This is a genomic window from Vibrio sp. 1CM7H (assembly GCF_023161645.1).
In the GTDB taxonomy this organism is placed as follows: Bacteria; Pseudomonadota; Gammaproteobacteria; order Enterobacterales; family Vibrionaceae; genus Vibrio; species Vibrio diabolicus.
In genome coordinates, this window is sequence record NZ_JALNTV010000003.1 from 82,359 (window position 1) to 197,701 (window position 115,343).

General features: G+C 45.3%; 90 protein-coding genes and 4 tRNA genes. 57 read left to right on the forward strand and 37 right to left on the reverse strand.

The window, feature by feature from the left end; genetic code table 11:
* Positions 1–124: 124 nt before the first annotated feature.
* The 11 genes from MSG33_RS12530 to luxS all read left to right on the forward strand — a co-directional run bounded on the left by MSG33_RS12530 (position 125) and on the right by luxS (position 11,440).
* A tRNA-Arg gene (locus MSG33_RS12530) sits at positions 125–201 on the forward strand.
* A 53-nt stretch (positions 202–254) separates the two neighbouring features.
* Positions 255–331 (forward strand) — tRNA-Arg (locus MSG33_RS12535).
* A gap of 555 nt (positions 332–886) precedes the next feature.
* Positions 887–1,144: an oxaloacetate decarboxylase subunit gamma gene (locus tag MSG33_RS12540; protein ID WP_005379932.1), complete on the forward strand. Its 258-nt coding sequence runs from the start codon at positions 887–889 to the stop codon at positions 1,142–1,144.
* A gap of 31 nt (positions 1,145–1,175) precedes the next feature.
* Positions 1,176–2,960: a sodium-extruding oxaloacetate decarboxylase subunit alpha gene (oadA, locus tag MSG33_RS12545; protein ID WP_248381228.1), complete on the forward strand. Its 1,785-nt coding sequence runs from the start codon at positions 1,176–1,178 to the stop codon at positions 2,958–2,960.
* A gap of 9 nt (positions 2,961–2,969) precedes the next feature.
* Positions 2,970–4,100 carry a sodium ion-translocating decarboxylase subunit beta gene (locus MSG33_RS12550; RefSeq protein ID WP_005396706.1) on the forward strand — a complete coding sequence of 377 codons (1,131 nt, stop codon included), beginning with the start codon at positions 2,970–2,972 and terminating at the stop codon, positions 4,098–4,100.
* 123 nt (positions 4,101–4,223) lie between these two features.
* Positions 4,224–5,174 carry an NADP-dependent oxidoreductase gene (locus MSG33_RS12555; protein WP_005396705.1) on the forward strand — a complete coding sequence of 317 codons (951 nt, stop codon included), beginning with the start codon at positions 4,224–4,226 and terminating at the stop codon, positions 5,172–5,174.
* Positions 5,168–5,629, forward strand: coding sequence for a YqaA family protein (locus MSG33_RS12560; protein ID WP_005396704.1), 462 nt, complete (start codon positions 5,168–5,170; stop codon positions 5,627–5,629). The genes MSG33_RS12555 and MSG33_RS12560 overlap by 7 nt, the downstream gene beginning before the upstream one ends.
* A gap of 9 nt (positions 5,630–5,638) precedes the next feature.
* Entirely contained in the window at positions 5,639–8,482 is a 2,844-nt protein-coding gene (locus MSG33_RS12565) for a pitrilysin family protein (RefSeq protein ID WP_104974814.1), read from the forward strand.
* Between the two features lie 156 nt (positions 8,483–8,638).
* Complete coding sequence (gshA, locus tag MSG33_RS12570; protein ID WP_085342644.1) at positions 8,639–10,207, forward strand: glutamate--cysteine ligase; 1,569 nt, start codon at positions 8,639–8,641, stop codon at positions 10,205–10,207.
* 24 nt (positions 10,208–10,231) lie between these two features.
* Entirely contained in the window at positions 10,232–10,837 is a 606-nt protein-coding gene (locus tag MSG33_RS12575) for a hypothetical protein (RefSeq protein WP_170903315.1), read from the forward strand.
* An 84-nt stretch (positions 10,838–10,921) separates the two neighbouring features.
* Positions 10,922–11,440: an S-ribosylhomocysteine lyase gene (gene luxS / locus MSG33_RS12580; RefSeq protein ID WP_005396698.1), complete on the forward strand. Its 519-nt coding sequence runs from the start codon at positions 10,922–10,924 to the stop codon at positions 11,438–11,440.
* A gap of 119 nt (positions 11,441–11,559) precedes the next feature.
* Here luxS and MSG33_RS12585 read toward each other — a convergent pair whose 3' ends face one another.
* Together MSG33_RS12585 and MSG33_RS12590 are read right to left on the reverse strand one after the other, a co-directional pair.
* Positions 11,560–12,828, reverse strand: coding sequence for a CNNM domain-containing protein (locus MSG33_RS12585; protein WP_005396696.1), 1,269 nt, complete (start codon positions 12,826–12,828; stop codon positions 11,560–11,562).
* A gap of 124 nt (positions 12,829–12,952) precedes the next feature.
* Positions 12,953–13,747, reverse strand: a complete 795-nt coding sequence (locus MSG33_RS12590) for an inner membrane protein YpjD (protein WP_005396694.1) — start codon at positions 13,745–13,747, stop codon at positions 12,953–12,955.
* A 224-nt stretch (positions 13,748–13,971) separates the two neighbouring features.
* Here MSG33_RS12590 and ffh point away from each other — a divergent pair, with 224 nt between their 5' ends.
* The 5 genes from ffh (at position 13,972) to rplS (ending at position 17,555) form a co-directional block, all read left to right on the forward strand.
* Positions 13,972–15,354 (forward strand): signal recognition particle protein, encoded by a 1,383-nt coding sequence (ffh, locus tag MSG33_RS12595; protein ID WP_005385423.1) that lies wholly within the window; start codon positions 13,972–13,974, stop codon positions 15,352–15,354.
* A gap of 209 nt (positions 15,355–15,563) precedes the next feature.
* Complete coding sequence (gene rpsP, locus MSG33_RS12600; protein WP_005379962.1) at positions 15,564–15,812, forward strand: 30S ribosomal protein S16; 249 nt, start codon at positions 15,564–15,566, stop codon at positions 15,810–15,812.
* Between the two features lie 28 nt (positions 15,813–15,840).
* Complete coding sequence (rimM, locus tag MSG33_RS12605; RefSeq protein WP_005379964.1) at positions 15,841–16,389, forward strand: ribosome maturation factor RimM; 549 nt, start codon at positions 15,841–15,843, stop codon at positions 16,387–16,389.
* A 27-nt stretch (positions 16,390–16,416) separates the two neighbouring features.
* Positions 16,417–17,160 carry a tRNA (guanosine(37)-N1)-methyltransferase TrmD gene (trmD, locus tag MSG33_RS12610; protein WP_248381229.1) on the forward strand — a complete coding sequence of 248 codons (744 nt, stop codon included), beginning with the start codon at positions 16,417–16,419 and terminating at the stop codon, positions 17,158–17,160.
* Between the two features lie 41 nt (positions 17,161–17,201).
* Entirely contained in the window at positions 17,202–17,555 is a 354-nt protein-coding gene (gene rplS / locus MSG33_RS12615) for a 50S ribosomal protein L19 (RefSeq protein WP_005379971.1), read from the forward strand.
* Positions 17,556–18,220: 665 nt separating this feature from the next.
* Here the strand turns inward: rplS and yacG are convergent.
* From yacG to nadC, 8 genes are all read right to left on the reverse strand, one after another.
* Positions 18,221–18,415, reverse strand: coding sequence for a DNA gyrase inhibitor YacG (gene yacG, locus MSG33_RS12620; protein ID WP_005396692.1), 195 nt, complete (start codon positions 18,413–18,415; stop codon positions 18,221–18,223).
* Positions 18,416–18,573: 158 nt separating this feature from the next.
* A complete protein-coding gene (zapD, locus tag MSG33_RS12625; protein WP_005396691.1) occupies positions 18,574–19,314 on the reverse strand; it encodes a cell division protein ZapD in 741 nt (246 codons plus the stop codon).
* Positions 19,315–19,341: 27 nt separating this feature from the next.
* Positions 19,342–19,956 (reverse strand): dephospho-CoA kinase, encoded by a 615-nt coding sequence (gene coaE, locus MSG33_RS12630; protein WP_047008979.1) that lies wholly within the window; start codon positions 19,954–19,956, stop codon positions 19,342–19,344.
* Complete coding sequence (locus MSG33_RS12635) at positions 19,957–20,826, reverse strand: A24 family peptidase (RefSeq protein WP_012841418.1); 870 nt, start codon at positions 20,824–20,826, stop codon at positions 19,957–19,959.
* Between the two features lie 64 nt (positions 20,827–20,890).
* Positions 20,891–22,114 carry a type II secretion system F family protein gene (locus tag MSG33_RS12640; RefSeq protein WP_248381230.1) on the reverse strand — a complete coding sequence of 408 codons (1,224 nt, stop codon included), beginning with the start codon at positions 22,112–22,114 and terminating at the stop codon, positions 20,891–20,893.
* A gap of 23 nt (positions 22,115–22,137) precedes the next feature.
* Complete coding sequence (gene pilB / locus MSG33_RS12645; RefSeq protein ID WP_248381231.1) at positions 22,138–23,823, reverse strand: type IV-A pilus assembly ATPase PilB; 1,686 nt, start codon at positions 23,821–23,823, stop codon at positions 22,138–22,140.
* On the reverse strand, positions 23,823–24,281 hold the full coding sequence (locus MSG33_RS12650) for a prepilin-type N-terminal cleavage/methylation domain-containing protein (protein ID WP_248381232.1): 459 nt from the start codon (positions 24,279–24,281) through the stop codon (positions 23,823–23,825). Before MSG33_RS12650 ends, pilB begins: the two co-directional genes overlap by 1 nt.
* 262 nt (positions 24,282–24,543) lie before the next feature.
* The gene (gene nadC / locus MSG33_RS12655; RefSeq protein ID WP_248381233.1) at positions 24,544–25,431 is read right to left on the reverse strand and encodes a carboxylating nicotinate-nucleotide diphosphorylase; all 888 of its coding nucleotides are present in this window, start codon (positions 25,429–25,431) and stop codon (positions 24,544–24,546) included.
* 92 nt (positions 25,432–25,523) lie between these two features.
* Here nadC and ampD point away from each other — a divergent pair, with 92 nt between their 5' ends.
* The 5 genes from ampD to lpdA all read left to right on the forward strand — a co-directional run bounded on the left by ampD (position 25,524) and on the right by lpdA (position 33,573).
* Positions 25,524–26,075, forward strand: a complete 552-nt coding sequence (gene ampD, locus MSG33_RS12660) for a 1,6-anhydro-N-acetylmuramyl-L-alanine amidase AmpD (RefSeq protein WP_046875077.1) — start codon at positions 25,524–25,526, stop codon at positions 26,073–26,075.
* 405 nt (positions 26,076–26,480) lie between these two features.
* Complete coding sequence (gene pdhR / locus MSG33_RS12665; RefSeq protein ID WP_005379989.1) at positions 26,481–27,248, forward strand: pyruvate dehydrogenase complex transcriptional repressor PdhR; 768 nt, start codon at positions 26,481–26,483, stop codon at positions 27,246–27,248.
* Positions 27,249–27,296: 48 nt separating this feature from the next.
* Positions 27,297–29,960 (forward strand): pyruvate dehydrogenase (acetyl-transferring), homodimeric type, encoded by a 2,664-nt coding sequence (aceE, locus tag MSG33_RS12670; protein WP_005396679.1) that lies wholly within the window; start codon positions 27,297–27,299, stop codon positions 29,958–29,960.
* Positions 29,961–29,979: 19 nt separating this feature from the next.
* Positions 29,980–31,878: a pyruvate dehydrogenase complex dihydrolipoyllysine-residue acetyltransferase gene (aceF, locus tag MSG33_RS12675; protein WP_109169466.1), complete on the forward strand. Its 1,899-nt coding sequence runs from the start codon at positions 29,980–29,982 to the stop codon at positions 31,876–31,878.
* 267 nt (positions 31,879–32,145) lie between these two features.
* On the forward strand, positions 32,146–33,573 hold the full coding sequence (lpdA, locus tag MSG33_RS12680) for a dihydrolipoyl dehydrogenase (protein ID WP_005379993.1): 1,428 nt from the start codon (positions 32,146–32,148) through the stop codon (positions 33,571–33,573).
* A gap of 146 nt (positions 33,574–33,719) precedes the next feature.
* Here lpdA and opaR read toward each other — a convergent pair whose 3' ends face one another.
* Positions 33,720–34,334 carry a transcriptional regulator OpaR gene (gene opaR, locus MSG33_RS12685; protein WP_031780576.1) on the reverse strand — a complete coding sequence of 205 codons (615 nt, stop codon included), beginning with the start codon at positions 34,332–34,334 and terminating at the stop codon, positions 33,720–33,722.
* A 318-nt stretch (positions 34,335–34,652) separates the two neighbouring features.
* On the opposite strand from opaR, the gene hpt reads away from it, so the two are divergent.
* Positions 34,653–35,183, forward strand: a complete 531-nt coding sequence (gene hpt, locus MSG33_RS12690; RefSeq protein WP_005379995.1) for a hypoxanthine phosphoribosyltransferase — start codon at positions 34,653–34,655, stop codon at positions 35,181–35,183.
* Positions 35,184–35,260: 77 nt separating this feature from the next.
* On the opposite strand, the gene can is transcribed toward hpt, so the two are convergent.
* Complete coding sequence (gene can / locus MSG33_RS12695; RefSeq protein WP_005379996.1) at positions 35,261–35,929, reverse strand: carbonate dehydratase; 669 nt, start codon at positions 35,927–35,929, stop codon at positions 35,261–35,263.
* Between the two features lie 277 nt (positions 35,930–36,206).
* On the opposite strand from can, the gene MSG33_RS12700 reads away from it, so the two are divergent.
* The 4 genes from MSG33_RS12700 to MSG33_RS12715 all read left to right on the forward strand — a co-directional run bounded on the left by MSG33_RS12700 (position 36,207) and on the right by MSG33_RS12715 (position 40,875).
* The gene (locus tag MSG33_RS12700) at positions 36,207–37,877 is read left to right on the forward strand and encodes a SulP family inorganic anion transporter (protein ID WP_248381234.1); all 1,671 of its coding nucleotides are present in this window, start codon (positions 36,207–36,209) and stop codon (positions 37,875–37,877) included.
* Positions 37,878–38,129: 252 nt separating this feature from the next.
* A complete protein-coding gene (locus MSG33_RS12705) occupies positions 38,130–39,047 on the forward strand; it encodes an ABC transporter ATP-binding protein (protein WP_005396713.1) in 918 nt (305 codons plus the stop codon).
* Positions 39,048–39,818: an ABC transporter permease gene (locus MSG33_RS12710; RefSeq protein WP_005396714.1), complete on the forward strand. Its 771-nt coding sequence runs from the start codon at positions 39,048–39,050 to the stop codon at positions 39,816–39,818. It begins immediately after the preceding gene.
* Between the two features lie 127 nt (positions 39,819–39,945).
* Positions 39,946–40,875: a Kdo(2)-lipid IV(A) acyltransferase gene (locus MSG33_RS12715; RefSeq protein ID WP_248381235.1), complete on the forward strand. Its 930-nt coding sequence runs from the start codon at positions 39,946–39,948 to the stop codon at positions 40,873–40,875.
* A 55-nt stretch (positions 40,876–40,930) separates the two neighbouring features.
* Here the strand turns inward: MSG33_RS12715 and panC are convergent, their stop codons facing one another.
* The 7 genes from panC to sfsA form a co-directional block, all read right to left on the reverse strand.
* Complete coding sequence (panC, locus tag MSG33_RS12720) at positions 40,931–41,836, reverse strand: pantoate--beta-alanine ligase (RefSeq protein WP_248381236.1); 906 nt, start codon at positions 41,834–41,836, stop codon at positions 40,931–40,933.
* An 11-nt stretch (positions 41,837–41,847) separates the two neighbouring features.
* Positions 41,848–42,642, reverse strand: coding sequence for a 3-methyl-2-oxobutanoate hydroxymethyltransferase (gene panB / locus MSG33_RS12725; protein WP_005396718.1), 795 nt, complete (start codon positions 42,640–42,642; stop codon positions 41,848–41,850).
* A 24-nt stretch (positions 42,643–42,666) separates the two neighbouring features.
* Positions 42,667–43,152, reverse strand: a complete 486-nt coding sequence (folK, locus tag MSG33_RS12730) for a 2-amino-4-hydroxy-6-hydroxymethyldihydropteridine diphosphokinase (RefSeq protein ID WP_248381237.1) — start codon at positions 43,150–43,152, stop codon at positions 42,667–42,669.
* On the reverse strand, positions 43,149–44,516 hold the full coding sequence (pcnB, locus tag MSG33_RS12735) for a polynucleotide adenylyltransferase PcnB (RefSeq protein ID WP_005396721.1): 1,368 nt from the start codon (positions 44,514–44,516) through the stop codon (positions 43,149–43,151). Before pcnB ends, folK begins: the two co-directional genes overlap by 4 nt.
* Positions 44,517–44,617: 101 nt before the next feature.
* Positions 44,618–45,481: a tRNA glutamyl-Q(34) synthetase GluQRS gene (gene gluQRS, locus MSG33_RS12740; RefSeq protein WP_248381238.1), complete on the reverse strand. Its 864-nt coding sequence runs from the start codon at positions 45,479–45,481 to the stop codon at positions 44,618–44,620.
* Between the two features lie 96 nt (positions 45,482–45,577).
* Positions 45,578–46,024 (reverse strand): RNA polymerase-binding protein DksA, encoded by a 447-nt coding sequence (gene dksA, locus MSG33_RS12745; protein WP_005386584.1) that lies wholly within the window; start codon positions 46,022–46,024, stop codon positions 45,578–45,580.
* A gap of 136 nt (positions 46,025–46,160) precedes the next feature.
* Positions 46,161–46,877: a DNA/RNA nuclease SfsA gene (sfsA, locus tag MSG33_RS12750; protein WP_248381239.1), complete on the reverse strand. Its 717-nt coding sequence runs from the start codon at positions 46,875–46,877 to the stop codon at positions 46,161–46,163.
* Between the two features lie 66 nt (positions 46,878–46,943).
* Here sfsA and hrpB point away from each other — a divergent pair, with 66 nt between their 5' ends.
* The 10 genes from hrpB (at position 46,944) to MSG33_RS12800 (ending at position 63,270) form a co-directional block, all read left to right on the forward strand.
* Complete coding sequence (gene hrpB / locus MSG33_RS12755) at positions 46,944–49,412, forward strand: ATP-dependent helicase HrpB (protein ID WP_248381240.1); 2,469 nt, start codon at positions 46,944–46,946, stop codon at positions 49,410–49,412.
* On the forward strand, positions 49,405–51,777 hold the full coding sequence (gene mrcB / locus MSG33_RS12760; protein WP_248381241.1) for a penicillin-binding protein 1B: 2,373 nt from the start codon (positions 49,405–49,407) through the stop codon (positions 51,775–51,777). Before hrpB ends, mrcB begins: the two co-directional genes overlap by 8 nt.
* A 122-nt stretch (positions 51,778–51,899) precedes the next feature.
* Entirely contained in the window at positions 51,900–54,230 is a 2,331-nt protein-coding gene (locus MSG33_RS12765) for a patatin-like phospholipase family protein (RefSeq protein WP_248381242.1), read from the forward strand.
* A gap of 268 nt (positions 54,231–54,498) precedes the next feature.
* Entirely contained in the window at positions 54,499–57,096 is a 2,598-nt protein-coding gene (acnB, locus tag MSG33_RS12770; protein WP_074191768.1) for a bifunctional aconitate hydratase 2/2-methylisocitrate dehydratase, read from the forward strand.
* Between the two features lie 99 nt (positions 57,097–57,195).
* The gene (locus tag MSG33_RS12775) at positions 57,196–57,564 is read left to right on the forward strand and encodes a YacL family protein (protein ID WP_012841428.1); all 369 of its coding nucleotides are present in this window, start codon (positions 57,196–57,198) and stop codon (positions 57,562–57,564) included.
* 188 nt (positions 57,565–57,752) lie between these two features.
* Positions 57,753–58,091 (forward strand): P-II family nitrogen regulator, encoded by a 339-nt coding sequence (locus tag MSG33_RS12780; RefSeq protein WP_005396729.1) that lies wholly within the window; start codon positions 57,753–57,755, stop codon positions 58,089–58,091.
* A gap of 27 nt (positions 58,092–58,118) precedes the next feature.
* Positions 58,119–59,348 carry an ammonium transporter gene (locus tag MSG33_RS12785; RefSeq protein WP_046875065.1) on the forward strand — a complete coding sequence of 410 codons (1,230 nt, stop codon included), beginning with the start codon at positions 58,119–58,121 and terminating at the stop codon, positions 59,346–59,348.
* 152 nt (positions 59,349–59,500) lie between these two features.
* Positions 59,501–60,514, forward strand: a complete 1,014-nt coding sequence (locus MSG33_RS12790) for a Fe(3+) ABC transporter substrate-binding protein (protein ID WP_203346935.1) — start codon at positions 59,501–59,503, stop codon at positions 60,512–60,514.
* 99 nt (positions 60,515–60,613) lie between these two features.
* On the forward strand, positions 60,614–62,239 hold the full coding sequence (locus tag MSG33_RS12795; protein WP_248381243.1) for an iron ABC transporter permease: 1,626 nt from the start codon (positions 60,614–60,616) through the stop codon (positions 62,237–62,239).
* The gene (locus MSG33_RS12800) at positions 62,239–63,270 is read left to right on the forward strand and encodes an ABC transporter ATP-binding protein (RefSeq protein WP_005396732.1); all 1,032 of its coding nucleotides are present in this window, start codon (positions 62,239–62,241) and stop codon (positions 63,268–63,270) included. Before MSG33_RS12795 ends, MSG33_RS12800 begins: the two co-directional genes overlap by 1 nt.
* A 150-nt stretch (positions 63,271–63,420) precedes the next feature.
* On the opposite strand, the gene MSG33_RS12805 is transcribed toward MSG33_RS12800, so the two are convergent.
* The 14 genes from MSG33_RS12805 to hemL all read right to left on the reverse strand — a co-directional run bounded on the left by MSG33_RS12805 (position 63,421) and on the right by hemL (position 86,191).
* The gene (locus tag MSG33_RS12805) at positions 63,421–64,833 is read right to left on the reverse strand and encodes a phosphoglucomutase/phosphomannomutase family protein (protein ID WP_104970926.1); all 1,413 of its coding nucleotides are present in this window, start codon (positions 64,831–64,833) and stop codon (positions 63,421–63,423) included.
* A gap of 125 nt (positions 64,834–64,958) precedes the next feature.
* On the reverse strand, positions 64,959–67,367 hold the full coding sequence (locus tag MSG33_RS12810; RefSeq protein WP_248381244.1) for a N,N'-diacetylchitobiose phosphorylase: 2,409 nt from the start codon (positions 67,365–67,367) through the stop codon (positions 64,959–64,961).
* Positions 67,368–67,451: 84 nt separating this feature from the next.
* A complete protein-coding gene (locus tag MSG33_RS12815; protein ID WP_248381245.1) occupies positions 67,452–69,371 on the reverse strand; it encodes a family 20 glycosylhydrolase in 1,920 nt (639 codons plus the stop codon).
* A gap of 8 nt (positions 69,372–69,379) precedes the next feature.
* Positions 69,380–70,270, reverse strand: coding sequence for an N-acetylglucosamine kinase (locus tag MSG33_RS12820; RefSeq protein ID WP_248381246.1), 891 nt, complete (start codon positions 70,268–70,270; stop codon positions 69,380–69,382).
* 2 nt (positions 70,271–70,272) lie between these two features.
* A complete protein-coding gene (locus MSG33_RS12825) occupies positions 70,273–72,012 on the reverse strand; it encodes a glycoside hydrolase family 9 protein (RefSeq protein ID WP_248381247.1) in 1,740 nt (579 codons plus the stop codon).
* A 62-nt stretch (positions 72,013–72,074) separates the two neighbouring features.
* On the reverse strand, positions 72,075–73,070 hold the full coding sequence (locus MSG33_RS12830) for an ABC transporter ATP-binding protein (RefSeq protein ID WP_005394711.1): 996 nt from the start codon (positions 73,068–73,070) through the stop codon (positions 72,075–72,077).
* A gap of 48 nt (positions 73,071–73,118) precedes the next feature.
* Complete coding sequence (locus MSG33_RS12835; protein WP_005394709.1) at positions 73,119–74,102, reverse strand: ABC transporter ATP-binding protein; 984 nt, start codon at positions 74,100–74,102, stop codon at positions 73,119–73,121.
* Positions 74,103–74,104: 2 nt separating this feature from the next.
* Positions 74,105–75,130: an ABC transporter permease gene (locus MSG33_RS12840; protein ID WP_005394707.1), complete on the reverse strand. Its 1,026-nt coding sequence runs from the start codon at positions 75,128–75,130 to the stop codon at positions 74,105–74,107.
* 2 nt (positions 75,131–75,132) lie between these two features.
* Entirely contained in the window at positions 75,133–76,119 is a 987-nt protein-coding gene (locus tag MSG33_RS12845; protein ID WP_005394705.1) for an ABC transporter permease, read from the reverse strand.
* A gap of 170 nt (positions 76,120–76,289) precedes the next feature.
* Positions 76,290–77,972 (reverse strand): ABC transporter substrate-binding protein, encoded by a 1,683-nt coding sequence (locus MSG33_RS12850; protein WP_005394703.1) that lies wholly within the window; start codon positions 77,970–77,972, stop codon positions 76,290–76,292.
* Positions 77,973–78,749: 777 nt separating this feature from the next.
* The gene (locus MSG33_RS12855) at positions 78,750–82,136 is read right to left on the reverse strand and encodes a response regulator (RefSeq protein WP_048625952.1); all 3,387 of its coding nucleotides are present in this window, start codon (positions 82,134–82,136) and stop codon (positions 78,750–78,752) included.
* Between the two features lie 226 nt (positions 82,137–82,362).
* Positions 82,363–83,388, reverse strand: coding sequence for a 16S rRNA (guanine(1207)-N(2))-methyltransferase RsmC (gene rsmC / locus MSG33_RS12860; protein WP_248381248.1), 1,026 nt, complete (start codon positions 83,386–83,388; stop codon positions 82,363–82,365).
* A 75-nt stretch (positions 83,389–83,463) separates the two neighbouring features.
* Positions 83,464–84,549: an AI-2E family transporter gene (locus tag MSG33_RS12865; RefSeq protein ID WP_006743285.1), complete on the reverse strand. Its 1,086-nt coding sequence runs from the start codon at positions 84,547–84,549 to the stop codon at positions 83,464–83,466.
* 346 nt (positions 84,550–84,895) lie between these two features.
* Positions 84,896–86,191, reverse strand: a complete 1,296-nt coding sequence (gene hemL, locus MSG33_RS12870; protein ID WP_012841437.1) for a glutamate-1-semialdehyde 2,1-aminomutase — start codon at positions 86,189–86,191, stop codon at positions 84,896–84,898.
* A 246-nt stretch (positions 86,192–86,437) separates the two neighbouring features.
* On the opposite strand from hemL, the gene erpA reads away from it, so the two are divergent.
* The 3 genes from erpA to vmeK all read left to right on the forward strand — a co-directional run bounded on the left by erpA (position 86,438) and on the right by vmeK (position 91,117).
* Entirely contained in the window at positions 86,438–86,779 is a 342-nt protein-coding gene (gene erpA / locus MSG33_RS12875; protein ID WP_005380031.1) for an iron-sulfur cluster insertion protein ErpA, read from the forward strand.
* A gap of 105 nt (positions 86,780–86,884) precedes the next feature.
* Positions 86,885–88,003: an efflux RND transporter periplasmic adaptor subunit gene (locus MSG33_RS12880; RefSeq protein WP_248381249.1), complete on the forward strand. Its 1,119-nt coding sequence runs from the start codon at positions 86,885–86,887 to the stop codon at positions 88,001–88,003.
* A 9-nt stretch (positions 88,004–88,012) separates the two neighbouring features.
* Complete coding sequence (vmeK, locus tag MSG33_RS12885) at positions 88,013–91,117, forward strand: multidrug efflux RND transporter permease subunit VmeK (RefSeq protein ID WP_047008955.1); 3,105 nt, start codon at positions 88,013–88,015, stop codon at positions 91,115–91,117.
* 64 nt (positions 91,118–91,181) lie between these two features.
* Here the strand turns inward: vmeK and MSG33_RS12890 are convergent, their stop codons facing one another.
* A complete protein-coding gene (locus MSG33_RS12890; RefSeq protein ID WP_199803534.1) occupies positions 91,182–92,474 on the reverse strand; it encodes a peptidoglycan DD-metalloendopeptidase family protein in 1,293 nt (430 codons plus the stop codon).
* A 130-nt stretch (positions 92,475–92,604) separates the two neighbouring features.
* Between MSG33_RS12890 and tyrS the strand changes: the two genes are divergently transcribed.
* Both tyrS and MSG33_RS12900 read left to right on the forward strand, forming a co-directional pair.
* Positions 92,605–93,792, forward strand: coding sequence for a tyrosine--tRNA ligase (tyrS, locus tag MSG33_RS12895; protein ID WP_012841441.1), 1,188 nt, complete (start codon positions 92,605–92,607; stop codon positions 93,790–93,792).
* A gap of 418 nt (positions 93,793–94,210) precedes the next feature.
* Positions 94,211–95,056, forward strand: a complete 846-nt coding sequence (locus MSG33_RS12900; RefSeq protein WP_012841442.1) for a magnesium transporter — start codon at positions 94,211–94,213, stop codon at positions 95,054–95,056.
* Here MSG33_RS12900 and dacB read toward each other — a convergent pair.
* A complete protein-coding gene (gene dacB, locus MSG33_RS12905; RefSeq protein WP_005394673.1) occupies positions 95,035–96,456 on the reverse strand; it encodes a serine-type D-Ala-D-Ala carboxypeptidase in 1,422 nt (473 codons plus the stop codon). The two genes, MSG33_RS12900 and dacB, sit on opposite strands and share 22 nt — an antisense overlap.
* 186 nt (positions 96,457–96,642) lie before the next feature.
* Positions 96,643–97,653: a porin gene (locus MSG33_RS12910; RefSeq protein WP_012841444.1), complete on the reverse strand. Its 1,011-nt coding sequence runs from the start codon at positions 97,651–97,653 to the stop codon at positions 96,643–96,645.
* A 545-nt stretch (positions 97,654–98,198) separates the two neighbouring features.
* On the opposite strand from MSG33_RS12910, the gene greA reads away from it, so the two are divergent.
* Positions 98,199–98,672, forward strand: coding sequence for a transcription elongation factor GreA (gene greA, locus MSG33_RS12915; RefSeq protein ID WP_005380065.1), 474 nt, complete (start codon positions 98,199–98,201; stop codon positions 98,670–98,672).
* Between the two features lie 84 nt (positions 98,673–98,756).
* On the opposite strand, the gene yhbY is transcribed toward greA, so the two are convergent.
* Positions 98,757–99,053 carry a ribosome assembly RNA-binding protein YhbY gene (gene yhbY, locus MSG33_RS12920; protein WP_005380066.1) on the reverse strand — a complete coding sequence of 99 codons (297 nt, stop codon included), beginning with the start codon at positions 99,051–99,053 and terminating at the stop codon, positions 98,757–98,759.
* A 138-nt stretch (positions 99,054–99,191) separates the two neighbouring features.
* On the opposite strand from yhbY, the gene rlmE reads away from it, so the two are divergent.
* From rlmE to nlpI, 15 genes are all read left to right on the forward strand, one after another.
* Positions 99,192–99,821 (forward strand): 23S rRNA (uridine(2552)-2'-O)-methyltransferase RlmE, encoded by a 630-nt coding sequence (gene rlmE, locus MSG33_RS12925; protein ID WP_005388985.1) that lies wholly within the window; start codon positions 99,192–99,194, stop codon positions 99,819–99,821.
* Positions 99,822–99,929: 108 nt separating this feature from the next.
* A complete protein-coding gene (gene ftsH, locus MSG33_RS12930) occupies positions 99,930–101,903 on the forward strand; it encodes an ATP-dependent zinc metalloprotease FtsH (protein ID WP_041852890.1) in 1,974 nt (657 codons plus the stop codon).
* 52 nt (positions 101,904–101,955) lie between these two features.
* Complete coding sequence (folP, locus tag MSG33_RS12935) at positions 101,956–102,786, forward strand: dihydropteroate synthase (protein ID WP_031780413.1); 831 nt, start codon at positions 101,956–101,958, stop codon at positions 102,784–102,786.
* Between the two features lie 19 nt (positions 102,787–102,805).
* A complete protein-coding gene (gene glmM / locus MSG33_RS12940) occupies positions 102,806–104,146 on the forward strand; it encodes a phosphoglucosamine mutase (RefSeq protein ID WP_248381250.1) in 1,341 nt (446 codons plus the stop codon).
* Positions 104,147–104,367: 221 nt separating this feature from the next.
* Positions 104,368–104,706 (forward strand): preprotein translocase subunit SecG, encoded by a 339-nt coding sequence (gene secG, locus MSG33_RS12945; RefSeq protein WP_005380080.1) that lies wholly within the window; start codon positions 104,368–104,370, stop codon positions 104,704–104,706.
* Between the two features lie 16 nt (positions 104,707–104,722).
* Positions 104,723–104,806 (forward strand) — tRNA-Leu (locus tag MSG33_RS12950).
* 56 nt (positions 104,807–104,862) lie between these two features.
* Positions 104,863–104,939 (forward strand) — tRNA-Met (locus MSG33_RS12955).
* Between the two features lie 225 nt (positions 104,940–105,164).
* On the forward strand, positions 105,165–105,620 hold the full coding sequence (rimP, locus tag MSG33_RS12960) for a ribosome maturation factor RimP (RefSeq protein WP_005394659.1): 456 nt from the start codon (positions 105,165–105,167) through the stop codon (positions 105,618–105,620).
* A gap of 36 nt (positions 105,621–105,656) precedes the next feature.
* The gene (gene nusA / locus MSG33_RS12965; protein WP_005380084.1) at positions 105,657–107,144 is read left to right on the forward strand and encodes a transcription termination factor NusA; all 1,488 of its coding nucleotides are present in this window, start codon (positions 105,657–105,659) and stop codon (positions 107,142–107,144) included.
* 22 nt (positions 107,145–107,166) lie between these two features.
* A complete protein-coding gene (gene infB, locus MSG33_RS12970; protein ID WP_012841448.1) occupies positions 107,167–109,875 on the forward strand; it encodes a translation initiation factor IF-2 in 2,709 nt (902 codons plus the stop codon).
* Positions 109,876–109,989: 114 nt separating this feature from the next.
* A complete protein-coding gene (gene rbfA / locus MSG33_RS12975; RefSeq protein WP_226421097.1) occupies positions 109,990–110,385 on the forward strand; it encodes a 30S ribosome-binding factor RbfA in 396 nt (131 codons plus the stop codon).
* Positions 110,385–111,338, forward strand: coding sequence for a tRNA pseudouridine(55) synthase TruB (gene truB, locus MSG33_RS12980; protein ID WP_248381251.1), 954 nt, complete (start codon positions 110,385–110,387; stop codon positions 111,336–111,338). Before rbfA ends, truB begins: the two co-directional genes overlap by 1 nt.
* A gap of 141 nt (positions 111,339–111,479) precedes the next feature.
* A complete protein-coding gene (gene rpsO / locus MSG33_RS12985; protein ID WP_005380094.1) occupies positions 111,480–111,749 on the forward strand; it encodes a 30S ribosomal protein S15 in 270 nt (89 codons plus the stop codon).
* A gap of 292 nt (positions 111,750–112,041) precedes the next feature.
* A complete protein-coding gene (pnp, locus tag MSG33_RS12990) occupies positions 112,042–114,177 on the forward strand; it encodes a polyribonucleotide nucleotidyltransferase (RefSeq protein WP_005394655.1) in 2,136 nt (711 codons plus the stop codon).
* A 179-nt stretch (positions 114,178–114,356) separates the two neighbouring features.
* On the forward strand, positions 114,357–115,277 hold the full coding sequence (gene nlpI, locus MSG33_RS12995) for a lipoprotein NlpI (RefSeq protein WP_012841449.1): 921 nt from the start codon (positions 114,357–114,359) through the stop codon (positions 115,275–115,277).
* Positions 115,278–115,343: the final 66 nt, after the last annotated feature.

Genomic DNA, 115,343 nt, shown 5'->3' on the forward strand with positions numbered 1-115,343 from the left:
TTAGCTCAGCTGGATAGAGTACCTGGCTACGAACCAGGCGGTCGGAGGTTCGAATCCTCCAGGACGCGCCACTTATTAAAGGGTAATGCCCTGATATTGATGAAAGTCGATATCGAAAACTTGCGCGTCCTTAGCTCAGCTGGATAGAGTACCTGGCTACGAACCAGGCGGTCGGAGGTTCGAATCCTCCAGGACGCGCCACTTATTAAAGGGTAATGCCCTGATATTGATGAAAGTCGATATCGAAAACTTGCGCGTCCTTAGCTCAGCTGGATAGAGTACCTGGCTACGAACCAGGCGGTCGGAGGTTCGAATCCTCCAGGACGCGCCACTTAAAAAAAAGCCTCGCAATTGCGAGGCTTTTTTGTATCTGGACATCAGGAACTATAGCCTAGAGTTGTTAGAGGCGAGGTCCTTCTTTTCCAAAAGCGAATATGTGCTTATCTAAGCAATTTGGAATAAAGTTTCTGCTGTAGTTTGTGAATCCATCCTTACTATCTCTCCTGTATATTGATTTCCGTTTCTTTCACTTTGACTGTTTACATGTAACTTCTTTGTTTTTTATTTGTTTACTAATTGTTATAAAATGGCATCCTTTTGTTTTTATTAGTTTTTATGTGTAAATCTCGATTTGGTTTTGAAATCCAAATCGCAGTTTTTATTTATGTCCTCCTTTACTCTGTTCGTAAGGAGATAGCAGATTCGCAGTAATTATTTTGTCATGAACTGTGATCTGGGTAGTGAATAAATAATCATTTATCAGGATTATTACAAACCTCCCTTAAACAAAATTGACAAAATTTAACCAATCGAGATAATCCATTGGTCGGGATTTGACGCTATTAAAGTCCTGCACGTTGTCAGGATGACAAAGAAAGGAAGCAACATGACTAATATAGGAAGCCTGCTAGTAGATGCGGCCACCCTGATGCTAACGGGGATGGCGGTCGTATTTATTTTCCTCACTATTCTTGTTTATCTCGTTCGGCTAATGTCGAAATTGGTACCAGAAGAAGTACCAGAGCCGATCGCAGCACCAAAAACAAATACTAATATTCAATCAACCTCTTCAGCTGTTAGTCCACAAGTAGTGGCGGCGATCTCGGCTGCGATTCATAAACATCGCGCCTCATTCGCGAAGTAGCCGAACCAGGATTAAAAAGGAGTTTAAGAGCATGTCTAAACCACTAGCTATTACAGATGTGGTCCTTCGTGATGCCCATCAATCACTATTTGCTACGCGTATGCGTATTGAGGATATGCTGCCTATCGCAGCTGAGTTGGATAAGATTGGTTACTGGTCTCTAGAGACTTGGGGTGGCGCAACGTTTGATTCTTGTATTCGATTCTTAGGGGAAGATCCTTGGGAGCGTTTACGTGAGCTGAAAAAAGCGATGCCCAATACGCCAATGCAAATGCTACTGCGTGGTCAAAACCTTTTAGGATACCGCCATTATGCCGACGACGTAGTAGAGAAGTTCGTTGAACGCGCACATGCTAACGGTATGGACGTATTCCGTATCTTTGATGCAATGAATGACGTGCGAAACTTCCAGAAGGCTGTTAAAGCAACGGTCGATGTTGGCGCACATGCTCAAGGTACGCTGTCTTACACAACAAGCCCTGTGCATAACGCAGACACTTGGGTTGACTTGGCAAAACGCCTAGAGGATTTAGGTTGTCATTCACTGTGTATTAAAGATATGTCTGGCTTACTCAAGCCTTATGAAGCGGAAGAGCTTATCACGCGTATCAAAGCGTCTTGTGATGTGCCATTAGCACTTCATTGTCACGCGACGACAGGCTTGTCTACTGCGACAGCGGTAAAAGCAGTTGAAGCTGGTATTGATATTCTCGATACAGCGATTTCTTCAATGAGTTGTACCTATGGTCACACACCGACGGAAACGGTAGTCGCGATGCTAGAAGGAACCGAGCGAGATACGAATTTGAAGCTCGAGCAACTAGAACCTATCGCCGCGTATTTCCGTGAAGTACGTAAGAAGTACGCAAAGTGGGAAGGTCAGTTGAAAGGTGTAGACTCTCGCATCCTGATTGCTCAAGTGCCTGGCGGCATGCTGACTAACATGGAAGGCCAGTTGAAAGAACAGGGCGCGGCGGATCGCATTGATGAAGTCTTAGAAGAGATCCCTCGTGTTCGCGAAGATCTTGGTTTCATTCCATTGGTGACTCCAACTTCGCAGATCGTCGGAACGCAAGCGGTGATTAACGTTCTTACTGGCGAACGCTATAAGAGCATTACTAAGGAAACCGCTGGTCTATTGAAAGGCGAATACGGTCAAGCGCCAGCCGAGTTAAATGCAGAGCTGCAAGCTAAAGTACTTGATGGCAAAGAGCCTATTACGTGTCGTCCTGCCGATTTGCTTGAGCCTGAAATGGAGACGCTTACTGTTGATCTAATGGAGAAAGCGAAATCAGAAGGTATTAAGCTAGCAAGTGAACGTGTTGATGATGTACTTACTTATGCGCTTTTCCCTCAAGTTGGTCTTAAGTTCCTTAAGAATCGTGAAAACCCAGAAGCATTTGAACCTGCACCAACGCTAGAAGCCGCGAAGCCTGCCGTACCTGCGGCGCAACCAGCAACTGGTGGAGTAGAAACTTATAGCGTACGTGTTGACGGACAGGTGTATGAGGTGGAAGTTGGTCCTCAAGGCGAGCTAACCTCTGTCGCTCCTTCTGCGGCGCCTGCAAAATCGACGGCACCTAGCGCACCTTCTAGCGCTTCTGCTGAAGCGGTGCCTGCTCCTCTTGCCGGTAACATCTTTAAAGTGAATGTTCAGCCTGGTGCTGAAGTGGCTGAAGGCGATGTACTACTGATTCTTGAAGCAATGAAGATGGAAACAGAAGTGCGTGCGGCGCGTGGTGGTGTGGTTCAAGAGTTGAACGTTAAAGAAGGCGATGCTGTCACAGTAGGTGCGCCTCTGTTGAGCCTGGCGTAAGGGAGTATCATGGACGGATTGTTAACCCTTTGGGCAGAAACAGGGATCGCTAACTTCGAGTTCGGCCAAATCTGTATGATGCTGGTTGGTTGTACCTTGCTGTTTTTGGCAATCAAAAAAGGCTTTGAACCTTTACTGTTATTGCCGATTGGTTTTGGTGCTATCTTGGCGAATATTCCAAATGCTGGCTTTACTGAGCCTGGCGGCTTGCTCTACTACGTTTACTACATTGGGATTGAATCGGGTGTGTTCCCGTTGTTGATCTTCATGGGGGTGGGGGCGATGACCGACTTTGGTGCTTTGATCGCAAACCCAAAAACGTTGTGGCTAGGTGCGGCAGCTCAGTTTGGTATTTTTGCGACGCTGTTTGGCGCTATTTTGCTCAACTATGTACCTGGCATGGAGTTCTCCATGGCGGATGCATCGTCTATCGCTATCATCGGTGGTGCGGATGGCCCAACGGCGATTTTCTTAGCAAGTAAGTTATCACCAGATTTGCTTGGTGCGATTGCTGTAGCCGCGTACAGCTACATGGCTTTAGTGCCAATCATTCAGCCGCCAATCATGAAGGCGCTAACCACTAAGGAAGAACGTGAGATTCAAATGGCGCAACTGCGTCACGTGGGTAAATGGGAAAAGGTATTGTTCCCGATGGCAGTATTACTCATGACGATTCTTTTCCTACCTTCAGCAACGCCTCTTGTCGGTATGTTCTGTCTTGGTAACTTAATGCGTGAAGCGGGTGTGGTCGATCGTCTATCGAAAACCGCACAAAATGAGCTGATCAACATCGTGACGATCTTCTTGGGCTTAGGGGTTGGCTCGAAGCTGCAAGCGGATCAATTCCTGAACTTAGAAACATTAGGCATTCTAGGGCTTGGTGCGGTTGCGTTCAGTATTGGTACGGGGGCCGGTGTGCTAATGGCTAAGTTGCTGAACAAGTTCTCAAAAGAAGACATCAACCCACTTATTGGTGCGGCTGGCGTTTCTGCGGTACCAATGGCCGCGCGTGTGGTGAACAAAGTCGGCTTACAAGCTAACCCGCAAAACTTCTTGTTGATGCATGCGATGGGACCAAACGTTGCAGGTGTATTGGGCTCAGCAGTGGCCGCTGGTATCTTGCTAGCACTTGTCGGCTAGTCATTACCGAAAATGGAATGATCAACCAATTTACAAAATCACGATTAACTTCGGTTAACAAAATGGTTTATAGTCAAAGGGATGCTTTCGCATCCCTTTTTGTTTTCTTGCAGGGAATGGTTTATGGAACACAAACAGATCGTTATCACTGAATTTGGTGATGCCAACGTACTCGCGATTCAACATGCTTCTACACCATCACCACAGCCTGGTGAAGTCTTAGTAAAAGTCGCTTTTTCAGGCGTAAATCCTATTGATGTTAAAACTCGAGCCGGACTCGGTTGGGCAGCTGCGCAGAACAAGGATAATTTACCTTGGGTACCAGGTTACGACATCTCAGGAAAAGTCGTGTCTTGTGGAGAGGGGGCGTCGCGTTTTAATGATGGTGATGAGGTGGCTGGATTTATCGGTTTCCCAGTCCGAGGCGGTGGGTACAGTCAGTACGTATGTGTTCCAGAAGCTGAGTTAAGTCATGTTCCCAGTTCAGTTACTTTAGAGGCTGCCGCAGCATTACCGTTGGCTGGCCAAACTGCGGCACAAGCACTCAGCAAAGCCAATGTGACAGAAAACGATCGCGTACTTATCCTCGCAGGAGCCGGTGGCGTTGGACACCTAGCGGTACAAATCGCGGTCGCGACTAAAGCGGAAGTCTTTACAACCTGCAGTGAACGAAATTTAGACTACCTGGCTACCCTTGGCGCTCACGCAGTGAACTATCAATTTGCACCAGTGTCAGAACGTGTTGAAGACGTTGATGTTTTGATTGATTTAGTAGGTGGAGATGCCGCGTTAGATGCGCTTAAATGCCTGAAAGACGGTGCGAGAGTCATAACCGTTCCAACCATCACAGCTGAGCTGATTTGTGAAAAAGCCAAACTCCTAGGCTTTGAGGCTAACGGCATGTTGGTTGAGCCAGATCCAGCGCAATTAGATACCTTGTTGTACATGGTTGGCGTTGGTTTACTGAAGACTGAAATTCAACAGGTTTATCCGATGAGTGATGTGATTGCTGCTCACCAGCAAGTTGAATCAGGAAGAACCAGAGGCAAGGTGTTGCTTGATATGACATGCTAGAAGCATTTAATACGAGCTTTGAAAGTTTAGCGCTTTGGTTTTCAGATTCAGCATTATGGGTGCTTTTCATGACCGGTTTTCTCAGTGCCACTTTGTTACCTGGTGGCTCTGAGGCGGGCTTAGTTGCCACTCTCTCATTAAATCAATATTCCGTTTCGTCAATTATTATGGTCGCCACTATCGGCAATACGCTTGGTGGCTTAACAAATTATTGGCTTGGCTTGTGGATTCCCAACAAAGCGCAAGAAGAAAAGCACGGTCATACCGCATTAAAGTGGCTGTCAAAGTATGGCTATTGGGGATTATTTTTTAGCTGGTTACCCGTGATTGGAGACCCGCTGTGTTTAGCCGCAGGGTGGCTGAGAATGAAGTTTCTGCCTTGCGTGATTTTAATATTTTTAGGAAAGGCTGCTAGGTATAGCTTACTTGCGGCCATCTATCTCGGATTATTTTAAGGAAAGTACATGAAGATGTTTTGGGTTAGCGCGTGTTCACTTTTGGTGATCACGGGCTGTGTATCAAATACGCCAGTTTCATCACTGCCGGAAGGGGTAACTTTCGTTGAGTCATCGAAAGCGGAAGAAGGCAAAGTTAAGATTCCATACCAAAAGTATAAACTCGATAATGGCTTAACGGTGATCTTAGCTCCTGAAGATTCCGACCCATTGGTCCATGTGGATGTGACTTACCATGTTGGTTCGGCTCGTGAAGAAGTGGGTAAGTCTGGTTTTGCGCATTTCTTTGAGCACATGATGTTCCAAGGTTCAGAGAACGTTGGTGACCAAGAGCACTTCAGAATCATCACAGAGGCTGGAGGTACGTTAAATGGTACGACAAACCGCGATCGTACTAACTACTTTGAAACTGTCCCGGCTAACCAGCTAGAGAAAATGCTGTGGTTAGAGTCTGACCGTATGGGCTTTTTGCTGGATGCGGTTTCTCAACGCAAATTTGAAATTCAGCGTTCAACTGTAAAAAATGAGCGAGCTCAGCGTTACGATAATAGACCTTATGGCTTAATTTGGGAGCGCATGTCTGAAGCGCTATATCCTGAAGGTCATCCGTATTCGTGGCAAACCATTGGTTATGTTGAAGATCTTGACCGTGTTGATGTGAACGATCTCAAAGCGTTTTTCTTGCGTTGGTATGGCCCAAACAATGCGACTATCACGATCGGTGGTGACTTAGACGTTGAACAAACTCTTGAGTGGGTAAATAAGTACTTCGGTTCGATTCCTCGTGGGCCAGAGGTTGAAAATGCGCCGAAACAACCTGCAAAACTGCAAGAAGACAAATACATCACGCTAGAAGATCGCATTCAACAACCGATGGTGATGATCGCGTGGCCAACAACTTACAACGGCGAAGAAAGCCAAGCGTCTCTTGATACGCTATCTGAAGTGCTAGGTGGTGGTACAAACAGCGTGCTCTACCAAGACTTAGTCAAGACTCAAAAAGCCGTCGATGCGGGCTCATTCCATGACTGTGCAGAACTGGCGTGTAACTTTTACGTTTATGCAATGGGTGACTCTGGGGACAAAGGCGACCTATCAAAACTGTACGACGAGCTTTTACAGTCACTTAATCAGTTTGCTGAAAAAGGCGTAACAGAAGATCGCCTTGAACAATTGAAGGGTAAGGCGGAAGCGGATGCTATCTTTGCATTAGAAAGCGTTAAAGGCAAAGTAACGCAGTTGGCATCCAACGAGACATTCTTCGGCGATCCAGACCGTCTTGAGCAACAACTTGAGCAGATCCGCGCAGTGACACCTGCATCGGTAGAAAAAGCGTATACGGATTTTATCCAAGGTAAGAACAAAGTGACCCTAAGCGTGGTACCAAAAGGAAAAACTGACCTTGTCGTAAAACCAGCGACCTTTGTGACGCCAAAACGTACGCTACCAGAATACGAGAAGATCACTGATGATCAATTGGCGTATCGTCGTGCGACCGATAACTTCGATCGCTCTGTGCAACCGCCTGTAGGGGAGCCAGTGAAAGCGACGATGCCTGAGTTGTACGAGCTTCATTTTAATAATGGCTCGGAGTTGCTTGGCGCGGTTAGCGATGAAACACCAACGGTCATGATGCAGTTTAGTTTACCTGCGGGAACACGTTTTGTTGAAAAGGGCAAAGAAGGTCTTGCCCAATTGACCGCCGCGATGTTGCAAGAAGGCACAACGAAACGTAGTGTCGAAGAGATTCAAGCTGAGCTCGATAAACTAGGTAGTGTCATCTCCGTGAATGCAACAGGCTACACAACAAACATCAGCGTTTCTGCTTTAGAAAAGAACTTAGAGCCGACGTTGAAAATTGTCGAAGAGATGTTGCTGTCTCCTGCATTCAAGCAAGCAGACTTTGAGCGTGTGAAGATGCAAGCGCTAGAAGGTCTTGTGTATGAGCATCAAAACCCAAGTTGGATGGCATCACAAGCGACTCGCCAGGTGCTCTATGGGGACTCTGTTTTTGCTCGACCAAAAGACGGCACGCAAGCAGGTGTCAGTGCACTAACGTTGGATGATGTCCGTGAATTCTACTCGAAGCATTACACGCCACAAAGTGCACAAATCGTCGTTGTTGGTGACATTGATCAACAGGAAATTGAACAGCAACTGACGTTCTGGAAAAACTGGCAGGATGAAGCTGCACCATTGTATGCACCGCAAAGCATCGCTGCATTAGGTGAGCAAAAGATCCATCTTGTTGATAAACCAGGTGCACCACAAAGTGTGGTCATGATGGTTCGTCAGGGTATGCCTTACGATGCAACGGGCGATTTTTACCTAAGCCAACTGGCAAACTTCAACTTAGCTGGAAACTTCAATAGCCGCATTAACCAAAACCTACGTGAAGACAAGGGTTACACATACGGCGCTTACGGCTACTTCTCTGGAAATCCAGAAACTGGCTCGGTTGTTTTCACCGCGCAAGTACGAGCGGATGCAACGGTTGCTTCTATCATTGAGATGGAAAATGAGCTAAATGAATACTCGCAGTCAGGAATTACTGATGAAGAGATGAAATTTATGCGTCAAGCGGTCGGTCAAAAAGATGCACTGAAATATGAAACGCCAACACAAAAAGCGGAACTCATCAGTGATATTCTTAAGTACAACCTCGATCAAGATTACTTGCAGCAAAGAAACGCTATCGTAGAAAAAGTCGATAAGCAGACTTTGAATGCACTGGCTCAAAAGTGGTTTGATCCAAATGACTATCAAATTATCGTCGTTGGTGATGCTAAATCACTGCGTCCTCAATTAGAAAAGTTGGGGAAAGACGTAGAAGAGCTTGAAATCATTCGATAGAGTACACATTTAATAGCGGAGAAACGTTTCTCCGCTATTCATCTAGATAAGCGACTTTTCGTGGGTTATTTATCTAGATGCATTAAATATCAATAACTTAGCTTACACTTGTCCTTTGTGATAAGTGTCCTGCTCCCAATATAAGCGAACCTCATTTTGACTGATTTTGCTGCGCGACTAAAAAAAGTTGCATCAAACCCCGAAGTATTTAAGCAGTTTGGACGCGGTGTTGAGCGAGAAACTTTGCGCTATCGTCAGGATGGACATCTAGCAACAACACCTCATCCAGAGGGGTTAGGCTCAGCGTTCACAAACCAATGGATCACTACTGATTTTTCTGAATCATTGTTAGAGTTCATTACTCCTGTGTCACATGAAATTCCAGAACTGATGGCACAACTGAAAGATATCCATCACTTCACGCAGACAAAAATGGGTGAAGAAAAGATGTGGCCTCTTTCTATGCCATGTTATGTTGGCTCGGAAGAGGATATTCAGCTTGCTCAGTACGGCTCTTCGAATGCAGCAAAAATGAAAACCCTGTACCGAGAAGGCCTAAAACGCCGCTATGGCAGCCTGATGCAAATCATTTCAGGTGTGCATTTTAACTTCTCGTTCCCTGAGACATTTTGGGATGCGCTATACGGCGAGCAAGATGAACAAGCCCGCCAAGATGCTAAGTCTGATGCCTACTTTGCGCTGATCCGTAACTATTACCGTTTTGGTTGGATGATTCCGTATTTCTTCGGTGCATCGCCAGCGTTATGCGGCTCTTTTATTCAAGGTCGTGAAACCGATCTGCCATTCGAGAAAATTGGCGGCACTTTGTATTTGCCGAAATCGACGTCTTTGCGTTTGAGCGATCTGGGCTACACCAATAGTGCGCAAAGTGTACTGAAAATTGGCTTTAACAGCATTGATCAGTATCTGGATGGTTTGAGCGATGCGATTCGTCACCCATCAGAAGAGTTTGCGAAAATAGGCGTCAAAGTGGACGGTGAATACCGCCAGCTTAATTCCAATATTTTACAAATTGAGAACGAGCTATACGCTCCAATTCGCCCGAAACGCGTGTCGAAAAGTGGTGAGAAGCCTTCAGATGCGTTACGACGCGGTGGGGTTGAGTACATTGAAGTTCGCTCTCTAGACGTTAACCCATTCAGCGCAGTGGGGTTGGATGAAGAGCAAGTACGATTCCTTGATCTCTTCCTGACTTGGGCGGCCTTGTCAGACTCGGATCCAATGGACAACTGCGAATTAGAGTGTTGGCGCGACAACTGGAACAAAGTCATTGTTTCTGGTCGTGAAAAAGGGCTAATGCTTCAAATTGGTTGCCAAGGTGAACGTCTATCTCTGCAAGATTGGGCGCATCGAGTGTTTGTCGAGCTGCGTCAGATAGCACAGCAAATGGATATGGCTGCTGGTGGCAGTGCATACCAAGATGTGTGTAATAAACTCGGGACATGGATTGATAACCCAGAACTAACGATTTCAGGTCAACTTTTAGAGCTGACGAAAGAGCTTGGTGGGTTAGGTAAAGTCGGCTGTGCGCTTGGCATGAAGTACCGCGAGGAAAATCTAGCTCACGGTTATCAGTACTACTCACAAGATACGATGGAAACGGAAGTGGCGTCGTCAGTAGAAAAGCAAAAGCAAGCGGAACAAAGTGACACGCTATCTTTTGATGATTTTTTGGAAGATTACTTTGCTTATCTGAAGCAGTAGTGAATAGGTAAAGGTTGGGTGGGATTGAACATTAAACCGTTAGTAGTATCGGTACTCGGAAGCATGTTACTTGCAGGTTGTGCCACTGCACCGCCAAAGCAGCAGAATAATTTATGTGAGATATTTCGAGAGAAATCCGGCTGGTATGATGATGCCAAAGATATGGAAGAAAAGTGGGGAACTCCCATTCATGTCGCTATGGCTATTATTAAACAAGAAAGCAGCTTTCGGCACGATGCGAAACCACCCAAAGACTATTTATTGGGATTTATCCCTTGGGGACGAGTCAGCAGTGCGTATGGTTACGCTCAAGCTCAAGATCCTGCTTGGGAAGATTTCCAAGATGCGACGGGTCAGGGCGGTTCTCGTACCAACTTTGATGATTCAATGATGTTTGTCGGTTGGTATACTCACGAAACGAGGCGCCAACTAGGGATTTCGTTATGGGACCCATACAGTCAATATCTGGCTTATCATGAAGGTCGAGGTGGGTACAAGCGAGGTACTTATAAGCGAAAGCCTAGTTTGATCAAAGTCGCTCGACGTGTTGAACAAACTGCAAAAACTTATGGCTGGCAGCTGAAGCAATGTCGTCAGGAATTGGAAGACAACAGCAGCTGGTTCTTTTAACCCACAGCCTGTTTATGTGCTGAAGGGATGAATGACATTTATCCAGTACCGAGAGGTATTGGAGTTACAATCAGGAGAGATGTAATGCCTTTACTCGATAGTTTTACCGTGGACCACACTCGCATGAATGCACCGGCAGTGCGAGTGGCGAAGACCATGCAGACCCCAAAAGGGGACACGATTACTGTCTTCGATTTACGCTTTACCGCGCCAAACAAAGACATCCTTTCTGAAAAAGGTATTCATACACTAGAGCACCTTTATGCAGGCTTTATGCGCAATCACCTAAACAGCGATTCTGTTGAGATCATCGATATTTCGCCTATGGGTTGCCGCACGGGCTTTTACATGAGCCTGATTGGCACTCCATCAGAGCAGCAAGTAGCGGATGCTTGGATTGCGGCCATGGAAGACGTACTAAAGGTAGAAAGCCAGAACAAGATCCCTGAACTCAACGAATACCAATGTGGCACGGCAGCGATGCACTCTTTAGAAGAAGCACAACAGATCGCAAAGAGCATTTTGGATGCTGGTGTATCGGTGAACAAAAATGATGAACTTGCTTTGCCTGAATCGATGCTAAAAGAGCTGCGCATCGACTAGTTGCTAAAAACTTATCAAGAAGCATATTTATCCAGAACTAAAAAGAGCCTGACATGATCAGGCTCTTTTCTTTTTATTTCTTATCGTGAGTTTTTCTCATCGTGATTTGTAGATAGGGGCTATTTTTTCTTTTTAGGATAAACACGAACGAGCTTGATGCGGTTTTCTTCAATCTCAACAAGCTCCATTGGATGACCAGCCACTCTCACGCTTAAATGGCTCTCTGGAATATCTTCCAGGTGCTCCAAAATAAGACCGTTTAACGTTCTTGGGCCATCCGTTGGTAAATCCCATTTCAGGCCTTTGTTGATATCTCGGATATTGGTGCTGCCTTCAATGAGGAAGCTTCCATCACCTTGAGGACTGATTTCATCAGAAAGGCTTGGAGAAATCGAGGTCGTGAATTCGCCAATGATCTCTTCCAGAATATCTTCCAATGTCACCAAGCCAATAATGTCGCCATATTCATCAACAATTAGACCAATGCGCTGTTTATTCCGTTGAAACTTTAACATTTGCACGTTCAGTGGCGTACCTTCCGGGATGTAATAGACTTCATCCGCGGCACGTAATAGCGTCTCTTTATTGAACTCGTTTTTTTCCAGCATCAGGCGGTAAGCTTCACGCAGGCGCAGCATGCCAACCACTTCATCAATTTGGTCACGATAAAAAACAATGCGTCCATGTGGTGAGTGGGTAAGCTGACGAACGATGGATTTCCAGTCATCATTAATATCGATACCGGTAATCTCATTGCGTGGCACCATGATGTCGTTCACAGTGACGTGCTCAAGATCCAAAATAGACACCAACATGTCTTGGTGTCGGCGAGGGATCAAGCCGCCAGCTTCGTTTACTACGGTACGCAGCTCATCGGAACTAAGATGGTCTTCTACTGAGTGATCGGCTTTTACGCCAAGTAAACGAATAAAGCCATTCGTAATAAAGTTAACGAGCATCACCAAAGGCGATAGTAACTTCATCAATATGGTCAGTAGGATACTGCTCGCGTAAGACACGCGTTCAGGGTACAGCGCTGCAATTGTTTTTGGGGTAACTTCAGCAAAAACCAATACAACCATAGTCAGTGCACCGGTTGCGATAGCGACACCTAAATCACCATACAAACGCATACCAATAATGGTCGCGATGGCGGACGCGAGAATATTAACGAGGTTGTTGCCGATAAGAATAAGACCAATCAAACGATCTGGACGGTCTAATAGCCTTTCGACTCGCTTAGCGCCTTTATGCCCATTTTTGGCTAAGTGCTTTAAGCGATAACGGTTCAGAGACATCATCCCTGTTTCTGAGCCGGAAAAGTAACCTGATATGACGATAAGACACGCGAGTAGCGCAAACAAGATACCCGTAGAGATGTCGTCCAAAACGTTGCTGTTCCTTGTAAGTATTGGGTTATATAACGGTTGAGTAAGTCCGTTAAGTCAAAGGGTTAAGGCGTACTGTATTTTATCTAGCCTAAAATATAAAGGATAGGAGCCCTAGAGCTCCTTAATTCAAGATGATTTCTTTCACAAAGCGACTGCCAAAATACGCCAGAGTTAACAGCGTTGCCCCTGCGACAGCGAACCAAGTAACTTTTCTACCACGCCAACCTTTTTGATAATGACCCCAAAGCAGTATTGAGTACACAATCCAAGCGATGAAAGAAAGAATGCCTTTATGCGCTTTACCTTGAGCAAACATATCCTGCACAAAGACAAAGCCAGTAATGAGCGTGCCAGTTAACAATAAGTTACCGATCAAAATGATTTTGAATAGCTGACGCTCTACCATTAATAAAGGCGGCAGGTTTGGGTTAATCGCCAAAGATTTTTTTGTTTTCAGTTTGTGATCCAACCAAGCCAGCTGAAGTGCGTAGAGTGCACCGATAGTTAAAGTTGCGTATGAGAACAGCGCAAAAGAAATGTGAATGAGTAGCTTAGGGTCATTCTCTAGGTGCTTGATAAACGTGCTTGGCAAAAATGTGGCAGCAGATAAATTGATGGCAGCAAAGCTATAAACGACAGGCAATAAAAACCACAATCGATTTTTCAACATAGCAAGGCTCATGACCAGAGAAATAATAAAACTGATCAAAGAGGCTACGTTGAGAATACTAAGGTTTTGACCTGAACCATCAAAAATCAGATCACTCAAAATCCACGCATGAAAAACAAGCGCACAGGCAGCACTAGCAAACACTGTTTTTGCTTTGATTCCTGACTGCTGTGAGAGTCCGGGTATGATGGTCGCAATCGCCAAAACATAAAGTATGGCGGCCGCGATGGCTATTAAGCTATCCATGAATCCTAAATATTATTGTGCACAATGAGGAAATTATACCTTGCATTACACTTTGGGGCTACGTTATATCCGACATCAATCGTGAGAGATGAGATATTGAAATTAATAAGTTACCGCACCATATAGAAATAGAGACAAGAATAGAGCAGCGGTACGGGTATGACTCAGACCTTGGCTAATGTATACTCACACTAATTAATCGCCATTTTAGCGAAGAGACAAAGATGTTTGAGAATTTAACGGATCGATTATCCAAAACGCTGAAAAATATCAGTGGCAAAGGTCGTCTGACCGAAGACAACATTAAAGAGACCCTACGTGAAGTACGAATGGCCTTACTTGAAGCTGACGTTGCGCTTCCGGTTGTTCGTGAATTTGTTAACCGCGTTAAAGAAAAAGCGGTAGGTGTAGAAGTTTCTAAATCTCTGACTCCAGGTCAGGAATTTATCAAGATCGTTCAAACAGAACTTGAAGCCGTAATGGGTGAGTCGAATGAGGCGCTAAACCTTGCCGCTCAACCACCTGCTGTGCTTCTTATGGCGGGTCTACAAGGTGCGGGTAAAACCACATCGGTAGGTAAGCTATCTAAGCTTTTAAAAGAACGTGACAAGAAGAAAGTTTTGGTTGTGTCTGCCGACGTTTACCGCCCTGCGGCAATCAAGCAGCTTGAAACGCTGGCATCAGACATCGGTGTTGACTTCTTCCCTTCATCACCAGATCAGAAGCCTATTGATATCGCCAATGCAGCGATTGACCATGCGAAGAAAAAATTCTACGACGTATTGATTGTCGATACCGCAGGTCGCTTGGCGATTGATGAAGAGATGATGGGGGAGATCAAAGATCTTCACGCAGCTATCAACCCAGTAGAAACGCTATTTGTTGTTGACGCTATGACGGGTCAAGATGCAGCAAATACAGCAAAAGCCTTTGGCGATGCGCTACCTCTTACTGGTGTGGTTCTAACTAAAGTTGATGGTGATGCTCGTGGTGGTGCGGCACTGTCAGTACGCCATGTAACGGGCAAACCAATCAAATTCTTGGGTGTCGGTGAAAAAACTGACGCGCTAGAACCGTTCCATCCAGATCGTGTTGCTTCACGTATTCTTGGTATGGGTGACGTTCTGTCTTTAATTGAAGACCTACAACGCAACGTTGACCAAGAAAAAGCAGAAAAGCTGGCGAAGAAGTTCAAAGAGAAGAAAGGTTTCGACCTTGAAGATTTCCGTGAACAGCTAGGCCAGATGCAAAACATGGGCGGCATGATGGGCATGATGGATAAGCTTCCTGGCATGTCTCAGCTACCAGACAATGTGAAAGACAAAGTCGATGACAAGATGTTCAAACAGATGGAAGCGATCATCAGCTCCATGACAATGAAAGAACGTCAACGCCCAGAGATTATCAAAGGCTCGCGCAAGAAGCGTATTGCGGCTGGTTCTGGTGTGCAGGTTCAAGACGTAAACCGCTTACTAAAACAGTTCACCCAAATGCAGAAGATGATGAAAAAGATGCAAAAAGGTGGCATGAAAGGCATGATGCGCAACATGCAAGGCATGATGGGCGGCATGGGTGGAGGCGGTGGCTTCAACCCATTTGGTCGTTAATTAATCGATCGCGTATAGATTCAGGGTGTTAGGTACGTCACAAACTTTAAATTCAATTTATGTTGGTGAAAAAGTAACTAAACTCCTTGCATTGCTCCGGGAGAAGAGTAAAATTCCGGAGCTTTATTTTGGCACGAGACCCCAAACTGTTTAATTTCTTGAATGGTTTTTGGGGTTAATTTTATTTTTGAGAAAGCAAAGAGGACGACATGGTAACCATTCGTTTGGCACGTCACGGCGCTAAAAAGCGTCCATTTTATCAAATCGTAGTAGCGGACAGCCGCAACGCTGCAACTGGCCGTTTCATCGAGAAAGTTGGTTTCTTCAACCCAACTGCTAAAGGTCAAGAAGAAGGTCTACGTCTAGACCTAGACCGCGTTAACCACTGGGTTGGTCAAGGCGCGTCTGTATCTGACCGCGTTGCTAAGCTAGTTAAAGACGCTCAAAAAGCGGCTTAATTTTTACTTGAAAAGTAGAAACTAGTTTATGTCGATGAAAGGTAAAGAAACAATGAGCAACGAAAAGATTGTTGTAGGCAAGTTTGGTGCTACTTACGGCATTCGAGGTTGGCTTAAGGTTTTTTCCTACACAGACAATGCTGAAAGCATTTTCGATTACAGCCCTTGGTACATTAACCAAAAGGGTAAGTGGGTTGAGTACAAAGTAGAAAGCTGGAAGCGTCATAACAAAGGTATGGTGGCTAAGCTGGAAGGCATGGATGTTCGTGAAGACGCGCATCTAATGACGAACTTTGAAATTGCTATTGACCCTGCGGTACTTCCTGAATTGTCAGAAGATGAGTTCTACTGGCGCGAATTGTTTGGGATGCAAGTTGTAACCACTAAAGGTTACGATCTAGGTGTCGTTACTGACATGCTAGAAACTGGCTCAAACGATGTTCTGGTTGTTAAAGCAAATCTTAAAGATGCTTTCGGGCAGAAGGAACGATTAATCCCGTTCCTTGAAGAGCAAGTGATCATTAATGTTGATCGCGAAGCTCAACGGATCGAAGTTGACTGGGATCCTGGATTCTAATCTCCAAAATTACAGAGCGAGATAAACATGTGGGTTGGCGTTATTAGCCTTTTTCCTGAAATGTTCCGTTCTGTTACTGATTTTGGAGTAACAGGTCAAGCGGTTAAAAAAGGTCTTTTGTCGATTGAGACTTGGAATCCTAGAGATTTTACTCACGACAAACATCGCACTGTCGATGACCGACCTTACGGTGGTGGCCCTGGTATGTTAATGATGGTTCAGCCTTTGCGCGATGCCATTCATAACGCGAAAGCAGCCTCACCGGGCAAGACGAAAGTCATCTACCTTTCTCCTCAAGGTCGCAAGCTCGACCAGAAAGGAGTGGAAGAACTGGCAACGAATGAGAACTTACTTCTGATTTGTGGTCGTTATGAAGGGGTAGATGAGCGCATCATTCAATCTGAAGTCGACGAAGAATGGTCGATTGGTGATTTTGTGATGACGGGTGGTGAGATACCAGCCATGACGTTAATCGACTCTGTCTCTCGGTTTGTTCCGGGTGTACTAGGGGATTTCGCGTCAGCAGAAGAAGATTCTTTTGCAAATGGCTTGTTAGATTGCCCTCACTATACGCGTCCAGAAGTATTGGATGACAAAGAGGTACCAGCGGTACTGATGTCAGGCAATCACAAGGACATTCGTCAATGGCGACTAAAACAGTCGCTGGGCCGAACTTGGCTTAGAAGACCAGAGCTCCTGGAAAACCTAGCTCTGACTGACGAACAGGAACAATTACTTGCTGAGTTCATTAGTGAACATAACGCAAAGTAACCTAATTTATTTAGTATCAGTTTATTCTAGGAATTTAAAAAATGAGTAACATCATCAAAGCTCTTGAAGAAGAGCAAATGAAATCAGACCTACCTAAATTTGCACCAGGTGACACTGTTGTAGTTCAAGTTAAGGTAAAAGAAGGTGACCGTGAGCGTCTACAGGCTTTCGAAGGCGTTGTAATCGCAATCCGTAACCGTGGTCTACACTCTGCTTTCACTGTACGTAAAATCTCTAACGGTGAAGGTGTTGAGCGTACGTTCCAAACACACTCTCCAATCGTTGATAGCATCGAAGTTAAACGCCGTGGTGCAGTACGTCGTGCCAAGTTGTACTACCTACGTGAGCGTTCTGGTAAGTCTGCTCGTATCAAAGAGAAACTTGCTAAGAAGTAATGCTATAACTAGCGTTCTCATCTTAAACGGAGTCCTTTTAGGGCTCCGTTTTTTTATTTGTGTAATTAGCTTGCTCGTTTCTTTTCACCCGACCTGTACTGTCGATGCTCATGCACTGGCATACTCTCCACGCTTCCGCCTTGCTCGAATAAAAATAGCTTTGCTAGATCACAAAATAGTCAGAGTAGAAAAGGGATGAATGAATACCGATTACAGACCGCAATGGTTAAAATTCATCATTCTGGATAGCGACGAAGTAGCGGGATTCAGAATCTACTAGTCGAGAGCACTAGTGTTTAAGTCGTCAACTTCAGAAGTGTCCTTACAGTGAGTAGATTCCTGATGTCGCTATGGCTCCTCGGAATGACGAGAAATGACGGTCAAAGATTGTAGGGCGCCGCGATTAAAATTCGTCATTCTGAACAGCGACGAAGGAGCGTGATTCAGAATCTACTAGTCGAAAATGCAAGTGTTTAAGTTGTTAGCTTCATCCTTGCTGTGAGTAGATTCCTGATGTCGCTATGGCTCCTCGGAATGACGGCAAATGATGACCAAAGATTACAGGGCTCTGCGGTTAAAATTCGTCACTCTGGACAGCGACGAAAGAGCGTGATTTAGACTCCCCAAGAAGGAGCTTAGGATATTCCTTTACCCTAGTGCCTTAATTAATACTGGTCTTCAGACCAGCCATCACTGTCGGACATATCGGGGGCGCCTGGGATGGTGTTTTCTTCATCTGCCCACTCACCAAAATCAATCATTTGGCATTGTTTACTGCAGAAAGGGCGATGAGGACTTTGTTCTCCCCATTCTACGTCGGCGCCACATTGTGGGCATTGAACGATGGTAATTTTAGACATAGTTGAGCGTCCCATTACTAATTGGTGTTAAAGGGTAGTATACCTAAATGAATTCAAGATGGCTTATTCAACGCGCTATTGCTGCTACGAATTTTTATCCAATATACGAACAATAAAGCGTTGAATTTTAGATTGTGGGGGTGAGGCTTAGTGTCGCCTTAGCTGCACACAGCAAGTTCAAACTCAATATCTTGTGTGCACGCTTGACCGTTTTCAAACGACATAAACTTGATCGCAAAGCGGTTTTTATGGCCAGAAATCATAGGATAAACGCCATATTCCATTGGGATGTGAAGTCTTAGAATATTAGCTTCATCAGCGTCACTTTGGAAGAAACCCGCACGACCGATTTGAGCTTTAAAATGTCCGGTCTCTCTAGTGAGCTTTAACCATAATGAAAGCGCATCAGACAAGGGCCTTAAGCTTGCTTGCCACTGCTGCGCATCATGCTTTTTGCGTTCAATGGGTAGGTGAAGCCAGTAATGTAACGCTGGCAAATCAAAACAGCATGAACCACCCGGTAGATTAAAGCGTTGGCGGATAGAGCTTAAGAAGCGATCTTCTTTTAGTGCTTGACCAAAACGCTCTGCACCCATCAGTTGGCTATGAACGACATCTATCTCTTGTAGTAGGGTATTTAATGCGTCTTGATCGACGCCATCAACATTTAGCCAATGGCGGTACGACAATCGTTGTTTCTCTAAATCTTTGGCCAGTTCACTTTTCAGCTGGATCTGTTCGAAGATTTCAACCATATCGAATAACGCACGGAAAAACAGTTGGTACTGGTGATTTTCGCTAAACCCAGAGGCCAAGTGAGCCTGACGCAGCAGAGACTCCACTCTTAGATAAATACGAGTTTTCTCATTTAACGGATGTTCAAATTTGTGCGTGGTCATCGACATAAGCCTTTGTGAGTTTCGTTCCTATTTTCGCAGATTTTTCTTACACATGGCTAGGTACTTTTCGTGCAAATCTGTGATTTGAAGCAAAAGATCTGGGTCACTTGGATTATTCTTAACCACATCGTCTGCAAGCGCGAGTCTTTGCTCTCTTGATGCTTGAGAGGCAAGGATAGCGCGAGCTTGTTCTTCACTCACATTGTCTCGTTTCATCGTGCGAGATATCTGTGTATTCGGTTCTACATCGACGACAAGAACTCGATCACACAAACTGTCTAGCTTGTTTTCTACGAGCAACGGCACCACAAGTAACGCATACTCTGAGGTGACTTGCTGCAAATCTTCGATCATCTTTTCACGAATTATCGGGTGCAACAGTGCGTTGAGCCATGCTTTTTCATCTGAGTTTGAAAAGATTTTCTCTCTCAGCTTTGCGCGATCTAAAGTTTGGTCTTCACGAACGATATCGTGACCAAAATGTTCAATAATCGCGTTTAGGCCGGGAGTACCTGGCTCGACAACTTCTCTTGCTACAATGTCGGCATCGACGATATCGATTTTAAATTGTTGTTTGAACAGATTCGCGACGGTTGTTTTTCCACTAGCGATACCACCTGTTAAACCAATAACCAAAGCCATTTACACTCCTAGAACTGAAGTAAAGTACCAGTTTAAAATCTGGTCGCCCCAAATTAAGCTTATCCAACCAGCAATTGCTAAGTAAGGACCGAAAGGAAAAGCTTTTTCAATTCCCTGTTTTTGCAAGCGTAGTTGAATGATGCCAAATACGATGCCAACCACAGAAGAAAGTAGAATGATCATCGGCAGTGACTGCCAGCCCAGCCAAGCCCCTAGTGCTGCTAGTAGTTTAAAATCACCATATCCCATTCCTTCTTTACCGGTAAGTAACTTAAAGCCCCAGTAAACGGACCAGAGACATAGGTAACCAGCAATAGCACCAATGACAGAATCTTGTAGAGTAACAGGACTTATTTCGACTAATGCTAAGGCAATGCCAGCCCAAGTTAATGGTAATGTTAATTGGTCAGGTAACAACATAGTATCGAGATCGATAAATGTTGCGGCGATTAAGATAAAAGTGAAAAAGAGTAGGGCAACGGTAAAGTAACTAAAACCAAAGTGGTAAGCGACAAAGCCTGAGCAGAACGCAGTGAGCAGTTCAATCAGTGGATAGCGTGCGCTAATGGCTGTCTGACAGTTGTGGCATTTGCCTTTTAAAAGCAGCCAGCTAATCACAGGGATGTTGTCTCGAATACGTATCGGCGTTGCGCACTTCTGACAGGAGGAGCGTGGGACGCTCAAGGTCAGCACCTCTTTAGGAGGTTCTATTTTGTATTCAGGAAATGACTCGGCGCATTCGCGTCGCCATTCTAATTCCATGATTTTAGGTAGTCGATAAATAACCACATTGAGGAAGCTACCCACGATCAGACCGAAGATGGTGGCAAACACAACGAATAGCCAAGGGTAGTACTGGAATACTTCCATATTTGTCTCTTGAGCGATGAGTGAAATCAGCAAGGTGCTGTTTTAAAGGAGTTAACAGGTCATTCTAGCCCAATACACTCATTAAGTTAAAGATTGGCAAGTACATTGCTGTCACTAATCCGCCAACAACGATGCCTAAAAAAACGATAATTAGCGGCTCTAGGATTTTACTAAGGTTGTCGACGGTGTTGTCGACTTCAAACTCGTAGATCGTTGCAACTTTATTGAGCATATCGTCAAGTCGACCAGACTCTTCACCGATCATAACCATTTGTAACACCAATTCAGGGAACACATTACAATTACGCATGGCAACATACATTGGCATACCTGCGGCGGTATCACGGTAAACTTCTTCTATGGCGAGTTGGTAGTGTAAGTTTCCTGAGGTTTTTGATGTGGTTTTTAAACTGGTTAGAATTGGAATGCCCGCTGTAAAGCTCGTGGCGAGTGTTCGACTAAATTTGGCGATAGCGGCTTTTGATAATACGGGCCCGAGGACAGGAAATTTAAGCACAGAGCGATTGAGCATTAAGCGAAAAGAATCTGAACGCTTAGAGAGGATTCTCGCCGAGATGAATAGACTGATAGAGCCTAGTGCTATAAAGGGGCTCCAGTTTTGTGTCCAGGCGGAAAGATCTAACACTTGCCTGGTAAACCAAGGTAAGTCAGCACCAAAACCAACAAACATTTTTTCGAACTCGGGAATGACTTTGGTGAGCATGATAAACGACACGCCTAACGCTACTAGCACTACCATGGCTGGGTAAATCAGTGCTTTTATCACTTTCGCACGAAGCTGCTCATTTTTTTCTCGGTAGGTGGCTAAGCGCTCGAACACTTCCGCTAAGTTACCGGATTGCTCACCTGTTGCGATAAGGTCGGTATAGAGTGGGTCAAAGTGTTCACTTGCAGTGCGCATGGCTTTTGACATGGGTGTACCTGCCTCAACGGCGCGTGTCACGCTCATCAAAATGGATTTCATCTCTGCTTTTTTATGGTTTTCTGAGACCAATTTTAAAGCCTGAACTAAGGGGACACCAGTTATCAACATCGTCGAAATCTGACGGGTGAACACCGTGATGTCTCTGCCTTTCACGCGATGGCTGAGTTTAGTGAGAAACGAGATATTGCTTTTCTTTAACTTCTTGATCTTGATGTGCTGTGCGTCTAGACGCTCGCGTACTTCAATTTCTGTCATCGCGAGGGTTTGTCCAGACGTCTTTTTGCCTGAACTGTTGATGCCTTTCCAGCGGAAGTTTTTAAGTTGTGGTGTAGTGCTTTTCATAGAGGTGACTGCTGATTAAAGGATTAAAAATAAAGTACGCGCTGTAGTTCACTAAAACTTGTGATCCCTTGTTTGAGTTTTTCTATGCCCGACATTTGTAACGTGCTCATACCATTTGCGATGGCGAGTTTTTCTAGCTCATGTACCGAGGCACCTTTAATAAGCGCTTCGGAAAGAAATTCATCAAAGCGCATCACTTCATAAATCCCCGTTCGGCCGGAATAACCATGGGTACACTCATCGCATCCATCGGGATTGGCTTTAAAAATGTTGTCGCTTGCTTGAATTCCAAGATGTTGTAGCTGAACGGTAAGCTCTTGTGATTGTTTACAGTGCGAGCACAGTTTACGGGCCAAGCGCTGGGCAATAATCAAACTAAGAGAGGAGGCCAAGTTAAAGCTTTCTACGCCCATGTTTGATAAACGAATCACCGTTTCAGCCGCAGAATTGGTATGCAAGGTTGAAAGTACTAAGTGACCGGTTTGCGATGCTTTTATAGCGATTTCCGCAGTGTCTAAGTCACGAATCTCACCGACCATGACCACATCGGGGTCTTGACGAAGAAAAGAGCGTAACGCCTCTGCGAAGCCAAAGCCGATCTTGGGCTGTACTTGTACTTGGTTAATGCCCGATAAGTTAATCTCTACCGGGTCTTCTGCCGTGGAAATGTTGATCTCTGGTTTATTGAGAATACTCAGCCCAGTGTACAGAGAAACGGTTTTACCGCTCCCGGTTGGGCCTGTCATCAGAATCATGCCTTGTGGGCGACGCAGCGCATCCAAGTACAATTGTTTTTGTTGTTCGCTATAACCAAGCTTGTCGATATCCAGTGACGCAGAGCTGCTGTCGAGCAGTCGTAGTACAATTTTCTCTCCGAATAGAGTAGGTAGCGTGGATACACGCATATCAATTGCGGTGTCTTGATTCAACTTGAGCTTAATACGCCCATCTTGTGGTAAACGTCGCTCTGCAATATCAAGTTTAGAGAGAATTTTGATACGAGCGGATAAGCGGCGACTTAAGTGGCTTGGTGGCTGCTGTGTTTCAATTAAGATGCCATCACAGCGTAGGCGAACGCGGTACATCTTTTCATAAGGCTCAAAGTGGATATCGGATGCGCCTTTGCGCACAGCGTCCAACAGAATTTGGTTTATGTAACGGCTAACAGGAGATTCGTCTTGGCTCAAGTCTTCAATGTTGTCGATTTCATCTGCGCCCACATCAACCAGGTTGGCTAATTCTTCTTGGTTGATCTCTTTTAATCCGGACTTCTCATGACTCAATGAACGACCATATAAGCGTCGAATTACCGCGCTGAGTTGACGAAAATCCGCCAACACCAATTCAATCTGTAAACCAGTGGCAAAGCGGAAATCATCTTCAGCTTGTTGATTAGTGGGGTCGGCAACCGCTAATAATAACGTTGAAGGCGTGCGGTTGAGTGGGAGTGCGTTATGTCGAGTGATTAATTCACGTAGACCGAGTTGTTGGCAAAGCGAAGCGTACTCATACTGAGATAACTCGGGCTGACTTAAGCCAAAAATAGAACTTAAGTGCTCGGCCAGTTTGCTTGACGTGAAGAATCCAGAACTGAGTAAAGCTTCTGGCATCGAAATGCCAGAAGCTTTGATTTGCTCAAATAACGATTCTTCTTGGGAAAAAGTCAGTAACCCTTTTTGGCGAAGAATTGTTGAGAGATTGGTTTGCATTAGTTACCTGAACAGTCGATGCTACGTCCAGTGGCACTACAACCTGTACCAGTTAGAGCCCATTGAACAACGCCGTTACCAATCTTAGGGGTCAATGTTAAAGTCAGGTTAGTACCTTTATCATCAACACCGGTAGTGGTCATGGTGATAATGCCATTGGCAACCGCTAACTCGTCCACATAAGCAATAGTCGCACCAGCGTCCTTCGCTGCAATTGCTGCTGGGATATCATTTGCGCCGGCGTTGCAACCGTTCAGCTGGCCAAGATCCTGAGCACACATGGCAATGGCTGTTTTAAAGCCACTGATCCCCGCTGCAGCTCCCGCAACACGGGTTCGCTGTGTGTAGTCTGAGTAGGCTGGCACGGCAAATGCGGCCAAAATCCCAATAATCGCCACCACAATCATTAATTCAATCAGAGTAAAACCCTGTTGTTTTTTCTGTTTACTGTTTTTCATTTTTAACCCTTTCCTAAAAATTAATAATGCTCTTGCATTAGCGAAAGATTATGGAGAGTTAAAGAGGGTTGAAAATGGGGAAGAGGTTGCCTCTCGAGTGAGCTAAAACTCTTTGGTAGAAAGTTGCATATTGCATGCAGAGTTTTGCGAGTAGTACTATTTTTTTAATGGATAAAAAGAAAGGGCCAATTGGCCCTTTTTAATGATGAATTACTCACAACTCACTGAGTTAGTTGAAGTAATTTGAGGTTTGTTGCTTTTATTATTTGAAGCGCATCGAAAGATCCATCGCTTTTAGATGCTTAGTCAAAGCGCCTACCGAAATGTAATCGACACCGGTTTCTGCGTATTCTGCGATGGTCTCTAGCGTAATGTTACCAGAGTTCTCTAGAGCAGCACGACCTGCGTTAATCGCTACGGCTTCACGCATCATTTCTTTTGTGAAGTTATCGAGCATGATGATGTCGGCACCAGCGTCTATCGCTAGTTTCAACTCTTCTAAGCTTTCCGTTTCTACTTCTACTGGCTTGCCTGGGTTAAGCTCTTTCGCTTTTTGGATCGCTTGAGTAATACCGCCACAAGCAATGATGTGGTTTTCTTTAATAAGGTAAGCGTCGAACACACCGATGCGATGGTTAAAGCCACCACCGCACGTCACGGCGTATTTTAGTGCGCTACGCAGACCAGGAATGGTTTTGCGTGTGTCTAGTAGACGACACTCAGTATGCGCGATTTTTTCAGCGTACTCTGCGGTAACTGTTGCGCAGCCAGACAGCGTTTGGATGAAGTTCATTGCGTTACGCTCACCAGTTAACAAGTCACGAGCAGGGCCTGTCAGCGTACAAAGGGTTTGGTTAGGTTCGACTTTATCGCCGTCCTTTACGTGCCATTCAATGCTGACCTTACCACCGAGCTGTTTAAAAACTTCATCAGCCCATGCTTGACCACAGAACACACCATGCTCGCGAGTAATAATCGTTGCGGTATTAACTGCCTCGGCAGGGATCAAAGATGCAGTAATGTCGTTATCTACGTCGACACTGCCACCTAGATCTTCTTTTAAGGTATCAGCGACAGAGCGAGTGATCTCTAAAGGGAGTTGTTGTTTAAGGTATTCTAGGCGTTCTTGAATGTTGTGTGTGTTCTTCATCGCAAATCTTGTCTTGAAAGGGAGATGGCAACGGATGATACTCTCCGGTGTCAATAATTTCAGCAGTTAATTTGCAAAGAAGAGAGGTTGATATGCGCCCAATTATCGAGAATGGCTGGCTGACACAGGCAAAGCATGTTCCGTCACCATTTTTTGATGCCCGCTCTGATATAAACGACATCTCTCTGCTGGTGGTACACAACATCAGTTTGCCTCCTGGGCAGTTTGGTGGACCATATATAGAAGACTTCTTCACTGGCAAGCTAGACCCAAACGCACATCCATTTTTTGAAGTTATTCACAAAATGGGCGTTTCTGCACATTGCTTGATTAAGAGAAACGGCGAGGTTGTTCAATTTGTTTCTTTTCTCGATAGAGCATGGCATGCCGGTCAATCCAGTTTCGCGGGCAGGGAGCGTTGTAATGACTATTCCATTGGTATCGAGCTTGAAGGGACAGAATTTACTGCCTACACAGAAGCGCAATATCAATCACTTGCAGAGATCACTGAGGTAATTATGCAGTCTTATCCCCACATCACCCTGCCACGAATTACCGGTCATCAATATATTGCGCCCTTGAGAAAAAGCGATCCTGGTCTAAGCTTTGATTGGGTGAAATATAGACAGCTTATACAGCGTTGATTTGTAGCGAAAGTGTAAATTCAAAAAAGCGAAATAAATAAGGCATACGATCAGGTATGCCTTTTTTTGATACCAGAAATATTAATGATTGTTAAAAGTTAACTACATTTTTACGCTCGTATACGCCATTTTGGTGAAGAAATAGACTGATAATTTTGTCATTTTCTGTATTTCTTTTCCAAAATTGCTAGCACGTCGACTTCCCATTTGTATGCTTTATGTAATTGGTCATACCAATTCTATTGCTGTTTTAACAGTCGATTGTTATCAGAGTGTTGGAAGTAAGCTCGTTCTATGATTTAGGTCAATTTTCGGCTGGACAGTGGCGTTTTAATTATGTTAATTTCTGCACCAACTTAAAATTGGTATTACCAATTACCTGCAAGAGTAGAAGAACAATAAATTATGGCTTATCAAAGGATTCGTCAGCCAAAACTCTCTGATGTTATAGAACAAGAGTTAGAAAGGTTGATAGTGGAAGGAACATTGTCTCCGGGGCAACAACTGCCTCCAGAGCGTGAACTGGCAAAACAGTTCGATGTGTCTCGTCCTTCCGTCCGAGAAGCCATTCAACGCTTGGAAGCGAAGCGTTTGTTGACTCGTCGCCAAGGTGGCGGAACATTCGTAAGTGAGAATATCTGGAAGAGCTTTTCAGATCCCTTGTTGAATTTGTTGTCTAGTCATTCTGAAACCCAGCTTGATGTGCTTGAGTCTCGTCATGCAATGGAAGGAATTTCAGCTTACTTTGCAGCTTTACGTGGTACCGAAGAAGATTTTGCGCGTATTCAAGGTTGCCTTGAGCGCATTAGCCAAGAGCAAGCAAACAACGATATCGAAGCTGAATCTGCAGAAGTGATGCAATTTTTGATCGCTTTGACAGAAGCCGCGCACAACGTGGTTTTGTTGCACATTGTTCGAAGCTTAGCGCCTTTGCTTGAGCAAAATATTCTACAAAATTTTAAATTACTACGTCGCCGCCCAGAAGCGGTCGAGAAAGTCAGTAAACACCGAGCCAATATCGTGGATGCGATTGTTTCTGGTCAGCCTGAAAAGGCGCGAGAAATGTCCCACTCGCACTTGGCTTACATCGAAGAAACATTGTTGGATTTGACTCGAGAAGAGTCTCGACGAGAGCGTTCTCTACGTCGAATTCAGCAGGGTAATGACTCGTAAGAGCGTTACTTAAATAAGTAGATCCAACCAACAGAAGGATAGATCGCCATGTCTGATATGAAGCATGACGTAGATGCACTGGAAACTCAAGAATGGCTACAAGCGCTTGAGTCAGTTGTACGTGAAGAAGGTCTAGAGCGTGCTCAATTCCTATTAGAGCAAGTTCTAGATAAAGCACGTCTAGACGGTGTTGATATGCCAACAGGTATCACAACTAACTACATCAACACGATTCCTGCAGACCAAGAACCAGCATACCCAGGTGACACAACACTTGAGCGTCGTATTCGCTCAATTATTCGTTGGAACGCTATCATGATCGTTCTACGTGCATCTAAGAAAGACCTAGAGCTAGGCGGCCACATGGCGTCTTTCCAGTCTTCTGCTGCGTTCTACGAGACATGTTTCAACCACTTCTTCCGTGCGCCAAACGAGAAGGACGGTGGCGACCTAGTTTACTACCAAGGTCACATTTCACCAGGTATCTACTCACGTGCATTCGTTGAAGGTCGTCTAACTGAAGAGCAGCTAGACAACTTCCGTCAAGAAGTAGACGGCAAAGGTATTCCTTCATACCCGCACCCTAAACTGATGCCTGAATTCTGGCAGTTCCCGACAGTATCGATGGGCCTAGGTCCAATCGCTTCTATCTACCAAGCTCGTTTCCTTAAGTACCTAGAAGGCCGTGGTCTTAAAGATACTTCAGAGCAGCGCGTTTACGCGTTCCTAGGTGACGGTGAGATGGATGAGCCAGAATCACGTGGTGCTATCTCTTTCGCTGCGCGTGAGAAACTAGACAACCTATGTTTCCTAATCAACTGTAACCTACAGCGTCTAGATGGCCCTGTAATGGGTAACGGTAAGATCATTCAAGAACTTGAAGGTCTGTTCAAAGGTGCTGGTTGGAACGTAGTGAAAGTAATCTGGGGTAACAACTGGGATTCACTACTAGCTAAAGATACTTCTGGTAAGCTTCTACAGCTTATGAACGAAACGATCGATGGCGACTACCAAACATTCAAATCAAAAGATGGCGCGTACGTACGTGAGCACTTCTTTGGTAAGTACCCAGAGACAGCGGCACTTGTTGCTGACATGACCGATGACGAAATCTTCGCACTTAAGCGTGGTGGCCACGAGTCTTCTAAGCTATACGCGGCATACAAAAACGCGGCAGAAACTAAAGGTCGTCCAACAGTAATCCTAGCGAAGACTGTTAAAGGTTACGGCATGGGTGAAGCGGCTGAAGGTAAGAACATCGCGCACCAAGTTAAGAAGATGGACATGACTCACGTACTACACCTACGTGATCGTCTAGGTCTTCAAGACATCCTAACTGACGAAGCTGTGAAAGAACTTCCGTACCTGAAACTTGAAGAAGGTTCAAAAGAGTACGAATACCTACACGCTCGTCGTAAAGCGCTACACGGCTACACACCACAGCGTCTACCAAAATTCACTCAAGAATTCATCGTTCCTGAGCTAGAAGAATTCAAGCCACTACTAGAAGAACAGAAGCGTGATATCTCTTCTACTATGGCATTCGTACGTGCACTAAACGTTCTACTTAAGAACAAGAACATTGGTAAGAACATCGTTCCTATCATTGCTGACGAAGCGCGTACATTCGGTATGGAAGGTCTGTTCCGTCAAATCGGTATCTACAACCCGCACGGCCAAACTTACACACCAGAAGACCGTGGCGTTGTTTCTTACTACAAAGAAGCGACTTCAGGTCAGGTTCTACAAGAAGGTATCAACGAGCTAGGTGCTATGTCTTCATGGGTTGCTGCTGCGACTTCATACTCGACAAACGACCTACCAATGATTCCGTTCTACATCTACTACTCAATGTTCGGCTTCCAACGTGTTGGCGACATGGCGTGGATGGCTGGTGACCAACAAGCACGTGGTTTCCTACTAGGTGCAACTGCGGGTCGTACAACGTTGAACGGTGAAGGTCTACAGCACGAAGACGGCCACTCGCACATTTTGGCGGGTACGGTTCCTAACTGTATTTCTTACGACCCAACATTCGCGTACGAAGTAGCAGTAATCATGCAAGACGGTATCCGTCGCATGTACGGTCCAGAACAAGAAAACGTGTTCTACTACCTAACGCTAATGAACGAAAACTACGCAATGCCAGCAATGCCAGAAGGCGCTGAAGAAGGCATCCGTAAAGGTATCTACAAGCTAGAAACTTACACTGGCGACAAAGCGAAAGTTCAGCTAATGAGCTCTGGTACTATCATGAATGAAGTACGTAAAGCAGCTCAAATCCTAAGCGAAGATTACGGTGTTGCTTCTGATGTTTACTCTGTAACGTCATTCAACGAACTAACTCGCGATGGTCAAGATGCAGAGCGTTTCAACATGCTTCACCCAGAAGCGGAAGCAAAAGTACCTTACATCCAAACAGTAATGGGTACGGAACCTGCTATCGCAGCAACTGACTACATGAAGAACTACGCAGAGCAGGTTCGTGCATACATTCCTGCTGAGTCTTTCAAAGTGCTTGGTACTGATGGCTTCGGTCGTTCAGACAGCCGTGAAAACCTACGTCGTCACTTCGAAGTGAACGCAGGTTACGTAGTAGTAGCAGCGCTAACTGAACTAGCGAAACGTGGCGAAGTTGAGAAATCTGTAGTTGCAGAAGCAATTAAGAAATTCGACATCGACACAGAGAAAACAAACCCGCTATACGCTTAATTAAGAAGGTAGATAAGAAATGGCAATCGAAATTAATGTACCAGACATCGGTGCGGATGAGGTTGAAGTTACTGAGATTCTTGTAAGCGTTGGCGACAAGGTTGAAGAAGAGCAGTCTCTGATCACAGTTGAAGGCGATAAAGCTTCTATGGAAGTTCCTGCTTCTCAAGCGGGTATCGTTAAAGAAATCAAAGTTGCAGAAGGCGACAAGGTTTCTACTGGTTCTCTAATCATGATTTTCGAAGCCGAGGGTGCAGCTGACGCTGCACCTGCTCCTGCGGCAGAAGCAGCTCCAGCAGCCGCTCCAGCTCCAGCAGCAGCGGCAGAACTAAAAGAAGTTCACGTACCAGACATCGGTGGTGATGAAGTAGAAGTTACTGAAATCATGGTTGCTGTTGGCGACAGCATCGAAGAAGAGCAATCTCTTCTAACTGTTGAAGGCGACAAAGCTTCTATGGAAGTTCCAGCGCCATTCGCAGGTACTCTAAAAGAGATCAAAGTTGCAGCAGGCGATAAAGTATCGACTGGCTCACTTATCATGGTATTCGAAACAGCAGGTTCAGGTGCTCCAGCAGCACCAGCACCAGCGGCAGCTGAAGCTCCTGCGGCAGCAGCACCAGCAGCGTCTGCGGCAAAAGAAGTGAACGTTCCAGATATCGGCGGCGACGAAGTTGAAGTTACTGAGATCATGGTTGCCGTTGGCGACACAGTGGAAGAAGAGCAATCTCTAATCACTGTTGAAGGTGACAAAGCTTCTATGGAAGTTCCTGCACCATTTGCTGGTACGGTTAAAGAAATCAAGATTGCAGCTGGCGACAAAGTGTCTACTGGCTCACTAATCATGGTATTCGAAGTGGCGGGCGCAGCACCTGCTCCTGCAGCGGCTCCAGCTCAAGCGGCAGCACCTGCAGCTCCAGCTCCTAAAGCAGAAGCTCCAGCGGCAGCAGCTCCAGCAGCGACTGGCGATTTCAAAGAGAACGACGAGTACGCTCACGCGTCTCCAGTTGTTCGTCGTCTAGCGCGTGAATTTGGCGTTAACCTTTCTAAGGTTAAAGGTTCTGGTCGTAAGAGCCGTATCCTAAAAGAAGACGTTCAAGCTTACGTGAAAGATGCACTTAAGCGTCTTGAGTCTGGCGCAGGTGCAGCAGCATCTGGTAAAGGCGACGGCGCGGCTCTTGGTCTACTACCATGGCCAAAAGTGGACTTCAGCAAGTTTGGTGAGACAGAAGTTCAACCGCTATCTCGCATTAAGAAGATCTCTGGTGCAAACCTACACCGTAACTGGGTAATGATCCCGCACGTTACACAGTGGGATAACGCAGACATCACGGCTCTTGAAGCATTCCGTAAAGAGCAAAACGCGATTGAAGCGAAGAAAGACACTGGCATGAAGATCACGCCACTTGTGTTCATCATGAAAGCGGTAGCTAAAGCGCTTGAAGCGTTCCCAGCGTTCAACTCTTCTCTATCAGAAGACGGTGAGAGCCTAATTCTGAAGAAATACGTGAATGTTGGTATCGCGGTAGATACACCAAACGGTCTTGTTGTTCCGGTATTTAAAGACGTGAACAAGAAAGGCATCTACGAGCTATCTGAAGAGCTAATGGCTGTTTCTAAGAAAGCACGTGCAGGTAAGCTAACTGCTGCTGACATGCAAGGTGGCTGTTTCACTATCTCTAGCCTAGGCGGTATCGGCGGTACGGCGTTTACTCCAATCGTAAACGCGCCAGAAGTTGGTATCCTAGGTGTGTCTAAGTCAGAAATGAAACCGGTATGGAACGGTAAAGAGTTCGAACCGCGTCTACAACTTCCACTGTCTCTATCATACGACCACCGTGTGATCGATGGTGCTGAAGGTGCGCGCTTCATCACTTACCTAAACTCATGTCTATCTGACATTCGTCGTCTAGTTCTGTAATAGAAATTAGATGAATGAGAGGCGGCAACTTAGCCGCCTCTGCTAATCATAATTACCGACAATTTGGTTATCAGCCTTGCTTCGTTCAGGGTTTTCACAATCGAATTGTTGTCTAGCTCACAGGCTAAATTGATTTACTTTTCACACCATTAACATCTCTGTAAACTGTTAGCGGTCTGAAAATAACTGTTTAAAACAAATCTCTCTTAAACATAAAAAATCGATACCCACTCAGCCTGTTAGGGATAATGACTACAAGAGGTCAAAATGAGCAAAGAAATTAAAGCCCAAGTTGTTGTACTTGGTTCTGGTCCTGCTGGTTACTCCGCTGCATTCCGTTGTGCGGACTTAGGTCTTGAAACTGTACTAGTTGAACGTTACAGCACGCTTGGCGGTGTATGTCTGAACGTGGGTTGTATCCCATCTAAAGCACTGCTTCACGTTTCTAAAGTAATTGAAGAAGCGAAAGCGATGGCTGACCACGGCGTTGTGTTCGGTGAGCCTCAAACAGACATCAGCAAAATCCGCATCTGGAAAGAAAAAGTTGTTAACCAACTAACTGGCGGCCTAAGCGGCATGGCTAAGATGCGTAACGTTACAGTAGTTAACGGTTACGGTAAGTTCACTGGCCCTAACTCTATCCTTGTAGAAGGCGAAGGTGAGCCAACAGTTGTTAACTTTGACAACGCAATCGTTGCGGCTGGTTCTCGTCCAATCAAACTGCCATTTATCCCGCATGAAGACCCACGTATTTGGGACTCTACTGACGCTCTTGAACTAAAAGAAGTGCCAGAAAAACTGCTTATCATGGGTGGTGGTATCATCGGTCTAGAAATGGGTACGGTTTACCACTCTCTAGGTTCTAAAGTTGAAGTTGTTGAAATGTTTGACCAGGTAATTCCTGCAGCAGACAAAGATATCGTGAAAGTATTTACTAAGCGTATCAAAGACAAGTTCAAGCTAATGCTAGAAACGAAAGTTACAGCAGTTGAAGCAAAAGAAGACGGTATCTACGTTTCAATGGAAGGCAAGAAAGCGCCAGCTGAAGCTGAGCGTTACGATGCGGTTCTAGTTGCTATCGGTCGTGTACCAAATGGTAAGCTAATCGACGGTGAAAAAGCGGGTCTAGAAATTGACGAGCGTGGCTTCATTAACGTTGATAAGCAAATGCGTACTAACGTTCCTCACATCTTCGCGATCGGTGATATCGTTGGTCAACCAATGCTTGCTCACAAAGGTGTGCATGAAGGTCACGTAGCTGCTGAAGTTATCTCTGGTAAGAAGCACTACTTCGACCCTAAAGTTATCCCTTCAATTGCGTACACTGAGCCAGAAGTGGCTTGGGTTGGTAAGACTGAAAAAGAAGCGAAAGAAGAAGGCATCAAGTACGAAGTTGCAACATTCCCATGGGCAGCATCAGGTCGTGCAATCGCATCTGACTGTGCAGACGGTATGACTAAGCTAATCTTCGACAAAGAAACTCACCGCGTAATCGGTGGTGCTATCGTTGGTACTAACGGTGGTGAACTACTTGGTGAAATCGGCCTTGCAATTGAGATGGGCTGTGATGCAGAAGATATCGCTCTGACTATCCACGCTCACCCAACTCTACACGAGTCTGTAGGTCTAGCTGCTGAAGTATTTGAAGGTTCAATCACTGACCTGCCAAACAAAAAAGCAGTTAAGAAGAAGTAAGCTTTTTCTGACTGAATGATAGAAACCGCTGCATTGCAGCGGTTTTTTTATGTTTGCTGGGTAGGAATATAAACGTGTGCTCGGCTGACAGCAGACAATAAAAAGCCCACCAAACGGGTGGGCTGACATATATTGCGAGTTAAGCTTTAGTGTTCACGGTTGTAAATGCAAAGCATGTCTAAGTATGAACTAACAAGGTGCTTAAGTTCCGCTTCACTTTTTGCACGGTTCGCTTGGACAAACAGTGAGTAACAAATACCGTGGAACAAGTTTGCCAAGTGTTCTGAATCGTGCTGATCACACACTTCGCCACGTTCAATCGCTTTAATGAACATGTTTTGTACCAGCAACTGGTTAGTACGGTTAGTTGAAACAAACAATGGCCATACTTCGTCACGTGTTGAAGCACTCCACTCGAACCAAACTTTTAGCCAGTGACAATCTTGGCTGACAAGCTCGATCATCGCATTAGTAATATTGGCGATGTTTTCACGCGCGTGTAGGTCTAAGTCAATGTTATCCGATAGGAAGTTCGAGAACTGACGTACGACGTGGTTGAGTACTTCATCCACTAAGTCTTCACGAGTCGGGAAGTAGTTAAAAACGGTCGCCACAGAAACTTGAGCAATTTCTGCGATATCTGCATGACCACCACGACCGATGCCGCGGCGCGCAAACACTTCCAATGCGATTTCCATTAACTGTTGCTTACGCTTAATCGGGGAAAGCCTAGTTCTAGGTCTCTTTGCAATTGAGTCCATATCCATTTTCCTTGCCATTTGAGTTGATATTGGGGGTAACCCCCTAATTGATTATTTTAATAGTTGCTTAAAGCAGTGATGAGTGTAATGGTGCATATCAACAAGGTCAACATCTGTAGAACAATTTATATACAGTAATGTCATTATTATTGATAAAATTAGCTATGAACTTTATAAAACTAAGACCTTCTTCCAAGATTTTTTGGCAACAGGATGTGACTTTCAACCCAATGAACGTGGTGATACACTACACGCCGTAAGATTAGGTGATCGTTTGCGTGCGACTTACCTCAACCCACAAATTAGATTGAGCACAGTATGAAACATACAATAGAAGTCATGATTTCTGAGCAAGAAGTTCAGGAACGAGTTCGTGAATTAGGCAAACAAATTACAGAGCGTTATCAAGGTAGTGAAGATCTTGTGTTGGTAGGCTTATTGCGTGGCTCATTTGTATTTATGGCAGACTTGGCACGTGCTATCGAACTGACTCACCAAGTTGATTTTATGACAGCGTCAAGCTACGGCAACACAATGGAAAGTTCACGTGACGTTCGTATCTTGAAAGATTTGGATGATGACATCAAAGGCAAAGACATTTTGCTTGTTGAAGACATCATTGATACAGGTAACACACTAAATAAAATCCGTGAGATCTTATCGCTGCGTGAGCCGAAGTCTATCGCGATTTGTACGCTCCTAGATAAACCATCTCGTCGTGAAGTGAATGTTCCTGTGGATTGGATTGGTTTCGAAATCCCAGATGAGTTTGTCGTTGGTGTGGGTATTGATTACGCGCAGAAATACCGCCACTTACCATACATCGGTAAAGTTGTACCTCAAGAATAATCATTGAGAGCAGCATTAAAAATACAAAAAAACGCCCATCTTAGATGGGCGTTTTTTGTTCAACTTTTAGATGTAGCTTAGCGACAAAGCAGCTTATTGTCTGTATTTAGAATCGTCGAAAGGGCTTTCTGATAAGACGCTTCTACGGTTTCCTTAGAGTTAGAACGAATGCCTAAGTACTCTAAACGACCATCTTCAATGCCGTATACCACGCCATGAATTTCAACATCTTGCCCACGCTCCCAAGCGTTTTGCAAGATGGTTGAGTTACCCAAGTTGTACACTTGCTCTGCGACATTAAGCTCGCCTAGCTTATCCGCTCGATCTTGCTGCGGCATTTGATCTAGGTAAGTGCGGTGTTTGAAATAGATATCTCTGATATGTAACAGCCAATTATTAATAAGACCTAGCTTAGGGTTATCAATGGCTGCGTTCACGCCACCACAGCCATAGTGTCCACAGACAATGATGTGTTTAACCTTAAGAACGTCTACGGCGTATTGAACGACGGACAGACAGTTGAGATCAGTATGGATGACTTGGTTTGCAACATTCCGATGAACGAATAGTTCACCCGAGTATAGTCCGGTTAGTCGCTCGGCAGGGACACGGCTATCAGAACAGCCAATCCAAAGAAAATCGGGCTTTTGACCCTCTGCGAGTTTTGCGAAGTATTCAGGTCGATCAGATTTGATCTCTTGAGACCATTTTGAATTGTTTTCAAATAACTGTTTAATTTCCGGCATCTTGCAAACTACTTCCCTTAAAAGACAAAAGCGCTGCCGCTTATATGAACATGCAAGCGATCAGTGTTGTAACTATACACAATGTTACAATTTCGATCTCGTTAAATATTCGTCAGACAGGACTCATCTGACTAGTTTTCATCAATAAAAACGTAAAATTAGGCCTAATTATTTGTGGTGTGAATTTAGCCTTAATCTATTTATGGTTTAAATTTTCGCCTGGCTCGTTAAAGTAATGACATTTTACTTTTTAAAATTGAATGCAGGGAAATCAGCAGTGTTCGGTAGTCGTTTTGAAGATATTAATTTCAAAGGGGATGTATTTGGCGGGGTAACCACGGCGATTATCTCTCTTCCTTTGGCGTTAGCGTTCGGTGTTGCATCCGGTGCAGGGGCAGAAGCAGGCCTCTGGGGCGCAATAATGGTCGGTTTGTTTGCTTCGTTGTTTGGTGGTTCTAATACGTTAATATCAGAACCAACAGGGCCAATGACGGTAATCATGACCGCTGTGTTAACCAGTATGATGGCGAAGTATCCAGAAACGGGCATGGCCATGACTTTCACGGTTGTTATGATGGCTGGCGCGTTCCAAATCCTATTAGGGACGTTAAAACTGGGTAAATACGTTACCTTGATGCCTTATAGCGTGATTTCGGGCTTTATGTCAGGGATTGGCGTGATTCTTATCATTTTGCAGCTATCACCTTTGATGGGGCATGCCGCGCCTTCTGGAGGAGTGCTCGGAACATTATCTGCTTTGCCGGAGACTATTTCTAACCTTAAGTTCAGTGAACTGTTTTTAGGTCTACTAACTTTGGGGATTCTCTTTTTCTTCCCTAAGCAATATCGAAAATATGTACCAGCGCAACTCGTGGCGTTGGTTGCGGTGACTTTGTTGTCTGTGATGCTCTTTGATACGGAAGACATTCGTCGTATCGGTGAAATCCCGGCTGGATTGCCTTCTCTCGTTGCACCTCATATTGATCCAGATATGTTTGTTGAGATGGTTATTGATGCGTTGGTGCTCGGCACCTTAGGTTGTATCGATACTTTGTTGACGGCGGTTATCGGTGACTCCTTGACTCGTAAAGAGCACGACTCAGACAAAGAACTGCGAGGCCAAGGTCTTGCCAACATGATCTCAGGCTTGTTCGGTGCACTACCTGGCGCGGGCGCAACGATGGGCACGGTGACTAACATTCAAGTTGGGGCTCGTTCGCCATTGTCCGGTGTGATTCGTGCACTTATGCTTGCATTGGTCGTATTGGTTGCTGGTGGATTAACGGAGCCGATCCCAATGGCTGTGTTGGCTGGCATTGCAGTATATGTCGGCTTTAACATTTTGGATTGGAGTTTTATTCAACGAGCACACAAGGTTAGCTTTTCCGGAATGGCGGTAATGTATGGCGTTATGTTGCTAACAGTGTTCGTTGATCTTATCGTTGCCGTGGGCTTGGGCGTCTTTATTTCCAACATTATTATCATTGAGCGTCTGAGCCGAGAACAGGCGAGACAAGTGAAAGCGATCAGCGACGCGGATGAAGACGATGTGCCGCTAACTGACAGCGAGCGTGGCTTGCTTGATCGCGCCAATGGCAAAGTACTGTTCTTTTATCTTTCGGGCCCAATGATCTTCAGTGTTTCTAAGGCAATTTCACGCCAGCACTCCAGTATTTCGGATTATGATGTGATGATTCTCGATCTTACCGATGTACCTATGATTGATGTTACTGTCGGTTTAGCGTTAGAAAACGCGATTAAAGATGCGCTTGATGCTAATTGTGCCGTGTATTTTTTGTGTCCAAATGAGCGCACGCGAGAACAGCTAGAAAAGTTCCACGTCATTGATCTTGTCCCAAATGACAATATGTACCAATTCCGTTATGAAGCATTAAATGCGGCGGTAGCACATGTCGAGGCGGACCAGTATCAGCGTATAACGGCGTAATCACTCTGATCGTTAAAAACGCAACAGCGTTCTGTTGCGTTTTTTATTCCCTAACTTTTCCTTACTTGCAGATAACCTTTACGTTGATAGGGACTATATTTCCAACATTATCGAAAGGTTTAATTGTAATCATCGTTATTCAACGATAAACTGATGGACCTCCAGTACAATACCCAAGGCGATTTCGTAGTAAACCGCTGATAAACATCGAGTCGGTATTAGTAATCACAAACAAACGGCAATCAAGACCTTATGTACGCATTAGAAATTGAACAGCTGCGCAAGACGTATGCAGGTGGCTTTGAGGCGTTAAAAGGTATTAGTCTCCAAGTGAAAAAGGGTGACTTCTACGCGCTTCTGGGTCCCAATGGTGCAGGAAAATCGACCACGATCGGCATCATCTCCTCCTTAGTGAACAAAACTTCTGGGACGACGAAAGTTTTCGGTTATGACATTGATACCGACCTTGAGTTGGCCAAACAGAATTTAGGCTTGGTGCCACAAGAGTTCAACTTCAACCAGTTTGAAACCGTTGAGCAAATTGTGATGCAGCAAGCGGGCTATTACGGTGTGTCTAAAGTATTAGCCAAAGAACGAGCTGAAAAGTACCTGAAAAAACTCGATTTATGGGAAAAACGTAAAGAGCGTGCCCGTAATTTATCTGGCGGAATGAAGCGCCGTTTGATGATCGCCCGAGCTTTGATGCATGAGCCGCAGTTGCTCATTTTGGATGAACCAACGGCTGGGGTGGACATTGAACTACGCCGCTCAATGTGGGAATTTCTGAAAGAGATCAACCAAGAGCAAGGGATTACGATTATTTTGACGACGCACTACCTAGAAGAAGCGGAGATGCTGTGTCGAAATATCGGCATTATTAACCGAGGTGAGTTGATCGAAAACACCACCATGAAGGCGTTGCTAGGTAAGTTAAGCGTCGAGACATTTATCCTAGACATTGAATCTGAAGGCGAGGTGCCTGAGCTTGAAGGCGTCAATCGACAAAGTATTGTTGATGGCTCTTTAGAGATAGAGCTAGACAAAAGCCAAGGATTGAACTCAGTGTTCAGTCAGTTAACAGAGCATGGTATTAAAGTTCTTTCAATGCGTAATAAAGCCAACCGACTGGAAGAGTTGTTTGTCAGCATTGTAAGAGAAGGGAGTAAGTAAATGTACGGTTTATATTGGACGGCATTTCGTAGCTTGCTGAGCAAAGAGATCACCCGTTTTACACGCATTTGGGTGCAAACTTTAGTTCCGCCTGCAATCACAATGACACTGTATTTCATCATTTTCGGTAATCTTATTGGCTCTCGAATCGGTGAGATGAGCGGCTTTAGCTACATGGAGTACATAGTTCCAGGTTTGATCATGATGTCGGTTATCACCAATTCATACTCGAATGTGGCGTCTTCGTTCTTTAGTGCAAAACTACAGAAGAACATTGAAGAGCTGCTGGTGGCACCAGTGCCAAATTACGTGATTATTGCTGGATACGTAATGGGCGGTGTGACTCGAGGTTTGTTAGTTGGCGCTATTGTTACCTGTGTGTCTCTATTGTTTGTGGATCTGCAAGTTGAACACTGGGGCATTATTGTTGCGACCGTCTTCATGACATCCGTTGTATTTGCTCTAGGCGGGCTGATCAATGCGGTCTATGCAAAAACGTTTGATGATATTTCGATCATTCCTACATTTGTGTTGACCCCGTTAACCTACTTGGGTGGTGTTTTTTATTCCATCAGCTTACTGCCTGAATTTTGGCAAGGTGTCTCTAAGATTAACCCAATCGTCTACATGGTGAATGCGTTCCGTTATGGTTTTTTAGGCGTATCGGATGTGGGTATTGTCACCTCATTCAGTGTGCTTGCGGTGTTTGTGATAGCGCTGTATGCCGTGGCTCATTACTTAGTAACGAAAGGTATTGGGCTAAGAAGCTAAGACTCTCCCACACAACAAAGAGCAGCGAATCATGCTGCTCTTTGGCATGCATAACAATACACTCCCATACAATCTTTCGGTTTTTATCATGTTAGGTTTCAATCATTTGTAATAAATGAGTGATCCTATGAATATTGTCCCGCCGCCGCCTTTCTCCTATCAGTTACTTAAGCCCAAGTATTGGCCTGTTTGGCTAGCATTTGGCTCTCTAGCGGTCATTGTAAATCTACTCCCTTACGTGGTGTTGAAAGTTTTAGGTAGAGGCATCGGTTGTATTGCGATGCATGTAATGAAGCGCCGACACAAGATCGCTCTGCGTAATCTCCAGCTGTGTTTCCCTGATTTTACGGATTGGCAATGTAAGGACGTAGTACGAAAAAACTTTCAATATACGGGAATGGCGATCATCGAAACGGGCATAGCGTGGTTTTGGCCAGACTGGCGGATTCGTCGGATAACCTCTACTGTTGGAAAAGATCGTTTACTCGCTGAGGAAAAGAATGGCCGTGGTGTGTTGGTGGTGTGCAGTCACCATTTAAACTTGGAGATAACCGCTCGTATTTTTAGCCAGTTTGCCAAAGGTTATGGCGTTTATCGCCCAAATTCGAATCCTGCTTATGAGTTTATTCAACATCGAGGTCGAACTCGTTTTGGGCATCAAATGATTGATCGAAAAGACGTGAAATCAATGCTCAAAGTTCTGAAAAATGGTCATCGACTTTGGTATTTGCCCGACCATGATTATGGCGTCAGCCATTCTGTTTTTGCGCCGTTCTTTGCTGTTGAACAAGCCGCGAGTACCGTGGGATCTAGTGTGCTTATTGACGCAACAAATTGTGCGGTCATATCTGGCGTCACAGTGAGCAAGAATCACCATTACACGTTATATATTGGAAAAGATATCAGTGAGCGTTTCGAGAGGCGTAATGCGATTAAAGCGGCAAGTATCTTGAATCAAGAACTCGAGAAAATGATAAAACGTGATATTCCAGCGTGGATGTGGCTGCACAAGCGGTTTAAAACACGTCCTGAAGGATTAGATTGCGTCTATACGTAGAACATAAAAAAGGTCGACTAAGAGTCGACCTTTTTACGTCTTGATGGCTCAGAGCTTACTCTGCGCTCTCTGAGTTTGTATTACTAGACTCTGCTTCTTCCTTCGCTTCGACAACCATATCTACCGTTTGGTTATCGATAAGACGAGCTTTGCCTAAGAACGCAGACATCAGAATGACGGCTTGTGTCGTTTCTGGTGTGATCACTTGTAATGTACGAGCATCACGAATGAAGATCTCATCAGGGTGCAAACCTGCAGCTCGCAGTTGGTCGCTCGCATCTTCGATGACCGATGCGTAGTCATCACGGCCGCCACGAATGGCACTGCTGATCCAACGCATTGTACGAGCAAGTACTGGCGCACGTTGACGTTCGTCAAGTGTAAGCAGACCATTACGTGAGCTCATTGCTAAACCGTCCATTTCACGTACGGTTGGTACACCGATGATTTCAATGTCCATCGCAAGATCGACAACCATCTTGCGGATAACAGCAAGTTGTTGAAAATCTTTCTCACCAAAACAGGCCACATCTGGCTGAACGATGTTAAATAGCTTGTTTACGATGGTTGTGACGCCACGGAAATGACCAGGGCGTGAAGCCCCTTCTAAAATAGTCGATAGACCCGGAACATCAACAAACGTTTGTTTATCAAGCCCTTCAGGATAGATAACTTCTGGTGTCGGCGTAAATACCACATCGACCCCTTCAGAGGTTAACTTGCTTAAGTCTTCCTCTAGCGTACGCGGGTAATTATTTAAATCGTCTGCACGATCAAACTGCATCGGATTAACAAAGATGCTTACGACAACGATATCAGCGTATTCGCGTGCTTTACGCACTAAAGTTAAGTGACCTTCGTGAAGGTTGCCCATGGTTGGGACAAACGCAATTTTACGACCTTCACGTTTAAAGGTTTTAAGGTGTTCACGAACTGCTGAGATTTCCGCAAAAGTATGCATGCATTTATCCTCTAGGCAATGGTATGAGCGTCGTCTGGGAATACACCGTTGGCTACATCTTCAATGTATTTAGCAACGGCTTTGCGCATATCACCTGTTTCAGCAAGAAAGTTTTTGGAGAATTTCGGCATGTAGTTGGCAGAGATACCGAACATATCATGCATCACGAGAATTTGACCATCTGTCACGTTACCAGCTCCAATACCGATAACAGGCACGTCGAGCACTTGCGTAATACGCTCAGCAAGCTCAGCAGGCACGCACTCTAGTAAGACGATTTGAGCGCCTGCTTCTTGCAGTGCTAACGCATCTTTCACCATGCGGTCCGCTTTTTCTTGATCGCGACCTTGGACTTTGTAACCACCAAAAATATTCACGGCTTGAGGAGTTAAACCAAGGTGAGCACAAACTGGAACCGAGCGTTCAGTGAGCATTTTTACAGTGTCGACTAGCCAGTCACCACCTTCAATTTTCACCATATTGGCACCCGCACGCATCAGTGTAGCCGCATTTTCGCAAGCTTGCTCTGGCGTGGTGTAGCTCATGAATGGCATGTCAGCCATCAACAAACAATTTGGGCTACCTGCGCGTACGCAACGAGTATGGTAAGCGATATCATCGACCGTTACTGGCAGAGTATCGTTGTGACCTTGCAAAACCATACCTAGAGAATCACCAACAAGAAGTACTGGCATTTCTTGGCTTTCAAACAGTTGGGCAAAGCTCGCATCATAAGCGGTTGAAGTAGCAAATTTACGACCTTCTTGCTTCCACTTGATTAGGTCGTTGATGGTCATTTTTTTCATGGTTTTATCCTTACTAGGAGTTGGCTATGACTGCCAGATACTGAGGCCGTTTCTATCTACTTGTTCCAGTAGTTCAGAGACCTCGGTCCCATCGGGGAGTTGTAAACTTGGTGCAATTTCCGCAAGAGGGTAGAGTACGAATTCACGCTCTTTCATTCCATAATGAGGAATGATCAGCCTCTCGGAATTAATCACCTCATTGCCATAAAGAACAATGTCGAGGTCCAAGGTTCTTGGTCCCCAACGTTCGTCTTTACGGACACGCCCTTGTTCTTGCTCAATGGCTTGTGTGCAATCGAGCAACTCAAGAGGCGTCAAACTGGTGTTAATCGACACAACCGCATTGATGTAATTCGGTTGGTTTTGTGGTCCCATTGGCGTGCTGCTGTATAGCGAAGAAGCCTGAAGAAATTCTGATTTAGGCAGCGTTTTTAACGCTTCAATCGCTTGCTTCGCTTGGCTGACAGGATCAGCCAAGTTACTGCCTACCGCAATGTACGCTGTGATCATGACTTAGGCTTACTCTTTTTCTTGCGATAGGTTTTACGGCGGCGCTGACCACTCTTCGGTGATTGACCGTCTAGGTCGGCAGCCATTGCTTGACGCATTTCTCGGCCTGCATTTTGGAAAGTTTCCCACCACTTGGCAAGCTTCTGAGTGTCACCACCTTCAATTTCACCGCGCATTTCAAGAAAATCAAAGCCAGCTCTAAATTTATTGAGCTCCATCAGGCGGAATGCACGTTTACCGTTGCGTCGTGGAAGACGAAGCTGTAACTGCCAAATCTCGCGAATGGTTGCGGTGTGGCGTCTTGGAATGGCAATTGTACGAACTTGTTCATCAAGAATGATGTTACTCGCTTCCATAATAGCGTCGTAATGGCCTAGGTTGCGCTCTTCCATCAGTTCATCGGCTTTCGCACACAGTGGGTACCACAGCATTGCAGCAAACATAAATGCTGGATTGATGCGTTTCCCATCTTCGATGCGCATGTCAGTAGAATCCAACACGAGATCCAACATTTGCTCTGTGTAAGAGGAGTAATCTTCCGTGAAGTGCGCTGCAATCGTCGGGAAGAGTTGCTGGAATAGGTTGTACTCACGCAGTAGGTGGTAGGTTTCTAAGCCATGACCGGATTGCAATAACTTGAGTGACTCTTCAAAAAGACGCGCTGACGGAATGTCACCGAGCAACGGTGCCATGTGTTCGATTGGTGCCGCGGTGTCTTCTTCAATATCAAAGTCCAGTTTTACTGCGAAGCGAACCGCACGCAACATACGTACTGGATCTTCACGGTAGCGTGTTTCTGGATCGCCAATCAGCCGAATGAGGCGATCTTCTAAATCCTCAATACCACGTGCGTAGTCGTGAATCGAGTAATCCGCGATGTTGTAGTACATCGAGTTAATCGTGAAATCACGGCGCTCAGCATCTTCATCGATGGTGCCGTAGACATTGTCACGCAGCAGCATTCCTTCTTTCGATTGCTGAGAGATGCTCTTATTCTTTTGCTCTTGGTGGTGACCGCGGAATGTCGCTACTTCAATGATATCTCGGCCAAACATAATATGAGCCAAGCGGAAGCGGCGACCAATCAAACGGCAGTTACGAAATAGCTGTTTGATCTGTTCCGGCGTTGCGTTGGTCGCAATGTCAAAATCTTTTGGTTTCTGTCCAAGCAGTAAGTCTCGAACCCCGCCACCCACAAGAAAAGCATCGAAACCAGCACCATTTAGGCGGTACAGTACCTTCAGTGCATTATCACTGATCTGCTTACGCGAAATGTTGTGCTCTTCACGAGTTATTACATTGAGAGCGAGCTCTGGAATAGTGGCAGGTTCGCTTGGTGTATAGTCGTTTGTATTCATGTGCATCTGGCAATAACTGGGTTTAGTCCAATCTTGCTTTGGTTAGTTTTTGCGCCTCTAGGGCCTAATTTGCGGCTAATGATAGCCTACACAATGCCATTTGAGAATCACGGTGTGATCTCGATCTCTGTTGGAAGCTGTTCCAAGCGCCAGTTTTCGCAGCCCCAACGAAGAATCTCTTCTATGTTGGCCGCTTTTATGGCTTCAGGTATCTCGAAGCCCAAAAATGTCATGGCGCGTAATAGAGTAGGCTTTGGTGTCTCTATATCAATAGCCGTCGCGTGATTTTGTTTCGACAGTTTATTGCCGTTGTTGTCCATCGCCAATGGTAAATGCAAGTAGCTGACTTCAGGCTGCCCAAGTATCTGGTACAGACTGATTTGACGCCCTGTTGGCTCGATTAAGTCTGCACCACGCACGACTTCGGTGATGCCTTGGTCGATGTCGTCCAATACTACCGCAAGATTATAAGCAAATAATCCATCTCGACGTTTAATAATGAAATCTTCATTAACGAGTTGCTCTGGAATCTTAATTGTTCCACGCTTCTGATCGAAGAAATGAGCGACAGGCTTGGTCATTTTTAGGCGAATCGCGCCGTCTTTCAAGTTTTTATCGCGGCAAGTGCCAGGATAAAACCCGCCATGCTCTTTAATTTGCTTTCGAGTACATTGGCAATAATAGGCCTCACCATTTTCGAGCCATGTGTTTATTTGGGCTTGGTAAAGGTCATGACGTTCACTCTGGTATACCACCTCTCCATCCCAATACAGCTGATAGGCTTTGAGCGCATCTAGGATAAGTTGCGCCGCACCTGGCATTTCTCTTGGTGGGTCCAAGTCCTCAATACGTACTAACCAGGTTCCGTTGTGTGCTTTCGCTTGAAAATAGCTGCCAAGAGCGGCAATCAGTGAACCAAAATGTAAAGGACCAGAAGGAGATGGGGCGAATCGACCTACATAGCGTGTCATGCGTGTATCTCGAATTTAGTAAACAAATGGGATGCAAAGGTAGTCAAAACAAAAAGGGAGCCTGAGCTCCCTTCAATAATCATAATGCTTGGTTGATTAACCTTGCATTTGCTTCTCTTTGATTTCTGCAAGTGTTTTACAGTCAATACATAGGTCAGCGGTTGGACGTGCTTCAAGACGGCGAACGCCAATCTCTACGCCACAAGACTCACAGAAGCCAAAATCGTCTTCTTTGATTTTATCCAAAGTCTTTTCAATCTTCTTGATCAAACGGCGTTCGCGGTCGCGGTTACGCAGTTCTAGGCTGAACTCTTCCTCTTGAGAGGCGCGGTCAACTGGATCTGGGAAGTTTGCTGCTTCGTCCTGCATGTGGTGAACGGTACGATCCACTTCAGCTCTCAGCTGGTCGCGCCAAGCTGTTAAGATTTTCGTAAAGTGTTCAACCTGCTCTGGTGACATGTACTCTTCACCAGGTTTTTCCTGATATGGCTCCACGCCGGCAATGGCTAGGATGCCTATCGTTTTCTTCTTTGATTCTGGCATACAGCATCTCCTACTTACACCTAGTCAACTGCTACGCAGTCAATTTAAGGCGGGTATCTATAGCAAAAAGAGGCGGTGCAAGCAAATACTGAATCGCAAAGTTATCGTCAATGTGAAGACGACATCATTTTTTCTCTTAATTGATAAAATCAATAGCGGAAATCAGCTTCATTCCAGTATCGCTCAGTTCAGCTTTGTAGCTGAGAACTTCCACTCCAGCGTCTTGTGCTTGTTTGAGTAATAGTGAATATTTCGCGTCTATATGGTGCGCCGCGGATACTTTTTCAATACCTGAATGTAAAACAGTGAATAAAAGTATGGCTCTACTTCCATTTTGTGCCATTTCTGTGAGCTCTCTCAGGTGCTTTTGTCCCCGAGTCGTGACCGCATCTGGGAAGTATCCTTGTCCAGTAGAGTCGGTCTCATCAAGAAGAGTGACGCTTTTCACTTCTATATAGCACTTTGGCTTGTTGTCTGCGCTGAGCAAGATATCAATTCGGCTATTTTCATTACCGTATTTCACCTCAGTTTGAAGTGTGTCATAACCACAAAGCTCTGAAATGACATTATTTTCAATAGCCTCAACGGCTAATTGGTTGGCGCGCGCGGTATTGATACAAATACGGTGGCCTTGTTCGGTTTCACTCAACTCCCAACTATTGGGGTATTTTCGTTTCGGGTTGTCGGAAGTGGAAAACCAAACTTTGTTTCCCGGTGTCGCACAACCTGTCATAGCACCAGTGTTTGCGCAGTGGATAGTACGAATTTCACCGGTATCGAGTTCGATATCGGCAAGAAAGCGTTTATAGCGTTTGAGTAGAGTGGCGGACTCTAAAGCGGGTGTGAAATGCATTTGCTTATTTAGACAAAAATTTTTTTATGTACAATGTTGCCACCATTACACCATAAGGTATTTCCTTTGTCACAATTGCCGATTGAAGCCGTGATGCCTGAGTTGCTGACGGCGGTCAAAAATCAACATCAAGTGATCTTAAAAGCGGCGCCTGGTGCCGGTAAGTCGACTTACTTCCCTTTGCAGTTACTCTTAAACCATTCGGTTGTTGGAAAAATCATCATGCTTGAGCCAAGACGACTCGCGGCGCGTAACATTGCCCGTTATCTTGCTGAGCAATTGGGAGAGCAAGTAGGCCAACGCGTGGGTTATCGAGTTCGTGGCGAGGCAAAGGTAAGTTCTGCAACGCAGTTGGAGATCGTGACTGAAGGGATCATGACTCGGATGATTCAAACTGACCCTGAACTGGATGGTGTTGATCTCCTGATCTTTGATGAGTTTCATGAACGCAGCATTCATGCCGATACCGCTTTGGCATTCAGTTTAGAAGTTCAAGAGGCATTGCGAGACGATCTCAAGCTGGTGGTAATGTCGGCAACGCTTCATCAACAAGCCTTACAGTCGTTGTTGCCGGAAGCCAGTTACATTGAATCAGAAGGACGCAGTTTCGACGTAGACATGCGTTACCAACCGTTAGGTGTGAATGATCATTTACCTACGAGTATGGCAAAAACAATAGAAAGTCTTATGAACAAAGAGTCCGGCTCTTTGTTGGCTTTCCTACCGGGCGTTGGGGCCATTAAACAAGTCGAAGAACGTTTATCTCATTTGGCGGATGATATTGAAGTGTGTCCGCTTTATGGGCAACTGAGCTTTACTGAGCAACAAAAAGCCATCACGCCGGCAGAACACGGCAAGCGTAAAGTCGTACTCGCGACCAACATCGCAGAAACTTCACTGACGATTGAAGGCATTCGCCTTGTGGTTGATTCTGGGTTAGAGCGTATTGCCCGGTTTGATTTGAAAAACGGTTTAACACGCTTAGAGCAAACACGCATTGCACAGTCTTCAGCGATTCAGCGTGCAGGACGAGCGGGACGAATAGAAGAGGGCATTTGCGTTCGCCTCTATTCTGAAAGTCAGTTCAAGCAGCAACCTCTGGTTCCCCAGCCCGAAATTTTGCATTCCGATTTGGCTAGTTTAGTTATGGAGCTCGCATTTTGGGGAGCGAATGATATCAACGATCTCAAGTGGCTTGATGTTCCCGCTAATGCGTCATTGGAACAAGCGAAGCAGCTATTGGTGTCATTGGGACTACTGACGGAAAAAGGGCAATTAACGTCCGAAGGAAAACAGGCGCATGAACTAGGCGTTGAGCCTCGTGCGGCTGCGATGCTAATTAAAGCGCAATCTTACAGTGATAAGATGTTAAATGCTGCTTTGGCGGCGGTCGCACTGATTGAAGAGCCAGAGAGAAACGTTACCAATATTGCTCATAGCTTGCATCGTTGGCTTGTTGGTACTCATCCAAAAAAGTCGCTGTTGTTCAAGCGTGCTCAATCTCTAGCGTACAAATTGGATACGGTATTTGACCTGAAAGGCGTGGATGAAGAAGCATTACCGCTGGTGTTAAGTTTGGCATTTCCAGATCGCATTGCGCAGCAGCGCACAAATCAATTTGGGCGATTTACTTTGGCTAATGGTCATGGTGCAGAATGTCGTCAGGAAGACATGCTAGGTGGCTGTGACTATTTGGTTGCCGTTGACTTAATGCGTTCTCATTCTAACTCCAGTCAAATTCATTCGGCATGTGAATTGGATGTCAATATATTGCGAGCGACCTTTGAAGCGCTATTTTCGTCTGAAGAAGTTGTAGACTGGGATGAAAAAAGAGGGCGTCTAATGGCTGAGCGACAAACAAAACTCGGTCAGCTGGTGGTTGAACGCGAGCCTTTGCCAAGCCCTGGCAAAGAAAAAATGACACAAGCTTTACTCACGTATGTCCGCCGCCAGGGCTTACAGAGTCTAAACTGGACACCGGCAGCGGAGAGCTTGTTGGCTCGGGTTCGTTGTGCGGTGGAATGGTTACCCGAGCAATCATGGCCAATGTTTGATGAAGCCAGTTTGTTGGATTCATTAGAAGAGTGGTTAGAGCCGTACATGACGTCCGTCAGTTCGGTTAACGATTTGAGCAAGATAAACTTGGTCGAGGCGCTGAACGCTCGATTAGGTTGGCCACTCAATCAACAGCTGGATGAATGGTTACCAGAGCATTACCAACTGCCTACAGGTTCAAAGAAGCGTATCCGTTACCAGTATGGCCATGAGCCGAAATTATCGGTGCGTATGCAAGAGGTATTTGGTGAGAGTGGCTCCCCTACGGTAGCGCTTGGTCACAAGCGTTTAGTGCTTGAACTGCTTTCGCCGGCACAACGTCCGCTGCAAGTGACGTCTGACTTGGCGGCTTTCTGGAACGGAAGCTATAAAGACGTTCAAAAAGAGATGAAAGGGCGCTACCCAAAACACGTTTGGCCAGATGATCCTGCCAATCATGTAGCAACTACGAAAACAAAAAGACAATTGAATAATGACTAACAGCAAGAAGCCTAGCGCGAAAAAAGCGCCAGCGAAGAAAAGTACAACCAATAAAGGAACGACAAAACCGACTCGACGCACACCGAGTAAAAAGCCGGCTAACGAGAAACATTCGTGGCTGAAAGTTTTGTGGTCATTTAGCTGGAAAGCCGGTGTTGCGCTTGCCGCTGTTTTGCTGTTTGTTGGGATTTACTTAGATAGTGTGGTGAAAGAACGCTTTGAAGGTCAGCTGTTTGAGCTGCCAACGGTGGTTTATGCCCGTATCTTGAACTTAAATCCGGGTGAAAATATCACCATTCAAGAACTTCGTAACGAGCTGGATGTACTGAATTACCGTAAGGTAAGTCAGCCTCGCTACCCTGGTGAGTACTCTTCTTCTTCCACTCGGATTGAATTGATTCGCCGTCCATTCGAATTTGCCGATGGTCCTGAACCGGATCGTCACGTGATGCTCCATTTTTCAGATTCTGGTTTACAGCGTATTCAGTCTTTAGAGTCCCGAGGCGATCTTGGTTACTTACGCTTAGAGCCTAAGATGTTGGGTATGCTGGAGAAAGATCAAGATGAGCAGCGTCTGTTCTTGCGTCGTGATCAGTTCCCAGAAATTTTAGTTGATGCACTGCTTGCGACCGAAGACCGGGATTTTTATCAACACGATGGGGTGTCTCCACTCGCGATTGCACGAGCAATGGTTGCAAACATTAAAGCGGGTCGTACTGTTCAAGGTGGTAGTACGCTAACTCAGCAGTTGGCGAAAAACCTGTTTTTGACCCGTGATAAAACGCTGTGGCGCAAAGTTAGAGAAGCGTATATCGCGTTAATTTTGGATTACCGTTACAGCAAAGATCGTATTTTGGAAGCCTACCTTAACGAAGTGTACTTGGGGCAAAGCGGTGGTGAAGCGATCCACGGGTTTGGCTTGGCATCGCGTTATTACTTTGGACAACCGATCCAAGAGCTGCGAATCGATCAACTGGCGATGTTAGTTGGGATGGTAAAAGGACCGTCTTACTACAATCCAATTCGTTACCCTGAGCGCACGAAAGAGCGCCGCGATCTTGTATTACGTTTGTTGATGCAGCAAAACATGCTGACATCTGAGCAGTATGAGCAAGCCGTCAGTCGTTCGCTTGATACGCAGAATAAACCACGTATTGCGAGCCGTCAGCCCGCTTATTTCCAACAATTGAGCATTGAATTGAAAGAAAAAGTGGGGGAGCGATTTAAAGCGGAAACCGGACTACGCGTGTTTACGTCTCTGGATCCGGTATCGCAAAGCAAAATGGAGCAAGCCATCGCGAAAAAGATCCCGGAGCTAGCTAAACGAGGCGGTAAAGAATTAGAAGCCGCTGCAGTCGCGGTTGATCGTCATAGTGGTGAAATCCGTGCCATGGTTGGCGGTAAACGTGTTGGTTATGAAGGTTTTAACCGCGCGCTCAATGCCAGTCGTCCAATTGGTTCTTTAGTTAAACCAGCGATTTACTTGACGGCTCTAGAACAACCGGAAAAATATAACCTAGGCACGACGCTACACGACACGCCGCTAAGCCTGAAAAGCAGTAAAGGTAATGTATGGACACCGCGTAACTACGACCGAAAATACCGTGGTGATGTGCCACTCTACATTGCTTTAGCGAAGTCACTCAACGTGCCAACTGTGCGCTTAGGCATGGCGCTTGGTATCCCAGAAGTATCCGATACTTTAGAGCGTTTGGGCGTCAACAAAGACGAAATCCGCCCAGTGCCTTCGATGTTTTTGGGCTCGTTTTCTTTGACGCCATTCGAAGTCGCACAGATGTATCAGACACTGACGAACTCAGGCAAACGTGCGAAACTGACCGCTCTGCGTTCAGTGATGGATATGGAAGGTAATGTGCTGTATCAATCCTTGCCTCGTTCATCAAGAGCCGTGGATGAGCAAGCAGCATGGCTAACGACTTACGCGATGAAACAGGGGGTTGCTCAAGGTACAGGCCGCTTCTTACAAAGCCAGTTTGGTTGGGCTGCACTGGCAGGAAAAACGGGTACCAGTAACGATAACCGCGATAGCTGGTTTGTCGGTGTTGATGGCCGTGAAGTGACGACAATTTGGCTAGGCCGCGACGATAACAAACCGGTTCATCTAACGGGGTCGAGCGGTGCATTACGAGTGTACGCAGAGTATTTGAAGCAACGCATTCCTGAGCGTTTAGAGCTTCCGTGGCCAAGAGAGATCACCACGTTAGGATTTAAGCCGACATCAGATGGTGGTTTAGAAATGAACTGTCGTAGTGATTATAAACTGCCAGTTTGGGATAAAACGGGTCAAATAAAGCAGCAGTGTGAGAAGAAATCAAACTGGCTTAACAGCTTATTTGATTGGTAGCATCGCCAAATCAACAACATTAGCTTGTCTCTCTGGTCAATTCTTAGTACATATTAGGGCGTGTTAGTGCGGTGCTGCTAGCACGCCCTACTTGATAAGAAATTCAACAAAGGAAGAAGTGAATGTTCAAAAAGTTGTTATCAAGCCCGCCGACTCGCCATTTCGCGTTTTGGGTTAGTGCCTTTTTGATCACCACTCCTTCTGTTTCCCTCGCAAACTCTCTAGCAAAAACGGATGACTTGGAGCCTCGCCCAAAGGTGGCGGTTGTGCTCGCTGGTGGTGGAGCAAAAGGCGCTGCGCATATCGGCGTCCTTAAAGCGTTAGAAGAGATGCAGATCCCGGTCGATATTGTAACGGGCACTAGTATGGGCGCTTATGTTGGTGGTCTCTATGCCACGGGGATGAGCGCTGATGAAATTGAAAGTTTTATCTACACCGTGGATTGGAGCAGTGGCTATCGAGATCGTGTCGACCGCAGTCAACGCCGAGTTCGTGATAAAGAGTATGAAGACCGCTATCAAATTAACACTGACCTCGGCTTAAGATTTGGTGAGGTTCGTGCCCCAACGGGGGTCGTGCAAGGCCAGAACATGTTGCGCGTATTGCGTGAGACTACTGGGAATTTGGGACGATTCGATTCTTTTGATGATCTTGCCATTCCTTACCGCTCTGTGGCGACAGATATTCTTGCGCTAGAGGAAGTGGTTCTTGGCAATGGCTACCTAGTGGACGCCATGATGGCCAGTATGTCTGTACCAGGAGCGCTTCCTCCCTATAAGCTCAATGGCCATATGCTTGTCGATGGTGGCGTGGTCAATAACATGCCTGTCGATGTGGCTCGCGCCATGGGGGCAGATGTTGTTATTGCTGTTGATATTAGCACCGACTACAAAACCGAAGATGAGTTTACCGGGCTGTTTACTGTAGCGGATCAACTTTCTAATTACCTAGTCCGTCGCAGTACGCAACAGCAAGTGGACGAGCTTGAACCACAAGATATTTATATTCGTCCCAATGTAGGCACCATGGAAACGGTCGAGTTCGACAAAATGCCTTGGGCTTTTCAAGCGGGCTACGATATTACCAAGCAGCTTGAAGATAAGCTGCAAGGTCTAAGTTTATCGAACGCAGAATACCAAAAGTACATTGATCACAAGCAAGAGGTACGTAAGACGCTGGTTTACGGTGATAAACGCATTGTTGATGACATTGTGATAGTGAATAACACCCACTACAGTGATGTATTACTTACTAACCGTATTCAATTGAAAACAGGTCGTCGTATTCCAACGGCTGAAATAGAAAAAGCCGTTGAAAATCTCTATGCGCTGGATCGTTTTGAGTTAATCACTTATCACTTTGAAGATGTTGATGGTAAGACATTGTTGGTTTTTGATGTTAACGAAAAGTCGTGGGGGCCGAATTACGTTAACTTTCGATTTTTCCTTGAAGATGACTTCGATACGGATAGCCAATACGGCATCGGTATGTCGACCAATTTTACTAATTTAAACTCGCATGGTGCAGAGTTGGCGTTCAACGTAGAAATGGGCACGGATAAGCTGATAGAAGCTGAGTTGTATTCGCCTGTTTTATCTAGTCAAACGCTTTTTGTTGCTGGCCGTGTTGGATACAGCAGTGAAGATAGAAACTTACCTTTTAGCGAATTTGAAAATCCGGACCTCAGCTCAGTTAACGACTTCTTACCCGTTTCCTATAATGACTTTGCTTCTGAGCTGGCGATTGGCATTCAACCTACGTTATGGCAAGAGTTGCGCCTTGGTGCTCGTTACTCTACAGGAGATATTGAGCTGTCTACCTTGGCCTCGGCAGGGCAGCTAGACTTCGAGCGCAAAGGTATATTTGCGAGCTATCGACTCGATACGCTTGATGATTTTGCATTTCCTACTCGCGGACTGCTGGTCGATCTTGAATATTTCGTATCTCATGACAAGAGTCCGGAAGGCATCACTCTGCTCGACACGGAAAAGATGATTGAAGATACCGTGTATGAAATCTCCGCGCGATTCAAAGGTGCGGTCAGTCATCAGCGTCATACTTTAGTCGGACATGCAGAATATAGTTTTGTAGAAAGTAAAAATTCATCGGTTCCACTTGATCCGAGAGAGTTAGGCGGCTTTTTAAACCTATCTGGCATCCCAAGAAATAGCTTGATTGGACAGAACCTGTTTTTTAGTAGCTTGGTGTACCGATACAAATGGTTCGACAACGACTTTGGACTATTTGAAGCGCCAGTCTACCTAGGTGCATCAGTGGAATACGGTGGAGTGTGGTCAGATAATGATCTGAAGCTGAATGAAGCGCCACTTTACAATGCTGGCTCTATTTTCTTTGGTGTTGACTCACCAATCGGGCCAATTATGTTGGCTTATGGTCGTACTGAGCAGGATATGGATGCTGTGTATTTGATCGTAGGAACGTCGTTTAATTAACCGGGTATAAGAAAGCAAAAACTTGGCATATTTGGTCAAAATTAGCAGAACTTTAGTCGTAAGTTGCTATGTTGGTCAAAATGATAAGATTTTAATTTAAGGTTAAATTTGCTATTATTTTGCCCACAGTTTGGCCTCTACGGCGCTGTTTCTCAATCATAATTGAATGAAAACAAGGGCAATGGAGAGCCAAGTTTCCAAGGATGTTCACTCCTTTACTTTAACAATAGTAATAATAGAGGAGGAACCGCAATGAGAGGAAAAAGTCGTGCTTGAAGCCTACCGTAAACACGTCGAAGAGCGTGCTGCTGAAGGAGTTGTTCCTAAACCGCTAGACGCAGAACAAGTTGCTGGACTTGTAGAACTTCTGAAAAATCCCCCGCAAGGTGAAGAAGAGTTCATTCTTGACCTACTTGAAAACCGCATCCCACCAGGTGTAGATGAAGCCGCTTATGTTAAAGCGGGTTTCCTAACCGCTGTAGCAACAGGTGAAGTTAAATCACCACTTGTGAGCCGTGAAAAAGCGGCTGAACTGCTAGGCACTATGCAAGGTGGTTATAACATCGCACCGCTAGTTGAGCTATTGGATGATGAAGCACTGGCAGAGATTGCTGTAGAAGCGCTGTCTCATACACTTCTGATGTTTGATGCTTTCTATGATGTAGAAGAGAAAGCAAAAGCAGGCAATGCGCATGCACAGAAAGTACTTCAGTCATGGGCTGATGCTGAGTGGTTCCTTTCTAAGCCTAAGCTTGAAGAAAAAGTCACTCTAACTGTATTTAAAGTAACAGGTGAAACGAACACGGATGACCTTTCACCTGCACCTGATGCTTGGTCTCGTCCTGATATCCCAGTGCACGCACTTGCGATGCTGAAGAACGAGCGTGAAGGCATCAATCCTGATCAACCGGGCAATATTGGTCCGATCAAGCAAATTGAAGAATTGAAAGAAAAAGGTCACCAATTGGTTTACGTTGGTGATGTTGTTGGTACTGGTTCTTCACGTAAATCTGCAACCAACTCAGTACTTTGGTTCATGGGAGATGATATCCCTTACGTTCCAAACAAACGTGCTGGTGGTTATGTGCTTGGTGGTAAAATTGCACCTATCTTCTTCAACACAATGGAAGATGCGGGCGCACTACCAATCGAAGTCGACGTGACTAAGCTCAACATGGGCGATGTTATCGATGTTTACCCATATGAAGGTAAAGTTTGTAATCACGAAACAGGTGAAGTTTTAGCTGAGTTCTCGCTGAAAACGGAAGTACTGATTGATGAAGTTCGTGCTGGCGGTCGTATCCCATTGATCATCGGTCGTGGTTTGACAGACAAAGCGCGTCAATCGCTAGGTCTTGAGCCTTCGGATGTATTCCGTAAACCTGGTGAAATTGCAGATTCTGGCAAGGGTTACACGCTTGCACAGAAAATGGTTGGTAAAGCGTGTGGCGTAGAAGGCATTCGCCCTGGTACCTACTGTGAGCCGAAGATGACGACAGTAGGTTCGCAAGATACTACCGGCCCTATGACTCGTGATGAACTTAAAGACTTGGCGTGTTTGGGCTTCTCTGCTGATCTTGTCATGCAGTCTTTCTGTCACACCTCTGCGTATCCAAAACCAGTAGACGTTAACACGCACCACACACTTCCGGACTTTATCATGAACCGCGGTGGTGTATCTCTTCGCCCGGGTGACGGTATTATCCACTCATGGCTAAACCGTATGCTACTGCCGGATACAGTCGGTACGGGTGGTGACTCACATACTCGTTTCCCGCTAGGTATTTCATTCCCAGCAGGTTCGGGTTTGGTTGCCTTTGCTGCTGCGACAGGCGTTATGCCACTAGATATGCCTGAGTCAATCTTGGTTCGCTTTAAAGGTGAAATGCAACCGGGTATCACACTGCGTGACCTTGTTCATGCCATCCCTTACTACGCGATTCAGCAAGGTCTACTAACAGTAGAGAAAGCGGGCAAGATCAACGAATTCTCTGGTCGTATCCTTGAGATTGAAGGCCTAGAAACGCTAACTGTTGAGCAAGCATTTGAGCTGTCTGATGCATCTGCAGAGCGTTCGGCGGCAGGTTGTACTGTGAAACTGTCGCAAGAGTCGATCGAAGAGTACCTAAACTCTAACATCGTAATGCTGAAGTGGATGATCTCTGAAGGTTACGGTGACCGCCGTACTATCGAACGACGTATTACAGCGATGGAAGAGTGGCTGGCAAATCCTGAGCTGATGCAAGCGGATAAAGATGCTGAATACGCACATGTGATTGAAATCGATATGGCTGAAATCAACGAGCCAGTACTATGTGCACCGAATGATCCGGATGACGCTCGCTTGTTGTCTGAAGTACAAGGCACAGCGATTGATGAAGTGTTCATCGGTTCTTGTATGACGAACATCGGTCACTTCCGCGCTGCCGGTAAGCTGCTAGATAAGTTCAACGGACAGCTTGCAACTCGTTTATGGATCGCTCCGCCAACGAAGATGGACAAGGATCAGCTAACGGAAGAGGGTTATTACGGTATCTTTGGCCGTGCTGGGGTTCGAATTGAAACACCAGGATGTTCACTATGTATGGGTAACCAAGCGCGTGTTGCAGACAAATCAACAGTGATGTCGACCTCAACGCGTAACTTCCCGAACCGTCTAGGTACTGGTGCGAATGTTTACCTGTCGTCTGCGGAACTAGCTGCCGTAGGTGCAATCCTTGGTAAGATTCCAACCAAAGAAGAGTACTTGGAGTATGCGAAGCAAATTGATGCAACCGCTACAGATACTTACCGCTACTTGAACTTCCATAAAATGGATCAGTACACCAAGAAAGCGGATGAAGTGATCTTCCAAGAGCCTGCATAAGTTTAACTGCACAATTAAAAAGCACCTCAAACGAGGTGCTTTTTTTATGGGCGCAATTCGCTATACTCCGCACCAAATTGATACGAAAAGGCAATCTCGATGGAATTTGAATTCATCCGTAACACGTTGATGGGCGAGTACTACGTAAAATGCAGCATGGGGCATGAGATTGTTGGGCGCTGGCTACAAGAAGAAATTGGCAAAGATCCTATGAAGATTGCTCAGGTTGAAAAGCTAATTGAGCAGTCATTTTCAGCGCCTTCTCAAGAGCATAACCTAACAGGTACAGAAATTAGCTTGATGATTCAGGGCGATGAAGTCCTAGTGCAAGAAAACGCATTGGCCCATGACCATGATGTTGAGATGGAAAGTGAATTCGATTTCTACAATGCAGAAAGTACAGCAAGCTGTGGAATAGAGGACTTCATGATTCTTATCGAGCGATGGAAAGACTTTTTGAACATTTAGTGCACAGTTTTGGGTAACTTTCCTTCTGTTGCTTTAAATTTGTGAAAAGGGCGCACCGATATGGTGCGCCCTTTTTGTTTATAGATATGTAAATTGACGTTAGTTTTTATTATTCAATGACTTAAAAACTTGGCACGTAGATTGGATTATTAGAAGTGTTTCAGGATGAAAGCTTCGGAGAGAATTGAATGAAAATAATCAATGCCATTATTAAGCCGTTTAAATTAGACGATGTGCGAGAAGCATTGGCTAACGTCGGTATCGAAGGGATGACGGTATCAGAAGTTAAAGGGTTTGGTCGTCAAAAAGGCCACACGGAACTGTATCGCGGCGCTGAGTATCAGGTCGATTTCCTACCAAAAGTGAAAATTGAAATCGCTACTCACGCGGATAATGTTGAGCGAGTGGTTGAAGCGATTACAAAAGCTGCGCAAACAGGAAAGATTGGTGACGGTAAAATTTTTGTCTACGACCTGAACCAAGCGGTGCGTATCCGAACGGGCGAAATGGACGCAGAAGCACTTTAAGAATTCAAGGGATTGGAGAAACTTATTATGGAATTAACAACAACAGTAACCGAGTTACGTTACGCACTTGACACCTTTTTCTTCCTCATTTCCGGTGCGTTGGTAATGTGGATGGCAGCTGGTTTTGCGATGCTAGAAGCGGGTCTTGTGCGATCTAAGAACACAACAGAAATTCTTACGAAGAACATCTGTTTGTACGCAATTGCATGTACGATGTTTCTGATCGTTGGTTACAACATCATGTATGTCGACAACGGAGAAGGAGGCTGGTTACCTTCATTTGGTGCGTTGATTGGTACCCAAGGAGAAGGGGCTGATCACTCTCTAGAATCTGACTTCTTCTTCCAAGTCGTCTTCGTTGCAACGGCAATGTCCGTCGTTTCTGGTGCGGTGGCTGAACGTATGAAGCTTTGGTCTTTCTTGGTTTTCTCTGCAATTTTGACCGCATTTATCTACCCAATGGAAGGTTATTGGACATGGGGCGGTGGCTTCCTAGCAGAAGCTGGATTTAGCGACTTTGCAGGTTCAGGTATCGTACATATGGCTGGTGCTTCTGCAGCTCTTGCTGGTGTATTGCTTCTTGGTGCTCGCAAAGGTAAATATGGCAAAAACGGTGAAATCTACCCGATTCCAGGTTCAAACATGCCTTTGGCAACACTAGGTACTTTCATCCTTTGGTTTGGTTGGTTTGGGTTTAACGGTGGTTCTCAGTTGATGGTTTCAGATTTTGAGAACGCAACAGCGGTAGGTCAGATCTTCCTAAACACCAATGCAGCAGCTGCTGCAGGTGCTATTGCGGCGCTATTTGTATGTAAAACAACTTGGGGCAAAGCGGACTTAACGATGATTCTCAATGGTGCGCTAGCTGGCTTGGTTGCCATCACTGCAGATCCTCTATCACCATCGCCATTATATGCGGTTGCTATCGGTGCAGTATCTGGCGCGCTAGTCGTATTCAGCATCATTGGCCTAGATAAACTGAAAATTGATGACCCAGTCGGTGCGATTTCAGTGCACGGTGTTTGTGGCTTCTTTGGTTTGATGGTTGTACCACTAAGTAACGGCGATGCTACATTCGGTGCACAGCTTTTAGGTGCTGTCGTTATCTTTGCTTGGGTATTTGGTGCTAGCCTAGTGGTGTGGGCTATCTTGAAAGCAACCGTTGGAATTCGCGTCACGGAAGATGAAGAAATGGAAGGTATGGACATGCATGATTGTGGCGTCGGTGCGTACCCAGAATTTGTCACTGTGAAGTAATCAATAGCCTGTAATAAATAGTTACACTCTCAACATATAAAAACCTGCTCCGATGAGCAGGTTTTTTAATATTTGTCATTGTCTTCTTATTGAACATACATATAATAACGCAACTGATAAACGTTATCATTAGCATGGTAAAGGATTAAACAATGAAAAAACTGCTAACTCTTTCAGCATTAACTTGCGCAACCTTAGCTCCAACAGCAATGGCTGCTGAAGAAGTGAACGTCTACTCTTACCGTCAACCTTTCCTAGTTGAACCTATGTTCAACGAGTTCACTAAAGAAACTGGCATCAAAGTAAACGTAAAATTTGCTAAAAAAGGCTTAGCAGAAAAGCTAGCTCAAGAAGGCGAGTACAGCCCAGCTGACGTTATCCTTACGACAGACATCAGTCGTCTAGCTGAACTGACAAACAAAGGTTTAGTTCAGAAAGTAGATAGCAAAATCATTGAAGAAAACGTACCAGCTCAATACCAAGATAAAGAGAATGAGTGGTTTGCCCTAACTCTACGCTCACGTAGTGTTTACTCTTCACGTGATCGCGTAGGTAAACTAGGCGCAGATTTCAACTATGCAGATCTAGCTAAGCCAGAGTTCAAAGGTAAAATTTGTACTCGTAGCGGTAAGCACCCGTACAACGTTTCTCTAGTTTCAGCAATGGTTGCTCACAATGGCGAAGCAGAAACCAAAGAGTGGTTGGAAGGCGTGAAAGCAAACCTTGCTCGCAAACCACAAGGCAACGATCGTGCACAAGTTAAAGCGATCAAAGAAGGTCTATGTGATGTTTCTCTAGGTAACAGCTACTACCTAGGTAAAATGGTTAATGACAAAGAGCAAAAAGCTTGGGCAGATGCAGTTTACATCAACTTCCCTAACCAAGAGACTACAGGTACTCACGTAAACATCTCTGGTATGGCGATGGCGAAGTACTCTCCAAACAAAGACAATGCTGTGAAGCTAATGGAATTCCTAACGGGTGACAAAGCGCAGCAGATGTACGCAGAAGTTAACTACGAGTACCCTGTTAAAGAAGGCGTGAAGCGTTCTGAACTTGTGGAATCTTGGGGTGACTTTAAAGCAGACAAGCTTTCTCTAGACGATATTGCAGCCAACCACGAAGCGGCAATTAAGCTATTAGACGAAGTGAAATTTGACCTTTAATTCCTTGTGGGGGTATAACAGTACCCCCATTTGATTAAAGGATATGAGATGTATTTGCAACAGCATTTGTATTTCATACAGCCTTGCAGTAATTAGGCGATGAAAGATAAACACTCTTTATGGAAAACCAGTAGTGGGGTAATAACTCTGTTACTGGTTTTGCCGATCTTAGCGATCTTCTACACCGCAATTGGTGAAACGGATGATTTGTTTGCCCATTTAATGGCGACAGTCATGCCGACTTATATTTTTAACACGGTTGCGCTCACTATTGGCGTAATGGTGTTGTCCTTAATTCTTGGTATACCAAGCGCTTGGATAATGGCCATGTGTAAACTGCCGACCGAAAAATGGTTGCAGTGGGCATTGGTGCTACCTCTTGCGATGCCAGGTTATATCATTGGTTATATTTTTACTGATTGGTTTGATTTTGCAGGACCGATTCAGATCTTTTTGCGTGATTTAACCGGATGGGGACCTGGCGAGTATTGGTTCCCTGATATTCGCACCTTGCCTGGCGCGACCTTTGTGTTGGCTTTAGTGCTGTACCCTTACGTGTATTTGCTGTGTCGAGCTGCATTTATGGAGCAAAATGTCTCTTTGTTGCAAAGCGCGCGTTTGCTCAAATGCTCTCCATGGGAAAGCTTTTGGCGCATCTCGATGCCACTAGTGCGACCTTCTATCGCTGTGGGCTTGTCGCTGGTCGCAATGGAGACTATCGGTGACTTTGGTACTGTAAGTTACTTCGCTGTGAATACGTTAACCACAGCGGTCTACGATACTTGGTTGGGGTACTCTAATCTTAATGCTGCAGCCAAGATTTCTGCCATGATGCTCGTCATTGTAGTACTGCTTCTCAGTGCCGAACGCTACAGTCGTCGTAAACAAAAGCTTTTTCAAAGCCAATTTAACAGTCACGAAGATTTTCGTTATGAGTTGACGGGCTGGAAAAAGTGGACCGCGCTGGTTTGGTGTTGGGGCTTGGTTTCGGTCGCGTTTATTTTGCCATTACTACAGCTGATTGATTATGCGATAACTTACTTTGCGCAGAGTTGGACCCCCGAGTTTCGTGAATACGCATGGAATAGTTTGGTCGTGTCGGTTATTGCCGCCATTATTGGTGTTGCTGTCGCACTGATCGTTAACTTTACCCATCGCGTTAATGGCAAGCGCGAAAGCTTGGCATTTATGCGTCTTTCTTCGATGGGGTATGCAGTGCCAGGAACCGTATTAGCGATTGGTGTGATGGTCGCAGTACTGTTTATGGATCACCGCGTCAACGACCTTGCTAAAGCCATGGAGTGGGGAAGACCGGGACTTATTTTTTCTGGCTCCATGTTCGCCCTGGTTTTTGCCATGGTTGTGCGCTTTTCAGCGGTGGCGATTGGTAGTATCGAAAGTAACTTAAATAAAATTTCGCCTTCGTTAGATATGGCGTCTCGCACCATGGGTTGTAAGCCTAATGCTATGCTGTGGCGTGTGCACTTTCCGCTGGTTAAACGTGGTGCACTGATTGCGGCTCTGTTAGTGTTTATCGAGTCGATGAAAGAGCTCAATGCGGCTCTATTACTTCGTCCATTTAACTTTGAAACGCTAGCCACATACGTTTATAACTTCGCCTCGGATGAGCATTTAGAATTGGCCGCTTTGCCTGCGGTTCTGTTGGTTCTTGTTGGGTTGATCCCGCTTGTTGTTGTTAACCGTTCACTGGAGCAAAATCACTGATGAGCTGCGCATTATCAATTAAAAACCTAACTTGCCAATATGATGATCAAACCGTACTCGAATCATTGTCTCTTGAGGTGGAGCAAGGGCAAATTGTCTGTTTACTAGGTGCAAGTGGTTGCGGAAAAACAACACTATTAAAAGCCGTTGCGGGATTATTGCCGTTAACGTCAGGCGAAATGAGCTTAAATTGCGTCACGATTGATGATGGGGAGAACTGGTTGCCACCAGAACAGCGTAATATCGGGATGATTTTCCAAGATTATGCGCTTTTTCCTCACCTGACGGTGGAGCAAAATATTGCCTTTGGCTTAAAGCATTACTCGACAAAAGAGAAAAATGGCAAAGTCCAAGAGATGCTCGAGCTCGTGCATTTGCAAGGCTATGGCGATCGTTATCCTCATCAATTGTCTGGTGGACAGCAGCAGCGTGTTGCGATTGCTCGCTCATTAGCTTACAGCCCAGACTTATTGTTGTTGGATGAGCCGTTCTCCAATATTGATACGCAAGTTCGCCATGAGTTGATAAGTGAGATCCGTAAGATTTTTAAGGCGCAAGGCGTGACTGCCATTTTTGTTACGCATAGCCGTGAAGAGGCTTTTGCCTTCGCGGATAAAATGGCAGTGATGAACAATGGTGTTATCGAGCAGTATGGTACGGCATCTGAGCTTTACTACCAGCCTTCAAGTAAGTTTGTTGCGGATTTCTTAGGTGGTGGTAGCTATCTGGCCGCTAAACGAGTTTCGGATTCAGAATATGAAACCCACTTGGGTGTGGTTGAAGCCACAGCCCAACAAGAGATCCCAGTGCAGTCTGAATGCTCTTTGTTGCTAAGGCCGCAACATGTGCAAATTCAATCCGATGAAGAGAGCTCAGTAACGGTGCTGGAGCAGCACTTTATGGGCGACCATTGCCGCTACGTGATTGATGCGAATGGCGACCGTTTGTTGGCTACAGCATCGCAGGCATTAAATATTGGTGAGTCTGTTGCTGTGAAAATTGAAACGCAGGGCGTGCTGGCATTCGCATAACGTTACTGGGTACCTTTACTATTCTCTTATGCCTGCCTACACACAATAAAAAAGCCCGGCAGTGATGCCGGGCAAGTATTCTTCCCCTTAGCGACAGCTTGAATTACATGACAAGCGTAGCCGAAGTGCTCGAAGCGGGCACAAGGTCAGTTATAAAGATAAGAAGTCTTTAAACTGTTGAAGAACACGTTCCGCAGTGTCCTTATCTTGCATTTCTGCAAAAATACGCAGTAGTGGCTCAGTACCAGAGAAGCGGGCGATGATCCAACCGCCATTCTTGAAGTAGACTTTCGCACCATCTTCGTAGCTGACTTTTTCGATCTCAAACTCAAACTCAGGCAGTTGTTTTTCAACATATATCTTGTTGAACAGGACTTCTTTTTGCGCTGGTTTGAATTTGCAATCACCTTCTGCCATGTACGCGTAGCCGTACTTACCGTAGATTTCATCTAGCAACTCAGACAATTTCTTGCCTGTTACTGAAATCATTTCAACTAACAAGCTAGACGCGAAGACGCCATCTTTACCTTTGATGTGGCCACGAATGGTTAGGCCGCCAGAGCTTTCCCCACCAATCAGTGAGTCATCCGCTTCCATTTGGGAACTGATGTGCTTAAAGCCTACAGGAACCTCAAAGCATTTCTCGCCATGATCTTCGGCAATTTTGTCGAGAAGGTGGGTGGTTGCGATGTTACGTACCACGGAGCCTGTCCAACCTTTGTATTCAAGTAGATAGTAGTAAAGCAGTAGTAGTACTTCATTTGGATGAATGAAGTTACCTTTTTCGTCAATAATACCAAGACGGTCCGCATCGCCATCGGTACCGATGCCAATATCGTAACCTTGCTCTTTTACTAGGTGCATCAAACGGTAGAGTGTTGCAGCACTTGGCGAAGGCATTAACCCACCGAAGTCTGGGTTTTTTCCATCGTTAATCACATCAACGTCACAGCGGCCATTGATTAATACGGTTTGCAGCGCATTTTTTGCGACACCGAACATCGGGTCAATCAAAACGCGTAGGTTGGCTTTTTTGATCGACTCGATATCAATAAAGTTAATGATCGAATCTACGAATTCGTTCATCGGGTTGATAATTTGAATCAGCTTATCTTCAACCGCTTGTTCAAAATCGACACTTTTTACATCTTGTGCAGTGAGCGTATCGATTTGTGATTCGATTTTTTGGGTGATGATTTCATCTGCATCACGACCGCCTTCAATGAAGACTTTAATGCCGTTGTAATCGGCCGGGTTGTGCGATGCCGTAATACATGCAGAGTAAGCACAGCCCATTTCCTTCGCTTTAAACATTACGATAGGCGTTGGAACAAACTTATCGATAAAGCTAACGACGATGCCGTTTGCTGCTAAAACTTCGGCAAACCAACGGCCAGCTTTGTCAGACAGAAAACGTCGGTCATAGCCAATGACAAAGCCGCGATCAGCAACAGATTCGTTATTCGTAATGTTTGCAACTGCTTGAGCAACCAAACGAACATTATCTTTAGTGAATTCTTCACCGATAAATGCACGCCAACCGCCTGTACCAAATTTGATCATGATTCGATCCTCGATAAGAGCGGCATCCCACCGTCTCTTAAATCTTTGCTAGCGAACCGATGCACTCACCAAACTCAAGTGCATCGGATAAATCAAAAGGGGAGAAGCTATCCCCTAAAAGATGATTAACCTAGAGTAACGATAACTTCGTTTACTGAACCTTCCGCTTGAACTGGTACTGATGCGCCAGTGATAGCTTCGCCGTTCAGAGTGATAGATTTCACGCCTTTGCTGACTGAATCAGGGTTAACAACTTTGATGTTGTAAGTCGCGCCTAGCCACTGACGAGTGACTTCAAATCCAGGCCAGTTAGTTGGAATACATGGATCGATAGTTAGACCATCAAAACCTGTGCGCACACCAAGGATAAAGTTGGTCACTGCGAAGTAAGCCCAACCAGATGTGCCAGTTAGCCATGGGTGGTTTGCACGACCGTGATCTTGGTGGTCACGACCCATGATGAACTGTACGTATGAGTAAGGTTCTGCAATGCGTTTTTCTATTATGTCGTTTTGGTTGTATGGGTTGAGTGCATCGTAGAACTTCATTGCACGGTCACCACGACCTAATTTAGCCTCAGCTACCCAAGCCCATGGGTTTGGATGTGAGAAGATTGCCCCGTTTTCTTTTACGCCTTGGTAAACGCGAGTCACAAAGCCGATGTCATCGTTTGGTGTTGCGAATGATGGTGAATTTAGGTGAAGTCCGTATTCAGAGAACAGGTTCTCGTCGACTGCGTCCATTGCCTTTTCACCGCGCTCTTGAGAAACCGCGCCAGACAGAACCGCTAGCGTGTTTGACTCAAGGTGTACACGACCTTCTTTTTGCTGCGCAGTACCGATCTTGTCGCCATTTTTCGTTAGACCACGGATATACCAGCCGCCTTCTTCGTCCCAAAGGTGTGTTTCACACGCTTCACGCACGTTTGCCGCCATCTCGGTGTACTTCTCAACGTCAGCGTCTTTGCCTAGGTATTTTGCAAGGTCGATAAACTCTTGTAGCGCCCAGAAGTGTAGGAAAGACACCATTGAAGACTCGCCGCCACCTAGGTTTAGACAGTCGTTCCAGTCGGCACGCAGACCTTTACAGATGCCCGTTTGACCCACGTATTCAGCAGAGAAGTCTAGCGCAGCTTTCATGTGGTCATACACGGTTGCATCACCACCATCCGCGTAAGGAATCACTTCGTCGAAGAAGCTGTGCTCACCGGTTTCCATCACGTATTTACAGATGGTTGGTACTAGCCATAGGTGATCATCAGAGCAAGTGTCTTCAATACCGTGGATCTTATCTTCATCGGACGGAGTAGGAACAACTGTTGGAGACTTAGATGGTTTAACATCTGCTTTTTCAGGATCGAACCAATCAGGATCGAATAGGTGTAGGCCGTAACCCGCTTTCACTTGGCCGCGCAGTAGGTCAACGATACGTTTGCGCGTCATTGCTGGGTTAGCGTGAGGAACTGAGATTGCATCTTGCGCTGTATCGCGGTAACCAAGACCAGTACGACCACCCACCTCAATGAACGAAGCAAAACGAGACCACACCACACACGTTTCTGCTTGGTACAGTGTCCAAGCATTGATCATGGTATCTAGACCTTCGTTTGGTGATTTCACTTGGAACTTGCCACAACGCTTATCCCAGTGTGCTTTGATACCCGCAAATGCATTGTCGACTTCTGCAAGGTCTTGGTACTTAGCACGTAGACGCTCACCGTTGCCTTTACCGATACCTAGAATGTAAGCAAAACGAACTTCTTCACCCGGTTGGATAGTGAATTGCTTGTGCAGAGAGCCACAGTGGTTGTAACACGTTTGCGCTGTGTTGAAACACTTACCTTGTTCTACCGCTAGCGGGTTTGCTTCGTCACGGTATAGGCCAAGGAAGCTGTCACGTTGACCGTCGTACGAATCTGGATCAAACGTTGACGCTAGGTAGTAGAAGCCTTCGAAATCGTTAGTGTTGTAGTACAGGTCGTACTCAATCACGCCTTCGTTGTATGAGGTACCAGCAGAGTACAGAGACATCTGATGGTTCTGGTTATCAGATTGAATGTGGCTGAATGAGAACTCAACAAATGAGAATGCGCTGATCGTACGTGGCTTATCTGAGGTGTTTTTAATCACTACATCCCAGATTTCAGCGTCTTCGCCTTTTGGCACGAACAGTGTTTTAGTTGCGGTAATGCCGTTGTATTCACATTTAAACTTAGAGTAAGACAAGCCGTGACGAACTTCGTAGTTTGCTTCGTCTAGGCTTTTCGCAACTGGTTGCCAAGAGATTGACCAGTAATCACCAGTCTCATCATCACGTAGGTAAACGTAGTGTCCTGGGCGATCGAATGTCGCATTTGGACGGAATTTAGTAACACGGTTGTATTCTGGAGAGTTGTAGAACGAATAGCCACCTGCGTTATGCGAGATAACGGTACAGAATTTTTCTGTACCTAGGTAGTTGGTCCAAGGAGCAGGTACATCAGGGCGAGTAATGACGTATTCACGATTCTCGTTATCGAAATAGCCGTATTTCATTTGTGTATTTCCTTTTTACAAAGCTGCGTCTGCAGCCAAAATTTAAAAACTCTTCAAGCGTGATGCTTCTACATCAGCTCTGTATTACTTCCACGGTTTACGGTAATTCACTCCCTGCAAATCAAGCAGCGGTAGGTGTCCTTTCAAACGTGATAAATAGTCGGTCCAGTCTCGGTGTTGTTTGTCTGTCCAACATGCTTCTGCCATTGCGGTTAAGCGCGGGAAGACCATGTAGTCCATACGAGACTGGTTGTTGATGATTTCGCACCACAATGCTGTTTGAATGCCCCAAATGCGTTTACGTATTGGATCGTCGGCTGGCACTTCAGCGAGTGGTTCATAGTTGTAAGCTTTTTCTAGCGGCAACGGGTTAGCCCAATCCACGCCCGGTTCCTCTGGTGCGTAATCTTGGGTCATATCTAGGTAGGTGGTTTGTGCAGGTTGTAGCACCACATCGAAACCTTGGCGCGCGCAGTTCAACGCCGCTTCTTCGCTTAACCACGAATAGATCACTGTGTCTTTGCTGACTTTGTCGCCATGCTGTGCTTCTTCCCAACCCAGCATGCGCTTGCCAAGTTTGCGCAGTTTGTCTTCGGCATGACGCAAGAAGTGCCCTTGTAACTCTTTGTAGTCGCTGTAACCTTGTTGCTCCATTAGTGCTTGGCACGCAGGGCTTTTTGACCATACGCCGTTAGGTACTTCATCCGCACCGATATGAACATAAGGCGCAGGGAACAGCGCGGAGACTTCTTCCAACACTTTGTCGATAAACTCATAACTTCCCGGAAGAGCAGGGTTAATGACGTTGTCGGTGTAATGCTGAATACTGCGGTATTCGGTGGTATCTTCTGCTTCTACCAATAGGTGTGGTAACGACTTGATGGCAGCTCGGCAGTGGCCTGGTACATCGATTTCAGGGATAACAGTGATGCCTCGTTTCGAAGCAAAGGAAACCACGTCTTTGATGTCTTCTTGAGTGTAAAAACCGCCGTAACACTCAGCAAGGTGCGTGTACTGTGGCTCATTGGTTTCATCCAACCCACGCCATGCGCCAATATCGGTTAGTTGAGGCAATGATTTGATCTCAATTCGCCAACCTTCATCATCGGTAAGGTGCCAATGGAATGTATTGAACTTGTAGTGAGCCAACTGGTTGATCAAACGTTTGACTTGCTCAACGGAGTGAAAATGGCGAGCACAATCTAGCATCATACCGCGGTAACGAAAACGCGGTCTGTCTTTGATTGAACAGCAAACCACTTCCATGGAATTCGGTTGATCGCCAACTTTGATCAGTTGCAATAACGTTGCACAAGCATGGGTAAAGCCAGACGAAGATCCTGCTTCAATTTTGATCGACTCTTCTGCTGCCTTCAGTTTGTAAGCGCCTTCATCCAAGGTTGGGTTGCCTTTGAAGATGATCTGACTGCCATTGTTTGATGCGAACTCAAATTGATGAATGCGCTTAAGCTCTTCAAGTAACCATTCTTTGGCTGAATTGGCTAGGTTTGAATAAACCGCAACGCCAGCTTGATGATTAAAGCTAAAGCAGTGATCACTGACCTCTATATGGTTTGGTTTTGGCAATAAAGGCTGCGCATGCGTCAAGCTGGAAGGGATCTCACTACGTTCACGGTACGGTGAAGCCAATACGATCGGCGTGACATCGACTTGAGCTCGCTGAAGGTTGCCGTTGACTTCAAAGTTGACCAAGGCTTCATTGAATCCATCAGAATAGTAACGGAATGGATTCGAACCAATACTGAACTCGCAGTAAAAATGATGGTTAGCTGCCAGCACCAACCCTTCTGGTTTGAGGGTGCAGTAGCTGCCAATTTGCTTGAGCTGACCATTCGAAATACTATCTGGCAGAATGTAGCGATCAAAAGCAAAAATCAGGCTCCAATTGTGGAGATCTTGATCACTCAAGTTATGGAAAGTCAGTCCGAAACGGCAGTTTTGCTTTTGTTCTGATAGGACGACGAGATCAACACGATATTCCATATCTACTCCTACGCCGCACTGAGCGAGTAAAGGTTATGTTCAGGTTTACCTGCAAACATAATTGCGCCTTCAATCGCGTCAAACTGTGGTTCAACAACCCATTGCTGAACGGGTGGCGAAAGCCAACGTAAAATACGTTCAGCAATGCTGCCCATTAAACAAATACGCGTTGCGCCGCGCTTGTTTAATGCCACGAGAAACATTTCTATATCAGCTGCAGTTTGCTTCAGCATCTCAATTGCTAGTGCATCACCTTGTTCTGCATGTTGGAAAATTGCAGGAGAAAACTGGCCATAATCACGAGGAAGCGCTTGTTTAGACCAAGCCACCACGTTATCAACGTCATTTTCGAAATGCGCCATGACGTGTTGTGCTAGAGGCGTTTTCTCTCTGATGCCATCTTCTGCTAACAAAACTTGTTGAACTAGGTGAAGCCCCATCACTGCGCCGCCACCTTGATCCGAAATAGGGAATTCACGACCACCGACAACGTGCTGCTCCAATCCTTTAAGATAGATGCCACAAGAGCCCGTTCCTGCGATCATGATTGCGCCATCTTCGCCATTGTGTGCACCAACGCACGCGCCGTAAGCATCAGTATTAAGAGTCATACTGGCAAACGGATGAGGAAGAGACATGAAGGCTTGCCAAGATGCTTTGTGCTCAGCACCTGCAAGGGCTAAGCCGACATGCATCGATGCAAAATCTTGTTGTGTCAGGCCGCCTTGCTCGGCAGCTGAAGTGATGGATTCAAGAATCGAAGCCATTGCAATTTCAGCGCCTAGCATTATGTTGGCGCTGCCGCTTTTGGCCTCGCCAAGAAAATTACCTTGTGAATCTTTAATCCTGGCTCGACATGACGTGCCGCCACCATCGATACCAACAAAATACATCCCCATGATTATTGTTCCTTAATATTTTTAGAGGTTGCCAACTGAGAAATATGCTGAGCTTGACTCATTATCGCGAGTAAGTACCAAGCGCCATGCGGGATCCATTGTTCACCCCAGCGCCAGTTTTGTAACATGTCGTCTTTTTGTGCTGGTGGGTTAAATGCGATGTCTTCCTCGTCTTCAAAGCCGCCAGTGATTCCGTTACACACACCGCCTTTAGCGTTGAAGAAACCATATTGAGGAAGGTAATCAGGGTTGTTACGACCGTGGCCATCAAGCATGCACATGTCGTATGGGTTTAAGCCTACAATCCAGTTCAATGCATCTTGAGCAAACACGGAAAGTTGTTGCTGTATTTCTTGCGACGCTATATGCGGTTGAGCAAGATACGCCATGGTCGCGAGTGAGCCCAATCGAGCATTCTCGCCTTGCCACCAATAGCCGGATTCATTGTTGTGTGCGACAAAAAATGCATCGCGTTTTGACTCATTTACGCCTTTAACATACTGGCGAGGGTAACCGAATGGGTTGGTCACTTTATTGGATATTTTGATCTCAAACTCACACGCTCGGTTAACGATGCGTTTTACCGATTCTGTCTGTACGGAGTCGTCTTCAATTGCTAGGTATTCGCACAGGGCAATAACGGGTAGACCAGCTTCGGCAGCGTGAAAGTATGGACGACTGCCGTCTTGGTTTGCTGACCAAAAGTGTTGAATCTGCTCGTCGCTCATTTGGCGGGCAACTAAGCGTTGTGCCCACAAACGGCTCTCTTCCAAGTAGCGAGTTTCTTTGGTGGCTTTAAACAGTTCTACACTAGCTAGTAGCGCACAGTATTCGTCGATAATGTTTTCTTCACCATCATTGAGGTACTGCGTATTGTGCTCTTTTAGGTGCCAGTAACCATTTTCAGCAGCGTTGCGGTATTTCTGTTGATCGTATTCGCCGTGAACACCTAAACGCGACGCCGCGGCCAGCGCTGCGATGGCGACACCGCCACCTTGTCGAAAGCCTGCTTGGTAGTCATCAAATTTGTGACCAAGTTGCGTTTCGTAGGCACAGATTTCTCGTTGCGCAGTATCTTTGCTCCACTTATCAAAGACCGTCATGTAGAAGAAGCCTTTTTCGTTTTGCATACGAACAAGGAAGTCTGCACCGAACAGGGCTTCTTCAATAAGACGTGTACGTGTGAAGGCTGCAATGTCTTCGCTTCCTTCAAGCAATGAAAGCCCTTTTAGGATGTTCCAAACCACCATTGGGGTTTGTTGAGGGTTCAAATAATTAGCGTATGAAAGATGACTTAAATATTTGCTAACGTCTCCAGATGCGTCGTACCAGCCTCCGTGTACATCAACCGTTTGGTTGGCGTTGAGCACTGGAACTTGTCGATCTTGTTGATCGAAAATTCCACCACAACGTTGTGATTTGAAGTAGTGGATCACATCCGACAAAGTTTGATCCAACAGAATATGTTCGCCAATGGTGAAAGAGGAAGAGCGCGTATCTTCCACTTGCAGGAAATAGTCGCCTGAATCTGTGAAAGGTGAAAAGTCGATGAGGTAGAAATAGCCCTGATGCCAGTTCGCCACTTTACCCTGTTCTTCAACCGCAAAAGTTGCCACGGTTTGCTCGGTAGTGGCACAAATCAATTGGGCAGTGTAAGAAGACAAGTGTGGTTGTTCGGTCTGGACAATGGCTTTCTTTGGGCCCAGATGTTCATAACCAATGTGGTTAGTCAGTAGCAGCATTCAATGTCTCCGGGAAACGATAAAACAGGAATGGGTCAGGCTGAACCTGACCCTCGTTATAATTAATCTTCAAATAAGTAACAGCGAACAAAGTGGTTCTCAGAAAGCTGAGTGACGCCCGGTAGTCGTTCGCGACATTTATCGGTTGCGTGTACGCAGCGTCCTGCAAATGGGCAGCCGACTGAATCTGGTGTCCAAAGTGGGATTTCCCCTTTGTTGCCTTTCAGCTTCTCGTGGATAGACTTCGATGGATCAGGCACAGCAGATACCAAGAGTTGCGTATATGGGTGTTGAGGATCGTGAATGATTTCCTCAGTATCCCCCCATTCAACCATGTGACCTACGTACATAACCGCGAGATCTTCAGCAATGTAACGCGCCGTTGCGATGTCGTGAGTGATGTAAAGCAGAGACATTTGTTTCTCGAACTTCATCTCTTCCATCAAGTTAAGAACACCAGCACGAATTGACACGTCCAGCATTGATGTTGGCTCATCTGCCAATACCACTTCTGCACCTACAGCGATGTTACGAGCTAGGTTTACACGTTGACGCTGACCGCCAGATAGCTGGTGCGGGAACTTTTGCGCCGTTTCTTTTGGTGGAATCAGACCAACTTGTTCAAGTAGGTCGTACACACGTTCTTCCAGTTCCTTTTTGTTGCCTGGTGCAATCTTTTTATGGATCAGCAACGGGCGAGCAATGTGGTGAAAGATATTGTGTGTAGGGTTTAGTGAGCCAAATGGGTCCTGCCATACCATTTGTACGCCTTCACGGTATGTCATCAAGTCATGTCGAGAGGTAATATCTTGGATATCACGACCTCTGTATTCGATCACCCCCTCTGTAGGGGCGTACATTTTAGCTATCATTTTAGCGGTAGTAGATTTACCAGAGCCTGATTCACCTACTACTGACAAACCGCGGCTCTTGTACATCTTGAATGACACGTCGTTGATCGCGCGCATTTTTGACTGCTTGATTGAGTTACTATTTAAAGGGAAGTCCTTAACGACATGTTTACCCTCAATCAGCAGTTCGCCGAGTTGTTTGCTCATAATTCTCTCCAGTGTAATTTTGTTCTTAGCTAGCGTTATTTTTTGTTGTTAAACCTTAGCTTGAGCAATCGTGTCGCCGTATAAGTGGCAATTTGAAAAACGACCAGGTTCAATTTGACGCAGCTGAGTTGGTACTCGTGTACAAGCTTCGTGGACGCGGTCGCAGCGAGCTTGGAATCGGCAGCCTTGAGGAATTTCTAATAGATTCAAAGGGTTGCCTGGAATACCAGTTAATTTGGTTTTAGGACCAGTTAGTGGAGGGAAAGAGCTACCCAAACCTTTGGTGTAAGGGTGGTAAGGACTTTCCAGAATTTGCTTAGAAGGGGCAACTTCAATCAACTCACCGGAGTACATAATGCCGATTCGATCCGAGAACTCGACCATGAGTGACAAGTCGTGAGTGATGAAAAGGATCGAGAAGCCGAACTCTTCTTTCAGAGCATAGATCTTTTGTAAGATTTCACGCTGAACCACAACATCGAGTGCCGTCGTTGGCTCATCCATGATGATCATCTTTGGATTGAGAGCCAGAGCAATCGCAATGACTAAGCGCTGGCGCATACCACCAGAAAATTGGTGTGGGTAGTCATTCAAGCGGCTTGGATGAATATCAACGATTTCCAACAATCCTTCGGCGCGCTTTTTCGCTTGTTCACGTGTCATGTTGGTGTGGCGCATGATGACATCGCAAAACTGCTCTTCCATCGTAAGCACCGGATTTAATGCGTTCATAGCACTTTGGAACACCATCGACATCTCGCTCCAGCGGAATGATTGCATACGTTCATCGCTGTACTTAATGATGTCTTCACCGTTGAAGATGACCTCACCACCAGTGATGAATGCTGGCGGCTTATGAAGACGCATGAGCGAGAAAGCAACTGTGGATTTACCACAGCCAGATTCACCAGCCAGGCCAAAGACTTCACCTGGCGCAATGTCAAAGCTAACGTTGTTACAGGCGCGGACATCGCCCGCATCTGTGATGTAATCTACGCATAGGTTACGGATAGAAATTAGTGGTGCAGTCATGATTATTTATCTCCGCTCCATAGTGCATTTTGTGGTGCCATTTCAGGCGCGCGCTCTTTCTTGTCTTTCTCTGCCAGTTTCTTCCAGCGTTTCATGCCTTTGTGAGAACGAAGCTGTGGGTTAGCAATTTCATCAACGGCAAAGTTAAGTAGAGCAAGACCAGTCACCAAAAGAGTTAAGGCGATACAAGGAGCTAATACTTCCCACCATGCGCCAATCAACATCGCTGATGAGGTTTGCACGTTGTAGAGCATGATGCCCCAACTGATGGTGTTGGCATCGCCCAGGCCCAAGAACGAGATTACAGCCTCAGTATTGATAGCGAGCATTACTGAGCCGATGAAGCTTGCACCGACAATCGGGATTAGGTTTGGTAAAATTTCAACGAAGATGATGCGGAATGAAGACTCGCCCAATACTTCAGCGGCTTTCACAAACTCTTTCTCGCGCAGAGCCATGGTTTGAGAACGGACAACACGTGCGCCCCACGCCCAAGAGGTACCAGCGATAATCAAGGCAATGGTGAGTGGACCTGCTTCGCCAATAAAGGCTGCCAGTACAAAGAGTAATGGGTATTGAGGGATTACCAGCATGATGTTCATCGCTGCACTCAATATGTCATCCACTTTGCCGCCGAAGTAACCTGCCGAGATACCAATGACCGTTGCTAGGAAACATACGATGATGCCAGCACCAAAGCCGACACCTAGCGATACGCGAGCACCGTAAGCCACTTGTGACCAAATATCACGACCCATACGTGAAGTTCCCAGAACGTGATCAGCCTTTTTCGACATAATCAGCGTACGACGATCATCTGCTAGATTTTTAGCTACCCAGCCATCAGGATTATTTTGCGCTTGTTTTACGACAAAGCTAGGGTATTCGTGTGGATTACCGGTTCGCTTGTCTGGCGCATGTTTCGTAAGTAAAGGAGCTGCGATCGCAACGAATACGAATACGGTAACAATACCAAGACCGATTCGAGCGAATGAGTTACCTAAAATAAGTTTGAATAGTTCTTTCATGATTATTTGCCTCCCGTACGTAGGCGAGGGTCTAGAATCATGTACAGCATGTCAGCCATTAAGTTGAAGCACAGCATGAACATCGTCATGATAATTAACTGACCTTGAAGTACTTGGTAGTCACGAGCGTGAATTGCGTTAAGTAGCACGGTGCCTAAACCTGGGTAGTTGAAAATCATCTCGATGATCAATTGGCCACCAATGGCCATACCCAAAGACATAGATAGCGCGGTTACACTTGGAAGTAGCGCGTTACGTGCGGCGTAATTGAAGACGACACGGTTCTCGCTCAGCCCTTTGCCTTTCGCCATCGTGATGTAGTCTTCGGCGAGAAGGTTGATCATGTTGTTACGCATATTGACGAGGAAGCCGCCGATCTGAACGATGGTTGCACAGAATAGCGGGAGTACTGCGTGGTAACCCACGTTTTTGATGAACTCCCAGCTTGACCAATCAGGGATAGTACCTGGCGTGTAAGCATAGCCAGATGGGAACCATTTTAGGCCAATCGCAAAGGTAAACAGCGCTAACATTGCGATAACCATCTGTGGGATAGCTTGAATGATCAATGTACCAGGCGTTACGAATGCATCGTACTTACTACCACGCTTCCATGCGGCAAAAATGCCGAGTACAGAAGCGATTGAGAAAGAAAGTACAACCGCAGTACCAGCTAGGAAGAGAGACCAGCCAAATGCACTACCTAGTAAAGAGTTAACTGAAAGAGGGTAGAACTGGATTGATGTCCCTAGCTCCCAACTTAGAATGTTTTTAATGTACGAAAAGTACTGAATGTAAATCGGCCCATCAACGAAACCGAGCAGTTCTTTCATTGCTGCGATTCGTTCTGGCGTCACCTGTACAGAAGCGTTAGCAAACATCATGGTAACTGGGTCACCAGGCATTGCTCGCGGAATAATAAAGTTTAACGTCGCTGCAACTAAGAGCGCGACAAGATAGAACGACAAACGTCTTAAAAAATAACCCATAACTCACACCTTACTCACCCAGATTTTTTCCCTGTTTCTGGTTTCAGGTCGCTCCTAGCGAAATTTAGAGCGAAAAATCCCCTGACGACGAGCGCCACATATTGGTTTCGTTAACAAGGGATTTTTATAGGCGGCACACGGGATGTATGCCGCTTGAAATGAACTTCGACTTATTTAACTGGTTTTAGGTCCAGTACGTGAAGTAGACGCTCTGGGATACCAGCCCAAATGTTTGGACGGCCCTTAGGATTTTCTTCGTTCCACCAACCAGTGAAGCGAGTTGTGTTGTATTGATACATGTACGCGCCAGATAGAACAGGAATGGTTACTTGGTCCTGAGCAATGATCTTCTGGATACCATGAGCGATTTCTAGCTGTTCTTGCTTATCAGCGGTTTTGTAGAAGCTGTTAAGAAGACCGTCTAACTTATCGTTCTTGTAGAAGTGCATTGCAAAGCGAGGCATACCGTCACCAGACTGTAGCTTCGAGTTGTAGCCGCTGTCCCAGTACAAGTGTGGATCCGCACCGTGGAAGTAGTTGGTGTAAGCAACGTCGTATGTACCTTCTAGCATTGCTTGGTTGTATACCGAGAAATCTGGAGTACGAGCACGTGCTTTAATGCCTACTTCTGCTAGTTGCTCAACAGCTAGTTGTACAGTGTTGTTAAAGTCAGTCCAACCGTTTGGCGATTGAATGAGAAGCTCGAAAGACTTGCCTGATGGTGTATCTACAAAGCCATCTTTGTTTACATCTTTGAAGCCTGCTTTAGCAAGAAGCTTTTTCGCACCTTCGGCGTTGTATGTGTTGTAACCTTTGTACTTGTTGTGCGTCTCTTCGTCAGACCAAGCTTCGAATGCGTAGCCTAGACCTGAAGCGAAGTCATTTACTGTACCGCCACCGTAGAATGCAATGTCGATAATCGTTTGACGGTCTAGCGCCATAGAGAACGCACGACGGAAGTCAACGTTAGTAAGTGCTTCGTTTTTCGCCGCGTCTGGGTTTTTGAAGTTTACTACAAACGCTTGAGTACCCGCTGGTGGGTACCAGTAGTGGTGATTCGGACTTGCTGCAGCGTAAGTGCGGTCGATGTCTGGTACGAATGAAGACGTCCAGTCCATTTCGCCGTTAACGATTTTGCCCAAGAATTGGTCGTTGTTCGCGATTTGTGGCACTCGTAGACAGTCTACATCTAGGTTATCAGCATCCCAGTAATTCGGGTTCTCACACTGAATGTATAGTTGCGGTGTAAAAGTGTCGATTTCGGTAAATGGACCACTACCTACAGGATTTTCGTTTGTGAATGTTGCTGGATCTTTCACTTTGCTCCATACGTGCTTAGGTACAACTGGTACTTTCGCAATTTCGTAAGGAACGTTTGAGTTTGCTTCGCTTAGACGGAATTTAACTTTGTAGTCGTTAACTTTCTCTACGCCAGTAACCCAAGAGTTGATACCAGATTGGTCTAGCTCTGGCTTCTCTTTAACTAGGTTGAAAGAATAAACTACGTCATCAGCGGTAAACGCTTTGCCGTCAGACCATTTTACGCCCTTACGAATATCGAAGGTCACGCTCATTAGGTCATCAGCCATGGTAAAGTTTTCTGCTAGACGAAATACTGGCGTGTTACCGTGCATTTCGTTAAAAACAACGAGCGGCTCGTAAATAAAGTCGGTTGTTGTGTGCAGGTTAGTTGCACCCAAGAAAGGGTTAAAGTTACGAACGAAAGTTGTAAACTCTTTAGGGTGGATAGTCAGTTCACTGCGTTCAGCCGCAGTAGCTACCGATGCAAAACCTGTAGTAGCCGTTGCAATAATTGCTGTTGCTAGTGCTGTTTTTTTAATATTGGCAAGCATAGCTGTTCCTTACTATTTGCTTTCATTTCACTAAATGGAATTGAATGTCATCAATTGATAAACACTCTCCAAGACCTACCTCTTGTTTATGCATTACTCATTACAACATTGAGTTTCGCCAAGAGTGGCCTGTAGGCCTTAGGCAGGAGTAAGAAAACACCTTATCCAGAAAATAATCAAACTCGATTCTCGTTAAAAACGTTAAAATATCGTCACTCTCCGTTATAAACGTTATTTTGGCTAATTTTGACTAGAGATAGACCAAAAAATAAACGTTGATATGCGTCGCAGTTTATATCCTTGTTAATTGTAAGTGTTAGTGATTGCTAACCTATAATCTATTTTAAATAAAAGCCTTCTGATTCTCTTCCTGGTTCGGAGATCTCGCTCACATGCAGAAAATGTGTTAATTAATTAGCTAAAAATTAATCTGCCGTTCTGTTGTGATTGAGTTCGCAATCTCTGTCAATTGTTGGTTAAAAACCGTTTGTTATCTGAAAAATAGTCTCTTTTATCGACAGTTTTCTCTCATTTATTGCTCTTTTTTTATTGTGAAAATGAAGTGTTTTATTCGCTCGACTCAACCTAGTTTGGGTGGGTTATATCGCTAGAAGCGTATGTTTGGAATGCCTACCATGGACAACTTTGTCCAGAGGCTTATTCGGCATTTTAATGTGGTAACGGTAGAGAGTCGCTGTATTGTTCGTCTTTAGAGAAAGAGAAGGCTTGGATAATAAAAAGCCCAGCGTATGCGCTGGGCTAGTTTTTTGATAGGTATTAGCTGGTCAACAGTCGCTGTAGTTTATCTCGTTGAGCTTCGATGTACGCACGCTCAGGACTCTGTTCTTTACAGTGTTCAAGGATGAATTCTATCGAGCTCAATACCGTTCTCCAACGTGGCGTTTTCGGCAGAGTTTCTATACGCATGTATTTATCCAAAGTGCGTGTTTGCAGAGTGCTACGGTCAAGATAAACGCGCCATAAGCCACTTTGTTCGGCAAATGCGAATTTACTTTCGCCAGTGACTGACTCCCAATACTCTAAGGCGTGTGTCATTGCGTCGACCAGAATTTCTCGCATTAGCTCTTGTTTGTCTTTTTTGTTACCAAGCGCTTTGTCTGCAAGCCGTGTAAACTCTCCACCGAGTTCTTTCAGCTTCTGCAGCTGGTCTTTATCGCCATCAAAAGCATAACTTGAAAGCACCTCTACTGCGGTTTCTAGGTTGTGTATGCGAGCGGCATTGGCTCCTCCGCCAACATTAAAGATATACATGACATCTAAGCCTGAGCCTTCAGGTAGTTTAAGAATGTCTGCTTCGATGTTTTGACGAATATCTTCAATATAGATATCAATCTTGCCACAGTAATGAGGTTGTTTGACGGTCAGATACTTAGGTGCAATCAACTCATCGGCAGATGAACGTTTTAATTGTTCTAAGTTACGCTTGAATAGCTTGCAAGCAGCTTCATTAGCAAACCGGATACGTTTATCTTCACGCAAACAGATAATCGCTTCAGGAGCCGATTCCAGTTGTTCCAACAATCGCCCTTGAGTTTCTAATAAGCTTGCCTCTACAGCCGCTCGTTGGCGAAGTTCAGATTCAAGTATCTTATTCTCCATATGGCGCATTTCAGCTTGGCTTGCCGTTAAGTGCGCTTGGATGCGCGCAGCTAGCTCTTGTTTATTGAATGGCTTAGATAAATAGTCGTTGGCTCCTGCTTCAAAGCCTCGCACACGATCTTCTGTTTGACTAAGCGCGGTGAGCATAATGATAGGTAGCTCGGCATGGTCATAAGTTTCACGTAATTCACTGCAGACTTGATAGCCGCTCATGCCTGGCATCATGATATCCAATAATAGGAGTTCCGGTTTTTCCTGCTCAACGAGTGCTAATGTTTCTGGTCCATCAGAGACGGTACGTACGCGATAGCCCTCTAAACGTAAGAAGCTCTCAAGCACACGCAGGTTTACTGGCTCATCGTCAGCGACATACAATAACGGGCCGTCTGGATTCTCTGGCAGTGATAAGTCTTCATTGTTCTCTACATCGATTTCAGGAATCTGGAAGTGTCCGTGCGCTGCAAGGGTTTGAGTTGTTTGGATCTCTTCTTCACTGGCAAGTGGTAACGTGAAACTGAAGGTGGTGCCGACCATAGGCTGGCTGCTGACGTATAACGAGCCACCCATCAACTCAATCAATTGACGGCTAATCGAAAGCCCGAGCCCTGCACCTTGACGATAGCGACTTGCGTCTTGTCCTGCTTGGATAAGTGGTTCGAAAATATGTTCAAGATGTTCTGCGGGAATACCTTGCCCAGTATCCACAACTTGCACACGAACATGATCATCAACCACATTGGCGGAGATAACGATTTTACCTTCTGAGGTGTACTTAATCGCATTACCGATCAGGTTATATAACACTTGTTCAAGGCGTTGAGGATCGGCAGACACCGCTTTCAAGTCCGCTGGTACTTGGTTGATGATACGGATGGTTTTATTTCCAAGTAAATGACTGGAAAGCTCTAGTACCAGTCGCGTTGCACTGGCTAAACTCACCGCTGACTTCTGGATATCCATGCTTCCGTAACGCATTTTATGATAATCCAATAAGTCATCAACAAGGTTTGCGAGACGTTGCCCACTTTTAATGATGATATCAAGCTGATATTTTTGGCTAGCAGGGATAGCACCGTTAGCGCCGGACGCTAAGGTCTCAGCGATTCCGACCATGCCGTGCAATGGTGTGCGGAGTTCATGAGAAGTGGTGGCTAAGAACTCATCTTTAAGTTTATCGGCCAATTGCAGTTCATCATTTTGTTTTTGAATGATCTGGATGTTGCTCTCGAGCTCTTCATTTTGCTTCTTAATGGTTTGAATTTTCTCTCGAATAGAGCGCTGCATTCGTTCAAAACTCAGCGCAAGACGGCCAATTTCATCTTTGCGAACCGTATTAAAGGTGGTGTCATCAAGATCTCCGGCAGACACTTTTTCGGCAGCCCAAGTTAACTTCAGCAACGGAGAAGTAATAAAGTTTGATAAATAATGGGAAGCGATTACCACTAGAATGATGGCGATCAGCATGGCGATAACAAACAGTTTTTCTAGTTGATGAATACGAGCGAAAGCTTCGTTTTCTGGTAATTGCACGACGAGTGCCCAAATAACACCACGCGTTTCAATCGGTGCATAAGCAGCGATGATCTCTTCACCTAAACCGTTCGTGTAAGTGCCGACGCCAAATGCACCAGAGAGTGCTTTATCGATCACTTCTAAGCTGTTCTTAATGTCATCTTGCTTGGTGTTAATTGTGCGAGGTTGGTGATCATTTCCAACCAGTAAGGTGTTAATGGATGACTCTCGGTTGGCGTCTGCGGCTAACTTCGTGATGCCATTATTTGGTAAGCGGAACATAGCATAGCTGTGTAGGTAGCCTTGCTGAACAATTGGAGCACCTAACCAAGCGACTTGTTTACCACCTTCCAGTTCGAAATCAGACACAATCACAGGGGTGTAGTCTTCATTCACCTTACGGCGTTCAGTGACGTCATCAGCTAGACGCTTGAAGGTTTTGCCAAGTGCTGAGTCTTTGTAGGGGCCTGATAATAAGTTTGTTCCGTAGTTATCGTCTTTGTTGATCGAGTAGGTGACATTACCGTTGATATCGACCAGCAAAATATCATTAAAATCAGAGCGCTTGAGGAGCTCCAAGTAGGCCCAGTGGTAACGTTTATGTAAGAGTCGGTAACGTTCACTTCCGACATAGTTGGAAGACTCGGGTAACGTTGACGTTTTGATTTGATCTCCGCTGCCTTCAATGTAGCGCTGTTGGGCATTTTTACGAGATTCTTCAATGTCATTACCTAAACGACTAAAAGCATTGACGAGACCGTAGAATCGACCACCACTGGCGTAAGCCAGTTCAGAGCGCACAAAGCCCATGACTTCGGTTTCCCGCGCCTCAAAGTAGTCGATAATTTGCTGTTGTTTTGTATCTCGAACAGACAACAAGTGTGAGGTGCTTTGTTCTTGCAGATCTTTACTGTGGGACTGTAGGAAAAAGATCGCAGTAATAGTAAGAGGTGTGATACTGAGCACCAGAAATGCGGTCATCAGTGTACTCTGAAGGCGCTTAAATTTCTGTTTTTTGTAGAATTTAAACATGGATAAGATTACAACTCATAAAGGGCAGTTCTAAAATGTACTTCGCTGCCGAGGTTCTCGTTAAAAACGGATAAGATGTTCAACTAGATAGAATTAACAAAATTAACGAGTTTTTTTTCTTTGACAAGAAAGTTAGTTGTAAAGCGTGCAGGGTGACGCAGTTTTTCTTATGAGTGTTGAGTTTTTGAGAAAAAATCGCGCAGGTTTGTACCTGCGCGAGGGAAGATTATGACTTTTTCGCGTAGTAGATAGAAAACTTATTGGTCTTATTTAGCGTCTCGCAATTATTAAACGCTCGCTCAATAATTGGTGGATATTTTAAGAAGCTATTCGCGACAATGATCATTTCACCATGGTTATCGAGATACTTTGGAGCCTGACCCAATAGTGTTTCTGCTGCGTTGTAGTTCGTATCCAAACCACTGTGGAAAGGTGGGTTACTGATGATAAAACGATAATCGTCGGCAGTGTCTGAGTAAATATCAGAGGCGAATACATGGCCGGTTAATCCATTGGCTTTTAGTGTGGCTTGACTCGATGTGATGGCATACGCGTTAATGTCACACATCTCAATCGCAATTTCCGGATTGGCTTTTGCCATGAAAGCACCTAACACCCCTGCACCACATCCAAAGTCGAGGACTTTACCTGATAGAGTAGGTAAGGTTTCGAGTAATAGGCGGCTACCTAAATCGAATTCGCCATGACTGAATACTCCAGGCAAGCTCTTAACAGTCAGTGATTGCTCACCAAGTGTGACCGTATAGGTTTTAAACCAGTCTGCTTGATTGAACGGCTTTGGTTCATTGAGGCAAGTGCCCCAGTAAAATGAACAGCGACGAGCGGAATCGTATTTATTGACCCTGCCATACTCTTTGAACATCTTCTCGATGCTTTTAACACCTGAGCGGTTTTCGCCAACCACTACAATTTCAGTGTTCACGCCTAGTTTCGCCATCAACATCGCCAGAAGGTATTCGGCTTCGGCTTTGGCTTTAGGCCAGTACAAAAGCACCATGTCTGCTTGTGTCTCAGTATTAAACTCAGAACCAAAATGGCTTTTAACCTTGTTATGAGTGCGAATTTGACGGTAGAAGCTGTAGTTTGAAGTGAAGACTTCCACAGATTCACAGTGTTTGGTCAGTTCAAGTGGAAAGAGATCTTCGACTTCACCTGCAACTAAAACATGTTTTCCGTTGAAGTACTCGAGCTGACGCTGAGCTATTTGGCTAGGAGCGATATAAGCAGACATAAATTGGGTTCATCAGAAATAATTGGGGCAGATTTTCGCACAATCTGCCCCAAGCTTGAAGTGATTAAGCTGTGACTAGCTGTTGTCTTGTTGGTTGAGGAAGTCTTTGAATTCTTCTTCGTAGATATTAAACAGTACCATTGTCACGGCAAAAATCAGTGGACCGTAAATCAGGCCGATCAATCCAAACAGGTGCAGACCACCCAGTAACGAGAAGAAAATCATTAAGGTGTTCATGCCTGCGCTGCCTTGCATTAGCAGCGGACGCAACAGGTTATCAATAGAACCAACGACGACCACACTCCACACCGTCAAGAAGATAGCCCAAGTCATATCGCCTGTTAAGAACAAGTACGCTGCTGCAGGAATCCAGATTAGTGCGGTTCCGACCACTGGAATGAATGATGCAAAGCCCATCATCGTTCCCCAAAATAACCCCGGGAAGCCAGCGAGCCACATACCGATACCGCCAGCCAGACCCTGAGCAATAGCCGTTAGGAATGAGCCCATCACGGCTGATTTAGAAACTTGCTCTATCTCTGTCAATATGCGGTCTTCCTGGCTACGTGAGAGTGGCAGAATATGACGAATCGCAGAGATAATTTTGTCGTGGTCACGAAGCAGAAAAAACAGCACAAACAGCATCAGGAAGAAGTTCATTAGGAAGTTGGTGGCGTCTCCTAAAATTTTGGCGCTGATAGCAACTAAGTTAGAGCCAAACGATGTAGCAAATTGACCAATTTTTTCCGCAATGGCTTTTGGCTCGATTTTATCGAAAGGTAAGTACTCATTAACTATGGCTAAGCCTTTGATAACAAAAGGATGTTGGAATATATCTTGGATTCCACCATTAGTGACCCAGTTGTACGTATTTTGTGAAAAAACAGAGCCTTGTTGAACAATGGCTGCAAACACAAATAGCAGTGGGATAACGATAATAAACGTCAAGACGACACATGACAGCAGTGCGGCCATATTGGGGTGCTTGGGGATTTTTCGCTCAAACCATTCGTGTACCGGAAACATGAGCAAAGAAATGATAAAAGCCATCACAATGGAATTGATGTATGGCTCAACCAATAAGTAGCAAGCAAAAGCAGCGGCGAGTAAAGCGACCATTAGCACTCGGTGACTCGACGTTATTTTTACATTATTTGGCATGAGATTAGTCCAACTTACAGGTGACGTTTACGGTTTGCGCCTTCAAAGATGGCGTTGAACCTTTATTACTTTGCACTCTTAACTCTTTCAAGCTTATGACAATGCCGAATTAGAGCAGAGCAATATACCTTGTTATAATGACCACAAATCAGTCGGTTATCAATCAAGAGATGAACTATGGGTTGTTGCAACGGTGATAAAAAGTGTCAAACCGAGAAAAAAGCCAAACGAATACCGTGGTTTGGCATTGTTATTGGTGTTTTAGCAGTATTGGTTATATTGAATTGGCAATAAAAAAGGACCGTGATGGTCCTTTTTTAAATTAGTTATCGCAGCTTTTAAGCGATTATTTTGCTTCTTCTGCAAGAGTTGCAAAACAGCGGTCAGCCGCTTCTAGCGTGGCATCGATTTCTTTTGAACCGTGAGCAAGGGAAGTAAAGCTCGCTTCGAACGCTGAAGGCGCTAGGTAGACACCGTGTTTGAGCATTAAGTGGAAGAAGCGCTTGAAGCGTTCCACATCGCACTTCGTTACGTCTTCGTAGCAAGTCACTTTTTCTTGGTCAGTGAAGAAGAAGCCGAACATGCCGCCCACTTGGTTCACAACCAGAGGAATACCGTGTTTCTCTGCTAGAGACTTAAAGCCATCTGCTAGTTGTTTGGTTTTTGAAGCTAGGCGTTTTTCGTTGCCTTCTTCTTTAAGAAGGTTCAAACATGCATAGCCTGCAGCCATTGCGACAGGGTTGCCAGAAAGCGTACCCGCTTGGTAAACCGGACCCGTTGGCGCAACGTATTGCATTACTTCTTTACGACCACCGAAAGCACCCACTGGCATACCACCACCGATCACTTTACCCAGTGTCGTTAGGTCTGGCTTGATGTTGTAGTGCGCTTGTGCGCCACCAAGTGCCACACGGAAGCCTGTCATAACTTCATCAAAAATTAGTAGCGCGCCTTCTTGATCACAGATTTCACGTAGACCTTCGTGGAAGCCTTCCACTGGTGGAATACAGTTCATGTTGCCTGCAACTGGCTCAACGATGATACAAGCGATTTCGCCTTTGTTAGCAGCGAATAGCTCGCGTACAGAATCTAGGTCGTTGAATGTTGCTGTTAGCGTGTGCTTAGCAAAATCTGCAGGAACGCCAGGAGAGCTAGGTTGACCAAGGGTCAGTGCACCAGAGCCCGCTTTGACTAGCAAGCTGTCTGCGTGACCATGGTAACAACCTTCAAACTTCATGATCTTGTCGCGACCAGTGAAGCCACGTGCAAGGCGAATCGCGCTCATAGTCGCTTCGGTACCAGAACTTACCATGCGGATTTGCTCCATTGATGGAACAAGTTCAGAAACTAACTCTGCCATCGCGATTTCAAGTTCAGTTGGTGCGCCGAAGCTAAGGCCGCGTTGCGCTGCGTCAATGACGGCTTCGCGGATAACCGCGTGGTTGTGGCCAAGAATCATTGGACCCCAAGAGCCAACGTAATCAATGTACGCTTTACCATCGGCATCAAAAATCAGTGGACCGTCTGCTCGTTCGATAAATAGCGGAGAGCCGCCAACGCCGTTGAATGCACGAACTGGTGAATTGACACCGCCAGGGATGGTTTGCTGAGCTTTTTGATACAGCTCTGATGATTTGGTCATGGGGTTATCCTCTTTTGATTGCTCGGACCAAGTGGAGCGCATTGTACCTAGCTATAATCAAGTTAGAAACGTTTTGCTTAATTTATGTGTTGTTTCGCAGTGTAATCTTATATATCCGCATCTGTTATAAAGAATCGGCGGTGAATACTTGAACGAGTTTGTCAGGTATTGGATAATCGTCTCAATTAGCACAAATTTGACGTCTTGCTTCAGGCTTGACGCATTACACGAGTGAGAGAGGTCTTCGTGAGCGAAGTAAACGTACCATTATCTTTTTCTGACGCAGCAGCATCTCGCGTTAAAGCATTGATTGCTGAAGAAGAAAACCCAGCATTGAAACTGCGCGTATACATTACTGGTGGCGGCTGTAGCGGCTTCCAATACGGCTTTACTTTTGATGAAAATGTAAACGAAGGCGATACGACAATCGTAAACAGTGGTGTAACACTGGTTGTAGACCCTATGAGTCTGCAATATCTCGTTGGCGGCATTGTTGACTACACAGAAGGGTTAGAAGGAGCGCGCTTCTTTGTAAACAACCCAAATGCAACGACAACATGTGGTTGTGGTGCATCGTTTAGTGTGTAATTAACACCAATCAGGCAGCCAGTGGCTGCCTGAACTTTACGTAGAAGGATGTCACGTAAAGTCGCTCTCGCAGAATATGCAGAGAAATAATAAAAAGGACTTTATATGTCTGGATCGTCTTTCGGACGTCGCATTGTCGAGCGCCCGTGGCTAGTATCTCTTATCCTCATATTGCTTCTTGTTGCATGGCTGGCAATAGGTCAACTGAAAGCACAAGATGATAATCTCAATTCTTCATCCTCTTCAACGAACACCACGCCACTTGCAAAGGTGATGTTCGACACCTTTATTGCTGAACCCACAAGTAAAACCATCGAACTGTATGGACGGACTGCCCCCAATCGTCAAGCGCGCCTTGGCGCTGAAGTCGCGGGTAAAATAGTCAGCCTCAGTATAGAAAAAGGTCAAACAGTCAAGCAGGGGCAAGTAATCGCAAGCATCGACAAGCGTGATCTTGGTATTCAGCTCAAGCGGGCTCAGGCGATGCTGTTGGTTAAAGAGAAAGAGTTTAATGCAGCTAAATCGCTAAAAAGTCGCGGACTACAGGGCGAAGTTGCGTTTGCGACAGCACAAGCGGCATTGGTGGATGCTCGAGCGAATTTGAGCAACGTGCAAACGGCATTAAGAAATACCGAGGTGAAAGCACCATTCGATGGCATTGTTGATCACCACTTTGTTGAGTTAGGCGACTTTGTAGGGATTGGCGATCCTATTGCGACGGTCATTGATTTGGACACTTTGGTGATTGAAGCCGATGTCAGTGAGCGGCATATACAATACCTTAAGGAAGGCCTACAAGCCGATGTAAGAACCATTAACCAACAGCATTATCAAGGTCGGGTACGCTACATTGGGCGTGTTTCTTCTGCTTCTACTAACACCTTTCCAATTGAAATCGAAATTGATAACCAAGACGCAAGAATTCCGGCCGGTATGAGCGCTGAAGTACAGCTGCCGTTGAGTGAAGTGTTGGCGGTAAAGATTACGGCTGCAATGCTAGCACTCGATGAAGAAGGTAATTTAGGTGTTAAAACACTGCGTAATGAGCATGTTGAATTTGTTCCGATTCAGCTCGTTAAGGCCGAGGATGATGGCGTTTGGCTCTCTGGGTTAGGAGAGCGAGCCGATATTATCGTGCTGGGGCAAGGGTTTGTACGCGATGGCGATCAGGTGCTGGCCAATAAAGTTGATGACGTAGTTGTTGAAGCGACTAGTGAGCAGTAAGGAGCACTTATGTACACTCTGATTGATGCTGCGTTATCCCGCGCTCGCACCATGCTGACATTACTGGTGATGATCTTAATTGCCGGTGTCATTACGTACGTCACAATCCCCAAGGAATCGAGCCCTGATATTACCATTCCTATAATCTACGTTTCTGTTGGGCATCAAGGCATTTCTCCCGTCGATGCCGAGCGTTTATTAGTTCGCCCAATAGAGCAAGAGTTGCGCTCTATTGAAGGCGTAAAAGAGATGACCTCTGTGGCATCAGAAGGTCATGCTTCGGTGACGCTGGAATTTAGTGTTGGAGTGGATCTTGATAAAGCGATGGCAGATGTCCGAGACGCCGTTGACCTTGCGAAGCCAAAATTACCAGAGGACAGTGATGAGCCAACGGTAAATGAAGTCACGTTTGCATCTGAAGAGCCTGTTTTGACTGTTGTTCTATATGGCACCGTACCAGAGCGGACCATTGTACAGATTGCCAGAACGCTACGAGATCGTTTGGAGAGTTTCCGTCAGGTTCTTGAGGTTGAAATCGCAGGGGATCGCGAAGACATCGTGGAAATAGTTGTCGATCCGCTATTGATGGAAAGCTACGGTCTCGATCAAGCGGATATTTATAATTTAATCGCCTTGAATAACCGAGTGGTTGCAGCGGGATTTGTCGATACTGGATATGGACGCTTTTCGGTAAAAGTCCCATCGGTGTTTGATTCACTGAAAGATGTGCTTGAACTGCCAATCAAAGTGAATGGCAAAGAGGTGATCACCTTTGGCGATGTGGCGACAGTACGACGTGCATTTCGCGACCCTGAAAGTTTTGCTCGTTTAGATGGCGAATCTGCCATCGTTTTGGATGTGAAAAAACGGGCAGGTGAAAACATCATTGAAACGGTCGAGCTGGTAAAAGAAGTACTGGCTCAAGGACAACAGCGAGCCGAGTGGCCCGACAATTTGCAAGTCAAATATACTTGGGATCAATCCGACGATGTCAAATTGATGCTCAGTGATCTACAAAACAACATTCTGTCCGCAATCATTCTCGTTGTGATCGTCATTATTGCCATATTGGGGGTTAGGACTGCATTACTTGTAGGTATCTCTATTCCTGGATCGTTCTTGACTGGGTTGTTGGTGTTATCGGTATTTGGGCTGACGGTCAATATCGTCGTTCTGTTTGCTTTAATTATGGCGGTAGGCATGTTGGTGGATGGTGCCATTGTGGTTACAGAGTTTGCAGATCGGCGCATGCAAGAAGGAACGCCACGTAAAGAAGCCTATCGAGATGCAGCAAAGCGGATGGCATGGCCAATTACCGCATCCACTGCAACCACATTGGCTGCGTTTGCTCCGTTACTTTTCTGGCCAGACATTACTGGTGAGTTCATGAAGTACTTACCACTTACTTTAATTGCTACTTTGGCCGCTTCGCTGATGATGGCTTTACTGTTCGTTCCTGTCATCGGTGGGATCATTGGCAAGCCTCAAGTAGTCAATCAAAAAGCTCAGCGAGAAATGGTTGAGCTGCATAACGGCAACTTTGAAAAAGCGACAGGCATTACCAAGCTTTATTACCAGACTCTGTCGGTAGCGATTCGTCATCCATGGAAAGTCTTACTCAGCGCGATACTGCTAGCGGCAGGTGTCGGCTTCACTTACAACAAAGCTGGCTTGGGTGCAGAGTTTTTCCCTGAAGTGGACCCCGCCTTTTTTACCGTTAAAGTTCGTTCTTATGGTGACCTGTCTATTCACGAAAAAGATGTGGTTATGCGCGAAATCGAGAAGGTGATGCTCGGTCATGACGAGTTTGAAAGTGTCTACACGCGTACAGGCTCAAGTGATAATGGGGATGAAATCGGCCAGATTCAAATAACTCCTGTGGATTGGCAGTATCGACGAAAAGTGAAAACCATTATTGAGGAACTAAAAGAGACGACAGATCGCTTTTATGGTGTTGAACTTGAGTATAAATTCCCGGACGCAGGACCGCCTGTCGAGCATGATCTCGTGATTGAAGTGTCATCACGAAACTTGAGTGTTAGTGCGTTAGATGAAGCGGCCAAACAAGTCCGACACTGGGCTGATGGTAATCCTGCACTGACCAATTTGAGTGATACCACTAATAAGGAAGGGATTGATTGGCAAATTGATATCCAGCGAGATGACGCCTCTCGCTTTGCAGCGGATGCGACCTTAGTCGGGAATACTGTTCAGTTTGTTACAAACGGTTTGAAAATAGGCGATTATTTACCCGATGATGCGGATGAAGAAGTCGATATTTTGGTACGCTATCCACAAGATAAGCGCGATATTGGTCGATTTGACCAACTGAGAGTGAAAACGGCAGCTGGTCTGGTACCGATTACGAATTTTGCTCAAATCAAACCAGATCATAAGCAAGACACCATTCGTCGGGTCGACGGTCATCGAGTTATCAATATTAAAGCGGATATGGTGGAAGGTTACAATTTGGCTCTTGAGCTACCGAAGATTGCCGCTGGAATGGAACAGCTCGACTTACCGGAAGGCATTGAATATAAGATTCGGGGTCAAAATGAAGAGCAGGAAAACTCATCAGCATTCTTGCAAAATGCTTTTATTGTCGCGCTTGGTGTGATGGCTCTGATTTTAATTACGCAGTTTAATAGCTTTTATCAAGCTTTCTTAATCCTCAGTGCTGTGTTGTTTTCTACCGTTGGGGTCTTTGCTGGATTGCTTATTTTCCAAAAGCCATTTGGCATCATCATGTCGGGAATAGGGGTGATTGCGCTTGCAGGTATTGTTGTGAATAACAACATCGTATTAATCGATACTTATAATCAGATGCGTAAACGTGGCTTAGAGAAATCTGAGGCTATTTTGCGCACAGGTGTGCAGCGTTTAAGACCCGTTTTACTCACGACGGTGACCACCATATTAGGCTTATTGCCAATGGTGTTAGAAATGAACATCGACTTAGTTAACCAGAAAGTGGAGTTTGGCGCACCAAGCACTCAATGGTGGTCTCAGCTTGCGACTGCTGTCGCGGGTGGTTTGGCGTTTGCGACTTTGCTAACGTTAGTTCTGACACCGTGTTTGCTTATGCTCGGGAGAGAGCATCACTCCGAAAAGTAAGCTTCATCGTGATGATATTAAAGAAACAAAAAGGGCAGCTGAGCTGCCCTTTTCAATACCTAGCTTACTTCATTGCTAGCAGTTTGCTGTAGCGCTCAAGTTTGTCCATGCTAATTTTCGCGTTTGCCATGAAAGTTTGTCTCGCTTTTCCTGTTAGGGATTTAGATTGTGGCAAATTCACCGTGCGCGGGTTTTTATGGACACCATTCACAAGGAACTCATAGTGCAGGTGAGGGCCTGTTACACGACCTGTTCCGCCAAGCGTACCAATGGTTTGGCCTTGTTTAACGCGTTGACCAGCTCGTACCGTACGTTTGGTTAAGTGCAGGTACTTGGTAATGTAAGTATTGCTATGTTTAATGAAAACGTAGTTACCATTAAATTTGTTGTAAGACGATTTTTGAACGACACCATCACCAGCCGCCCAAATCGGGGTGCCCACAGGTGCCGCATAATCTGTGCCTCTGTGAGGACGAACGCGTCCCGTTACAGGGTGTAAGCGGCGTGGGTTGAAGTTAGACGAAACTCGACGGAAATCCAACGGTGCGCGCAAGAACGCCTTTTTCATTGCTCGTCCATTTTCGTCATAATACTTGCCACTTTTCTGATCCAGTATTGCGGTGAAAGTATCGCCTTGGTTTTTAAATATCGCAGCAATGATTTTTCCGCGTCCAATCACTTCACCTTCTACCACTTCCTCTTGGTAAAGCACTCGGAAGCTGTCGTTCTTACGAATATCTAAAGCAAAGTCGATATCCCAGCCAAATATGCCGGCCAGTTCCATGATTTGGTTGCCATTTAATCCCGAAGAGATTCCCGCATTCCAAAAGTTTGATTTGATGGTGGCTTCAGCGTAGTTGTACTGGAAGTCGACTTCTTTTTTATCGACTTCTGAGACGTATTTGCCGTCTTTTAACGTGATACGAAAAGTTTCGAATGCGCTTAATGTTCTTCTTAACTGTACTAAGTCGTTGTTTTCATCAAAACCGAATTGCAATCGATCGCCAGGTCGAAGCCGGGTTAATTGCTTTTCCACTTCTTTGTCTGATGAGACAAGCTCATGCAATAGGCGGGCAGAAAGCCCCACGCGACTAAACAAGATGGCGGCACTCTCACCATTTTTCACTTTGTATGTTTCCCAACGCAGTACAGCGGAGGACGCTGGAGACGAACTGTTTAGTGCACTGAGTTCTAGGGAAACTGGCACAGGATAATGTTGACCAACTTTTAATCGGCTCTGCTGCGGGTCTAGGTCTTGCGGATCAGGTAAAAAGAAGAGCGCGAGGATAATCAGCGCACTAAAAAAACCGATCAATACTTTGTGCAAGAGTGGAAGTCGGACAAAAATCGAATGCATGAGGTACTTGATTGCTAAATTAAACGGAAAAATTGACAACTACCTAGTCTAACGTGTTTCAAAATGCATCGCTATTCAAGTAATATGTTCAGCTATTATATTTTTGCCAAATCTGTGGGAGTGAACAAGAATGGCGAGCATTGAAGCTGCACTAGCCGAGATTAAGCGCGGTGTTGAAGAGCTGATTCCAGAAGAAGAGCTTATCGCAAAACTAAAAGAAGACCGTCCTCTACGTATTAAATTGGGTGCGGATCCTACGGCTCCAGATATTCACCTAGGTCATACGGTTATTTTCAATAAGCTTCGCTTGTTCCAAGAGCTAGGTCATGAGGTGACGTTCCTAATTGGTGACTTCACTGCAATGGTTGGTGACCCAACAGGTAAAAACACAACACGTCCACCGCTAAGCCGCGAAGACGTATTGCGTAATGCAGAAACTTACAAAGAGCAGGTATTCAAAATTTTAGACCCTGCAAAAACTAAGATTCAGTTCAACTCTGAGTGGTTATCTGAGCTTGGTGCAGAAGGTATGATTCGTCTTGCTGCAAACCAAACCGTTGCTCGTATGCTAGAACGTGATGACTTTAAAAAGCGTTACGCGGGTGGTCAGCCAATTGCTATTCATGAGTTCATGTACCCACTTCTACAAGGTTGGGACTCAGTAGCAATGGAAACTGACGTTGAGCTTGGTGGTACTGACCAGAAGTTCAACCTGCTAATGGGGCGTGAACTGCAAAAGTCTCACGGTCAAAAACCACAGGTTGTACTGATGATGCCTCTTCTAGTGGGCCTTGATGGCGAGAAGAAGATGTCTAAGTCAGCAAACAACTACATCGGTATCAGCGAAGCGCCAAGCGAAATGTTTGGTAAAATCATGTCTATTTCGGATGACCTAATGTGGAGCTACTACGAGCTGCTATCTTTCCGTCCTCTGGAAGAGATTGCTCAATTCAAAGCTGATGTAGAAGCAGGCAAAAACCCTCGTGACATCAAAGTATTGCTAGCAAAAGAAATTATTGCTCGTTTCCACAGTGAAGCTGATGCAGATGCGGCAGAGCAAGAATTCGTAAACCGTTTTGCGAAGAATCAAATTCCTGATGAAATGCCAGAATTTGATTTTGATGCAGGTCGCCCTGTGAGCAATCTGTTGAAAGAAGCGGGCTTATGCCCATCATCGTCAGATGCGATGCGTATGGTTAAGCAGGGCGCTGTGAAGATGGATGGTGAAAAAATTGCGGACAGCAAATTTGCTCCAGAAGCGGGTACTTACGTGTTCCAAGTAGGCAAACGTAAATTTGCACGTATTACTATTCAGTAATCAATAATCGCTGCAAATGAAAGCGCCTGATGGGCGCTTTTTTTGTATAAAAATTTAGCGAAAAAGACAAAGTAAACCTTCCAAACATGTTTAACTTTGCTACTATACTCTCGCTGCCAATAATGGCAGCGTTATCGGAGATTTACATGAACAATACCGACCATCCTCCCAGTCGTTGGGTGAGTAAGAGCAAGGGAGCGAAATAACCCGCTTCGGTATTGGCGATCTCCGCCTTACCTAAGTGGTGAGGCATCTTTTCTAATTTTCTTCTCGTTATTTCCTTCATACATTCTGAATAGACAGTGCATCCGCATTGGTTTTCTCTGTGCATCTTAATTGTTGTGTGACTTTAAGCATGCAAGATTGACTTTGCGTGCCTTGTCGATGGTCGTTACCAATGCCAATCGGGAGATTCGCCATGACGGTAATGAACAACACTTTTATTGAAACAACACCAAACTTTTCTGAAGTAGAAATTGGTGCAGCTCGCAATGCATTTTTGCAGTATGAGCAAGAGCAACAAGTCCATTTGCTTACGATCATGCCGATTGATGAGGCGGTAGGTATTTTGCAGCATTGCTCTGTCGGTTATGTGAATAGTCTTATTGCTCAACTTGAGCAAGCAGGCCATGACAAACGCGCACGTCATTATGCTCACCAATTGGGTTTGCATATGTCTGAAGTTGATACACCTGATGGTTATTTATCGACTAGTGTTTTGGGGCACGTGAAGCAGCGTATTGGGTGGATCATTGCACTGGCACTTTTAGGGATTGTGTCGGGTTTGATCATTGCTCAGTATGAGGACACTCTTAGCCAGCTCGTTTTGCTTGCGGTGTACATGCCTGTGATCGCTGCGGCTGGTGGTAATACAGGAACACAAGCTGCAACTTTGGTGATTCGTGCTCTTGCAACTGGGGAGCTAAAGAAACGCCAATGGCTAGAAGTTTTGTGGAAAGAGAGCCGCGTTGCTCTATTTATTGCGTTAGCGATCGCTATCGTGATGATTGGACGCATTATGTTATTTAGTGCCGGTCAATCAACAGGGGGCTTTGAACTTACCGATATCGCATTGGCAATAGCGGTTGCGTTATTCATCCAAGTAACGATTTCTACAACATTAGGTGGGCTGCTACCAATTATTGCACGAGCTTGCAAGATGGACCCAGCGGTATTGGTGAGTCCAGTGCTTGCATCTATCGTCGATATTTCAGGGATGTGGATATACTTTAATGTGGTGAACTATTTCTTGGGTATCGCCTGACTAAAGTTCACAATATCACTATAAAAAAGCTGCTCAAAATGTGTAATAGGGGCGATGACAGGTTTGTTATCGTCCCTTTTTTCTGGGAAGTAGTCTGAAACAAACTGAACAAAAACGGTATTAGGTTGACCATTTTTATCCAAGCCATATCCGGCCATGTTGTAAGTTCCGTAGAGGGAGCCGCTTTTGGCGATCAATTGTCCTTTAATTGGCAACTTTCGCATACTTTGTCGGTACTTTAATGTGCCTGACTCACCTGACTTCGGCATGATGGCGATCAGTTTAAGCTCGTCTTCGTGCTTCCAAATATAACGAAGAATTTCCGCCATTTTGGTGGCGGAAATACGATTGTTTCGTGAAAGTCCTGAGCCGTCTTCTAGGCGCGCATTACGAATATCAATACCAGTATTGGCGAAAATGATCTGCTTGATCGCCTCTGTACCGTTGGCAAAGCTACCTGACTGAACAAAAAACTTAGCGCCAAGTGTTTTGGTTAATGTGTCTGCAATCAAGTTATCAGAGTTTTTAAGCATTTCTTCCAGAATGTCTGGTAGTGCCTCTGATTGATGCATGGCGATTAGCTTGCGCTGTTTTTCCGGAGCCGAACCGATCCTAATCTTTCCTGATAACTCAATATTGAGCTGCTTAAGCAAAGCTGCCAATCTATGGCTGGTATAAAGTTCGGGATCTTGAACGGCAAATTTAAGTGGTAATGGTTTCTCCCTCTCAACTAAGCATCCAGTTAGCTTGTAGTTGTTATCAGGGTTTGCGACTAAGCCTAAATCGCAATGACGACTTTTCTTAATCGTTTTAGAAACGGTCTCGACAGTACTTGTTACACGAATAGGTTGATGCTCAGGTACGTAGACTCGAGTCCCACCGTCCTTTTGCGTATAGATAGAAGCCTGCACACAGTTGTTATTGAGTGTGATGGTCGATGCCGGAGCGCTGTAGCAAACTCCCAAGATATCCCACGGCCAGCCCACTGCACGGTTGTAACCAGTGAATGCGCTGTTATCGAGCCATAAGTCACCGTCAATACGTTTTAAGCCATTTTTCTTGGCTAGGGTAAGAAGTGATTTTAAATCGTTGGTTTGGAGCGTTGGATCGCCGACAAAGTAAATCACTGCGTCTGAGCTCGACGCTTCTAGCTTGGTTCGAAAGCGGAAGTTATCACCCAGCTCCAACTTAGCCGCTAATGCTGTGACGATTTTTAATGTACTGGCTGGTGGGAACAGTTGTTCGGTAGGATGAACACCGTCAAGTTCAGCATTCTCACTGAGTTTTTCCGCGACTAAACTGATGCGAGAGCCTTCCGGCAACACTTCTTGATGAGGGTACGCTTGTGAAAAAGCAGAAAGTAATGAAGAGAATATGAGCAAGGGCCAACGTAAACGCATAATGATACTTTCTAAGGTGAGTTATGTGATTGAGTATACGCAAGTCCTTTCAATATGCTAGGTAACTAAAGAAATGCTTTATATGTCATCAGGAATGAGACATGAGAGAAAGGCGCGCGGCTTAAAATGGAGTATAAAAAATGCCCGCTTGAAGCGGGCATTCGATATTCTAGTCAAAGACCGGAATTAGAAGTCGTAACGTAGACCTAGAGCTAGCTCGTCTTCAGCATCGATCTTGTTCGCAACTGTCTTACCGCTAGTTGAGCCGAACTTATCGCCAGCGTCAATTAGGTTGAAGTTGTAAGAAACGTAACCGCGGAAGTTAGGTTTGAAGTAGTAAGAAGCATCAACAGCGAAGTTGTTTGCAGAAGTTTCGTTGTCAGTTTCTGCATTGTTGTACGTTGTTGTGAATACTGTTTGACCTAGCGTGTAAGCACCCGCTAGTTCGTAACCAGTGTAATCAACAGTGTTGTTGAATGTGTCAGTCATTTTTTCGCCATCTGTGAAGATACCAGCGAAGTAAAGATCAGACATAGTGTAAGATGCAGCTAGCATGTACTCGTTTGCATCGTATTGGTCTGCGTAACCAGCACCAAGCTCAAGACCAGTGTCTGCTACAGCGTAGATAGCTGATAGAGAGTAGCCGTCTTGTTTGTTATCAGAGTATTCACCGTTTTGTTCTACACGGTCAGCGAAGCGGTAGCTTGCTTTAACACTTAGGTTTTCGAATTGACCTTTGTAAGCCATCATGTTGTCTGTACGGTCTGCTACAGCTAGTTTGTCTGCTGCAGAGTTACCGTGGTAAGCCATGATATCTGTGAAGTCAGTGATAACGCCTAGTGCACCTTCAGTTTTACCGTATGCGAACTCACCGTAAGCACCGCCAAGACCAGCGTAAGCAAGACGAGTTTCTAGATCGCTCTTGTCGTCGCCGTCTACAGTACCGTTTTGAGCAGTCTCAAATTCACCTTCCCAGAAACCAACACCGTATAGGTTGTCATTGATCTCTTGTTTACCAAGGAAGTTTAGACGGATGCGAGATTTGTCTTGAGCGTCGCCATCTTTCATAGATAGACGTGCTTCAGCACGGCCGCCCATTTCTAGAGAAGTGCCGTCTTGGTTGTAAAGTTCAGCTGCGTTTACGCCAGTTGCCATAGCTGCTGCAGATACAGAAAGAGCAATTAGAGTCTTTTTCATCTTATTTGTCCTAGTTAGCTGTCCATAATCATTGTTGTATGGGGGAGAGGTAATCTCTCACAAGTTGTTGGTCTATAATCGGCCAGTAAGCGGTATAATTCGCCCTTGTAAGCCTTTGATCTAACAACTCGCTGGACATGTTTTACTGCTAAAGTTTCCGTATGAGTTAGTAAAATGATATAAATCGTATCGATGAACACTGTTCGATTGTTCTGGTTTTTGATTTAACCTTTTGTTTTAAATGATATTTTGTGGCTATAACATTCGTCTGACATTGATTAGTTTTTATCTTTTTTGATGTTTTTGGTGTAATGAACAGTGTTGTTTTTCAACAAATTGCGACAGTGATGCACTCTAGAATCGTTCTAAAAGTGACTTATATCATTATGCCGAAAATGCATAGTCTTACAGCCTTTCGAATTAAGATGATTTCGTCCGGGAGTTTGTTTACACTAAATGAAATACATCTTTAAGCGCACTACCCAGCCCTATGGCAGGGTGGGCTTTTTTTTGTCCAAAGACCCATTTGGGCTTGAGGTTATAAAATGGAAAAAGTTCCAATGACACTACGTGGCGAGCAAAAGCTACGTGCAGAACTCGATCGTCTACTTAAACTACGTCCTCAAATTTCAGAGGCAATCGCTGAAGCTCGTGAGTTAGGTGATTTAAAAGAGAACGCAGAATATCACGCCGCTCGAGAAGAGCAGGGTATCTGTGAAGCACAAATCCGTGACATTGAATACAAACTGTCAGTTGCTCAAGTAATTGATGTAACGAAGATGGAGAACACGGGTAAAGTTATTTTTGGTTCAACCGTAACCTTGATTGACATCGACACCGAAGAAGAAAAAACATACCAAATTGTTGGTGATGACGAAGCAGACATTAAAGCTGGCCGTATTTCAGTAAGCTCACCAATTGCTCGTGGCTTGATCGGTAAGATGGAAGGCGATGAGGTTGCTATTCAAACTCCGGGTGGCGCGAAAGACTTCGAAATCGATCGAGTAGAATACATCTAAGTCGTTGAGAGTAATTTTGTTACTCCAATAAAACGCAAAAAGGTCGCCAATGGCGACCTTTTTTCTTCAGCAACGTAAGTAGAATTACTTACGAGGGATTTCGATTTTACGCTCTTCAGACTGGCGGTACAGCACAAGCACTTTACCAATAGTCTGAACTTTTTCTGCGCCCGTCTCACGTACGATAGCGTCGATGATTAGCTGTTTTGTTTCACGATCTTCTGAAGCAACTTTTACTTTGATCAGTTCGTGATGGTTAAGAGCGATTTCAATTTCTGCTAGCACGGCTTCTGTAAGTCCATTTGCGCCCATTAGCACGACAGGTTTTAAACTGTGAGCTAGGCCTTTAAGGTGCTGCTTTTGTTTGGTGCTTAGGTTCATTACGCGGCCAATTTTCTTTAAAATAAGGGTTGAAAAAAGCTATTTTAACGCCATCTATTGCTGAAGACTATAATTTATTGAGTAATAGGTAGCGCCTATTAAAACAATAGCTCCAATTTGCGCCTTGTTGGGATTAAAATGAGTAAACAAAAACATTCGGCTAGTTCTGGTCGTTGGTTGAAAGAACACTTTGATGATAAATACGCGAATGAGGCTCGTAAAAAAGGCTATCGCTCACGTGCTTATTTCAAGATCGATGAGATTCAAACGAAAGATAAATTGTTAAAGCCTGGGATGACAGTCGTCGATTTGGGTGCGGCACCGGGCGGGTGGTCTCAATATGCTGCTAAGATAGTAGGAGACAGTGGTCAGATCATTGCGTGTGATTTGCTTCCTATGGACCCTATTGCGGGTGTCAGCTTTTTACAAGGCGACTTTCGCGATGATGCTGTATTGGAAGCTTTGCTAGAAAGAATCCAACCTTCAATGGTAGACGTAGTAATGTCTGACATGGCACCTAATATTGCGGGAAATAACTCTGTTGACCAACCTCGTGCTATGTATTTAGTTGAATTGGCTTTAGATATGTGTCGACAAGTTCTAGCGCCTAATGGTAGCTTTGTCGTAAAGGTTTTCCAGGGGGAAGGCTTCGATCAGTATGTGAAAGAAGTCCGAGACATGTTTAAAGCCGTAAAAATTAGAAAACCAGACTCATCGCGAGCTCGCTCTCGAGAAGTCTTTGTTGTAGCCACTGGTTACAAAGGTTAACCATTTTGCTCTCTTGAGAGCGTGTTAACACTATAGCTACAGTGAATGAACTGTAGTACCCTACCTTTAATTACAATTAGTTATCGAGAGGCTTACACCTTGAGTGACATGGCAAAAAATTTAATTCTGTGGCTTGTTATCGCCGTCGTATTGATGTCGGTATTCCAGAGCTTTGGCCCTGGAGAAAGCAATGGCAGAACCGTGGATTACACCACGTTTGTACAGGAAGTTGGCCAAGGCCAGATTCAAGAAGCAACTTTTAAAGACGGTGAAATTAGCTTTGTTCGTCGTGGCGGCGGTGCCAAAATGGTCACTTACATGCCAGTGTATGACCAAAAGCTTCTAGATGACCTAATTAACCAAAACGTGAAAGTACAGGGCACGCCTCCAGAAGAGCAGAGCTTGCTTGGTACTATTTTCATTTCTTGGTTCCCAATGATCTTACTGATTGGTGTATGGATTTTCTTCATGCGTCAAATGCAGGGCGGCGGCGGTAAAGGCGCCATGTCTTTTGGTAAGAGTAAAGCTCGAATGATGAGCGAAGAGCAAATCAAGACCACCTTTGCTGACGTTGCAGGTTGTGACGAAGCAAAAGAAGACGTGAAAGAGCTGGTGGACTACTTGCGTGATCCAAGCCGCTTCCAAAAACTGGGCGGTAAGATTCCTACTGGTGTGTTAATGGTAGGTCCTCCCGGTACTGGTAAAACGCTTTTAGCGAAAGCCATTGCTGGTGAAGCAAAAGTACCGTTTTTTACCATCTCGGGTTCAGATTTCGTAGAAATGTTTGTGGGTGTCGGTGCATCTCGTGTACGTGACATGTTCGAACAAGCTAAGAAAGCAGCGCCTTGTATTATCTTCATCGATGAAATCGATGCGGTAGGTCGTCAGCGTGGTGCTGGTGTTGGTGGTGGTCACGATGAACGTGAACAAACACTAAACCAAATGCTAGTAGAGATGGATGGTTTCGAAGGTAACGAAGGTATCATCGTAATCGCTGCTACTAACCGTCCAGACGTTCTTGACCCAGCATTGCTACGTCCTGGTCGTTTTGACCGCCAAGTGGTGGTTGGATTGCCAGATGTACGTGGTCGTGAGCAGATTCTAAAAGTACACATGCGTAAAGTCCCTCTAGCAGGTGACGTAGAGCCTTCTCTAATCGCTCGTGGTACACCAGGCTTCTCTGGTGCTGATTTAGCAAACCTAGTCAACGAAGCGGCGCTATTTGCTGCGCGCGGTAACAAGCGTAACGTTTCTATGGTTGAATTCGAATTAGCGAAAGACAAAATCATGATGGGTGCCGAGCGCCGTTCAATGGTTATGTCTGAAGAGACAAAAGAGTCAACGGCTTATCACGAAGCGGGTCACGCAATTGTTGGTCGTTTAGTACCTGAGCACGATCCAGTGTACAAGGTGTCGATCATTCCACGCGGTCGCGCGTTGGGTGTGACTATGTACCTACCGGAGCAAGACCGTGTCAGCATGTCTCGCCAGCATCTAGAGTCTATGATCTCTAGCTTGTACGGTGGTCGTCTAGCGGAAGAGCTTATCTACGGTGCTGATAAAGTCTCAACAGGCGCGTCAAACGATATTGAACGTGCAACTGATATTGCTCGTAAGATGGTTACTCAATGGGGTTTCTCTGAAAAGCTTGGTCCTCTACTGTATGCAGAAGATGAAGGTGAGGTGTTCCTTGGTCGTAGCGTGACTCAGACTAAGCATGTATCTGATGATACGGCGAAGCTGATTGATGATGAAGTTCGTCAAATCATTGACCGCAACTATGACCGTGCGAAGAAGATTCTTCAAGAAAACATGGATATCATGCATGCGATGAAAGATGCGCTGATGAAGTATGAAACCATTGATGCTCGTCAAATTGATGATTTAATGGAGCGCAAAGCTGAAATTCGTGAGCCTGCGGGTTGGAGTGATAACTCAACTAGCAAACCTGAAGACAGCGAGAAGCCTCAAGCAAAGCCAGAAGTTAAAGAAGAAGCAACGGACGCTGCGAAAGATGCAGAAAAGTCTAGCTCTCCAGAAGCGACTTCTAGCGAAGCGCCTGAAAAGAAAGACTCTGAATAAAGAGTGTTGATAATAATAAACCCCGAGTTATCTCGGGGTTTTTGTGTTTATGATGATGATTACAGCAAATAACAAATCTTTAGATCTTTCCCGTCCACATGTTATGGCCATTCTAAATGTGACTCCGGATTCCTTTTCGGATGGTGGTAAATACAACTCGATTGAACTCGCCCTTGCTCAAGTTGATAAAATGATAAAGGCTGGTGTAAGCATTGTTGATGTTGGTGGGGAGTCGACAAGGCCTGGCGCGCCAGATGTGTCTTTAGAAGAAGAACTTCGACGTGTTGTCCCAGTAATCAAGGCCATTCGTGAAAAGTACGATGTGTGGATTTCGGTCGATACCAGTAAAGCGGAAGTTATGCGTCAAGCTATTGATGCTGGTGCAGATTTGATCAATGACATTCGATCTTTGCAAGAACCTGGTGCTCTCGAAGTCGCAGCAGAAGCAAAGCTTCCAATTTGTCTGATGCATATGAAAGGTCAACCTAGAACCATGCAAGTTGCACCTCATTATGATGATGTGATGAGCGACGTATCTGCCTTTCTAGAAGAACGTATCGCGGCATGTGAAGCAGCAGGGATTGATAAATCTCAACTGATTCTCGATCCTGGATTTGGCTTTGGCAAAACGATAGAACACAATTATCATATGCTCGCTCATCTTGAAAAGTTTCATGAATTCGGCCTGCCAATTTTGGCTGGCATGTCTCGTAAATCAATGATTTTTAAATTGTTGGATAAGCCTGCGGCTGAATGTACAAATGCGAGTGTCGTTTGCGCTACGATTGCAGCAATGAAAGGCGCGCAGATCATTCGTGTGCATGACTTTGAAGAGACAATCGAAGCAATGAAAGTTGTTGAGATGACGAAAAACAATATTTAAAAATAATAAAGGAAAGTTTATGTCGAATAAAAGACGTTACTTTGGTACTGACGGTGTGCGCGGTAAAGTAGGACAATACCCAATCACTCCGGACTTCGTACTTAAGCTTGGCTGGGCTGCTGGTCGTGTACTAGCAAAACAAGGCACAAAGAAAGTTATTATAGGTAAAGATACGCGTATCTCCGGTTATATGCTTGAATCTGCATTAGAAGCAGGCCTTGCTGCAGCGGGACTTAAAGCAACATTTACTGGTCCAATGCCAACCCCAGCAGTGGCATATTTAACTCAAACTTTCCGCGCAGAGGCGGGGATTGTGATTTCTGCATCGCATAACCCATATTACGACAACGGCATTAAATTCTTTTCTTCTGAAGGTACTAAGCTACCTGACGATATCGAGTTGGCGATTGAAGCTGAGCTGGATAAAGACATTGAATGTGTTGAGTCTGCAGAACTTGGTAAAGCCACTCGTCTAAATGACGCTGCAGGCCGTTACATCGAATTCTGTAAGAGTACTTTCCCATCTGAATTGAGTCTTGCAAACTTTAAAATTGTGGTAGATTGTGCGCACGGTGCAACGTACCACATTGCTCCAAATGTCTTCAAAGAGCTTGGCGCAGAAGTTATTGCAATGGGCGTAGAGCCTAACGGCATCAACATTAATGAAGAAGTGGGCGCAACAGATGTTCGTGCGCTTCAAAAGCGTGTCGTTGAAGAGCAAGCACACCTTGGCCTCGCATTTGATGGTGATGGTGACCGTATCATTATGGTCGACCACCTTGGCAACAAAGTCGATGGCGACCAAATTGCTTACATTATTGCTCGTGATGCTCTTCGTCGTGGTGAGTTAAAGGGTGGTGTAGTTGGTACGTTGATGACTAACTTGGGCATGGAAAATGGTTTAAAGCAGCTAGGCATTCCATTCGTACGTGCCGCTGTTGGTGACCGTTATGTCATGGAACAGCTGCTAGAAAAAGGCTGGAAAATTGGTGCTGAAAACTCAGGCCATGTGATCTTATTAGATAAAGTCACCACGGGCGATGCAATTGTTGCAGCACTGCAAGTGCTTGCTTCTGTAGTTGGCAGTGATATGTCTTTGCATGAGCTATCGCAAGGCATGACGTTGTATCCTCAGGTTCTAGAAAATGTCCGCTTTGCAGGGGAAAGTAATCCTCTTGAAGCTCAAGCAGTACTAAACGCCGTTGCCGAAGTAGAAGCGACACTGGGTGATAAAGGACGTGTATTGCTGCGTAAATCTGGCACAGAGCCTTTGATTCGCGTTATGGTGGAAGGTGAGGATGGCCAGCTAGTTCAAAGCTCTGCACTGAAAATTGCCGAAGCTGTAAAAGCAAGTTGTTAATCATTGCGTTAAAGTGTGCGGTGAATGAAAAGGGCATCTTTTGCCCTTTTTTTGAGCGCTTAGCGCATTGGCATTGATTTTTTACTAATTTTCCCTTGTCAGCGTTACCGGCTTTCGCTAGTATTGCTCCGCCTCCCGTTAGGAGGTCGCTAGCCTTGTTCAATTATGATTTATTCTCTTGAACGGCGCTGGCTCAACAATTTGGAACATAGGTGGAAAAAATGTTTTCAGTTCTACTTGTGATTTACCTGTTGGCAGCGCTTGGTGTGATTGGCCTTGTGTTGATTCAACAAGGTAAAGGCGCAGATATGGGAGCCTCGTTCGGTGCTGGTGCTTCAAACACAGTGTTTGGTGCTGGCGGCTCAGGTAATTTCTTAACCCGAACAACTGCTATTTTAGCAACCGTATTCTTTATCGTTAGCTTGTTGCTTGGTCGTATGTCTACGCACCAGACTGAATCACAATGGGTAGACCCAACATTAGGTCAACCAGTTGTTGAACAAGTTAAGGATGCAGCGAGTGAAGTTCCAGCCCCTGCGGGTGATGAAATTCCTCAATAAGCTGTAAGGTTTTGATGCCGAGATGGTGAAATTGGTAGACACGCTAGCATGAGGTGCTAGTGCCTTAGGTGTGAGGGTTCGAGTCCCTCTCTCGGCACCATGTATTTACAAACTTGTAAATCACTTGTTTGCGAGTATAATGCTCAGCAAGTCGGACGCGGGGTGGAGCAGCTTGGTAGCTCGTCGGGCTCATAACCCGAAGGTCGTCGGTTCAAATCCGGCCCCCGCAACCAGTCTCTTTCTTTAAGAAGAAATCGTAGATTGGCAAGTTTGCGTAGTGCTAACCACACTACGAGTTAAGAGAAGCATTTGTTGGCTATTCTTAACGTATCAGGGTCCAGCAGCATAAAACCCCGACTATCGGGGTTTTTTGTTATCTGAGCTTTTTGAAATAGCTCAGAGACTGCTTGGTTTTTTGATTGGGCTCTGAGCCCTTTTTTTGTTTCTGGAGTGGTTAAATGACTGGTTTAGAAAGACAACTTACTGAAATGCTTGAAGCACCAGTAGAGGCATCAGGCTATGAGTTGGTTGGATTAGAATTCATTCGTGCAGGCGCGCACTCAACGTTACGCATCTACATTGACCATGAAAATGGTATTAACGTGGACGACTGTGCAGAAGTTAGCCACCAAGTTAGTGCGGTTTTAGACGTTGAAGATCCAATTTCTGTTGCTTACAGCCTAGAAGTGTCTTCTCCAGGTTTAGAAAGACCACTTTTTAAAGCAGCACATTACGAGCAATTTATTGGTCACGAGGTCAGCATCGTATTGAAAATGGCTGTAGCAAACCGTCGTAAGTGGAAAGGTATTATCCACGGCGTTGATGGCGAAACAGTGACAATTACTGTAGACGGTCAGCAAGAAGAGTTTGCTCTAAGTAACATTTCCAAAGCTAACCTGATCCCTAAATTTTAGTTCCCTAAAAAAGTTTAAGCTTAGAGGCTAAATACAATGAGTAAAGAAATTTTAGCGGTAGCAGAAGCGGTATCGAACGAAAAAGCGGTACCTCGTGAGCGTATCTTTGAGGCTCTTGAGATTGCTCTAGCAACTTCTACAAAGAAAAAATACGAAATCGAAATCGACGTACGTGTTGCCATTGACCGTAAAACTGGTGAGTTTGTGACTTACCGTCGTTGGTTAGTTGTTGATGATGTTGAGAACCCTACAAAAGAGATCTCATTAGAAGCAGCACAGTACGAAGATGACTCAATCGAACTTGGCGACTACGTAGAAGACGAAATCGAATCAGTAACGTTTGACCGTATTACGACTCAAACGGCTAAGCAAGTTATCGTACAAAAAGTTCGTGAAGCTGAACGTGCACAAATCGTTGAGCAGTTCATCGACAATGAAGGTGATCTAATCACTGGCGTTGTGAAAAAAGTAAACCGCGACACTATCGTGCTTGACCTTGGTAACAACGCTGAAGCGGTAATCCTACGTGATGACCAACTTCCTCGTGAAAACTTCCGTCCAGGCGACCGCGTTCGTGGCCTTCTTTACAAAGTCGCGCCAGAAGCACGTGGTTTCCAACTGTTCATCACTCGTTCTAAGCCTGAAATGCTGGCAGAACTATTCCGTGTTGAAGTGCCTGAAATCGCTGAAGATATTATCGAGTTGAAAGGCGCGGCACGTGATCCTGGTTCTCGTGCTAAGATCGCTGTCAAAACAAATGACAAACGTATCGACCCTGTAGGTGCGTGTGTTGGTATGCGTGGTGCACGTGTACAAGCTGTTTCTGGCGAACTTGGTGGTGAGCGTATCGATATTGTGCTTTGGGATGATAACCCAGCTCAATTCGTTATCAACGCAATGGCGCCAGCTGATGTTGCTTCTATCATCGTTGATGAGGATGCACACTCAATGGACATCGCAGTTGAAGCTGACAACCTAGCGCAAGCTATCGGTCGTAACGGTCAAAACGTGCGTCTAGCATCTCAGCTAACAGGTTGGGAACTGAATGTTATGACAGTTGCTGATCTTCAGAAGAAACACGCTGAAGAATCACAAGCATCTATTGAAAACTTCATGAAGTACCTAGATATTGAAGAAGACTTCGCTCAACTTCTTGTTGAAGAGGGTTTCTCAACGCTAGAAGAAATCGCATACGTGCCAGTTAACGAGCTACTAGAAATCGATGGTTTGAATGAAGAACTAATCGAAGAGCTTCGTGGACGTGCAAAAGATGCACTAACGACGATCGCACTAGCACAAGAAGAGTCTTTTGAAGGTCTAGAACCAGCTGAAGATCTGCTTGCACTTGAAGGTCTTGAGCGTGAGATGGCATTTAAATTGGCAGCGAAAGGTGTAGCGACACTGGAAGATCTTGCTGACCAAGGTATTGACGATTTAGAAGGTATCGAAGGCCTGACCGAAGAACGTGCAGGTGAGCTAATTATGGCCGCACGTAACATCTGTTGGTTCGGCGAAGAAGCATAATTTTCGGCAAGGAGGAAGCGGCATGACACAATTAACAGTTAAAGCACTGAGTGATGAGATTGGTACGCCAGTCGACCGCTTGATTGAACAACTTGCTGACGCTGGCATTAAAAAGGCGAGCTCTGACAATGTTACTGATGAAGAGAAGCAGAAGCTTCTCTCTCATCTAAAGAAAGAACACGGTGATAAATCAGGTGATTCAGAGCCGACTCGCCTTACGCTTCAGCGTAAAACTCGTAGTACACTTAGTGTGAACGCGGGTGGTGGTAAGAGTAAGAATGTTCAGGTTGAGGTGCGCAAAAAACGTACATACGTGAAGCGCAGCACAATTGAAGATGAAGCGAAACGTGAAGCTGAAGAAGCAGCACAACGTGAAGCAGAAGAAGCAGCAAAACGTGCAGCAGAAGAAGCTGCAAAACGTGAAGCTGAAGAAGCTGCAAAACGTGAAGCTGAAGAAGCTGCAAAACGTGAAGCGGAAGAAAAAGCGAAACGTGAAGCTGAAGAAAAAGCGAAGCGAGACGTAGATACGAATGCACAACGCAATGCTGAAGAAAAAGCAAAGCGTGATGCTGAAGAGAAAATTAAGCAAGAAGCAGCGCGAAAAGAGGCCGACGAGCTTAAACGTCGTCAGGAAGAAGAAGCTAAGCGTAAGGCTGAAGAGGAAAGTCAGCGCAAGCTTGAAGAAGCTCGCGAATTGGCTGAAAAGAATAAAGAGCGTTGGTCTGCTGCAGAAGAGAAAAAGGGTGATATGGAAGATACAGATTACCATGTAACGACTTCACAATACGCACGTGAAGCCGAAGATGAAGCAGATCGCAAAGTAGAGAGCGGTCGTCGTAAGAAGAAAAAAGCTTCAGGTAAAGACGACCAAGCTCGCGGTGGCCGTAACAACCAACGTGGCGGTAGAGGTCGTAAAGGCAAACTTGCTAAACCGACTTCAATGCAGCATGGCTTTGATAAGTCAGCAACGGTTGCTAAGCAAGACGTTGTAATTGGCGAAACGATCGTTCTATCAGAACTTGCTAACAAGATGTCGGTTAAAGCGACAGAAGTTATCAAAGTAATGATGAAGATGGGCGCTATGGCGACTATCAACCAAGTGATCGACCAAGAAACAGCACAACTTGTTGCTGAAGAAATGGGCCATAAAGTAGTTCTTCGTAAAGAGAACGAACTGGAAGAAGCGGTACTATCTGACCGTGACACTAACGCGGAAGCAGTTCCACGTGCTCCAGTTGTTACTATCATGGGTCACGTTGACCACGGTAAAACGTCAACACTTGACTACATCCGTCGCACACACGTTGCTTCTGGCGAAGCGGGTGGTATTACTCAGCACATTGGTGCGTACCACGTTGAAACAGACAACGGCATGATCACGTTCCTTGATACTCCTGGACACGCAGCGTTTACTGCAATGCGTGCTCGTGGTGCTCAAGCGACAGATATCGTTGTTCTTGTAGTTGCAGCAGACGATGGCGTAATGCCACAAACAGTAGAAGCGATTCAGCACGCGAAAGCGGCAGGCGTTCCTCTAATTGTTGCTGTGAACAAGATCGATAAAGAAGACGCGAACCCAGATAACGTTAAGAACGAGCTTGCTCAATACGACGTTATTCCTGAAGAGTGGGGCGGTGAGAACATGTTCGTTCATATCTCTGCTAAACAGGGTACAAACATCGATGGTCTTCTAGAAGCAATCCTTCTTCAGTCTGAAGTTCTTGAACTTACAGCTGTAGCTGAAGGCATGGCATCTGGTGTTGTTGTTGAATCTCGCCTAGATAAAGGTCGTGGTCCAGTTGCAACAGTACTTGTTCAATCAGGTACACTAAACAAAGGCGACATCGTTCTTTGTGGTCAAGAATACGGCCGTGTTCGTGCAATGCGTGATGAGCTAGGTAAAGAAATTACTTCGGCTGGCCCATCTATCCCTGTAGAGATCCTAGGTCTTTCAGGTGTACCATCTTCAGGTGATGAAGCAACAGTAGTTCGTGACGAGCGTAAAGCGCGTGAAGTAGCTAACTACCGTGCTGGTAAGTTCCGTGAAGTGAAACTTGCTCGTCAGCAGAAATCTAAACTAGAGAACATGTTCTCTAACATGACTGCTGGTGAAGTTGCTGAACTTAACGTTGTACTTAAAGCAGACGTTCAAGGTTCTGTAGAAGCAATCGCAGACTCACTAGTTAAGCTATCTACTGACGAAGTTAAAGTGAACATCGTTGGTTCTGGTGTTGGTGGTATTACGGAAACTGACGTAGTACTAGCGGAAGCTTCAAACGCAATCATCCTTGGCTTTAACGTTCGTGCAGATGCTTCTGCTCGCCGTGCTGTTGAAGCCGCAGCTGTTGACTTACGTTACTACTCAATCATTTACCAATTGATTGACGAAGTGAAACAAGCAATGGGCGGTATGCTTGCTCCAGAATTCAAGCAAGAGATCATTGGTCTTGCTGAAGTTCGTGACGTGTTTAAGTCACCGAAACTGGGCGCTATCGCTGGTTGTATGGTTACAGAAGGTGTGATCAAGCGTAACAACCCAATCCGTGTACTGCGTGATAACGTTGTTATTTACGAAGGTGAACTAGAGTCACTACGTCGTTTCAAAGATGACGTTCAAGAAGTTAAGAATGGCTACGAATGTGGTATCGGCGTTAAGAACTACAATGATGTTCGCGTTGGTGACCAAATCGAAGTCTTCGAAATCGTTGAAATTAAACGTACTCTAGACTAATTGACTAAAATTACTAATATTGTCTTTGAAAGATAAGTAGTAATTGGTTGTTGAATACACCATGGGGGGCTGGCTTTGACCAACCCCCCATTCTTTCTATATAAGAGTAAAGATATGTCAAAAGAATTTAGCCGAACGCAGCGCGTTGCACAGCAGCTGCAAAAAGAACTAGCGATGCTCCTTCAACGTGAAGTTCGTGACTCTCGCCTTGGCATGGTGACGATCTCAGACGTAGAAGTCTCTCGTGACCTAGCTTACGCAAAAGTATTTGTGACCTTCCTATGTGTGGGCGAGCAAACACCAGAATCATGTCTAGCTGCACTACGCGAGCACGAAGTGCACATTCGCATGATGTTAGGTAAGCGCATTCGCCTACGTCTAACGCCAGAAATCCGCTTCCACTATGACAATACGCTTGTTGAAGGTATGCGTATGTCTAACCTAGTGTCTGAAGTCGTTAGTTCAGACAAACAAAAGCAAAAAGATTCTGGTCGTGAGGACGAAGAATAATGGCTCGTCGTCGTAAAGGTCGTCCAATTAATGGCGTTATACTGTTGGACAAACCAACAGGTATCTCTTCCAATGATGCACTGCAAAAAGTAAAGCGAATCTACTTTGCTGAGAAAGCAGGCCACACTGGAGCCTTGGACCCATTAGCGACAGGCATGCTGCCAATTTGCTTGGGTGAAGCGACAAAATTTTCTCAGTTTCTTCTAGATTCTGATAAACGCTACCGCGTGATCGCAAAGCTGGGTGAACGTACCAATACGTCTGACTCGGATGGTGAAGTTGTAGAGACGCGTCCAATCGATGTTACGTTAGACAAGCTAGAAGCGTGCATCGATAAGTTCCGTGGTGAATCTGATCAAGTGCCTTCCATGTTCTCTGCGTTGAAGTATCAAGGTAAACCCTTGTATGAATACGCTCGTAAAGGCATCGAAGTTCCGCGTGAATCTCGTAAGATCACGGTATATGAGATTGTTCTTCACCGTTTTGAAGGTGATGAAGTCGAGATGGAAGTGCATTGCTCAAAAGGCACCTACATTCGTACCATCGTGGATGACCTAGGCGAAATGTTAGGTTGTGGTGCGCACGTAACTATGCTTCGACGCACTGGTGTTGCGAAATACCCTTACGAGAAGATGGTGACACTTGAGCAACTGAATGAGTTACTAGAGCAAGCACACCGTGAAGAGCGCGCTCCTCGAGAACTACTGGACCCATTGCTGTTACCAATGGATACAGCGGTAGAAGACTTACCAGAAGTCAACTTAGTGCCTGAACTGGCGGATATGGTTCAGCATGGGCAACCTGTTCAAGTATTTGGTGCGCCTACCGAAGGCTCACTTCGCCTTACCATGGGTGAAGAGCGTTTGTTTATTGGCGTTGGCGAAATGAACGAAGATGGCAAAATCGCTCCTAAGCGATTGGTCGTGTTCCGAGATGACGTCGCATCCAAGTAAATGATTGAAAATACCGACCTGAGTGTCGGTATTTTTATATTGCACGAGATAGGAAATTTCCCTATAATCCGCGCTTCGCGTAGCGGCTGAATCAGAGATTGGCTGCTACAACTTTAAACCTACTCTTATTAGGAGAGAATTATGTCTCTGAATGCAGAAACTAAAGCAGCAATCGTTGCAGAATACGCACAAGGCGAAGGCGACACTGGTTCACCAGAAGTTCAAGTAGCTCTACTTACAGCTTCTATCAACCACCTACAAGGTCACTTCAAAGCGCACAAAGGCGATCACCACAGCCGTCGTGGTCTTCTACGCATGGTTTCTCGTCGTCGTAAGCTTCTAGATTACCTAAAAGGTAAAAACCTAGCTCGCTACCAAGACCTAATCAAACGTCTAGGCCTACGTCGCTAATCAGCGACTGCATAGCAGTTTGTCTAAAAAGGGGCTTTATGCCCCTTTTTTGTTGCCTAAATTTAGCCAAATTAGACTTATGCCGTTATAATACTGGCGGCTAAACCTCGTAAGAGGTTTTCTCAAAAGCTCATAGCATTACAGTCAACCACGTCGACCAAAAGGTCGCGACTATTCAAAAGGAATTTCCGAGTTTCTTTTTACTAGTCGCGATTCGTAATGTCTTGAGTGTCAATTAACACATCTAAGATTTCTTTTAGCACTAAAGGAAGATTAGAAACAAGGAATAACAATGTTCGAAAAACCAGTTGTTAAAACGTTCCAGTACGGTAACCATACAGTTACTTTAGAAACTGGCGTTATTGCACGTCAAGCTACAGCAGCAGTTATGGTCACAATGGATGATACGTCTGTATTTGTATCTGTTGTAGGTAAAAAAGAAGCCGTTGCAGGTCAAGACTTCTTCCCACTAACGGTTAACTACCAAGAGCGTACTTACGCTGCAGGTAAAATCCCAGGCGGTTTCTTCAAGCGTGAAGGTCGTCCTTCTGAAGGCGAAACGCTAACAGCTCGTCTAATCGACCGTCCAATCCGTCCGCTATTCCCAGACGCGTTTAAAAACGAAGTTCAGGTTATCGCGACAGTAATGTCTGTAAACCCAGATGTTCAGCCAGATATCGTTACAATGATCGGTACTTCTGCTGCTCTTGCTATCTCTGGCATTCCATTCAACGGCCCTATCGGTGCGGCGCGTGTCGGTCATATCGATGGTCAGCTTGTACTTAACCCTAGCCAAACTGAACTAGAAACTTCTAAGCTTGATCTTGTTGTTGCTGGTACAGAATCAGCCGTACTGATGGTTGAATCAGAAGCGGACAACCTAACTGAAGAAGAAATGCTAGCAGCGGTTGTTTACGGTCATGATCAACAACAAGTTGCTATCAAAGCTATCAATGAATTCAAAGCAGAAGTAGCAACTCCTGCTTGGGATTGGGTTGCTCCTGAAGAAAACACAGCGCTTAAAGATAAGATTGCTGAGCTAGCAGAAGCGAAGCTTGTTGAGGCTTACAAAATCACTGAGAAGATGGCTCGTTACGACCGTATCAATGAGATCGCTGCGGAAGTAAATGAAGTTCTTCTTGCTGAAGATCCTGAAGCGGATACAAAAGAAATCCACACTATCTTCCATGATCTAGAGAAAACAGTTGTACGTCGTAGCATTATCGCGGGTAACCCTCGTATTGATGGACGTGAAAAAGACATGGTTCGTGCACTAGATGTACGCACTGGTGTTCTTCCTCGCACACACGGTAGCGCGCTATTCACTCGTGGTGAAACTCAGGCTATCGTGACGGCAACTCTAGGTACTCAGCGTGATGCTCAAATCATTGATGAGCTAACAGGCGAGCGTAAAGATCACTTCCTACTGCACTACAACTTCCCTCCATACTGTGTAGGTGAGACTGGTTTTGTAGGTTCTCCTAAGCGTCGTGAAATCGGCCACGGTAAACTGGCTAAACGCGGTATCGCAGCAGTAATGCCTTCTGTTGATGAATTCCCATACACAGTACGTGTTGTATCGGAAATCACTGAATCTAACGGTTCTTCTTCAATGGCTTCTGTATGTGGTACTTCTCTTGCTCTTATGGATGCAGGTGTGCCAATCAAGTCTTCTGTTGCGGGTATCGCAATGGGTCTTGTTAAAGAAGGCGACGACTTCGTTGTTCTTTCTGACATCCTTGGTGACGAAGACCATCTAGGTGATATGGACTTTAAAGTAGCGGGTACTAACACTGGTATCACTGCTCTTCAAATGGACATCAAGATCGAAGGCATCACTAAAGAAATCATGCAAATTGCGCTTAACCAAGCTCAAGGCGCACGTAAGCACATCCTATCTGTAATGGATGAAGCAATCTCTGGTGCTCGTGAAGACATCTCTGAATTTGCTCCTCGTATTCACACGATGAAGATCAGCGCAGAGAAGATCAAAGACGTTATCGGTAAAGGTGGTGCAGTTATCCGTGCTCTAACTGAAGAGACTGGTACAACTATCGAAATCGAAGACGACGGTACTATCAAGATTGCTGCAACTGAAGGCACTGCTGCGAAAGAAGCTATCCGCCGTATCGAAGAGATCACTGCTGAAGTTGAAGTGGGCCGTATCTACACGGGTAAAGTTGCACGTCTAGCTGACTTCGGTGCATTCGTAACGGTTCTTCCAGGCAAAGATGGTCTTGTACACATTTCTCAAATCGCAGAAAAACGTGTTGAGAAAGTGTCTGACTACCTAGCTGAAGGCCAAGAAGTTCAAGTTAAAGTTCTTGAAATCGACCGCCAAGGCCGTGTACGTCTAAGCATGAAAGAAGCGGTAGAAAAGCCAGCTGAAGAAGCTGCTGCTGAAGCACCAGCTGCGAAAGACGAGTAAGACAAAGTGAGACTTTCAGCCTTTTATTAGATTAAGGGCCTGAAAGCATGTTATAAAAGGGGAGCATTTTCGCTCCCCTTTTTTTGGTTTATTTCGACGCATTAACCTCAAACGAGGTTATCGCCTATATTGCATTAAGAGAAATAAATTTTGAGCGGTCCAAACAGGAGTATCAATTAGTGAAATGGTTTCAAACCGCAAGTTTATGTGTTGCTATCGCGCTGACCGGTTGTGCAAATACTTCTCAGCAATCAGCACAAAAGTGGCTATATCCACCGATGGCGGTGCCACTTCAGCCTAGCGTTCAACAAGAAGTACAAATCGCGCGTTTATCGCAGTTGCTACAACGTCCTGATCTCAGTGATGAAGTACGCGCTAAAATGCATTATGAGCGCGGTAGCTACTACGATAGCGTTGGTTTGCGTGATCTTGCCCGTTTGGACTTTAACCAGTCTTTGCAGTTGAATCCTGCTCAACCGGATATCTTCAATCTTTTGGGGGTGTATTTCACCCAAGTGGGGGAGTTTGACGCGGCTTATGAAGCGTTTGACTCGACCATAGAGTTGGCTCCGGATAATACCTATGCTGAGCGCAACCGTGCGATTGCACTGTATTATGGTGGCCGAATCGATCTCGCTTTAGAAGATATGACCAAGCACTATCAAGAAATGCCAACGGATCCTTTTCGTTCACTATGGCTGTACATCATCGAAGCTGAGCAAAATCCAGAGCAAGCAAAAGCCAATCTTCAACAGCGTTATTTACGAGATCGTAGTGAAGAGTGGGGATGGGTTCTTGTTGCCATCATGCTGCGAGACGTCTCGGACGAAGACGCGCTTAAAGCAATTATGGATGGAACGAGAGAGAACTATCGCCTAGCTGAACGATTGACGGAAACGTATTTCTACCTTGGAAAGCGTAATCAGCTTGAAGGTGATATCGCAAGTGCCATCTCACTTTATAAGCTCGCGATTTCGTTCAACGTTTACGATTATGTTGAGCATCGCTATTCTTTCTTGGAATTGGCGCAAATCTACGATCAATTACAGCAAGATAGATTGGCCAAGCTAAAGGCTGCTAAGAAGCAGGAAATTGAATGATTTAGAGCCGCTCGATGAGAGCGGCTTTTTTTATGATTGAACTTGATTAGTGACTCATTTAAAATA

Excerpts from the sequence above, each read along its gene's own strand:
- MSG33_RS12540 (WP_005379932.1), top strand. The coding sequence starts at position 887 with ATGACTAATATAGGAAGCCTGCTAGTAGATGCGGCCACCCTGATGCTA.
- oadA (WP_248381228.1), top strand. The coding sequence starts at position 1,176 with ATGTCTAAACCACTAGCTATTACAGATGTGGTCCTTCGTGATGCCCAT.
- MSG33_RS12550 (WP_005396706.1), top strand. The coding sequence starts at position 2,970 with ATGGACGGATTGTTAACCCTTTGGGCAGAAACAGGGATCGCTAACTTC.
- MSG33_RS12555 (WP_005396705.1), top strand. The coding sequence starts at position 4,224 with ATGGAACACAAACAGATCGTTATCACTGAATTTGGTGATGCCAACGTA.
- MSG33_RS12560 (WP_005396704.1), top strand. The coding sequence starts at position 5,168 with ATGCTAGAAGCATTTAATACGAGCTTTGAAAGTTTAGCGCTTTGGTTT.
- MSG33_RS12565 (WP_104974814.1), top strand. The coding sequence starts at position 5,639 with ATGAAGATGTTTTGGGTTAGCGCGTGTTCACTTTTGGTGATCACGGGC.
- luxS (WP_005396698.1), top strand. The coding sequence starts at position 10,922 with ATGCCTTTACTCGATAGTTTTACCGTGGACCACACTCGCATGAATGCA.
- MSG33_RS12590 (WP_005396694.1), bottom strand. The coding sequence starts at position 13,747 with ATGGATAGCTTAATAGCCATCGCGGCCGCCATACTTTATGTTTTGGCG.
- ffh (WP_005385423.1), top strand. The coding sequence starts at position 13,972 with ATGTTTGAGAATTTAACGGATCGATTATCCAAAACGCTGAAAAATATC.
- rpsP (WP_005379962.1), top strand. The coding sequence starts at position 15,564 with ATGGTAACCATTCGTTTGGCACGTCACGGCGCTAAAAAGCGTCCATTT.
- rimM (WP_005379964.1), top strand. The coding sequence starts at position 15,841 with ATGTCGATGAAAGGTAAAGAAACAATGAGCAACGAAAAGATTGTTGTA.
- trmD (WP_248381229.1), top strand. The coding sequence starts at position 16,417 with ATGTGGGTTGGCGTTATTAGCCTTTTTCCTGAAATGTTCCGTTCTGTT.
- rplS (WP_005379971.1), top strand. The coding sequence starts at position 17,202 with ATGAGTAACATCATCAAAGCTCTTGAAGAAGAGCAAATGAAATCAGAC.
- yacG (WP_005396692.1), bottom strand. The coding sequence starts at position 18,415 with ATGTCTAAAATTACCATCGTTCAATGCCCACAATGTGGCGCCGACGTA.
- zapD (WP_005396691.1), bottom strand. The coding sequence starts at position 19,314 with ATGACCACGCACAAATTTGAACATCCGTTAAATGAGAAAACTCGTATT.
- coaE (WP_047008979.1), bottom strand. The coding sequence starts at position 19,956 with ATGGCTTTGGTTATTGGTTTAACAGGTGGTATCGCTAGTGGAAAAACA.
- MSG33_RS12635 (WP_012841418.1), bottom strand. The coding sequence starts at position 20,826 with ATGGAAGTATTCCAGTACTACCCTTGGCTATTCGTTGTGTTTGCCACC.
- MSG33_RS12640 (WP_248381230.1), bottom strand. The coding sequence starts at position 22,114 with ATGAAAAGCACTACACCACAACTTAAAAACTTCCGCTGGAAAGGCATC.
- pilB (WP_248381231.1), bottom strand. The coding sequence starts at position 23,823 with ATGCAAACCAATCTCTCAACAATTCTTCGCCAAAAAGGGTTACTGACT.
- MSG33_RS12650 (WP_248381232.1), bottom strand. The coding sequence starts at position 24,281 with ATGAAAAACAGTAAACAGAAAAAACAACAGGGTTTTACTCTGATTGAA.
- nadC (WP_248381233.1), bottom strand. The coding sequence starts at position 25,431 with ATGAAGAACACACACAACATTCAAGAACGCCTAGAATACCTTAAACAA.
- ampD (WP_046875077.1), top strand. The coding sequence starts at position 25,524 with ATGCGCCCAATTATCGAGAATGGCTGGCTGACACAGGCAAAGCATGTT.
- pdhR (WP_005379989.1), top strand. The coding sequence starts at position 26,481 with ATGGCTTATCAAAGGATTCGTCAGCCAAAACTCTCTGATGTTATAGAA.
- aceE (WP_005396679.1), top strand. The coding sequence starts at position 27,297 with ATGTCTGATATGAAGCATGACGTAGATGCACTGGAAACTCAAGAATGG.
- aceF (WP_109169466.1), top strand. The coding sequence starts at position 29,980 with ATGGCAATCGAAATTAATGTACCAGACATCGGTGCGGATGAGGTTGAA.
- lpdA (WP_005379993.1), top strand. The coding sequence starts at position 32,146 with ATGAGCAAAGAAATTAAAGCCCAAGTTGTTGTACTTGGTTCTGGTCCT.
- opaR (WP_031780576.1), bottom strand. The coding sequence starts at position 34,334 with ATGGACTCAATTGCAAAGAGACCTAGAACTAGGCTTTCCCCGATTAAG.
- hpt (WP_005379995.1), top strand. The coding sequence starts at position 34,653 with ATGAAACATACAATAGAAGTCATGATTTCTGAGCAAGAAGTTCAGGAA.
- can (WP_005379996.1), bottom strand. The coding sequence starts at position 35,929 with ATGCCGGAAATTAAACAGTTATTTGAAAACAATTCAAAATGGTCTCAA.
- MSG33_RS12705 (WP_005396713.1), top strand. The coding sequence starts at position 38,130 with ATGTACGCATTAGAAATTGAACAGCTGCGCAAGACGTATGCAGGTGGC.
- MSG33_RS12710 (WP_005396714.1), top strand. The coding sequence starts at position 39,048 with ATGTACGGTTTATATTGGACGGCATTTCGTAGCTTGCTGAGCAAAGAG.
- MSG33_RS12715 (WP_248381235.1), top strand. The coding sequence starts at position 39,946 with ATGAATATTGTCCCGCCGCCGCCTTTCTCCTATCAGTTACTTAAGCCC.
- panC (WP_248381236.1), bottom strand. The coding sequence starts at position 41,836 with ATGCATACTTTTGCGGAAATCTCAGCAGTTCGTGAACACCTTAAAACC.
- panB (WP_005396718.1), bottom strand. The coding sequence starts at position 42,642 with ATGAAAAAAATGACCATCAACGACCTAATCAAGTGGAAGCAAGAAGGT.
- folK (WP_248381237.1), bottom strand. The coding sequence starts at position 43,152 with ATGATCACAGCGTACATTGCGGTAGGCAGTAACTTGGCTGATCCTGTC.
- pcnB (WP_005396721.1), bottom strand. The coding sequence starts at position 44,516 with ATGCACATGAATACAAACGACTATACACCAAGCGAACCTGCCACTATT.
- gluQRS (WP_248381238.1), bottom strand. The coding sequence starts at position 45,481 with ATGACACGCTATGTAGGTCGATTCGCCCCATCTCCTTCTGGTCCTTTA.
- dksA (WP_005386584.1), bottom strand. The coding sequence starts at position 46,024 with ATGCCAGAATCAAAGAAGAAAACGATAGGCATCCTAGCCATTGCCGGC.
- sfsA (WP_248381239.1), bottom strand. The coding sequence starts at position 46,877 with ATGCATTTCACACCCGCTTTAGAGTCCGCCACTCTACTCAAACGCTAT.
- mrcB (WP_248381241.1), top strand. The coding sequence starts at position 49,405 with ATGACTAACAGCAAGAAGCCTAGCGCGAAAAAAGCGCCAGCGAAGAAA.
- MSG33_RS12765 (WP_248381242.1), top strand. The coding sequence starts at position 51,900 with ATGTTCAAAAAGTTGTTATCAAGCCCGCCGACTCGCCATTTCGCGTTT.
- MSG33_RS12775 (WP_012841428.1), top strand. The coding sequence starts at position 57,196 with ATGGAATTTGAATTCATCCGTAACACGTTGATGGGCGAGTACTACGTA.
- MSG33_RS12780 (WP_005396729.1), top strand. The coding sequence starts at position 57,753 with ATGAAAATAATCAATGCCATTATTAAGCCGTTTAAATTAGACGATGTG.
- MSG33_RS12785 (WP_046875065.1), top strand. The coding sequence starts at position 58,119 with ATGGAATTAACAACAACAGTAACCGAGTTACGTTACGCACTTGACACC.
- MSG33_RS12790 (WP_203346935.1), top strand. The coding sequence starts at position 59,501 with ATGAAAAAACTGCTAACTCTTTCAGCATTAACTTGCGCAACCTTAGCT.
- MSG33_RS12795 (WP_248381243.1), top strand. The coding sequence starts at position 60,614 with ATGAAAGATAAACACTCTTTATGGAAAACCAGTAGTGGGGTAATAACT.
- MSG33_RS12800 (WP_005396732.1), top strand. The coding sequence starts at position 62,239 with ATGAGCTGCGCATTATCAATTAAAAACCTAACTTGCCAATATGATGAT.
- MSG33_RS12805 (WP_104970926.1), bottom strand. The coding sequence starts at position 64,833 with ATGATCAAATTTGGTACAGGCGGTTGGCGTGCATTTATCGGTGAAGAA.
- MSG33_RS12810 (WP_248381244.1), bottom strand. The coding sequence starts at position 67,367 with ATGAAATACGGCTATTTCGATAACGAGAATCGTGAATACGTCATTACT.
- MSG33_RS12815 (WP_248381245.1), bottom strand. The coding sequence starts at position 69,371 with ATGGAATATCGTGTTGATCTCGTCGTCCTATCAGAACAAAAGCAAAAC.
- MSG33_RS12820 (WP_248381246.1), bottom strand. The coding sequence starts at position 70,270 with ATGGGGATGTATTTTGTTGGTATCGATGGTGGCGGCACGTCATGTCGA.
- MSG33_RS12825 (WP_248381247.1), bottom strand. The coding sequence starts at position 72,012 with ATGCTGCTACTGACTAACCACATTGGTTATGAACATCTGGGCCCAAAG.
- MSG33_RS12830 (WP_005394711.1), bottom strand. The coding sequence starts at position 73,070 with ATGAGCAAACAACTCGGCGAACTGCTGATTGAGGGTAAACATGTCGTT.
- MSG33_RS12835 (WP_005394709.1), bottom strand. The coding sequence starts at position 74,102 with ATGACTGCACCACTAATTTCTATCCGTAACCTATGCGTAGATTACATC.
- MSG33_RS12840 (WP_005394707.1), bottom strand. The coding sequence starts at position 75,130 with ATGAAAGAACTATTCAAACTTATTTTAGGTAACTCATTCGCTCGAATC.
- MSG33_RS12845 (WP_005394705.1), bottom strand. The coding sequence starts at position 76,119 with ATGGGTTATTTTTTAAGACGTTTGTCGTTCTATCTTGTCGCGCTCTTA.
- MSG33_RS12850 (WP_005394703.1), bottom strand. The coding sequence starts at position 77,972 with ATGCTTGCCAATATTAAAAAAACAGCACTAGCAACAGCAATTATTGCA.
- MSG33_RS12855 (WP_048625952.1), bottom strand. The coding sequence starts at position 82,136 with ATGTTTAAATTCTACAAAAAACAGAAATTTAAGCGCCTTCAGAGTACA.
- rsmC (WP_248381248.1), bottom strand. The coding sequence starts at position 83,388 with ATGTCTGCTTATATCGCTCCTAGCCAAATAGCTCAGCGTCAGCTCGAG.
- MSG33_RS12865 (WP_006743285.1), bottom strand. The coding sequence starts at position 84,549 with ATGCCAAATAATGTAAAAATAACGTCGAGTCACCGAGTGCTAATGGTC.
- hemL (WP_012841437.1), bottom strand. The coding sequence starts at position 86,191 with ATGACCAAATCATCAGAGCTGTATCAAAAAGCTCAGCAAACCATCCCT.
- MSG33_RS12880 (WP_248381249.1), top strand. The coding sequence starts at position 86,885 with ATGTCTGGATCGTCTTTCGGACGTCGCATTGTCGAGCGCCCGTGGCTA.
- vmeK (WP_047008955.1), top strand. The coding sequence starts at position 88,013 with ATGTACACTCTGATTGATGCTGCGTTATCCCGCGCTCGCACCATGCTG.
- MSG33_RS12890 (WP_199803534.1), bottom strand. The coding sequence starts at position 92,474 with ATGCATTCGATTTTTGTCCGACTTCCACTCTTGCACAAAGTATTGATC.
- tyrS (WP_012841441.1), top strand. The coding sequence starts at position 92,605 with ATGGCGAGCATTGAAGCTGCACTAGCCGAGATTAAGCGCGGTGTTGAA.
- MSG33_RS12900 (WP_012841442.1), top strand. The coding sequence starts at position 94,211 with ATGACGGTAATGAACAACACTTTTATTGAAACAACACCAAACTTTTCT.
- dacB (WP_005394673.1), bottom strand. The coding sequence starts at position 96,456 with ATGCGTTTACGTTGGCCCTTGCTCATATTCTCTTCATTACTTTCTGCT.
- MSG33_RS12910 (WP_012841444.1), bottom strand. The coding sequence starts at position 97,653 with ATGAAAAAGACTCTAATTGCTCTTTCTGTATCTGCAGCAGCTATGGCA.
- greA (WP_005380065.1), top strand. The coding sequence starts at position 98,199 with ATGGAAAAAGTTCCAATGACACTACGTGGCGAGCAAAAGCTACGTGCA.
- yhbY (WP_005380066.1), bottom strand. The coding sequence starts at position 99,053 with ATGAACCTAAGCACCAAACAAAAGCAGCACCTTAAAGGCCTAGCTCAC.
- rlmE (WP_005388985.1), top strand. The coding sequence starts at position 99,192 with ATGAGTAAACAAAAACATTCGGCTAGTTCTGGTCGTTGGTTGAAAGAA.
- ftsH (WP_041852890.1), top strand. The coding sequence starts at position 99,930 with ATGGCAAAAAATTTAATTCTGTGGCTTGTTATCGCCGTCGTATTGATG.
- folP (WP_031780413.1), top strand. The coding sequence starts at position 101,956 with ATGATGATTACAGCAAATAACAAATCTTTAGATCTTTCCCGTCCACAT.
- glmM (WP_248381250.1), top strand. The coding sequence starts at position 102,806 with ATGTCGAATAAAAGACGTTACTTTGGTACTGACGGTGTGCGCGGTAAA.
- secG (WP_005380080.1), top strand. The coding sequence starts at position 104,368 with ATGTTTTCAGTTCTACTTGTGATTTACCTGTTGGCAGCGCTTGGTGTG.
- rimP (WP_005394659.1), top strand. The coding sequence starts at position 105,165 with ATGACTGGTTTAGAAAGACAACTTACTGAAATGCTTGAAGCACCAGTA.
- nusA (WP_005380084.1), top strand. The coding sequence starts at position 105,657 with ATGAGTAAAGAAATTTTAGCGGTAGCAGAAGCGGTATCGAACGAAAAA.
- infB (WP_012841448.1), top strand. The coding sequence starts at position 107,167 with ATGACACAATTAACAGTTAAAGCACTGAGTGATGAGATTGGTACGCCA.
- rbfA (WP_226421097.1), top strand. The coding sequence starts at position 109,990 with ATGTCAAAAGAATTTAGCCGAACGCAGCGCGTTGCACAGCAGCTGCAA.
- truB (WP_248381251.1), top strand. The coding sequence starts at position 110,385 with ATGGCTCGTCGTCGTAAAGGTCGTCCAATTAATGGCGTTATACTGTTG.
- rpsO (WP_005380094.1), top strand. The coding sequence starts at position 111,480 with ATGTCTCTGAATGCAGAAACTAAAGCAGCAATCGTTGCAGAATACGCA.
- pnp (WP_005394655.1), top strand. The coding sequence starts at position 112,042 with ATGTTCGAAAAACCAGTTGTTAAAACGTTCCAGTACGGTAACCATACA.